This window comes from Winogradskyella damuponensis, assembly GCF_039538385.1.
In the GTDB taxonomy this organism is placed as follows: domain Bacteria; phylum Bacteroidota; class Bacteroidia; order Flavobacteriales; family Flavobacteriaceae; genus Winogradskyella; species Winogradskyella damuponensis.
Genome location: NZ_BAABCB010000019.1, coordinates 1 through 115343, shown reverse-complemented (window position 1 = coordinate 115343; position 115343 = coordinate 1). Strand labels below are relative to the sequence as shown.

Annotated in this window: 76 protein-coding genes; 48 read left to right on the top strand and 28 right to left on the bottom strand. The window is 32.8% G+C overall.

Going from position 1 to position 115343, the window contains the following annotated elements; genetic code table 11:
* Positions 1–97 precede the first annotated feature (97 nt).
* On the top strand, positions 98–1495 hold the full coding sequence (locus ABD730_RS11350) for an alpha/beta hydrolase family protein (protein WP_044633811.1): 1398 nt from the start codon (positions 98–100) through the stop codon (positions 1493–1495).
* Positions 1496–1609: 114 nt separating this feature from the next.
* On the opposite strand, the gene ABD730_RS11345 is transcribed toward ABD730_RS11350, so the two are convergent.
* Together ABD730_RS11345 and ABD730_RS11340 are read right to left on the bottom strand one after the other, a co-directional pair.
* Positions 1610–2311: a LytR/AlgR family response regulator transcription factor gene (locus ABD730_RS11345; protein ID WP_044633810.1), complete on the bottom strand. Its 702-nt coding sequence runs from the start codon at positions 2309–2311 to the stop codon at positions 1610–1612.
* Positions 2308–3102 carry a sensor histidine kinase gene (locus ABD730_RS11340; protein WP_044633809.1) on the bottom strand — a complete coding sequence of 265 codons (795 nt, stop codon included), beginning with the start codon at positions 3100–3102 and terminating at the stop codon, positions 2308–2310. The genes ABD730_RS11345 and ABD730_RS11340 overlap by 4 nt, the downstream gene beginning before the upstream one ends.
* A gap of 208 nt (positions 3103–3310) precedes the next feature.
* On the opposite strand from ABD730_RS11340, the gene ABD730_RS11335 reads away from it, so the two are divergent.
* The 6 genes from ABD730_RS11335 to ABD730_RS11310 all read left to right on the top strand — a co-directional run bounded on the left by ABD730_RS11335 (position 3311) and on the right by ABD730_RS11310 (position 11752).
* Entirely contained in the window at positions 3311–4198 is an 888-nt protein-coding gene (locus ABD730_RS11335) for an ABC transporter ATP-binding protein (RefSeq protein WP_044633823.1), read from the top strand.
* A 2-nt stretch (positions 4199–4200) separates the two neighbouring features.
* Positions 4201–7494 (top strand): ABC transporter permease/M1 family aminopeptidase, encoded by a 3294-nt coding sequence (locus ABD730_RS11330; protein ID WP_044633808.1) that lies wholly within the window; start codon positions 4201–4203, stop codon positions 7492–7494.
* 318 nt (positions 7495–7812) lie between these two features.
* Positions 7813–9045, top strand: coding sequence for an adenylate/guanylate cyclase domain-containing protein (locus ABD730_RS11325; RefSeq protein ID WP_044633807.1), 1233 nt, complete (start codon positions 7813–7815; stop codon positions 9043–9045).
* Between the two features lie 155 nt (positions 9046–9200).
* A complete protein-coding gene (locus ABD730_RS11320; RefSeq protein WP_115816073.1) occupies positions 9201–10247 on the top strand; it encodes a serine hydrolase domain-containing protein in 1047 nt (348 codons plus the stop codon).
* A gap of 489 nt (positions 10248–10736) precedes the next feature.
* Positions 10737–11114, top strand: a complete 378-nt coding sequence (locus ABD730_RS11315) for a hypothetical protein (protein WP_334470655.1) — start codon at positions 10737–10739, stop codon at positions 11112–11114.
* A gap of 101 nt (positions 11115–11215) precedes the next feature.
* Positions 11216–11752, top strand: coding sequence for a hypothetical protein (locus tag ABD730_RS11310; protein WP_344714670.1), 537 nt, complete (start codon positions 11216–11218; stop codon positions 11750–11752).
* A 109-nt stretch (positions 11753–11861) separates the two neighbouring features.
* Here the strand turns inward: ABD730_RS11310 and ABD730_RS11305 are convergent, their stop codons facing one another.
* Together ABD730_RS11305 and ABD730_RS11300 are read right to left on the bottom strand one after the other, a co-directional pair.
* Positions 11862–13988, bottom strand: a complete 2127-nt coding sequence (locus ABD730_RS11305) for an FUSC family protein (RefSeq protein ID WP_344714668.1) — start codon at positions 13986–13988, stop codon at positions 11862–11864.
* A gap of 247 nt (positions 13989–14235) precedes the next feature.
* Entirely contained in the window at positions 14236–15825 is a 1590-nt protein-coding gene (locus tag ABD730_RS11300) for an FMN-binding glutamate synthase family protein (protein WP_334470661.1), read from the bottom strand.
* Positions 15826–16290: 465 nt separating this feature from the next.
* Between ABD730_RS11300 and ABD730_RS11295 the strand changes: the two genes are divergently transcribed.
* The 3 genes from ABD730_RS11295 to nhaA all read left to right on the top strand — a co-directional run bounded on the left by ABD730_RS11295 (position 16291) and on the right by nhaA (position 20600).
* On the top strand, positions 16291–16713 hold the full coding sequence (locus tag ABD730_RS11295) for a DoxX family protein (protein WP_334470663.1): 423 nt from the start codon (positions 16291–16293) through the stop codon (positions 16711–16713).
* Positions 16714–16729: 16 nt separating this feature from the next.
* Positions 16730–19108 carry a TonB-dependent receptor gene (locus ABD730_RS11290; protein WP_344714666.1) on the top strand — a complete coding sequence of 793 codons (2379 nt, stop codon included), beginning with the start codon at positions 16730–16732 and terminating at the stop codon, positions 19106–19108.
* A 178-nt stretch (positions 19109–19286) separates the two neighbouring features.
* Positions 19287–20600: a Na+/H+ antiporter NhaA gene (nhaA, locus tag ABD730_RS11285; RefSeq protein ID WP_344714664.1), complete on the top strand. Its 1314-nt coding sequence runs from the start codon at positions 19287–19289 to the stop codon at positions 20598–20600.
* On the opposite strand, the gene ABD730_RS11280 is transcribed toward nhaA, so the two are convergent.
* Complete coding sequence (locus tag ABD730_RS11280; protein ID WP_344714662.1) at positions 20593–21570, bottom strand: Gfo/Idh/MocA family protein; 978 nt, start codon at positions 21568–21570, stop codon at positions 20593–20595. The two genes, nhaA and ABD730_RS11280, sit on opposite strands and share 8 nt — an antisense overlap.
* Positions 21571–21808: 238 nt before the next feature.
* Between ABD730_RS11280 and ABD730_RS11275 the strand changes: the two genes are divergently transcribed.
* Entirely contained in the window at positions 21809–22666 is an 858-nt protein-coding gene (locus tag ABD730_RS11275; protein ID WP_344714660.1) for a zinc-dependent peptidase, read from the top strand.
* A gap of 47 nt (positions 22667–22713) precedes the next feature.
* Positions 22714–23655: a UDP-glucuronic acid decarboxylase family protein gene (locus ABD730_RS11270; protein WP_334470672.1), complete on the top strand. Its 942-nt coding sequence runs from the start codon at positions 22714–22716 to the stop codon at positions 23653–23655.
* A gap of 73 nt (positions 23656–23728) precedes the next feature.
* On the opposite strand, the gene ABD730_RS11265 is transcribed toward ABD730_RS11270, so the two are convergent.
* The 6 genes from ABD730_RS11265 to ABD730_RS11240 form a co-directional block, all read right to left on the bottom strand.
* On the bottom strand, positions 23729–24298 hold the full coding sequence (locus ABD730_RS11265) for an outer membrane beta-barrel protein (RefSeq protein WP_344714658.1): 570 nt from the start codon (positions 24296–24298) through the stop codon (positions 23729–23731).
* An 84-nt stretch (positions 24299–24382) separates the two neighbouring features.
* Positions 24383–25456: a nucleotidyltransferase family protein gene (locus tag ABD730_RS11260; protein WP_344714656.1), complete on the bottom strand. Its 1074-nt coding sequence runs from the start codon at positions 25454–25456 to the stop codon at positions 24383–24385.
* Positions 25457–25487: 31 nt separating this feature from the next.
* Positions 25488–26630, bottom strand: a complete 1143-nt coding sequence (locus tag ABD730_RS11255) for a hypothetical protein (protein WP_344714653.1) — start codon at positions 26628–26630, stop codon at positions 25488–25490.
* A 15-nt stretch (positions 26631–26645) separates the two neighbouring features.
* Positions 26646–26807, bottom strand: coding sequence for a hypothetical protein (locus ABD730_RS11250; protein WP_334470680.1), 162 nt, complete (start codon positions 26805–26807; stop codon positions 26646–26648).
* A 305-nt stretch (positions 26808–27112) separates the two neighbouring features.
* Entirely contained in the window at positions 27113–31939 is a 4827-nt protein-coding gene (locus ABD730_RS11245) for a T9SS type A sorting domain-containing protein (protein WP_344714650.1), read from the bottom strand.
* A gap of 253 nt (positions 31940–32192) precedes the next feature.
* On the bottom strand, positions 32193–44495 hold the full coding sequence (locus ABD730_RS11240) for a T9SS-dependent choice-of-anchor J family protein (RefSeq protein WP_344714648.1): 12303 nt from the start codon (positions 44493–44495) through the stop codon (positions 32193–32195).
* Between the two features lie 1026 nt (positions 44496–45521).
* On the opposite strand from ABD730_RS11240, the gene ABD730_RS11235 reads away from it, so the two are divergent.
* The 25 genes from ABD730_RS11235 to ABD730_RS11115 all read left to right on the top strand — a co-directional run bounded on the left by ABD730_RS11235 (position 45522) and on the right by ABD730_RS11115 (position 73988).
* Positions 45522–45953: a DUF2061 domain-containing protein gene (locus ABD730_RS11235; RefSeq protein ID WP_344714646.1), complete on the top strand. Its 432-nt coding sequence runs from the start codon at positions 45522–45524 to the stop codon at positions 45951–45953.
* Positions 45950–46540, top strand: coding sequence for an adenylyl-sulfate kinase (gene cysC, locus ABD730_RS11230; RefSeq protein ID WP_344714644.1), 591 nt, complete (start codon positions 45950–45952; stop codon positions 46538–46540). The genes ABD730_RS11235 and cysC overlap by 4 nt, the downstream gene beginning before the upstream one ends.
* Before the next feature lie 5 nt (positions 46541–46545).
* Positions 46546–47451, top strand: a complete 906-nt coding sequence (cysD, locus tag ABD730_RS11225; RefSeq protein WP_334470690.1) for a sulfate adenylyltransferase subunit CysD — start codon at positions 46546–46548, stop codon at positions 47449–47451.
* A 175-nt stretch (positions 47452–47626) separates the two neighbouring features.
* Positions 47627–48883, top strand: coding sequence for a sulfate adenylyltransferase subunit 1 (locus ABD730_RS11220; protein ID WP_344714642.1), 1257 nt, complete (start codon positions 47627–47629; stop codon positions 48881–48883).
* A gap of 77 nt (positions 48884–48960) precedes the next feature.
* Complete coding sequence (locus ABD730_RS11215) at positions 48961–49317, top strand: four helix bundle protein (protein WP_344714640.1); 357 nt, start codon at positions 48961–48963, stop codon at positions 49315–49317.
* A 1-nt stretch (position 49318) separates the two neighbouring features.
* Positions 49319–50173, top strand: a complete 855-nt coding sequence (gene cysQ / locus ABD730_RS11210; RefSeq protein ID WP_344714638.1) for a 3'(2'),5'-bisphosphate nucleotidase CysQ — start codon at positions 49319–49321, stop codon at positions 50171–50173.
* Between the two features lie 191 nt (positions 50174–50364).
* Positions 50365–51651, top strand: a complete 1287-nt coding sequence (locus ABD730_RS11205; RefSeq protein WP_344714636.1) for a UDP-N-acetylglucosamine 1-carboxyvinyltransferase — start codon at positions 50365–50367, stop codon at positions 51649–51651.
* A gap of 1 nt (position 51652) precedes the next feature.
* A complete protein-coding gene (locus tag ABD730_RS11200; RefSeq protein WP_344714634.1) occupies positions 51653–52945 on the top strand; it encodes a flippase in 1293 nt (430 codons plus the stop codon).
* A gap of 2 nt (positions 52946–52947) precedes the next feature.
* Complete coding sequence (murB, locus tag ABD730_RS11195; protein WP_344714632.1) at positions 52948–53805, top strand: UDP-N-acetylmuramate dehydrogenase; 858 nt, start codon at positions 52948–52950, stop codon at positions 53803–53805.
* Positions 53802–54953: a glycosyltransferase gene (locus tag ABD730_RS11190; RefSeq protein WP_344714630.1), complete on the top strand. Its 1152-nt coding sequence runs from the start codon at positions 53802–53804 to the stop codon at positions 54951–54953. Before murB ends, ABD730_RS11190 begins: the two co-directional genes overlap by 4 nt.
* Positions 54954–54963: 10 nt before the next feature.
* A complete protein-coding gene (locus ABD730_RS11185; protein WP_344714628.1) occupies positions 54964–55989 on the top strand; it encodes a sugar-transfer associated ATP-grasp domain-containing protein in 1026 nt (341 codons plus the stop codon).
* A 3-nt stretch (positions 55990–55992) separates the two neighbouring features.
* Positions 55993–57915, top strand: coding sequence for an asparagine synthase (glutamine-hydrolyzing) (gene asnB / locus ABD730_RS11180; RefSeq protein WP_344714626.1), 1923 nt, complete (start codon positions 55993–55995; stop codon positions 57913–57915).
* Complete coding sequence (locus ABD730_RS11175; protein WP_334470706.1) at positions 57908–59047, top strand: CapA family protein; 1140 nt, start codon at positions 57908–57910, stop codon at positions 59045–59047. The genes asnB and ABD730_RS11175 overlap by 8 nt, the downstream gene beginning before the upstream one ends.
* Position 59048: 1 nt before the next feature.
* A complete protein-coding gene (locus ABD730_RS11170) occupies positions 59049–60143 on the top strand; it encodes an ATP-grasp domain-containing protein (protein WP_344714623.1) in 1095 nt (364 codons plus the stop codon).
* Positions 60140–61315 carry an O-antigen ligase family protein gene (locus ABD730_RS11165; RefSeq protein WP_344714621.1) on the top strand — a complete coding sequence of 392 codons (1176 nt, stop codon included), beginning with the start codon at positions 60140–60142 and terminating at the stop codon, positions 61313–61315. The genes ABD730_RS11170 and ABD730_RS11165 overlap by 4 nt, the downstream gene beginning before the upstream one ends.
* Positions 61312–62406 (top strand): glycosyltransferase, encoded by a 1095-nt coding sequence (locus tag ABD730_RS11160; protein ID WP_344714619.1) that lies wholly within the window; start codon positions 61312–61314, stop codon positions 62404–62406. The genes ABD730_RS11165 and ABD730_RS11160 overlap by 4 nt, the downstream gene beginning before the upstream one ends.
* A gap of 5 nt (positions 62407–62411) precedes the next feature.
* The gene (locus ABD730_RS11155; protein WP_344714617.1) at positions 62412–63587 is read left to right on the top strand and encodes a glycosyltransferase; all 1176 of its coding nucleotides are present in this window, start codon (positions 62412–62414) and stop codon (positions 63585–63587) included.
* Positions 63587–65725, top strand: coding sequence for a bi-domain-containing oxidoreductase (locus tag ABD730_RS11150; RefSeq protein WP_344714615.1), 2139 nt, complete (start codon positions 63587–63589; stop codon positions 65723–65725). The genes ABD730_RS11155 and ABD730_RS11150 overlap by 1 nt, the downstream gene beginning before the upstream one ends.
* On the top strand, positions 65706–66908 hold the full coding sequence (locus ABD730_RS11145; protein WP_344714613.1) for a delta-aminolevulinic acid dehydratase: 1203 nt from the start codon (positions 65706–65708) through the stop codon (positions 66906–66908). The genes ABD730_RS11150 and ABD730_RS11145 overlap by 20 nt, the downstream gene beginning before the upstream one ends.
* Before the next feature lies 1 nt (position 66909).
* Positions 66910–67608, top strand: coding sequence for a WecB/TagA/CpsF family glycosyltransferase (locus ABD730_RS11140; protein WP_215927337.1), 699 nt, complete (start codon positions 66910–66912; stop codon positions 67606–67608).
* Between the two features lie 358 nt (positions 67609–67966).
* Complete coding sequence (wecB, locus tag ABD730_RS11135) at positions 67967–69058, top strand: non-hydrolyzing UDP-N-acetylglucosamine 2-epimerase (protein WP_344714611.1); 1092 nt, start codon at positions 67967–67969, stop codon at positions 69056–69058.
* 122 nt (positions 69059–69180) lie between these two features.
* Positions 69181–70299 carry an MraY family glycosyltransferase gene (locus ABD730_RS11130; RefSeq protein WP_344714609.1) on the top strand — a complete coding sequence of 373 codons (1119 nt, stop codon included), beginning with the start codon at positions 69181–69183 and terminating at the stop codon, positions 70297–70299.
* Positions 70300–70367: 68 nt separating this feature from the next.
* A complete protein-coding gene (locus ABD730_RS11125) occupies positions 70368–71129 on the top strand; it encodes a polysaccharide biosynthesis/export family protein (protein ID WP_344714607.1) in 762 nt (253 codons plus the stop codon).
* 4 nt (positions 71130–71133) lie between these two features.
* Positions 71134–73467 carry a GumC family protein gene (locus tag ABD730_RS11120; protein ID WP_344714605.1) on the top strand — a complete coding sequence of 778 codons (2334 nt, stop codon included), beginning with the start codon at positions 71134–71136 and terminating at the stop codon, positions 73465–73467.
* A 101-nt stretch (positions 73468–73568) separates the two neighbouring features.
* The gene (locus ABD730_RS11115) at positions 73569–73988 is read left to right on the top strand and encodes a CBS domain-containing protein (protein ID WP_215927346.1); all 420 of its coding nucleotides are present in this window, start codon (positions 73569–73571) and stop codon (positions 73986–73988) included.
* Between the two features lie 25 nt (positions 73989–74013).
* Here the strand turns inward: ABD730_RS11115 and rpe are convergent, their stop codons facing one another.
* From rpe to ABD730_RS11090, 5 genes are all read right to left on the bottom strand, one after another.
* On the bottom strand, positions 74014–74676 hold the full coding sequence (gene rpe / locus ABD730_RS11110) for a ribulose-phosphate 3-epimerase (RefSeq protein ID WP_334470730.1): 663 nt from the start codon (positions 74674–74676) through the stop codon (positions 74014–74016).
* 319 nt (positions 74677–74995) lie between these two features.
* Positions 74996–75859: a sigma-70 family RNA polymerase sigma factor gene (locus tag ABD730_RS11105; protein ID WP_092466645.1), complete on the bottom strand. Its 864-nt coding sequence runs from the start codon at positions 75857–75859 to the stop codon at positions 74996–74998.
* Between the two features lie 266 nt (positions 75860–76125).
* Positions 76126–76458, bottom strand: a complete 333-nt coding sequence (locus tag ABD730_RS11100; RefSeq protein ID WP_334470734.1) for a hypothetical protein — start codon at positions 76456–76458, stop codon at positions 76126–76128.
* A gap of 96 nt (positions 76459–76554) precedes the next feature.
* The gene (locus tag ABD730_RS11095; protein ID WP_344714597.1) at positions 76555–77007 is read right to left on the bottom strand and encodes a hypothetical protein; all 453 of its coding nucleotides are present in this window, start codon (positions 77005–77007) and stop codon (positions 76555–76557) included.
* A gap of 89 nt (positions 77008–77096) precedes the next feature.
* Positions 77097–78593 (bottom strand): hypothetical protein, encoded by a 1497-nt coding sequence (locus tag ABD730_RS11090; RefSeq protein ID WP_344714595.1) that lies wholly within the window; start codon positions 78591–78593, stop codon positions 77097–77099.
* Positions 78594–78744: 151 nt separating this feature from the next.
* Between ABD730_RS11090 and yiaA the strand changes: the two genes are divergently transcribed.
* Together yiaA and ABD730_RS11080 are read left to right on the top strand one after the other, a co-directional pair.
* Positions 78745–79236, top strand: coding sequence for an inner membrane protein YiaA (yiaA, locus tag ABD730_RS11085; protein WP_334470739.1), 492 nt, complete (start codon positions 78745–78747; stop codon positions 79234–79236).
* Between the two features lie 225 nt (positions 79237–79461).
* Positions 79462–80208: an alpha/beta hydrolase gene (locus ABD730_RS11080; RefSeq protein WP_344714593.1), complete on the top strand. Its 747-nt coding sequence runs from the start codon at positions 79462–79464 to the stop codon at positions 80206–80208.
* Positions 80209–80266: 58 nt separating this feature from the next.
* On the opposite strand, the gene ABD730_RS11075 is transcribed toward ABD730_RS11080, so the two are convergent.
* From ABD730_RS11075 to ABD730_RS11045, 7 genes are all read right to left on the bottom strand, one after another.
* A complete protein-coding gene (locus tag ABD730_RS11075; protein ID WP_334470783.1) occupies positions 80267–82756 on the bottom strand; it encodes a zinc-dependent metalloprotease in 2490 nt (829 codons plus the stop codon).
* A 92-nt stretch (positions 82757–82848) separates the two neighbouring features.
* On the bottom strand, positions 82849–84081 hold the full coding sequence (locus ABD730_RS11070) for a fibronectin type III domain-containing protein (RefSeq protein ID WP_344714591.1): 1233 nt from the start codon (positions 84079–84081) through the stop codon (positions 82849–82851).
* A gap of 252 nt (positions 84082–84333) precedes the next feature.
* Positions 84334–85233 (bottom strand): endonuclease/exonuclease/phosphatase family protein, encoded by a 900-nt coding sequence (locus tag ABD730_RS11065; protein ID WP_334470745.1) that lies wholly within the window; start codon positions 85231–85233, stop codon positions 84334–84336.
* 3 nt (positions 85234–85236) lie between these two features.
* Positions 85237–86925 carry a lysine--tRNA ligase gene (gene lysS, locus ABD730_RS11060; RefSeq protein ID WP_334470747.1) on the bottom strand — a complete coding sequence of 563 codons (1689 nt, stop codon included), beginning with the start codon at positions 86923–86925 and terminating at the stop codon, positions 85237–85239.
* An 82-nt stretch (positions 86926–87007) separates the two neighbouring features.
* The gene (locus tag ABD730_RS11055) at positions 87008–87898 is read right to left on the bottom strand and encodes a hypothetical protein (protein ID WP_344714588.1); all 891 of its coding nucleotides are present in this window, start codon (positions 87896–87898) and stop codon (positions 87008–87010) included.
* Positions 87899–88006: 108 nt separating this feature from the next.
* Positions 88007–88414 carry a DUF1573 domain-containing protein gene (locus ABD730_RS11050; RefSeq protein ID WP_334470751.1) on the bottom strand — a complete coding sequence of 136 codons (408 nt, stop codon included), beginning with the start codon at positions 88412–88414 and terminating at the stop codon, positions 88007–88009.
* Between the two features lie 109 nt (positions 88415–88523).
* Positions 88524–89579, bottom strand: coding sequence for a response regulator transcription factor (locus ABD730_RS11045; protein WP_344714585.1), 1056 nt, complete (start codon positions 89577–89579; stop codon positions 88524–88526).
* Between the two features lie 111 nt (positions 89580–89690).
* Here ABD730_RS11045 and ABD730_RS11040 point away from each other — a divergent pair, with 111 nt between their 5' ends.
* The 3 genes from ABD730_RS11040 to lipB are packed head-to-tail and all read left to right on the top strand — an operon-like array spanning position 89691 to position 91394.
* On the top strand, positions 89691–89849 hold the full coding sequence (locus tag ABD730_RS11040; RefSeq protein ID WP_092446701.1) for a YqaE/Pmp3 family membrane protein: 159 nt from the start codon (positions 89691–89693) through the stop codon (positions 89847–89849).
* Between the two features lie 42 nt (positions 89850–89891).
* The gene (locus ABD730_RS11035) at positions 89892–90692 is read left to right on the top strand and encodes a hypothetical protein (protein WP_344714582.1); all 801 of its coding nucleotides are present in this window, start codon (positions 89892–89894) and stop codon (positions 90690–90692) included.
* A gap of 3 nt (positions 90693–90695) precedes the next feature.
* Entirely contained in the window at positions 90696–91394 is a 699-nt protein-coding gene (lipB, locus tag ABD730_RS11030; RefSeq protein WP_344714580.1) for a lipoyl(octanoyl) transferase LipB, read from the top strand.
* 30 nt (positions 91395–91424) lie between these two features.
* On the opposite strand, the gene ABD730_RS11025 is transcribed toward lipB, so the two are convergent.
* From ABD730_RS11025 to ABD730_RS11005, 5 genes are all read right to left on the bottom strand, one after another.
* Complete coding sequence (locus ABD730_RS11025; protein ID WP_334470759.1) at positions 91425–92177, bottom strand: YoaK family protein; 753 nt, start codon at positions 92175–92177, stop codon at positions 91425–91427.
* A gap of 128 nt (positions 92178–92305) precedes the next feature.
* The gene (locus ABD730_RS11020; RefSeq protein WP_344714577.1) at positions 92306–99211 is read right to left on the bottom strand and encodes a T9SS type B sorting domain-containing protein; all 6906 of its coding nucleotides are present in this window, start codon (positions 99209–99211) and stop codon (positions 92306–92308) included.
* 234 nt (positions 99212–99445) lie between these two features.
* Positions 99446–100495 (bottom strand): nucleoid-associated protein, encoded by a 1050-nt coding sequence (locus tag ABD730_RS11015; protein ID WP_334470761.1) that lies wholly within the window; start codon positions 100493–100495, stop codon positions 99446–99448.
* A 78-nt stretch (positions 100496–100573) separates the two neighbouring features.
* Positions 100574–102931 carry a ribonuclease HII gene (locus ABD730_RS11010; protein ID WP_344714575.1) on the bottom strand — a complete coding sequence of 786 codons (2358 nt, stop codon included), beginning with the start codon at positions 102929–102931 and terminating at the stop codon, positions 100574–100576.
* A gap of 34 nt (positions 102932–102965) precedes the next feature.
* A complete protein-coding gene (locus tag ABD730_RS11005) occupies positions 102966–103568 on the bottom strand; it encodes a ribonuclease HII (RefSeq protein WP_344714573.1) in 603 nt (200 codons plus the stop codon).
* Between the two features lie 214 nt (positions 103569–103782).
* Between ABD730_RS11005 and ABD730_RS11000 the strand changes: the two genes are divergently transcribed.
* The 6 genes from ABD730_RS11000 to ABD730_RS10975 all read left to right on the top strand — a co-directional run bounded on the left by ABD730_RS11000 (position 103783) and on the right by ABD730_RS10975 (position 114715).
* Complete coding sequence (locus tag ABD730_RS11000; RefSeq protein WP_344714571.1) at positions 103783–106890, top strand: SusC/RagA family TonB-linked outer membrane protein; 3108 nt, start codon at positions 103783–103785, stop codon at positions 106888–106890.
* Between the two features lie 11 nt (positions 106891–106901).
* The gene (locus tag ABD730_RS10995; RefSeq protein ID WP_344714569.1) at positions 106902–108323 is read left to right on the top strand and encodes a RagB/SusD family nutrient uptake outer membrane protein; all 1422 of its coding nucleotides are present in this window, start codon (positions 106902–106904) and stop codon (positions 108321–108323) included.
* A gap of 23 nt (positions 108324–108346) precedes the next feature.
* The gene (locus ABD730_RS10990) at positions 108347–109099 is read left to right on the top strand and encodes a hypothetical protein (RefSeq protein WP_344714567.1); all 753 of its coding nucleotides are present in this window, start codon (positions 108347–108349) and stop codon (positions 109097–109099) included.
* A gap of 22 nt (positions 109100–109121) precedes the next feature.
* Positions 109122–109955: a hypothetical protein gene (locus ABD730_RS10985; protein WP_344714565.1), complete on the top strand. Its 834-nt coding sequence runs from the start codon at positions 109122–109124 to the stop codon at positions 109953–109955.
* Between the two features lie 314 nt (positions 109956–110269).
* Positions 110270–112168, top strand: coding sequence for a S8 family serine peptidase (locus tag ABD730_RS10980; protein WP_344714562.1), 1899 nt, complete (start codon positions 110270–110272; stop codon positions 112166–112168).
* Positions 112169–112744: 576 nt separating this feature from the next.
* Positions 112745–114715, top strand: coding sequence for a putative porin (locus tag ABD730_RS10975; protein ID WP_344714560.1), 1971 nt, complete (start codon positions 112745–112747; stop codon positions 114713–114715).
* Positions 114716–115343: the final 628 nt, after the last annotated feature.

Sequence of the window (115343 nt, the reverse complement as noted above, 5' to 3'; positions counted from 1 at the left end):
CAAATAGCTTCGATTACTAAATTAGTAATACTATTTTTTAATACCACAAGGCTAACGAAAATTTGGCCTAGACATCACCAATCAAAATTTAACGAACATGAAAACATTAACAATTATCATACTTTTAAATTTACTCGCCATTACTAGTGCACGTTCTCAAGATATTTCAGGACATTGGAACGGAACAACCAAAAGAGGCGATAAAGAAATCACTTTTGTTTTTAATATAAAACAAGAAAACGCTACGTATTCAACTACTATGGATGTTCCAACGTTTAGAATTGCTGGCATCAAACCATCAGCTACAACTTTTACAAATGGAAAGCTAATTATTGATGGCTCTAATGTTGGAATGAACTATACAGGAGTTTTTAATACTGAAGCACAACAATTTGAAGGTATTTACAAGGAAGGTGGCATAGAAATGGTCCTAAACTTAAAAAAAGGAACTATAAAAATAGAAGATTCGAAACGGCCGCAGGAACCTGTAAAACCCTACCCTTATTATGAAGAAGAAGTCATTTTTAAAAATAATGAAGCCAACATAACATTAGCAGGTACTTTAACCTTACCCAATAAAAACGGAAAATTTCCAGTAGTAATTTTAATTAGCGGAAGTGGTCCACAAGACAGAGATGAAAGTTTTATGGGACACAAACCTTTTTTAGTATTATCAGATTATTTAACAAGACAAGGCATTGGCGTATTGCGTTTTGATGATCGTGGAGTTGGAGAATCTACAGGAAATTTTGGTAAAGCAACCACAGAAGATTTTTCCAAAGACGTTTTGAGTGCCATCGCATACTTAAAAACTAGAAACGATGTAGATATTAAAAATATAGGTTTGATTGGTCATAGTGAAGGTGGTATTATCGCACCTCTAGCGGCTAACAACTCTAAAGATGTCGCTTTTATGGTGTTATTAGCTTCTACCGGAATTTCGGGAACAGAACTATCTGTAATGCAATCTAAAACATTGAGAGAATTTCCTGTTAAAGATGAGGTGGCTTATGAAAAAAACACCAGAAAAGCGATTGCAATTGTAATCTCTAATAAGAGTAAAACAGAAATTAAAATCGAATTGACAACTCATTATAATGAGTTTTTAAGACCCATTTTAACATCATTAAACGTACCAGAAAAGAATATCAATGCATTTATAGAAAACCAACTTAAAACAAGTTTACAACCTTGGTCACGCTATTTTTTACAATACAATCCTGCTGATGAAATTGAAAAATTACAAATTCCAGTGTTGTCATTAAATGGCAGTAAAGACACGCAAGTAAATGCAAAAATTAATCAAGAAGCTATAAGACAAGCACTAATCAAAGGCCAGAATAAAAATTATAAAATAGTGGAATTAGAAAACTTAAACCACTTCTTTCAAGAGTGTGAAACTGGAAAGATGGATGAATATAGAAAAATAGAACAAACATTTTCCCCAATAGCATTGAACGAAATAAAAAATTGGGTAATAGAACATCTGAAATAAGATATAAAATACTTGTAGTAACCTCTTGAATAATTCTTTACTAGTACTCACCTACTCATGAAAATCCTCACTCTATTTTCAGTCTAGATTATATATTGACATGGCAATAGCAAATTACTTCAATAATTGATTAACATTTGCTTTATAGAGCTTACCAATAGGTACCATATAATCGCCAATAAAAATCCGATTTCCTTCTATACTAACGATGTGCTTTTTTGCAACAGCAAATGACTTATGAACTTGAAGAAAATCATTCTCAGAAAGCAATTGGATGGTATCCGATATTTTTTCTCGAATGCTTATGGTTTCATTGCTTGTAACAACTTTGGTATAATTACCAGAAGCTTCAATAAATAGAATATCATCTACATCTACCTGAATATGACTATTATTTTGCTTTAAAAAAATATGTTGTCCTTCAGGTTTTATAGTCTCTTTATTGTCTTTTCTTATTGTACTGGTGTTAAGAGAGGTCACTTTATTCACAGCACTCAAAAAGCGTTCAAAACTAAACGGTTTTAACAAGTAATCAACAACGTTTAATTCGTAGCCTTCAATCGCAAATTCACTATACGCAGTGGTTACAATAACTTTTGGTGGAGATGATAAGGTTTTTAAAAATTGAAATCCTTTTAATTTAGGCATATTCAAATCTAAAAAAATGAGATCTATATCATGTTTGCTTAAGTAGTCAATAGCTTCTATAGCATCATAACAATCTGCTTTGAATTCTAAATTTGGTAGCATATCACAATAGCCTTTTATAATATCGTGTGCAATATGTTCGTCGTCTATAATGATATATGTAATCATAAGCCCTTAATATTCAATGTAGCGTTATAGATGGTATCTGTTTTGGAAATTGTTAAGGTATGCTTTTTTGGATATACCAATTCTAATCGTCGTTTTAGGTTTTTTAATCCAATTCCTGTTTCAGGGTTATCTTGTGTTTCATCAAAATTGTTTTCTATTTCAAAGGTCAATTCACTATTATGCGCTGTTAATGTGATATGAACATAAGCATTTTCTCTTAAATTTTCCACACCATGCTTAAAGGCATTTTCTAAAAGAATAATGAAAAGAAGTGGCATAATCTCATAATTAGTGTCGTTTGTTTCAATATTGAATTGTATATCAATCGCTTTATGATAACGCATTTTATGAAGTTCAATATAATTCTCGAGATAAGCTATTTCTTCAGACAGTAAAACCCTGTCTTTTTCGCCATCATAAATACTATAGCGCATCATATCAGAAAGTTTTAGAATGAGCTCTTGAGCTTTCTTAGAATCCTTATCCACTAATCCATAAAGGTTATTAAGCATATTAAAAAAGAAATGTGGATTCACTTGACTCTTTAAATGCATTAATTCTGTTTTTGCTTTTTCATTCTTCAATCTTATTAGTGATTTGATTTGTTTAAATAGCCAATGTGCAATGGTAATAAACACAAGGATAAAGTACAATGCAATAAATTCTACAAACCCTTCTAGTTTTCCAAAAGTGTCATTAAAAATGACGATGACTAAGCCTATAATAACCAGCGCTATTTTATATAACCGCTTGATAGTTTTCCTTTTTCTTTCTGGTATTTTAAAATTCATAATTCAATATTAATTAAATAAAACACCTCAGACAAATAAGTTGACAAACAGTATCTCATCAGTGACAAACAATCCTAAATGTGTTTTGAGGTGTCTTTATACCTTAAAAAAATGTGTTTGTCACTAATGCATGTGTTTGTGTCACTAACACTTTTTAAAGGCTAAAAACGCTTATATGTTTGTCTCAATCAATCAAAAAATGAACAGTATGGAACTCAGAATTGACAATCTATCAAAAACGTATTCAAACGGGATTAAAGCTTTACAAAACATTTCACTTGATATACCAAAAGGGATGTTTGGTCTATTAGGCCCAAATGGTGCAGGCAAGTCTACGTTAATGCGAACTATTGCAACACTGCAAGAAGCCGATTCTGGTTCCATTGTTCTTGGAGACATCGATGTCTTACAACAAAAAAATGAATTGCGACAGGTATTAGGGTATTTGCCGCAACAATTTGGCTTGTATCCAAAAATATCGGCAGAAGTATTACTCAATCATTTCGCAGTGCTTAAAGGCATCACCAATAAAAACGAACGTAAAGAATTAGTGAAAGCACTTTTGTATAAAACCAATTTATATGACGTGCGACAACAAAATCTGAAAGGGTTTTCTGGTGGGATGAAGCAACGATTTGGCATTGCACAAGCCTTACTTAACAATCCGAAGTTACTTATTGTAGATGAACCAACAGCAGGATTGGATCCTGTAGAACGCAATCGCTTTTACAATGTTTTAAGCGAGCTCGGAGAACATACTGTGGTTATTTTATCTACGCATATTGTTGACGATGTCAAAGAACTCTGCACAAATATGGCCATTATTAATCAAGGTCAAGTATGCTTAAAAGGGCAGCCGTTGCAGATACTAGAAGGCCTAAAAGATAAAGTCTATAAAAAAACAATCGAGAAATCAGAATTGAACCTATATAAAGAAAATTATCAGGTCATCAGTGAACGATTATTTCTTGGTAAACCAACTATTCATATAATAAGTGAGACTAATCCTGGAGATGGATTTACAGCTATTAATGCGGAACTAGAAGATGTGTATTTCTCAGAAATTTTCAATGGAACTAAAACTAAATCTATTTAATTATGTGGTATGAAATTTTTAAGTTCGAAATCCAATATCGAATTAAACGACCAGACACCTATGTGTTCTTCTTATTTATATTTCTGTTTTCAATTGTTGGTGTAGATTTTATTTTTCAAGGTTCAGAAATGGGGCTAATGAAAAGAAATTCACCCATAGTAATAGCGAAAACTATGGGAGCTATAACTGGTTTCTTTATGATTTTAGCCTCAATGATTATGGGAGTTTCTGTACTTAGAGATTTTGAGTACGAGATAGAGTCATTACTATTTTCTACACCTATCAAAAAAAGAGATTATTTAATGGGTCGGTTTTTAGGCGCATTTACTGTTCTGCTGTTTGTATTTACAGGAATTATATTGGGTATGATGTTGGGTGAATTTATGCCCTGGAATAGTCCAGATGAGCTATTAGCTTTTAATGCATTTATTTATATAAAGACCTTTGTAATGGTAACGTTACCAACGTTATTTTTTGGAGCAGCGTTGTTTTTTGTAACTGGTGCCTTAACTAGAAATTTAGTAGTTGTATATACACAAGGCGTGATCTTGTTTGTCGTATTTTTATTAACAAAAGCAATTACCAATGCGTTCTGGCAAGCTATTTTTGATCCATTTTCATTAACAACAGTAACCTATATTACAAAATCCTGGACGGTCTTAGAAAAGAGCACTCAAGAGCTTCCATTTATTAGTGCTTTGTTATATAACAAATTATTTTGGTTTTTTTTAGGAGTAATCGCATTAATGTATGGTTATAAAAAATTCAACTTTAATCTGGTTAAAGAAAAGAAATCAAAGAGAAAGCATGTTCAAAAATTAGTAGCTAAAAGTGCCAATAAAAATACTGATATAGAAATCCCTAAAGCTAAAAAACACTATGGTTTATCATCTAAATGGACACAATTAAAAGAGTTTTCGTGGTTTTATTTTATAAGTATTTTTAAACAACCATCATTTTGGGGAATTGTTATTTGCGGAATGATTATCATCTTAATCAATTCTGTAAATCTTGGAACTGTATATGGCGTTGATAGTTATCCTGCAACCTATTTTATAGTTGAGGAACTTCAGGAAACATCTTATTTTTTCTTTATCATCATCCTTGTTTTTTATTCAGGAGAATTGGTGTGGAAAGAAAGAGGTGCGAAGTTGAATTTAATTTATGATGCTACACCCATGTCAAGTTTTGTAAGGTTAGCTGGAAAGTTTATTGGATTAAACTTAATTTATGTCGTATTAATACTTGCTTTAATTAGTTCAGGGATAGTATTCCAAACGCTAAGTGGCTATTATAACTATGAATTGCAAGTGTATTTTAATGGATTCTTTTTAGAAATTCTACCCCTATTATCCATTTTTACCTGCTTAGCATTTTTCATACAATCTTTAGTGAATAATAAGTTTGTAGGTATCATTTTGGTGATTGTATTTAGTATTGTTAATGTAGCCATTGCTGTATTGGGATTTGATCATGATTTACACTTTTTTGGAGGAAGTTCCTTAGGTGCTTATTCAGATATGAATGGTTATGGGCATTTTTTACAACCCTATTTACTCATTAAATTGTATTGGTTTCTTTTCGGAATACTTTTATTAATCATAGGATCTTTAGTCGCTGTTAGAGGAAATGAAACAAATTTAATAAAACGAATAAGAGTTGCTAAATATAAGTTCAGCAAACCACTCATAAAATTTACTGACATCATTCTTTTTGCTTTTATCATTATTGGAGGGTTTATATTTTACAATACGAATATTTTAAATGAATATTGGAGCAATTCTGAAGCTACTGAATTCAGAGTAGCGTATGAAAAAGAATTGAAACAATTTGAATATATACCACAGCCCAAAATAATAGACGTTAACTTACAATTAGAGCTGTATCCTTCTAAACGAGATTACACAGTAGAAGGGTATTATATGTTAAAAAACACATCAATTGAAAACATAAAAGCCATCCATATTCAAAAACTTTTGGAAGAAAATGTTACTATAGACAGTATCTCTTTTGAAGGTGGTTTTACAACTAATAATCAATACAAAAAATTTGATTATTCAATTTTTAACTTAGAGAAAGCTTTACAACCTGGTGATTCTGTAAAAATGTATTTTAAGCAACGTTTTACAACCAAAGGCTTTGAGCAAGGTCGTTCTAATACCAATATTGTTTACAATGGTACATTTTTCAATAACGAACAGTTTCCAACATTGGGTTACAATAAAAAATATGAACTTCAAGATGAAGATAAACGAAGAGATCATAACTTATCAAAAAGATCTAAAAAAGTTAACATAGATGACCCTAAAGAATTAGTTAATGCGAGATCTGGTGGTGATTCTGATGGTATTAATTTTGAAATGATTATTGGTACATCCAAAGATCAAACAGCTTTGGTTCCTGGAGATTTATTGAGAAAATGGACAGATAATAATCGTAATTATTTTCACTATAAAACAAATACACCTATTATTAATTTTTATGCCATAGTTTCTGCTGACTATGAAATTAAAAAAGACAAATGGATGACAAGTAATGAGGCGATCACTGAGCCTGTTGACCTTGAAATTTATTATCAAAAAGGACATGAGTATAACATCGATAGAATGATGAAGTCTATGAAAGCATCCTTAGCCTATTATAGTAACAACTTCAGTCCTTATCAATACCAGCAACTGCGTATTATGGAGTTTCCACGTTATGCGCAATTTGCGCAATCTTTTCCTGGAACTATTCCATTCTCAGAATCTATTGGATTTGTGTTAGATATAGATGACGAAAAAGATGTAGATATGGCTTTTTATGTGACTGCACATGAAGTAGCTCACCAATGGTTTGGAATGCAAGTGGAAGCTGCGAATGTGCAAGGTCAATTGATGGTTTTAGAAACCTTATCTCAATATGCAGCAATAATGGTTTTAAAAGAGCAGTATTCCGAAGAAAAAGTGCAACAGTTTTTAGCACTTCAATTGGATAAATATAAAGAAGGAAAACAACAAGAAAGTAAGGAAGAACCATCTCTTGCTCTTGTAGAAAATCAAGATTATGTCTATTATGCTAAAGGAGCGATCAATATGTATGAACTTCAAAAAGCAATAGGAGAAAAGAATGTGAATTTAGCATTAAAATATTTTCTTGAAGATTGGAATACAAAAAACGGCAAACTAAAAATGCAGACTGATAGATATGCGACAACTCAAGACTTACTAGAGTATTTCAGAGCAGTTACACCAAGCAATCTCCAGCATATCATCGAGGAGCTTTTTGAATCTGTGGGTGTATTAAAAAATCACTAAGGTTAAATAAATCAACTTCTCATAAAAGCATAAAACCTGTGCTTATTGTGGCAAACCATTAAAAATCTTACGTTAGCTAAGAAGATGATCAAACAAGCGGAACACATTTATAATAAAGAAAGAACATATCTAAGCTTAAAATAAAACGAACCACCATATGTTTAGATCAATAAGGAGAGGTATGCTACCATTTTCACAAAAGAATAAAGAAAATCTGCAATTTTTGACCTTCTAAAAATCCAGAAATTAACGCTAAAAAGGTTAACTTACTTGCGTATAATAAAGACATTAACAATTCATAAAACTTGAAAAGCATTTATGTCAATTTATGATAAAAACAAGTCTAGATTCTTTCAAAGAATAGTCGATATTGGCGCTGAGTACAATTTTTCTATAACTGAACTCAGATATTTACGTGTTACGAATATTGCATCTCTTTTAGGTGTAGTTTATAATGTAACTTGGATGCTAATTGCATTATTCTTGACAGACGCATTAATAATTTACGGAAGTAATACTTTTTTGGGATTAATGTTTCTAATGGCGTTAATTTTCAATTGGAAAGGGTTACGAGTCCTGGCTTCCGTTTGGCTTATTCTAGCATCTTATATGTCTGTTCTCTTATTTCTTTACTTGCTAGGGTTTTCCTCAGGAGTTGCAGTTGTTTGTTTCCTAATTATTATTCTGCCATATATGACTTTTCCTCGTAAGGCTAGGAATATAGCCCATGTCTTTAGTATTCTAGCTTGCCTAACGTTGATTGCTACAGTAATATTTCAATCAAATATAAAATCCCATTTTGGAGGATTAGATCCCTATATATCACAAATAGTTAATATCAGTATTACTGCATTGATTTGCTTCATACTAATAGCAAGTATGTCTATTTTAATAGATCAATCTGAGGAATCTTTAATGGTTGAACAGAAAAAATCAGATGATCTTCTGCACAATATATTACCCGCAAACATAATAAGAGACTTAAAAGAAAGCGGTAAAACAATTCCAAAAAGACACAAAAATATCACTGTCCTGTTTACTGATTTTGAAGGATTTACAAATCTTGTGGCGTCCATGTCAGCAATCACTTTAGTCAATGAACTCAATGATATTTTTGGTCGATTCGATGAAATTATGGAAGAAACGAAAGTAGAAAAAATTGAAACGATTGGTGATGCGTATATGGCAGCGTGTGGCCTTGAAAAAGAAACGATAAATCATGCTACTAACTGCATCAAAGCCGCACAAAAGATGCTATCCTATCTTGAGGAGAGAAATCAAAGCCATGTCATAAAATGGAGAATGAGGGTTGGTATACATTCTGGATCTGTAGTAGCAGGGGTTGTGGGCAAGAAGAAGTTCGCATACGACCTTTTTGGAGACACGATAAATACCGCCAGCAGGATGGAATCTGCAGGTGAAGTAGGTAAAATCAATATATCTTCATCCACCTATGAACTGATTAAAAATGAATTTTCGTGTATTTCTCGTGGAAAGATCCATGCAAAGGGAAAAGGGAAATTGGACATGTACTTTCTGAATCAAACTTAAAACGCATAAAATTAATCAAGAAAACAAATAGTATTTTTATGTTGTATATAATAGGATCATATTTCCAAACATAAACTTTGAAACCCTGAACTTTTCTGAACTGTGTTACGAATAATACTTCCTAAAAATGAGCAATAATTATAACTTTACTATCTATGCTTAATTCTAAAAAACGAAATAAAAAAATTATAATCAGGATAGCCTTGTTCACAGGTACTGCAATTTCCTTGTGGTTTGTGCCTTGGATTTTAGTGAAAGCTTGGATATTACCATTGCCAGATACTGTTCAAGAACAAGTTGACCAAGCAATAAGTCACGGTTTGGATGGTATGATTGTTTATGTAGATGAGGCAGGGAAACAACCAGAATTTTATACAGGTGGTTGGCACAATCGAGAACATAAAATACCTGCTAAACCCAATGCACTATTTAAAATAGCTAGTATTAGCAAGTTATATGTAGCGGTTTCCATTTCTAAGTTGGTTAATGATAACAGATTGTCACTAGATAAAACCCTTGCTGATTATTTCCCTGAATTGCTAGGTAGGATTGAAAATGCAGATAGAATAACTCTAAAAATGATGGTACAACATCGAAGCGGGATTCCAAATTTTACAGACAGTGGAGGTTACTGGGAAAACCCACCTGATAGTGCTGAGGAATCGTTAGCATTAGTATTGGATACACCCGCGCTGTTTGAACCAGGAGAAGACTATAGCTATTCAAATACAAATTATTTACTCCTTGGTTTACTTATTGACAATACGGTGGGGTATAATCATCATCAATATATCAAAGAGCAAATTTTAGTACCACTCGAACTGAATAATACATTCTTCTCGTTAAGCGAGGTAGATATAGAGGATGTGATGAGTGGTTACTACGTTGGCTATGAACCTGATTTAAAAGAGAAAGAATTCGGTATGCTGGCTACTGCGGAAGATGTTGGTATATTTTTGAGAGCATTAAACGATGGTTCTATATTCAAAGAACGAGAACGGAAAATCTATTCTGAAATTTATGAATATGAACATTCTGGATGGGTTCCAGGATATCAGAGCTTTACAGAATATCATAACAATATAGACACTGTAGTAATTCTTTTTAATAATACAACTGATGAGGATTTATTACTGTGGAATTTGTCAGAAATAATGATAAATAGAGTGGTTAGAATTGTTGAGGAAAATAGAGCAAAATAATACAGGCTTTAACGAATATCAATTTATAACGAGAACCACTTTATCCCTTGAGCATTATCAATTTCAACAACCATATATTTGATTTTTTTAGAAATTACTGTACGACAATGTGATTACAAAAATAAAATCAAAATTAACAATTCTAATAAACTCTTGGGTTCGAAGTAATAAGGGTGAGTTTTGATTTATATTGATTTTGAGATAATTAAGTCAATATCTTCCTTCAAAAAGTTTGAACTCTGTCCCTTCGAGGTCACGAATAAATAGTTTCAGAACGGAGCTCAAGGGATACGTAGCAATCCTTGAGATCCGTTCTGTTTTGTTAAAAATGAGAGTAAGCTTTATCTCTCATTTTAAGTCTATGTTTAAAGCTGGTTGCTTACAGTTTAATATGAAAATAGCAACATGAAAAAGACAATAATTTAACAATCATTTTGCATTCGATTTCAGAATTATAGATTTACTTTGTACTGTAATTTGAATTCAAAAATGTTTAAAACACTTTTTAGTATAGTATTGTTTATTGTTAGCATGAGTGCTTCTGCTAACACTATCGATATTCAATTTCTGAATAGTGATTTAGAATCTTCAAATAGTTATAAAGCCTATTCTTCAGGCGAAGTCTATCAATTTTTGTCAACAGAGCATCTGTTTTTTGATATACAAATAGAGGATTACAGTGTTGTTAGTATTTCTTATGCAGAGCCTGTAATTTCGGATGAGCTTCAGGCAAAAAAACACAGTCTTAACAATCTTAGTAAACAGCTTACGGCGACACAGCGCTCACAATTTACTATTGCAGAGCGGCTTAGTTTTTACAATTTTCATTTACGGGAAACCCTTTTTCCATTTCATTCGTTTTGGTAAAATAAGTGTAAATAACATCATGTAAAAGTGATGTCGGAATATGGCCTAAAACGTCATATTAATCTTTATACACTTAAAAATTATATCCAAAACAAATTATCATGGAAACAGGATTATTTATTATCGATGCGATTATTATCGCTATCGTTATCCTGCCTTTCGCATTATTTATAAACGGAAGAGCAAAAAGAAAAAAACAATTACGTAAAGCAATAGAAACAGAAGCAGCACAGCACAACTGTAAATTAACAAAACTTGAAATGTATAATAACTTTGCACTAGGTGTTGACACTGATGCGCAAAAGTTGTTTTTTTATAAAGCAACAACAGATGTCGTTTTTGCAAAAGTTGTCGATTTAAAATCAGTTGCTGTTTGTAAAATAATAAAAGAAACGAAGCGCGTTAAAAACAAATCTAAGCATTATGATGTTATTGATAAGTTACAATTATCTCTTATAAACCATAATCGAGATGATATCACCTATTTAGAATTTTATAATAATGATGATGAAGTGACTTTAAGTGATGAGCTTAGTGTTGTGCAAAAATGGCAAGATTATTTAAATGAGCTTTTGGCTTCAAAGGGTAAGGTTTTAAGCTCTCAAAAAGAAGATCGTATAGCTATTGCAATGAATTGATTATAGTGTGATTTAATTATTTAATTAGTAAAACGTCTTTCAGTATTATATTGAAAGGCGTTTTTTTTTATTTTTTTATTTTGGTGGAGTAAAGTTGTTAGAAGTAATACTATTTGGACTTAAACTTGGATGTTAATTTCAGCATTTTTTCACTTAAGCTAAACAACCAATACAATTGTTCCCAAACTAAATGAGCTTCCTTATTAGTCCGTTCGCTATGAGATTGTGAAATAGCTTCATTGCTGATATGGTTGGTAGGAAAGTTAAATGGTTCTGGTTTAAAACTGGCGCCTTTAGGTTTTGGTTCTTTAAAATTAATACCCTTTAATTGTGAACAGACATTATTAAGGTTGTTATCAATTTTATCAGATATCATTTTAAAATCTTCTGAAGCTTTAGAAGTCGTATGGTTTTGAATGTATGTGCTTAACGATGCTAAAGAGGCTAAGAAACTATGATTAATAACAACAAGTTCGTAAATGTCGTCTATATGGTTTTGTTTTGATTCTGGTTCTTGAGCCATACGCTGAAAAGCAGAGCTTAAATTAGACATTTGTAAAAAAGCTTCCTTTCGATTTACTTTTAAACTTGTAGGTACAGGCCCTTTTTTTTGATAAAAGTTGCTAATAGATTTAAAAAAGGCAGCATTGGCCTTTAAACTATCTTTAATATTATCTCCAATCTCCATAATTGACCATGCAGGCCATAGCCATCGCATGGTTATAAAAGACAATGCGGCACCAATTAAGGTGTCAATAACTCTAAATTGAATAACGGTTAAAATATTAGGCTGTAAGATGGCATAAATAAAAATAACACTTAAGGTTATAAAGGTTGCCGAGGCTTTATAGTTCTTCTGAACCATAGAAAATGCCACGACTAAGGACAGTACACCTACTGCACCATAAATATAAGGGTCGTTAATTAGAAATACTAGGCCGCTTGCAAGAGTGGCACCTATTAATGTGCCAATAATTCGGTCTTTAGAACGTGTTTTTGTGAGTCCATAACTAGGTCGCATAATGACGATAATAGTTAGAATAATCCAATACGGATTTTGAAAATCGAAAAACAGACCAATACCATAACCTAGCATTACAGCTACAGATAATCGTAAAGAGTGTTTAAAAATAGTAGACCTAAAGCTTAAGTTTCTAAGTAATAACCTTGGATTGTAGTCTTGAGAATCAATAAAACGTTTTAGCTTGTCATTTTTAATATAATCGTCTGAAGTCAGCTCAGGATTACCTAATAACCATTTGATTTTTTTTAATTTTTCAAATTGCTTTTTTTGATAGTCTAGGAGATTTTGGAGCATTAAAAAGCGTTCGTAATCTTCAATATGGTTCTCGTTTTTAAACTTTAAAATATCATTTTCAAGCGTTTTAAAGGTTTCCGACAGTATGTTGTTAGAAGGGAATTTTTTCGACTTGTTGAGGTCTTGTGCAATAGCGCGTAATTGAAGAGAGAATTCAGAAAGCAACTTTTGAAAATCGGTTTTAAACTCGGGATGTGCATCAAAAAGCATATCCATTTTATTGTAGTTTACAGGATTTGCAATAGCAGTTTCTAATATTTCTACCAATTGAATGAATATTAATAATCGTCTGCTTTGATAATTCGATTTACCAGAGCTTTTACGAGATAAGATTAATATTTCTCTTAAAGTATCATGATGTTCTGTTAATTCACTTTGTATATTTAAGAGTTGTACCTGTAAGTCGTCTCTGTTGGGTTGTTCGCCAATGAGCTGTCTTCTAATATCTAAAAAACTAGCTGTGAGTAGGAATGTTTGAGTTAGGGTTTCTTCGGTTTGAGCTTTGGGATTAATATAAAACCATAATGTTGAAAGTAATAAATACCAGATGCCGCCAAGACCAATTAATAAGGCATATTGATACACTTCTAAGGTGCTAGAAGTATGAGCAAAACTTAAAACCAATGCTAATAATCCTGAAAAACTAATTAGCGATGCTCTAAATCCGTAAATTGAAATAAAGGCAATACAAAAGGTTAAAAACCCTAGAATAGGAAAAAGCAAGAAGTTTGAAATGTCAAAATAGCCACCAATAAAGCTTATTACTACCACAAGAATAGCCGAAAAAAGAATCCCGACTTGTTTGTGTTTTAATCTTCCGCTAACATCACTTGGTGAGCACCAAAAAGCACCAAAACAAATAGCCAAGCCAATTTCAAAATGGTTAGTTGCAATACCTAATATAATAGGAGTTGTCACTGCAATACCAATTAAAACGGCTTTTGAAAAGCTAGTGCTTTTAAAGAATTCTAATAATTCTTTAGCGTGTTTTAGGATAAAAGTTAAAATGAGATTTTATATTTTATAATTCAGTACAAAGATACAACTTGAATAAGGAAGACCTCATAAGTACTATTGACTATTGAATTGTTTTAAGAAAAAAAAGCTGATAATTTTCGAGATTTTGAAAATTATCAGCTGCTTAATAATGCTAAAAAAGTTTTTGTTATTTCATAATACGAGTCAGTTGGAAAAACTTTTTATAATCTTCTGGTATGGTATCTATGTTTAATAAACAACCTTCTTCAATAGGAGGATAAATATCATGATAGGTTTTTACGTCATATAAACCTACACGTTTACTTATATGATCTCTTGTTAATTCGGCCGGACTATTAAGTCCAGCGGCAGCCACAAGTTCTAAGAAACTGTGAATTGTTGCTTCATGATAACGATTAGCCCTTGGTGCTTTATCATCTACAACCAAACCTTTAGCTAAAGAAGGGTTTTGCGTTGCTACACCAACAGGACATGTGTTTGTGTTACACTGTAAGGCTTGTATACAACCAATAGAAAGCATCATTGCTCGTGCACTATTACAACCATCAGCTCCTAAGGCTATGGCTCTTGCCATGTGGAAACCTGTTATTATTTTTCCAGCAACAATCACTTTGATTTCTTTTCGTAATCCAAAGCCTACTAATGTGTCGTGTACAAAAATTAAGCCTTCACGTAACGGCATTCCCATGGAGTTTGAAAATTCAACAGGCGCAGCTCCAGTTCCACCTTCACCACCATCTACGGTAATAAAATCTGGAAGAATTCCTGTAAAAATCATCGCTTCACAAAAATCCATAAATTCTTGCTTTCTACCTAAACAAAGCTTAAAACCAATAGGTTTACCATCTGAAAGCTCTCTAAGTTTTTTTATAAAGTACATAAACTGAATAGGATCAGAGAATGCAGAATGCGACGGAGGAGAATGCACAGCTATACCAGGTTTTATATGTCTGATTTTTGCAATTTCTTCTGTGTTTTTTGAAGCTGGTAAAATTCCACCATGACCAGGTTTTGCACCTTGAGATAGCTTTATTTCAATCATTTTTACTTCAGGTCTTGTCGCATTTTTTCTAAATGTCTTTTCGTTAAAACTTCCATCGTCATGTCTACAGCCAAAGTAACCAGTACCTACTTGCCATATTAAATCTCCACCATGTTTTAAATGGTAATCACTAATACCACCTTCACCTGTATTGTGTGCAAAGTTTCCCATTTTTGCACCTTTATTTAAGGCCAGTATTGCATTATCACTTAATGAACCAAAACTCATTGCCGAAATATTTAATAAACTTGAAGAATAAGGTTGTTTACAATCCTTACCGCCAATTATTAAACGTGGAAACTCACCAATGTTTTTTGGGTTAGTCTTGGCATACATTGAATGTTCTAACCATTCGTATCCAGAATGGTAAATGTCCATTTGAGTACCAAATGGTTCGGTGTCGTTTTCGCCTTTAGCTCTTCTGTAAATTAAAGATCTAAGAATTCTATTAAGAGGTCTTCCCTGTGTATCAGTTTCAACAAAGTACTGCATTATTTCAGGTCTAATAGACTCTAGCATATATCTAAATCTTCCTATTAAAGGAAAGTTACGTCTAATGGTATGTGAGGTTTGTAGAATATCAAAAATCCCCATAATTACAAGTGGGCCTATTAATATAAAACTCCATAGTATAGGTGACCAAAAGAAGGCTATTCCAATAATAGCTAAAACTAAAATTGTAGAAATTAGTATAAACTTTTCACGAACTTTCATAGTACTGAATTTATTAAAGCGGCAAAGATAAGATTACCCAATCAAATAATAAATTAAAATTGTGTAGTTTGTGTTTTTATGCTAATTATTTTTTTAAATCGATAATTATCTAAAGGTTTTTTATAAATCTCTTAAAATATATGAAATTAATGAATTGTAATTTTTACTAAAAAGCTACCTTTTTGAAGAATTCATAATTTAAAAATTATTAAGCCTATGGTTTCCAATAAAAATAGGTCAAAAACAACTTTCTACTACTTTTGAAAACAGTTTAAAACTATCCCAACAAAAGGATACGCCGTTTGGGTTTTATTAATCAAAAGACATACAACTTTGTGAGAGAATATTAAGATTGAAGCTCTTTTTTATAATTAACTTAGGCTGTTACACTTGTAAAAGAATTCAATTAGATTTAAGTTTTACAAAGAATACGTTTTCTTTGTAAATATCAAAAGCATAATAAAGATGAATAAACATAATTACAGAACAAACACCTTTAATGATTTAGGTCTTTTATTACTAAGAGTGTTTTTAGGATTAGCCATGTGTTTTGGTCATGGTATAGGAAAATGGAATACACTTTTTAGTGGTGAAGAGATTCAGTTTGCAGACCCATTTGGTATTGGTGCAACACCATCGTTAGTAATGGCTGTATTTGCAGAAGTTATATGTGCAATTCTTTTGGCTTTAGGGTTATTTACTCGTTGGGCATTATTACCATTAATTATTACCATGCTGATAGCAGCATTTGTTGTTCATATTTCTGATGGATTTGGAGTAATGGAAAAAGCACTACTATATGGAATAGGTTATATGGCTTTATGTTTTACAGGACCAGGAAAATATTCTGTAGATGCCTTTTTAAAAAGTAAAAACCGAGAGAAATAATAATAGTTTATAAACAATGAAAATAGGTTTTAAAAAATTAGTTGTTATCGGGCTTCTTCTAACTTGTAATTTTGTGGTCGCTCAAGAAACCAATACAGAGGTTATAGGTACTTTAGTTGATGCTAATAGCTCGCAGCCTATTCCTTATGCCACTGTAGCGCTTTACAATAATAGTACTAAGGATATTATTACAGGAGCAACAACGGATGATAAAGGACAATTCTATATTAATACTTCAGCTTCTGGGTTTTATATAGAAATCAGTTTTATGGGCTTTAAAACAAAAACCATAACCGATTTTACACTTAGGAATTCTAAAATTGATTTGGGTGTCATTAAACTGTCAGAAGATAATGAAGCACTCGAAGAAGTTGTTGTGATGGCAGAAGTATCCAAAACTGTTTTTAAACTAGATAAACGCGTGTTCAATATTGGAAAAGATATTAGTAGTACAGGTGCGAGTGCTATAGAAGTATTAAATAATGTACCATCGGTTAATGTTAATATTGAAGGGGAGGTTAGCCTTCGTGGTAGTTCAGGTGTACAAATATTAATTAATGGAAAACCATCTGTTTTAGCAGATGAGTCTAGCAATGCTTTAGGGACTATAACCGCAGATATGATTGAAAGTATTGAAGTTATAACAAACCCTTCTGCCAAATATGAAGCTTCTGGTACAGCAGGTATTTTAAATATTATCTTAAAGAAAGAGGAGAAAAAAGGCTGGAATGGTTCCGTGACATTAAATACTGGAATTCCAGACAATCACAGTATTGGCTTAAGCCTTAATCGCAGAACGGAAAAATTTAATTTGTTTACACAGGTTGGGGTCGGTTACCGTTCATTGCCAAGAGATAGTGAGGCAATTAATACTGATTTATCAAACAATGAAGCCGTTTTTAGTAAAGGTACTTCCTATAGAGATGAAACTTTTTATACCATTACTTTAGGAACAGATTATCATATAAACGACCTTAATGTATTAACCTTATCTGGTAATTTTGCTTATGAAGTTGAGGACCAACCATCGGAAACTAATTTTAAAACCTATGATTCTAACAATACATTATTGAGTAGTTGGTTAAGAAAAGAAACAACAGAAGCTACAAATCCAAAATATCAGTATGAACTTAACTATAAAAAGCAGTTTAAAAATAATGATGACCATTCATTACTTTTAAGTGTTTTAGGAAGGTTCTTTGGAAAAGATCAATCTTCTCAGTTTGATAATTCTGTAAGAATAGGAACTGTAGCGGATAACAATCAGCAAACAGAAACAAAGTTTCAGCAAGCAGATTATACTTTTAAAGTAGATTATACCAGTCCATTATCAGAAACTTTTACGATTGAAACAGGTGCGCAATATGTAATTAATGATGTAGGAAACGATTACGAAGTACGAGATTTAATAGGCGGCAACTATGAGGTGATAGATGATTTATCTAATAATTTTGAATATAATCAAAAAGTTTTGGGAGTCTATTTTACAGGGTCATATGAACTTGAAAAATGGGGAATAAAAGGAGGTTTACGATTAGAAAATACAGATTTAAACACCTTGTTGACCAATACCAATTCTGCTAATTCCCAAAATTTCACAGATTACTTTCCATCCTTACATACCTCTTATAAAGTAAATGATAATGTCTCGTTTCAAGCGGGTTATTCAAGACGAATTTTTAGACCAAGGTTATGGGATTTAAATCCCTTTTTTAACATTAGAAATAATTTTAATATCCGTCGTGGAAACCCAAACTTACAGCCAGAATTCACCGACTCGTATGAGTTAACAAGTATTTATAAAATAGGAAAAGCCTCTTTTAGTTCTAGTCTTTATCATAAATATACAACAGAAGTGGTAGAACGAGTCTCTACATCTGTTGATAATGTAACTACTACAACTCCAGAAAATATAGGTACAAATGCGTCTATAGGTTTTGAAACCAACGGAAAGTATAGTCTAAGTAAGTGGCTTACATTTACGGGCGACTTTAATTTTAATTATTTTGATCGTGTTGGGAGTTTTCAATCACAATCCTTTGATTTTTCAGGGCGTCAGTGGTCATCAAGATTAGGTTCTAAAATAGGATTGCCAGCAGATATTGATATCGAGTTAACAGGTAATTATCAGTCTGGTTTCAATACTGTTCAAGGAGATGTAACTGGTTATGCTTTTTTAGATTTAGGAGTTCGAAAAAAGATTTTTAAAGGAAAAGCAATTGTTAATTTAGGTGTGCGAGATGTATTTGAATCAAGAATTTCAGAGCGTTTTGTATCACAACCAACTTTTGAAACTTACAGTTTTGATCAGCGTGGTCGTTTCATTACATTAGGATTAAGCTATGGTTTTGGAAAAGGAGAAGCTATGACGTATTCAGGAGGAAGACGACGATAATCTATGCGATTTTAAACGCTCAGATTTAAAAATATTTCGAAAATTATACAAAGTATAATAAATTATAAAACAAACAATTTTAAGTTAAAAATTCTTTAAATGATGAAAAAATTTAAGCTTTCATATCTTGAAATCTTATCTTTGGAGTTAAACACACTTTATATCAAATTAAATTTATATGATTAAAAAAGTATTTCTCACACCATTCCAAAAATTTGTAAAAATAGAAAGCTCTAGTGGTATTCTATTAATGTTAGCTACAATTGTAGCTCTAATTTGGGCAAATTCGCCCTTTGGAGATGTTTATAGAGAAATATGGCAGTATGATATTGGTATTGTAACCCAAACATTTGAGTTTAAAAAACCTTTAATTCTCTGGGTAAACGATGGGTTAATGGCTATTTTCTTTTTCCTAATTGGTTTAGAAATTAAAAGAGAATTGTTAATAGGAGAGCTTAACTCTCCAAAAAAAATTGCTTTTCCATTAGTAGGAGCAATTGGAGGAATGTTAGTGCCTGTTGCCTTTTTTTTATTGCTAAATCAAAATGCAGATACTTATAAGGGATGGGGAATTCCTATGGCAACTGATATTGCCTTTTCATTAGCAATTTTAAATGTTTTAGGAAAACGTGTACCATTAAGCCTTAAAGTGTTTTTAACAGCGTTTGCTATTGTAGATGACATTGGAGCAGTATTAGTCATTGCTATATTCTACAGTGGAACTATTAATATAACGTTATTATTGATTGCTGTGGTAATGCTTATGTTTCTATATTACCTCTCATTTAAAGGTTACTACTCTAGATTTATAATGTTTTTCTTTGGTATTATTATCTGGTTCTTATTCTTAAAATCTGGAATACATCCAACAGTAGCTGGTATTTTATTGGCTTTTTCGGTTCCTATTAGACAAAAAATTGATACATCAACATTTTTAGAGCAATTAGAAAATGTATATACTGATATTAAAAACTCAAGTGTATTGCAAAAGCCTATTCTTTCTACAGAGCAAATAGAGCTTATAGATGATTTAGAAGATTGGTCATCTAAATTTCAATCTCCATTACAGCATTTAGAACATAATTTACACGGTTGGGTAGCCTACTTTATCATTCCAATTTTTGCACTAGCAAATGCAGGTGTACTTATAGGTGGTGCAGATAATTTAGATATTGCATTGGTAACTAATATCGTGATTTGTTTAGTGCTAGGAAAAGGTATTGGAATTACTTCAATTGTAATGATTGCACAAAAAATTAAACTTATTGAAGTGCCAAATGAAATTAGTTTTAAGCAAATTATAGGTGTTGCGTTTTTAGCAGGTATTGGTTTTACTATGGCTATTTTTATTGCAAGTTTAGCATTTGCTTCTACACCAGAATACATAGATTCTGCTAAAATAGGTATTCTTATAGGCTCTTTTATATCAGCTATTATAGGTTATATTATATTGCGTTTAGACTCAAATAAAAGTACCAAGGCTACTATTTAGGTTGTAAAATTTGATCCATTACCCAAGATGTATGTGACGCAGACGTGCCAGTTGAAGGATGTGTTGCGTGATTTAACAAATGGTTTTTTATGTTTTGAACATGATGAAGTTGAATGTTTTCGGGATGTTCAATAACTAAGCTTTTAGATACTCCGTTGCATTCTAAAATAATAGGTTTTTCATCAAAAACTGAAAACTCTATTTTGCCTTCGTTTCCATATATTTGAACGATGTCCTCACGCTTTTCAGTACCAAAATTCCAACTTCCAGAACCTGTAATTCCTGATTTATGAAGCCAATTTGCTGTAACGGCATCCTTTGCAGAGTACAAACCTTGTTGGTTTATAGAAATACCATTTGCTTGAACAATGTCTCCTAATAAGAAAATAAATAAATCTAAACCATGTGATGCTAAATCATCAAAGTAACCTCCAGGTGCAATATTAGCATCAGTTCTCCAATGATATGTTTTTGATAAGTCTATATCATTAGCAGGTTTACTTAGGTGCCAATTAAGATGTCTTATACTTCCAATAGCATGATTGTCTATCCATGTCTTTATTTGTGCAAATCGCGGTAAAGAACGTCTATAATAAGCTACAAATAAGGGTAGGTTTTTATCTTGAAAAGCATTGTTAATTCTTACACAAGCGTCATAAGATGGAGCCATAGGTTTTTCAATACAACATATTTTTCCTGCTTTTGCTACTTTTAAAGCGTAATATTCATGAGAGTCAGGTGGAGTTGCTATATAAATAGCATCAATATCTACATCATTAATAAGATCGTCTGCATTTGCACAATACTTTGGAACACTATGGCGTTTGGCAAAACTTTCCGCCTTTTCTAAGCTTCGTCTCATAACAGCAGATAGTTTAAATCCTTCTGTTTTTTGGTAGGCAGGACCACTTTTTAGTTCGGTAACTTTGCCACAGCCTATAATTCCCCAATTGTATGTTTTTATGCTCATTACTTTAATTTAGCTTTTTTTATTAATGGTATTGTTGTGTTAATTTGTAATCCATAATAGGAGATGTTAATATAATGTTTTAATTTTTTTAGTAGTAGGCTTTAATCCGTATTTTGATAAAAAAAGACCTCAATTTTCTATACATTTGTTCCTATAATATATGGTTAAGCAAACGTCTTAGTTTGCGCTAAAAGCTCATAAAATAATAGCTTTTATAATTATTAGTGCGACTTATTAAATGCTATTACAAACTGAGCAAAAAAAAATTGAATCGGAATTAATTTATAACTACGTTATACCAATTGTAATTGGTCTTATAATGCTCTTTATCCTGTATAGATTGGCTAAAGTTTTTCAGTTTTATTATGTCTCATATTTTAAAAAGCCAGTGTATACTCATACTTATTTTAAGCTTAATAAACTTACTCCTGTACAGCATTCAATATTAAAAAAAGAGTATTCATTTTTTAAAAAATTATCAGATAAGCATCAGCGTTATTTTGAGCATAGAGTAGCTACATTTATAAAGAAGACTAAATTTATAGGTAGAGACGATTTAGTAGTTACTGATGAGATGAAAGTTTTAGTCGCAGGAACCTCTACAATGTTAACTTACGGATACAGTAAGTATCTTTTAGAAATAATAAAAACAGTCATTATATACCCAAAGGCTTATTACTCTCATATTAATAAAACATACCATAAAGGTGAAACAAATCCTCAAATGAAAGCGATAGTGTTTTCTTGGGAAGATTTTAAACACGGTTATAAAATAGGCGATGATAACCTTAATCTTGGAATTCATGAATTTGGTCATGCACTACATCTTAATGCAACTGTAAATAATGATGCTAGTAGTTTAATGTTTAAGCATGGATTTAATCGTCTGATGACATATTTACAGCACAATAAAACTATTAGAGAAAATTTAATTGCTTCAAAATATTTTAGAGCTTATGCTTATACGAATCATTATGAGTTTTTTGCTGTATTATTAGAGAATTTTATTGAGACACCTACTGAATTTAAGGCTCAATTTCCAGAGCTTTATAGATATATGAAACAAATGGTTAATTATAAGTTTACAGGTTATTAGTCACTATTTAAAATAAACCTTATTTTTGACCCATAAAAAGGAAAAATATGAAGAGAATTTTGGTAACTGGTGGAGCTGGTTTCGTAGGATCGCATTTATGTGAGCGCCTATTAAATGAAGGAAATGAAGTTATTTGTTTAGATAATTATTTTACAGGTTCTAAAAGAAATATAGAACATTTAATGGATCATAATTATTTTGAATTAGTACGTCATGATATTATTAATCCTTATATGGTTGAAGTTGATGAAATATACAATTTAGCCTGTCCTGCATCACCTGTTCATTATCAGCATAATCCTATTAAAACGGTAAAAACGTCTGTAATGGGAGCTATTAATATGTTAGGTCTGGCAAAACGTGTTGGTGCAAAAATACTACAAGCTTCTACTAGCGAAGTTTATGGAGATCCAAATGTACATCCTCAAACAGAAGGTTATTGGGGAAATGTTAATCCAATTGGATTGAGATCTTGTTATGACGAAGGTAAGCGCTGTGCCGAAACGTTATTTATGGATTACCATAATCAAAATGATGTTAAAATTAAAATCATACGTATTTTTAATACTTATGGTCCAAGAATGCATCCTCAAGATGGTCGTGTTGTTTCAAACTTTATTGTGCAAGCCCTCCAAGGTGATGACATTACAATTTTTGGTAATGGTACTCAGACTAGAAGTTTTCAGTATGTTGATGATTTAATTGAAGGAACCCATCGCATGATGAATAGTAGAGATGGTTTTATTGGTCCAGTAAACATTGGTAACCCAATAGAGTTTACCATGTTAGAATTAGCTAAAGAAGTGATAGACTTAGTAGGATCTAAATCTAAAATTACATTCCTTCCTTTGCCTCAAGATGATCCTTTACAACGACAACCAGATATTAGTTTGGCAAAAAAAGAGTTAGAAGGTTGGGAACCAAAGGTGCATTTAAAAGAAGGTCTTAAACACACTATTAATTACTTTGATAAGTTACTTAAAGAATAATTAAGTATAGAATATAAAAAAGGTTCACAATTAATTGTGAACCTTTTTTTATGGTTATGTTATAAGTACTTTTTTACAATTTAAATACAGCTTGTAAGTGGTATTGATAGTGGTTGTTATCAAACCCACTTTCAGAATGATTAAAGGCAAATTTAGCTATGGTTTGTGCTCTTAAACCAAAAGTTCTGCTTCCATTTAACCAAACTAAAACACCACCACCAACATTGGCAGAAATATTTGTTTCGTCTATATGATAGAAACCAACACCTGCATTGGCATAAAAATCAATCCAGTCAGCATTTCTTCCTAAAATATGTTCACCAAAATAATACTTTACGTGGGTGTCTAAAGATAAATAATTGTAATCTTCTTGTAAATCAACACCATCAATAAGCTTATCTTCATTAAATCCATTGAATGTAATAGCTTGTTCTATTGAGAAATTCTCACTCCAATTAAATTCAACTGCAGCAGAGACAGGGAACTGGAAACTCCAATCACCAGGATGGTAGATAGGTGATCTTGATCCTAAACTGTTGATAGCGTTAACCCCAACGTTTAAATACCAATCATTATCACTTCTTTGAGCAAAAGACGATATACTAAATGCTACTAATAATACAATTAAAAATAATTTCTTCATGCTAAAATAATTTTGTTCAAAGGTAAACTTTATGGTTTATAAAACAAATATTACGAAAAGTTTTATAATAATACTCAAAAAAAATTAATTGTTGCTCAAAATAGATGTAAAATGAGCAAAAATTCGCTTTCTATCCTTAATTACGGCTTTTCTATAGGAACTATTTGACATAAAAAAGCACATTCGATTTGTGATAATTGGTATAAAGCTAATTAATTTTAAGAGTTTATTCCAACTTTTATAAAATTTAATGTGTTTTAGTTTAAATAAGTAAAAGCCAGTTAAAACTCTTGTATATCCATGCTTTACAATAATTATGTCATTAAAGAATAGGCTAGAATATATAAAATATTTTTTAAATATCTTGTTTTTATACCATTCTTTATTTCCTTTATATTTTTGTTGTAATATAATTGTATCGTAAATAGACCTAAAACTTATACTGTTGTATAAAGCCCCGTAATCATTAATTTGAAAATTAAGCACATTATGCATCATAAGGTGTTTTATAGATGGCGTAAATACGTTATTGTGTTCTTTTTTTTCTTTAAAAATCGACAGGTGCTCAAGTTCTGCAGTACTGTATGTTACAAATAATTTTCTATGAATCTCAACAGCAGCAATTCGAGTAGGAGATAGCTCTGTCTTTAGCCTTGGTAGATGCTTATGCTCAAAAAAATCGTTTCCTAATGTTTGTTTCGATGGGTAGTAACCATTTTTACAAAGTAAATTATATGCTTTTTTTAATTGGTTAGGTGGTACTAATATATCAATATCACCAAGCATACGTTCAGCTATGTCATTAAAACAACCAAGTGCTAAAAGTGCTGAACCTTTTAAAAAGACATGTTCTATATGTTCAGAATTGAAGAGCTCAGAAATAGAATGTACCTGCATTAAAACAATTTCATTCCTTTTTCTGTTTTCACTTGTAATATATTCAAAATAAGCAATAAGATCTTCAGGTAATAAATGTAAGAGTTGCTTGGTCTTTAACCGACAATAAATTGTAGGTATTATAAAGTGCTTACTACCTTCTTTTATAATAGTTTCCCAATTAAATGAAGCTTGGCTAAGTGTTTTTTCAAGTTGAGACTTTGGTGTTTCAAAACTTAGTATATCTGCAATATGTTGGTATGTAATAGCTAAGTTATTCATAAGTCTATCAATGAACTACTAATATAAGCTATTAAAGCTTTTTATTAAGTTGTTTAAATAATTTTGAAATTTCAGTAGTTACACTCTTGGTATTGCTATAGGTTAGTTGATACATGTCTATATCTGTAAGCCAATCTAAAAATTGTTTTGCATGTTTTGGGTTAGGGGACAACCATGACTCAGGAATTATAGTTTCTAGAATGGTTTTAACAGATACTTTTTCTAGACTTGTGCCAGCCTTAGGTTTATAATTCACTAAAATAATTGCATGACAAGGGTAGTGGTTATTTTTTGGCTTTTCACAAGGTATATATTTTAAATCTCCTTTAGTTTTATTAAATTTTACTAAAGGCAAGCTATCAAAATCACTTACAATTGGTTCAAGAACATTAAAAGCCCCTTTTTTTATAGATATAGCTAAAGGGTTATAATATATATGTTTGTCTTTAGAAAGCAAGGGAGATACATCATCTGCGAGTAAATCAAAACCATTTGCAGCTAATAGTGCACATAGGGTGCTTTTTCCTTTTCCAGATTCTCCGATAAAAAGAATGGACGAATTGCCATCTGTTATAGTAGATCCGTGAAATGTACAAATCCAATCACTCTCCTGTTTATCGTGTAAAGTACAGAGTAATTGCATTATAAATTTACCTTGAATCAGATGGTAGTCATGCTTAGAAACCCGAGAAATTAAACATTCATTTTTAAATAAATATAAATCCTCATCTTTTAAATAGATATCAAATGTAGCTAATGCTACATCACTAGATTTTATACAGCAATATGCCAAGGCAGGATGAACTGTTTTTAATACCAGTTCTGAATTGTAATATATCTGAATTGTTTTTCCTTCAAAATTATATTGCTTAGATATGTTTCTATAAGATTTATCTAAGGGGATTAAAGGAATTATTGGGGGCGAATAAGGTCTATTACAGTCCTTGAGATAATTAAATAACGTTTCAGAAATATTGTAGGTGAGATCATTTGAAACGTCAATGCTATCTGAAATCGTAGCGGAAAAATCGATTGTTGAATTAGATTCTAAATAAGAGTCTAAAAGTAATTTAAATTCTGGTTCAATAATACTATAACTATTGGATATGGTGTACCATAAAATCCAATGATCACCAAACATTTTTTTATATGTAGGTGCTAAGTTGGTATTCAAAATAAAAATCGAAAATTAATCGAATGGATCACCTCCTGCATCTGGTGGTGATGATGATTGTGCTTTAAGTGGGTTTAAAATCACAAATGTTCCTACTGCTGTTAATGCAGCATACTTACCCATTTTCTGAATGGCTTCTTTACGAGTGATTTTATCTGAGTTGTTGTCTTTTTTCATGGCTTTTGCCCTAAATTTTGTGTTCAAAAATAGTAAAATATTTTATTTATTAAAGTAAAATACGAAAAGGTTTACATTAAAATCAAATTTTCTTTGTAAAACAGTAATGTTTTCTGTTAAATTACATCTAAAATGTTAGACTTCAAAATTAATGTAAATACACTTCTGTATTCTAATTTACCTAATTATTGTGTAAAAGATTTTATTTCAAGTAAATAAAATCAATATTATGATAAATTGCAAATATTACACCAACATATTTTGTGTGTAATATTTGCAATATATACAAAAATCAATATTACAATTTAACGTATAATGATTTTCTGAGTTTTGTTTTGAGTTCCATTAACTAATTGTACCACGTAAACACCCGCTTTTAAACCACTAACATCAATGGTTTGTAAGCTATTTAAGTTTTGTAAAAGTGACGTGCTTACAGTTCTTCCTTGTATGTCATATAATTTAGCAGTTGTTGTTTCTGCTAACTGACCAGAAATAACTACAGTCTTATCTTTTTGATTGTTATAGATATTTAAATTGTCTAAACTATTATCAGATATAGAAAGTGAATTATCAGTTACACGTAAGTAAAAACGACCGGTTCCACTAAGATCAACATTTGGAGTAAGTGTATAATCACTTGTATTCAATAGTGTAGATGTATTAGTGACATTATCTTCAAGATAAACTTCTACTGTATTAGCTAAGTTAGTCTCATTAATACTAAATATTATCTGTTCACCTTGGTTTGCATTAACTCCTAAAGGAATTGTAATATCCATATAATCTGTTTTGCCAAGAGCTTGAACAGCAAGAGGAACATCTGTATTGTCTTCTACTAAATGAGAATACAAAGCAAATGCAGGTGCAACACCTCCTAATAAGCTGGCATCATATCCTGGATCTAAACCTTGAGTTGAATATTGTGTAAAGAAAATATCAGTGATGAAGTTAGCGTTAGTATTGCTAAGGTTTAATTTTAAGTTAGATATTACTGAAGAATTCCTTCCTGCAATAAAATCATCCCCTCCTGTAGCCAAACGCATATCAGAGCCACTAGTCGTAAATTCGATATTACCACCTGTAGTATTTGAAGATACGAAAAATGCCTGCCCTGGTGCAATATTCATACTCGTGTTTAACAAAGCACTTATTATGGTGTAATCATCAGCAGATGTTCCGTCTGTACTATCATTATATCCATAGATTACAGCGGCACTAGGATCTAATAGACCAGAATTATGCGATAAAAATTCTTGAGCATCTAAATAAGATGGAAAAGGATTTCCTATTAAGTTCAATGTGCTTTCTGAACCTTGGTTTATTGGAATTTGAACTAAACTAGTGTTTACTGTTCCTTCAAACGTTACAAGATTACTTGCTTGATCTTCTGCAATACCAGAACGATAACCTTTACCAGCAGTTAATGGAGTAGTGTCAGTATCATTCCAAAGTTCGAAAGGATCAGTACTACTATTGTTGTCAAACCCACCAAATAACACTTCTGGCCCAGAAGGGTTTGCTCTAATATTTGGATTGTTAGCAATAAACGTATTAAAAGCTTGTCCTGATAGAGGTGCACTTATTAAATCATTACCATTTACTGAGTCGTTATAATTAACGTAACGGTTATATTTTACTGTTCCTGCAATGGTTCCATCAAGTATTAAACTTGAATAGCTTGTTGAGGTTGAATTTAACAACAGTCCTTCTGTTGAATTAACCGTTAAAGTAACACTAGAATTAACTGTAAGGCTAGCGCCAGGGCTTACTGTTACGGAATTAGCAGTAGTGTTGGTGTCAATTATAGCATCTCCTGAAGCAATTACGATATTATCATCAGCAGTAGCTACACCATTAGGGTTGCTTGGAGACCAAGAACCGGTAAATGTATAAGTTACAGAATATCCAGTACCAGGTGTCCCACCAAAATTATCTGAAGCTACCCAATTAGAACCTAATGAATTATCACTAGCTAAATCAGCCAATTCTAAAGAGGGACCATCACCATCTGCAGCATTAGGCCAAGGTGTGCTATCATCATAAGTTACAGTGTCTATTGTTATATCATCACCACTTGGATCAAAAACAATAGAGATAGTTGCTGAGCTATTAGTAATATTGTTAGTGTTATCAGTACTTGCAGTTGCAGCAGGTGTTGCAATTGTACTCACATCTGGTGTAAATGGGTTTTCGTTATTAAATGTACCATCTCCATTACTTCCTAATGCTATTGTTAAATAACTTCCAGCTGTAATAATCGTTCCACTAAAATCGAAGCTGTTAGAGCCATAATTTAATTCCCAATCAGAATCTAATGTAATATCATTTCCTGAAGCATTGTAGATTTCAATCCACTCATCATCTGTGTTTAAAGAATTATACATGATTTCAGAGATAACAAGGTCTCCTGCTGCAGGTATAATAGCATCACTAGCTGAAATTGTTAAGTCAAAAGAATCAAGAGAACTAGCAGAAGCAGAGCTTCCTCCTGTTACGTTTTGAATTTCAAAAGTTAAGGTTTCATCTCCTTCAATAATAGCGTCGTCTGTTATGGTTACAGTTACGGTTTGGTTGGTACTAGAGCCAGCAACAAATGTTACTGTTTGAGTTGTGTACCCATCTATGTCAGCATTATCTCCAGAAATTAATACAACATCAAACGTAGTAGCATTTACTGAATCTTCGTTAGTAATAGAGAATTCAAGGTCGTATGTTCCTGCGTCTTCAGCAACAGTTGTTGAAGCAGATGTGAATTGTACTAATGTATCAGTAGTTGCAGGTATTATATTTATAGTGTAATCCTCTATTTCTCCATCAGTTGAGCCTGTGCAAGCCCCTGGATATGAGCCATATTGACAAGATACTCGCATTCTTGTGTTTCCTAATGTTGCGCCTGCAGGAACACTTATTGTTAATGGACTTAAAGTTGTTGGACCATCCGTTTCATCATTAGCAGTTCCTAATGCATATTCTTCAGTAGAGGTGTCAAATGTTCCATCTTGATTCCAGTCTATCCAGGCTTTTGCATAAATAGTATATGGCCCATCAGTATTTAAATTCACGGTTAAATCAATATCACTACCTTGTATAGCATCTGTAGATTCTGCCGTAAAATCATCATAACCACTGCCTTGTCCACTGGACTTATTAATGGTTCCAAAGTTTACTAAAGTTATTGAGGTATCATATGTAGTAGTTCCTGAAACTGTACACCAAGTTAAATCTGGTACAGCATTAGCAGTAACTCCTGTACTCCAAGTTGTAGCTTTACGGGCAAAAACTTCAAAGTGATAGGTGGTACCATTCGTTAAACCAGTTACAGTTACCGAAGTGCCTGTTCCTTTATAAACAACATACTCATCAGTACCTACATCTGAACCAGAGCCAAAGGCAGCATCTGCTGTGTATGCAGTACCATCCCCTGTTGGTGTAACCGTTACTGCAGATGTTTCTTTAGCTATGACTAAAATTTCATCGAAACAGCTACCATTGGACCAGGTTAAATCTACTTCAGTAGTGCCTTCCTCTGCAGTAAATGCAGTAACATCTGAAGGTGTAGAACAAACTGTTGTAAAGTCGCCAGTGAATTCCGTTAAATTATAGCAAGTATTTATGGTATTATATTCATAAATAGCTAAATGATATGTAGTGTTTGGGTTTAAGCCAGAAACTGAGATGCTTAAGCTAGATCCACCAGTGCCAGGGTTTGAAGTTCCATTATTACCATTAAATACAACATAATTACCTGTTCCTATTTCGCTTGCTCCAGCACCATTAAATATACTGTTTGCATTATAGCTTATTCCACTTGTCGGGTCAGTATCAACAGCAGAACCTTCCTTCATTACGACTAAAACATCGTCACCACCACCTCTTGTAAATTCAATAGAAACATCTGTTGTGGTAGGTGATAAAGTTGTAAATGTAGAAGCTTGTATTGCTGGAGCAGTACAATCTAATGTCGCATCATCTACAACTGCTGCACTCCAAGATGTAGCTTTTCTTGTAAATACTGAAAAATGGTAAGTGTTTCCGTTGGTTAAGCCTGTTACTGTTGCGGAAGTTCCAGTACCTTTATAAACAACGAATTCGCTACTTCCTACATCTGAACCAGATCCAAACGCTGTATTTGCGGTATAAGCAGAACCATCACCTGTTGGTGTAACCGTTACTGCAGATGTTTCTTTAGCTATGACTAAAATTTCATCATAACAACTACCATTAGACCATGTTAAATCTACTTCTTCGTTACCTGCTGTAGCTGTAAATGTATTGACTTCAGAAGGTGTAGAACATTCTGTTGTAAAACTACCAGTTAAGGCAGGTGTTAAATAACAGGTGTCAGTAGTATTATATTCATAAACAGCGATATGATAGGTTTCATTTTGTGTTAATCCTGTAACCGCAACCGATGTACCAGAACCATCATAAACCACATAGTTTCCTGTTCCTAATTCTGTGCCAGAAGCAAAAGCTGCATTGGCAGTATAAGTTGTTTCACTTTCCGGACTAAAATCTACTGCAGCACCTTCTTTCATAATCACAATAACATTGTCACCATCACCACGTGCCCATGATAAAGTTGCTGAGTTTGTGGTAACACCAGATTCAGCAAAAGCTGTTGCAGCTATTGTAGGTGCAGTACAACTTGCAACAGAAGTATAAGTAACATCAAAACTATCTACATATATTCTGTTTCCACTGCCACTTTCTCTTTGAAAAAACTCAACTTGAGAAGTAGCATTTATTCCACTAATAGTATAAGTACTTCCACCTGATAAGTTAACTTGAGAACCTCCGTCAACAGTATAACCTGCATCTCCCATTCTACTTGATGCATTAACAACAATATTAGTAATTGTAACACCGTTACTTGCATAGATAATAATTGAGCCTCCTTTAGTGGCGTTTTGATATAAACGTAATTGGTTACTAAAAATTCCAGGATCAGAAGTACCTGAGTTTCTGAAACTACTAAAACCTATATTCGCATCAAGACTAATACCAGGTGATGGCTCATTAAATCCACTGACAGCTCCACCACTAGAAAAATCATAGGAAACTGTTGTTTGTCCAAACCCTAAGCCAGTCATCACTAGGGCAAATAATAATGTGTAAATTTTTTTCATAGTGTATTATATTCTATAACAATCTGATTTTAATTGTTTAAAAAATGAGGTCGCAAAGGTACAAAAACTTAATTGTCTATTTTAATTTTGACATTAACAAAGTGTTAATTGTATTTATTTAGACACCGTTTTTATAGTACAGTCACTTTTGGGTTTTACCACTATAAGAGTAATTAGTTAACTATTTTAAAAACAAAAAACGCATCCTAATGGATGCGCTTTTAATAATTAACTTTTAAAGTAAATTAAACGTTTATCTAATAATCACTTTTTGTGATTTTTGTTTAGAACCATCGGTTAATGTTACTACATAAACACCATCTTGAAGATCTGTTGCGTCTATTTCATTTAGTAAGTTATTGCTTTCTAAATCTGTGCTATAAACTAAACGACCTTGGATATCATGAATTTTTGCAGTAGCTCCATCGTTAATGATACCTTGAATAAATATTGATCTAGGTGATTTCTTAGTATAAATCTTAATACTGTTAAAATCTTCATCATTTATAGATAATGCATTATCCGATACACGTAAGTAAAAACGACCAGTACCATTTAAGTTGGTGCTTGGCGTAATTACATAATCAGATGTATTTAATAATGTTGATGTATTTAACAAGGTGTCATCTAAATAGACTTCTGTAGTGCTAGGTAAAGCAAATTCTGAGATTGTAAACGTTAATTGTTCACCAGAATTAGCATTAACACCTAAAGGAATTACGACATCCATCATATCAGAAGGATTTAATGCTTGTAAAGCCATTTTCATATCAGAATTACCTTCTACGAGTTGTGAGTATAATGCAAAACTAGGGGAGAAGTTATCTAACAGTTTTCCATCGTAGCCATGATCTAATTCCTGAGTTGCATTTTCGTTAAAATAGAATTGTGTTGTAAAATCCTTACTAGAAGTACTTGTGCTTAACTTAAAGTAAGTTAATGCGTCATCTGTATTTCTACCTACAATAAAATCATCACCACCAGAACTCATTCTCATTGATGGTGAAAAAGTCCAATCATAGCCAGCAACAAAAGCATCATTAGCAGCGACTAAGAAACCTTGTCCTGGTGCAATTGCCACATTACCACTTGCTAAAGTAATAACGTTATAACCGCTAAAACCATCAACATCACCATCGTAACCATATATACCAGAAGCATTTTCTAAAAGGCTGTAGTTGAAAACTCCTGAACCAAGGTCATAAAACAATAAAGTAAATGAACCTATGTATGAAGGATATGGATTACCAATAAGGTTCCAATCTGGGTGATTTGCTCCAGTATCCTCAATATTTACAGGAACTGTAGATGTTGGTACAGTTCCAGTAAATGTTAGAGTTGTTCCGCTATCGGTAGCAGCTCTATAACCGGTACCGCTAGTTAAAGTTGCAGAAGTTGCATCGGTATAGTTTACATAAGCATCCGCTCCTTTATCGAAAGGTGCAAAAGCGTATGTTGTTGGACTCGTTAGTCCATTATCTAATAAATCAGCAGCATTAGTATCAGAAGCTAAGAAGTTAGCCCAAGTTTCTCCTGCAAGAGGTGCAGAAATTAGATCATTACCTCCACTATTAGAATTAACATAACGCTCATACTTTATGGTTCCGGCTATAGTTCCGTCATACATTAAGCTAGAATAACTATTTGACGTAGACTCTAAAGTTACATCATCAATAACAGTTAATGTAGTACCCGTATTAATGGTTAAAGACGCGCCTGGATTTACAGTTGCAGTTTTAATAGAGGTATTAGATGAAATAATAGCATTACCAGAAGTAACAACGATATGGTCATGTACTGTAGAGATACCGTTAGGATCACTTGGAGACCAAGAACCGTTATAAGTATAAGTTTCTGTTATTATTTCTTCAATTCTAACGTCATCTAATAAAGCTCCATAACCGTTATCACCTGTTCCCTCAAATGCAATATAGTATTCTGCACTAGGGTTAGGTAGAGCTATAGTGCCTTGGGTCCATGTACTTATACTATTTGTATAAGTTAATTCCGGTATTAGAGTCCAAGATCCTGCTGCAGAAGTTTTGTAATATACTCTTAACTCATCTTGACCGCCAGCTCGAACTTGCTGTGCATGCCAAAATGTTAGTGTAGGATTTACAATACCTGTTAAGTCTAATTTTGGTGATACTAATTTAACCACTGAAGAACTAGATGCATCATAGAAGTTTGCATTAAACGATCCGGTATGTGGCATTGTTATTGAACCACCACTCTGTCCACCATTAGTGTAAGTCCAGTTTACGGCTCCTGCCTCAAATTCTTGAGACCAACAACTTGGTAATATTCCAGACTCAAATCCTTCTTCAAAAGGGAATGTGTTTACTGCTATTAAACAAGGATCTGCATTTGTAGTTGCACTAGTAGAAGGAATGGTTCCATCAGTTTTAAAATCTATTATTACACCAGCATTAGTGTATGGGTAAATTTCAAATTCATATAGCGTACTTGCGTCTAATCCTACTACAGTATAAGTCTGTAAGCCAGGTGCTCTTTTAAATTCAAATTCGTCATCAGACCAGTCGATGTCATTTGCTGGATCAGTACCATCTACAATGGTAGTGAAAACACCTGATCCCGTTTTACCTACAATAACAAATCCATCTGCTGGTTGTGCACCATTATTATCATCCCATGTTAATGTAATTTGAGAATCAGAATTTGCTACAGCAGTAAATGCTAAAACATGATTTGTTGGCTCTGGTTTTGGTGTTACAGTTAATTGTCCTGAAACATAGTTTACACCATCCCAGATATCACCACCAGAACTGCCCGGAGTAATACCACCATAAGAGAAATCACCACCGTCAACAGAGAAGCGACTTACGTAATAGTAAGTTCCAATTGCTAAACCAGAACCTATCTCAGTAACATATTCATCATTGTCACCAGCATCTGTATTATACGTTGAAGGTATCCAAGTCCAACCAGAAGCAAAATCACTGATGTCAGTAGCGTCAGTAGTGCTATAACCAATCCACGCATCAATATCAGCAGCTTGTCCAGCAGCTTCTGTTCTTCCTACTTCTAAGACCTGTGCATATACATCATAGTTTCCTCCGACAGCTATAGTTCCACTATTTGGATACTGTAAGTTACAGTAATCTATAAAGTTTGGCGTGCTTGCGTTAATTACAATAGTACCTGTTTGTGTTGTGTTTGATACAGGTGCACTAAAGTTAGCACCAAAAGAAACAGTATAATGTGCTGCACCTATGTAATAGGTACCTGCTGGCAATCCTTCTTCAGTAATAAGGCTTAGTAAGCCAACGAAATCATCATTAGTGGCAATTACATTTCCAAATGTGTCATATAGGGCCATTTCTGTATCAAAACTACTAGTTAAAGTATCTACTGTAATTTCGGTACAATTACCGTCATATATTAATTCTACCCAAACAACATCTGTAGCTGAGCCTGAATCGTAAGCTGTACTAACAGTGTCTGAATCTGCACAACCGTCAATATTAAATGTAGCTATTGTGGTTGGTATAGATAAAGAATTTACTGTAAGTTGACCTGAGGCAGCAGTTGGAGTGCCATCCCATGTGTTTCCACCTCCTGAAGGATTAGTTGTATTAATACCACCATAAGTGAAAGGTCCACCATCTACAGCAAAACGACTTGCATAATAATATACGCCAGGCAATAATGAAGATCCAATTTCAGCTTCAAACTCATCGTCATTCCCTTCGTCAGAGTGAAACGTTGCTGGTACCCATGTCCAACCAGATGTAAAATCTGCAGTAGTAGTAGCATCTGTAGTGCTATAGCCTATCCATGCTTCAATATTAGCACCAGGACTACCTAAGTCGGTTACTCCTGCTTCATAAATTCTTGAGTATACATTATAAGTATCACCCTCATTAATAGTGCCATTGATTGGCCATTGTAAGTTATTAAAATCAGCAGTTTCTGTAGATTGACCTTTAGCATTAATGTAAAGTGTACCTGTTTGAGTTGTATTACTTGATGTAACATTAAAGTCAGGTCCAAAAGTTACATTAAACATACCAGCAGCTATATAATAAGTGCCATTGGCTAACCCAAGCTCTGTAAATAAGCTTTGAGGTGTTACTCCTGTACCACTGTCGTTTGAGCCAATGAAAACACCATTCTCGTCATAGATACCAATTTCTGTATCAAAATCAGATCCAATAGTATCTATTGTAAGTGAAGGGCAACTACCTGTATAATTTAATTGTGCCCAAACTACATTTTGTGTACTAGCATCATAAGCTCCATTATAGCTGTCTGATCCAGCAGTACCACAACTAGAAACATTTAATGTTGCTGTAACTGTTGGTAAAGGGTTTGCCGTTGTAAAAGTAATAGGACCTACCCAAGTACTTAAATCACTTGCTCCACAGTTTGCTCTTACATATACCTCGTAATCTGTAGCTGCAGTTAAACCTGTTTCTGTATGAGGGTTTGTTGATGTTGCAACACCAGCAGCTGCAGGAGGTCCTGTGCCATCTGGCTGCACTACAATTTCCCAATCGGTTTCGGTATCACCAGCAGTCCAACTTATAGTTGCAGAATCACGATCGAAACTATCTACTGTTAAATCTGTAGGCTTTAAACAAGTTGGTGCTTCTATAATTGACACATCATCTATAGCAATATCATTTTCATAAGTAGAATTAGTAGCTGTATCTACAACAAAGCGTACTTGTATGTCACCAGTAATAGTAAGTGTAGATAAATCTATATATATTTCTTCCCAATCATCTACATCACCATTATTATCTGTGTGAACAACATTCCATGCAGAGCCATCATAAACTTCAACTGTAATGGTATTTGAATTTGTTCCAGCAGCATAGTGATATTGGAAGAACTCTAATGCTGGTGTTGTAAGTGTACTAACATCTATCATAGGAGAGGTTAGTGTAGCATCAGTAGATACAGGAGTTGTAGAGCTGTCTACATAGGCAAAATACCCACTTCCTGTTGTGTGGTCACTGTAAGAGTTACCGAATGTTGGTGATGTTCCAAAGGTCCAAACTCTAGAGGTAGACGAAGAACTTAGCCAACAACTTGGAATGGTACCTGTATTTTCAAAATCTTCAGTATATGGAAATGTAGCTTCTGCATCACAAAGTGTTGTAAAATTAATTGGGCCAACCCAAGAGCTATAACCATTAATGTCACAATCGGCTCTTACATAGACTTCGTAAGCAGTTTGACCTGTTAAGCCTGTTTCTGTATGAGGATTAGTACTTGTTGGTGTGCCAGCCCCTGTAGGAATACCTGTGCCAGCTGGTTGTACTGCAATTTCCCAATCTGTTTCTGTATCACCAGCCGTCCAGCTTATAGTTGCATCATTCGCTGTGTAACTATCTAAATTTATACTTGTAACATCCAAACAAGTTGGAGGTGTTCTTACAATAAATGATCCAACGTGGAAATCATAATCTTGACCTGATGCTGTTCCATTTGATGCCCAAATAGCAAACTTTACGTTGCCAGTGTAGGCTGTTAAATCTTCAATGTATTCTGTGCCTGTAAAATCTGGCTCATTACCAGTATTCCAAGTTGTTAAATTTGTCCAAGTTATACCATCATCTGTAGATACTAGTAGTTGTACTTCGTCATCAGACCCCATGGTGTCATCAGTATCCCCATCATTATAGTTTGTAACTGCAACATTCAATTCGAGCTGGTAAGGACCTCCAGTTGATAAATCAAATGTAGGTGAAATTAACCAATCTCTTATATCTGTAAAATTACCATAGATATTAATTCTATTACTATAAATTCCGGCTCCATAATTATTATCATCTCCTGTGCCATCATTTTTCCATCCTGAGGAACCAAAGCCAGTAGGGCCTGCAGCTACTTCACCATCAGCAGCCTGTTCCCAACAAGTATCAGGTAAGTTTGATGACATATCAGCAAAATAGTCCGGTACAATAGGACTACAAAGCGTAGTGAAATCTACTGGACCTACCCAAGCACTAAAACCATCACCTGTACTTGTACAATTAGCTCGTACATAAACTTCATAGGCTGTTTGTTCTGTTAATCCCATTTCTGTATGCGGATTAGCTGTTGTTGCAGTACCAGATCCCGCTGGTTCTCCTAATCCATCAGCTTGTACGACAATTTCCCAAGCGGTTTCAGCATCACCTGCAGTCCAACTAATAGTTGCATCAGTTGCAGTAAAACTATCTATTGCTATGTTAGAAACATCAGGACAAGATGGAAGTGTGGTAAAAGTAACTGGTCCTTCCCAGGCACTAAAGCCATTGGTAAGGCAATTAGCTCTTACATAAACTTCGTAATCAGTTTTCTCCAATAATCCAGATTCAGTATGTGGATTTGTTGTTGTTGCATCACCTGCACTTGCAGGAATACCTGTGCCATCTGGTTGTACTACTATTTCCCAATCCGTTTCAGTATTAGCGGTAGTCCAGCTAATCGTGGCTTCAGTATCTGTAAAACTATCAATAGTTATATCGGTAACGACATAACAGGTTGGTATAGTTTCAACAGTGATATCATCGAGATATAAGTAATATCCATCAAGACCTCCTGGTGGTACGTGGAATGCAATATATACGTCACCTGTATAAGCACTTAAGTCAACAACGATTTCTTGATACGTTGTATTACTATAAGAGGCGTTTGCTAAAATAGTATTAGTAAAATCAGCAGCTAAGGTTCCTGTAGTTGATAATAATACAGTAAAATCATTAGGTTCACCTGAAGAACGTACGCGTTGTTGAAATCTAAGTTGTTCGTTACCTGTTAAGGTTAATTGCGGTGATATTAAATAATCATCATTAGATCCACTGTTATAATCCGTATACATTTGGAACGATTGTGTACCACTATTTGCATATGTTGCAGAAGTGTTAAAAGACCATGTGTCGGAATCTGCATTATTGTCTAAGATGCTCCAACATGATAAAGTGGTACTACTAGCTTCAGCGTCTTCGGTCCATGGTAGAGAAGATATCACGCCACATTCTGTAGTAAATGTCAAAGGACCAACCCATTCACTATAACCATTACTAGCACTAGTACAATCTGCTCTTACATATACTTCGTAAGCGGTGTTACTTGTTAAGCCAGTAAAAGAAAGTGGATTAGTTGTGGTTGCTGTGCCTGATGTGATTGGTACACCAGTTCCTGCTGGTTGTAACACATATTCCCAGTCCGTTTCACTTAAACCAGCGGTCCAACTGATTTCTGCCGTGGTTTCAGCTAAAGTATCAACTGTTAAATCAGTTATTTTAGGACAAGGAGGTAATGCTTCCCAAACGATATCATCTAAGTAAACACTAGAATAAGACGCTGTAGTTGATTTTCTGATTGCGATATAATCATCTGTTCCTGTGTAACTTGCAAAAGAAACTTCGTATTCAGCAAAGGTTGTGTTGATATCGACTGTAGTTAAAGCGGTAAATGTAGATCCATCTAATGGATTTGAAATTGTTCCAACTTCAATATCGTGAATGGCAGATGAATTTTTAGCATAAAAACGAAGTAAATGTGTGCCATCTCCTAAATTGGATAGATTAGGGGAAACAAGCATAACATTTGCTCCTGAAATTGTGGACCAACCTGAGTATAGTCTTACACCGTTAGGTGCGGAATAGTCTTCAGTTGTGCTTGTTTCAACATATGCAGATGCTGGTGCTCCGTTATCAATTATACCAGACCAACACGCTGGTAAATCTGGTGTGGTTACCGCATCAAAATTTTCAGTAAAAGTTGAAATAGGTGTACATGCTGTTGTGAAGTTTATAGGGCCAACCCATGCGCTAAAACCATCACCAAGACAATTTGCTCTTACATAGACTTCATAAGCTGTATCTGCAATTAAACCTGTTTCAGTCTGTGAGGTAGTTGCGATTGCGGTACCAGAACCTGCAGGTTCACCCGTGCCTGCGGTTTGTATTACGTATTCCCAATCGGTTTCAGTGTCACCAGCTGTCCAGCTAAAAGTAGCTTCCGTATCAGTAAAGCTATCTATAGTAATAGCTGTAACATCTAAACAACTTGGTTCGTGTATGTTTACCGTATCAAAAGCAACACCTTCGTAATTGCCAAAACCATCTGAACCAAAGGCTACTCTTAGTAAAACATTACTTTCTCCACCAAGACCTGTAAGCTCATGTTTGGCAACAAGCCATGCGTCTGATCCACTACCGTCTCTACCTGTCCAACCAATTTGTTGCCCTCCAGGATTTCCTCCAATCGTATTGTCATTAAACCAATTGTTAGGATCTCCATTTGCTCCTACATTCTGCCATGTACTACCGCCATCTATAGAAGATTGTAATACCATACCATCCCAACTAAATTCAGATTCCCACCATATACTTAATTCTATAACAGGGTTAACTAAGGATGTAAAGTCGAATGGAGGACTGATTACCGCAGATTTTTCACTACTATTATATGTTCCATCTAGGTTGGTTACCCATGCATTGGTACCAGAGTCTGCACTATTAATAATAGTATTAGATGGTACACCTAATTCCCAGCTTCCATTAGTCGTGTTGTCTGCTGCCCATCCGCCATCTCCAGATTCAAAGTCTTCATTATAAGGATAAGTTGTTATTGGTGTTGCTGTTGTTGTAAAAACAACAGGACCTACCCAAGAACTATAGCCATTAGCAATACAATTGGCTCTCACGTATACTTCGTATGCTGTTTGTTCAGTTAAACCAGTTGCATTATATGTGTTGGTTGCAATTGCGGTGCCAGAAGCTGGCTCTCCTAAACCTGCATCTTGTATAACGTATTCCCAATCGGTTTCTGTATCACCTGCAGTCCAACTAATTGTTGCTTCTGTGTCTGTAAAACTATCAATTGTAAGGCCTGTGATAGGAAGACATGAAGGAATAGCTTCTACAGTGATATCATCTATATATAAATACCATCCATCTAAACCACTAGGTGGTATATGGAAAGCAATAAATACATCACCAGAATAAGTACTTAAATCTACTGTGATTTCTTGATAAGAAGTATTACTGTAAGATGCATTTGCTAAAATTGTATTTGTAAAATCGGCTGGTGCAGATCCTGTTGTAGATAATAGTACTGTAAAGTCATTTGGTTCTCCAGAAGAACGTACACGTTGTTGAAATCTAAGTCTTTCGTTTCCAGTAAGGGTTAATTGAGGTGAAACTAAATAATCATCGTTAGAACCTCCATTAATGTCAGTGTAAATTGTAAAGGATTGTGATCCTGAGTTAGCATAAGTAGAACTTGTATTAACCGTCCAAGTATCAGAATCGGAGTTGTTATTAATGACCTCCCAACAGTCTATAGTAGTACTAGAGCTTTCTACATCTTCTGTCCATGGTAAAGAAGATATTATATCACATGCTGTAGTCAAATTGATTGGGCCAACCCATTCGCTATAGCCATCACTATTACTCGTGCAATCGGCTCTTACATAAACATCGTAAGTTGTATTGCCTGTTAAGCTAGAGAATGTATGTGGATTCGTAGTAGTGCTAGTGCCTGAATCTACAGCTGTTGGTGCTGCTGTACCTTCTGCTTGTATTATAACCTCCCAGTTGGTTTCTGTGTCCCCTAGAGTCCAGCTTACTTGAGCTGTTGTACTTGTTACGCTATCAACTATGATGTCTGAAACTTTTGGACAAGGTGGTATTATTTCCCAAGTAATATCGTCTACATATACATTTGAATATGAAGAGGTCGATAATCGTCTAATTCCAATGTAGGAATCTGTACCAGAGTAAGCTTCAAATGAAATTTCATATTCAGTAAAGGTGGTGTTAATATCTACCGTACTTAAAACAGTAAATGTAGAACCATCTGTAGGGTCTGATAAGGTACCAATTTCAAGATCTTGAGTAGCTGTCGTGTTACGTGCAAAAAAGCGAAGTTGATGTGTCCCATCGCCTAAATTTGATAAGTTAGGTGATACTAACATAATATTTGCTTCTGGTACAGCTGTATACCCACTATATAATTGAACACCATTAGGAAGCGAATTGTCTGCCGATGTACTGGTTCGAATATAAGCTGATGTAGGTGCACCATTATCTAAAATACTAGACCAGCAGTTTGGCAAGTCGGGAGTTGTTACTGCATCAAAGTTTTCGGTAAAGTCAGTTAATGGAGTACAAGCTGTTGTAAAAATTACGGGACCTACCCAATCACTATAGCCATTACCAAGACAATTTGCTCTTACATAGACTTCGTAAGCTGTTTGTGCTATTAAACCTGATTCTGTATGCGGGTTTGTTGTCGTTGCTGTACCAGAAACAGGAGCTCCAGTTCCTGCTGCTTGTACTACATACTCCCAATTCGTTTCAGAATCTCCAGCGGTCCAACTAAATGTAGCTTGAGTATCGGTAAAGCTATCTATAGATAAAGCTGTTACATCTGGACAAGCTGGTTGAAATATGTTTACACTGTCAAAAGCAACACCTTCGTTGTTAGTGCTACTGTCAGAATCAAAAGCTAATCTTAAGAATACGCTACTTTGCCCTCCAAGACCTGTTAGGTTGTGTTTGGCAACAACCCAACCGCCAGATCCATTAGCACCTGTACCGGTCCAACCAATATTGTCATTGTACCAGTTATTAGGGTCGCCATTGGCTCCCACTGTTTGCCATGTACTTCCGTTATCTATTGAAGATTGAAGTAGCATTCCATCTGAACCATCTTCAGCACTCCACCAAATACTAAACTCAATAGCTGGTGCTACTATACTTGAGAAGTTTAGAGGAGGACTAATTACGTATGATTCTTCATTACTATTATGATTACCTGTTAAGTTAGTTACCCAAGCAAGGGCTCCTGTATCTGCAACGTTAATTATTGTTGCAGCAGGGTTTCCTAATTGCCATGAACCATTGGTTGTATTATCCAAAGACCAGCCTGCAGCTCCTCCTTCAAAATTTTCAGTATAAGGAAATGCCGTTATAGCTGCTGCTGTTGTTGTAAAAGTTATAGGTCCAACCCAATTACTATAGCCATTACTTGCGCTACTACAGTCGGCTCTCACATATACCTCGTAAGCTGTAGATACAGCTAAACCAGTTGCTGTATGCGGGTTTGTTGTAGTACCTGTACCAGAAGCAGGAACACCTGTGCCATTTGGCTGTACTGCAATTTCCCAATCTGTTTCTGTGCCCTCAGCTGTCCAACTAATAGTTGCTGTAGTATCAGTCACTGCATCTAATGTTAAACCAGTAAGATCTGGACAAGCAGGTGGTGTAGTAAAATCTATTGGGCCTGCCCAAGCACTATAACCATCACCAAGACAATTTGCTCTTACATAAACTTCATAAGCCGTTTGTTCTGTTAGTCCAGTTGCGGTATGAGGATTACTAGTTGTGGCTGTACCAGAAACTGGAGTGCCAGTTCCATCAGGTTGTACTGCGATTTCCCAATTTGTTTCTGTTCCATTAACGCTCCAACTTATTTCTGCTGTGTCATAAGTAAAACTATCTATAGTTAAACCGCTAACATTAAGGCAAGCAGGTGGAATGCCATCAATGTAATTAAACTGGATATTAGGTTTATGACCGCCAATTTCATCAGTAACAAAGCCGCAAGCAGTTCCTCCGTCGTCTCTATATGATCTAGAGCCGTTAGGTATACTAACTCCTCTAACTTGACCAAAAGGTGAGGAATATGTGTTTTGACCATCAGAACATACTTCAACTAATATGTTATCTGTGCCATTCCAAACAAAATTAGTGTCAAATGGTATCATATCAAAAACACCTTCAGCAGTAACGGAAGGGTTGTAATCAAAAGCGTTTTTAACCACTGTAGTTACAGAGGTATCGTGATTAGCAGAATTAGTTGCTGTTGTATGTCCCATTTTTATGGTGTAACCTAATAAATTACCACCACCATAGTCGCCAGAAATAGACCATCCTAATGCTGTTATTTCATCATTTGGAGTTAGTATAGTGCTTAGCTCAGCAGCTGTGTAAACTACTTGGTATTTAAATGCATTGTAATAGCCATGAATTGGGTCTGCAGTTGTAGATCCTGTACTCGTAGTTCCAGTGCCAATAGTAATATTGTTAACAGGAGTACTATATGCAGTAACATCAAAATCGTCAATGATAAGATGTCCAGCTTGGCTATCATTCAGAATTCTAATAGTTAAATTAGAACTAGCATCATTTAAAGTGTATGAAAATAGTGTGTAAGTTGTGCCTGAATAAGCTTGTGTTGTTTGCGTGGTATAAGTAATACCATCAGTTGAGGTTTGTAATTCAAAAGTCCCACCTCCAGAATTTAATTCTCTATAGTAGAATGTGACAACACCTGCTCCTGAGAGTGCAGGTGTGGTTATACTTGCACCAACTTCATCATCATTGATTCTGGCTGCAGAGCCTGATCCTCCTCGGGAGTTAACAGGGTCTTCAGCAAAAACTTGAACAGTTTCCCATGTACCACTCGTTAGTGTCTGACTACCTGTAGTGTATGATCCGGATAATCCTGAATCAAAGTTTTCGGTGATTTGCCCGAATCCAAAGTTTCCTATTAATAGGAATACTAAAAATGCGTAAAAATTTTTCATAGAAAGAATTAATTATAGTTAAAGCACAAATTTGGTATTTATAGCGAATTATAGTTAAAACTAAATAACCCACAAATAAATACACGTTGTCGTTAAAATAACGTCGTTTGTCGTTGGTTTATAAAAATTCAGGCTAAGTGTGTAAGAATGAGGGGAGTCAAATATACTAAAACTTAGTATTCATTTAATAATTTTATTTTAACAAATAGTTAACGCTTGTTTAAATTTTGTGATTTTAAAGAGTGTTTTCTTTTGTTGTATCGTTGATTTTGAGCCTTTTACAATGTTTCTTTTAGGTTTGTGAAAATATTTTATTTGTAGTCTTTTTTTTATAAAGAGTTAAAATTTAGAAACTTGTTGTTTTTAATTAAAATAATACTTCTGATTTTAAGTCTTTGTTGTCTTTGGTTCAGATTTTTAAAATTCAATAAAAAAAAAGCGCATTACAATAATGTATGCGTTTAGTCATTAATAGTATTAGAACTGTTTTATTGTGGTTTAAAGGATAATTTTTTTTGAGTTATTTGTTTTTCAAAGTTTTTAGGTGATTTTCTTACATAAATGTCTGTAGTAAGATTTTTGTTGTTTCTATATCATTGCTAGAGACTTGTTGTAGCATACTATTTTATTATGTTTGCTGCTTCTAAATTAGAGGTGTCAATACTATAAATGTCTAGTGAGATATATTAAAGGTAATAAAGGAGGGGTTTCTTAATAACATTGACGCGATTATCGATTATGCCTGTTTGGCAAATGGATTTGTTATAAAAGCTTAATTCTTATAGTTTTATTGTCTTTTTAAAACATGTGGTAAAGAGGGGTGTTTGAGGTGTGTTTAAACGGAATTAAAAGTTGTGATTATGATGATATTTTAATTGTAAGAATGAGTAATTGAGTACTTTGGTGTAATTTAAAAATAAAAGAAAGAAGTTTTAAAAGTAAATGTTGTTATTAGATGCGTAGATGTGTTTATTTTTGTTGCGGAATGGTGGTATCTGTTATTATGAAATTTGAAAAACATTAATATTGAAATTTAGTAAACGACATTTAGCCAAAACGATTACTTGGCGTATTATAGGAACCTTGGATACCATGCTGTTGTCTTGGTTTATATCTGGTGATTTTTCTATAGGTATGCAAATAGGGCTTTATGAAATGATTACCAAAATGATATTGTATTATTTGCATGAAAGAGTTTGGTTTAAGTCAACCATAAAGTCGTCTAATAAACGCCATATTTTGAAAACGTTCTCTTGGCGTGGAGTAGGTACTTTAGATACTATTATTTTAGGTTGGGTAATTTCAGGGAATCCTCTAACAGGTTTGAAAATTGGTGGAGCAGAAGTGATAACAAAAATGTTGTTATATTTTGGACATGAAAAATTATGGTATCAAATTAATTTTGGTTTGGATCAAAGGAATAAAAGAAAACAGGTGAAAAACGTTAATGAATTATGAGCTTAAATACGGTTAGACATGATTATAAAATCACAAAAAAAGATCGTGAAAAGCTAAATCAGCATCGCTCTTTATTATTGTGGTTTACAGGGTTGTCAGGTTCTGGCAAATCTACATTAGCTAATTTGGTAGAGATGGAGCTTCATAAAAAGGGGGTTTCAACGTTTGTTTTAGATGGTGATAATGTTAGGCAAGGCATTAATAAAGATTTAAGTTTTGCGCCAGAAGATCGTACCGAAAATATTAGACGAATAGCCGAAATTGGTCATTTAATGGTTGAGGCAGGTGTGGTAACTTTGGCCGCTTTTGTATCGCCTTATATTGAAGACCGAGAGAATATAAAAAACATTGTAGGAGTAGATAATTTTATTGAAATATACATTAATACCTCATTAAAGGAGTGTGAGCGAAGAGATGTCAAGGGCTTGTATAAAAAAGCACGAGCAGGAGAAATTAAAAATATGACAGGTATTTCAGCGCCTTATGAGGCCCCTACTAACCCAGACATAGAAATTGTAACAGATAATCAAGATGTAGAAACATCTGTTCAAACCATTTTAGACTTTATTATTCAAAAAATAAAATAAAAAGCATGAGTAATTACGTAATTAATCATTTAAAAGAATTAGAATCAGAAGCTATTTTTGTGATTAGAGAGATTGCAGCGCAATTTGAAAATCCAGCATTATTATTTTCTGGTGGTAAAGATTCTATTTTACTAACACATTTAGCTAAAAAAGCATTTTTTCCTGCAAAAATACCTTTTCCTTTAATACATATTGATACAGGGCATAATTTCCCTGAAACAATAGCTTTTCGCGATGCTTTGGTTGAAAAATTAGGTGTAAGACTCATTGTAGGGTCGGTACAAGAAGCAATAGATAAAGGTAGAGCTAAAGAAGAGACAGGTGCGGATGCGTCTCGTAATTCACTTCAAATTGTGTCTCTTTTAGATACACTTGAAGCTCATAAAGTAGATGCAGCAATGGGTGGTGCAAGACGTGATGAAGAAAAAGCACGTGCTAAAGAACGTTTCTTTTCTCATAGAGATGAATTTGGACAATGGGACCCTAAAAACCAAAGGCCAGAGTTATGGAATCTTTTTAATGGTCGAAAAAATTACGGAGAGCATTTTAGAGTGTTTCCTATTTCTAATTGGACCGAAATGGATGTATGGGAATATATTAAATTAGAGAATATTGATTTGCCATCGCTTTATTTTTCGCACCAACGCGATTGTGTGGTTAGGGATGGTGTGATATTAGCAAATTCAGAATTTATTAAGTTAAAAGAAAATGAAGAAGTGGTCAATATGACCATTCGTTACCGTACTTGTGGCGATATGCCAATTACTGGAGCTGTAGAATCTGAAGCAGATAATTTAGATAAGATTATTGAAGAAATTGCAACAACTAGAACGACAGAGCGTGGTGGACGTGCAGATGATAAACGTGCAGAAACAGCCATGGAAGATCGTAAAAAACAAGGGTACTTTTAATAGAAAATAGGTTTTAATTGTGACTATTGTCCCCTTGAGGATTACTGAGAAACAAAATGTGTTTTTGTTTTGAAAGTACCGAGCCTAGCTCTTAGGGGTGTTTTAAAAAGGGTTGTAAAAAATACCAACTATAAATAGTGACGATTAGTATAAAATAATAAAAGAGAATAAATACATGGATTATCAAGATATAGAATTATTACGTTTTACAACAGCAGGAAGTGTAGATGATGGAAAAAGTACACTAATTGGACGTTTATTGTACGATAGTAAATCAATATTTCAAGATCAATTAGATGCTGTAGAGGAGTCTAGTAAATCTAAGGGTTTTGATTATGTAGATTTGTCATTACTTACAGATGGTTTAAAATCGGAACGTGAGCAGGGTATTACAATTGATGTGGCATATCGTTATTTTGCAACACCAAAACGTAAATTTATCATTGCAGATACACCTGGTCATATACAATATACTCGTAATATGGTTACGGGTGCTTCAACGGCTAATTTGGCCATTATTCTTATAGATGCACGAAAAGGGATGTTAGAACAAACGCATAGACATGCTTTTATTGCGTCATTGTTACGTATTCCTCATGCTATTGTATGTATTAATAAAATGGACTTGGTTGATTATAGTGAGGAAACGTACAATAATATTGTTTCAGATTTTAAATCTTTTTCTTCTAAATTAGGAATTAAGGATATTCAATTTATTCCTATTTCGGCTTTAAATGGAGATAATGTCGTTAATCGCTCTAAAAATATGGATTGGTATCAAGGAAGTACATTAATGTATCATTTAGAAACGGTTCATATTTCTAGTGATCATAACCTTGTAGATTGTCGTTTTCCTATTCAATCGGTAATTCGTCCTCATACTTTAGAAAATCAAGATTATAGAGGTTTTGCTGGTCGTATTGATGGTGGGGTTTTTAAACCTGGTGACAAAGTGAAATCATTACCTTCTGGCTTTGTGTCAACCATAAAAACAATAGAGCTGAATGGAGAACAAATTTCGGAAGCATTTGCTCCGATGTCTGTAACTATGACTCTAGAAGACGAAATAGATAACAGTCGTGGGGATATGATTGTGCGTGAAAACAATGTGCCAAATGTAGGTCAAGATTTAGAAGTGTTAGTGACTTGGATGAGTACAACTCCCATACATGCACGTACCAAGGTTGTAATTAAACATACTACCAATGAATCTATTGGTATGGTAAAAGAGTTAAAATATAAAATCGATATCAATACATTACATCGCATTGAAAATATAGATAAAGTAGAAATGAACGAAATTGCTCGTTTGTCTATTAGAACAGCTAAACCAATGTTTTATGATGCGTATAAAAAGAATCGTCAAACAGGTAGTATTATTCTTATTGATGAACAAACTAATGAGACCATTGGCGCTGGGATGATTATTTAGAGGTGATGCTGTGAAATAATGATACGGTGATGTGGTATTAGGGAGAATCTTTATCTTGTAATTTAAATGTTTTAATTATGACGCATAAAGATTTAGAAGTTTATAAATTAAGTTTAAATTTAGTAGAGGATATTTATAAACTTACCGAGGATTTTCCTTCGTCTGAAAATTTTGGATTGACTTCTCAACTTAGAAGAGCTGCGGTTTCGTTGCCTTCAAATGTAGCTGAGGGTTCAAGTAGAGGGTCTACAAAGGACTTTATTCGATTTTTAAATATAGCATCAGGATCATTATCAGAAATAGAAACACAGTTAGTAATAGCAGAACGAATAGGGTATATAACGTTTGATGGTGCATTACAAAATAACATCATTACAGTTAGAAAAATGTTATACCGTTTAAAACAAGGTTTAACCAAGAAACTAAGTAAGTAAAATGAATAATAAAAGCTCCAATCTAACGAATCACCGAATCACCGAATCACCGAATCACCGCCTCACCGAATTACTGCATCACAGCATCACCGCAGCCCTAGAAGCTGGCAAAGCAATTCTCGACATCTATCATTCTGATGATTTTGAGGTGGAGCTAAAGGGTGACGATTCACCTTTAACCAAAGCCGATATCGCTTCCCACAATGTGATTATGTCACATTTGAAAGCAACACATATTCCAGTGTTATCCGAAGAAGGTAAATCTATACCTTATGAAGATCGTAAAGACTGGAGCCAACTATGGATTGTAGATCCTATAGATGGGACTAAAGAATTTATTAAGCGTAACGGTGAATTTACAGTAAATATTGCACTTGTAGAAAATCAGAAAACCCTACTTGGTGTTATTTATGTACCAGTACTAGGTGACCTTTATTTTTCAACTAGCGAAATCGGGGCGTTTAAGGTGTCTGTAAATCTCAACGATTATGATGTTTCTACTTTAATCAGTCAAGGAAATAAGTTGCCATTAGAAAGAGAAGATAAAACATTTACAATTGTAGCAAGTCGCTCACATAGGTCTCCAGAAACAGATGAGTATATTAATCAAATGCGAGAAAAGTATGGTGATGTTAACCTGATTTCTAAAGGAAGTTCATTAAAACTATGTATGGTCGCCGAAGGACAAGCAGACTGCTATCCAAGATTTGCACCCACTATGGAGTGGGATACAGCTGCAGGACAGGCCATTTGTGAGCATGCAGGCTTCAAGGTTATAGATTGGAGTACGAAAGAGCGGATGTTGTATAACAGAGCGGAGCTTTTGAATGCTTGGTTTTTGGTGAAGAAGGTTTGATTTTTAGTGTTTTATAATTTAAATAGGTTGTTTTATGTTGAAACTTACATTGAAAATCAAATCAATTTTAGACTTAAGGTATTGTATTTGAAGTTTTCAAATGTAAATAGTTTATCTATCATTAGACGTCCTATCATATTTACAATATATTTGCGGAAATTTTATATAGTTTTTTAATTTTTATAGTGATAATGAAGAACCTAACAGCGTTAATAGAAGGAAAGCAAATACCGAAAGGAAAAGTAAAAGTTAGTGGAGCGAAAAATGCAGCCACTCGACTTTTAGCAGCAGCACTTATATCTGACGAAAAAATCGTATTAGAAAACTTTCCTACAGAATTAGTTGATGCTAATTATAAATTTGATTTTATCAAAAAGTGTCATGGGAAAGTCGAAGTTGATAGAGATAATGAAATTGTTGAAATCAACTCTAGTGAGCTTAAAGATACTTTGTTAGATAGTTACGATTATCCAATTAGAACTACTTATTTGCTTGTTCCGGGGTTGTTAAAGAAGTCTGGGGCAGCAAAAATACCTTATCCAGGTGGTTGCAAAATAGGTAACAGAGGTTACGACTTACATGTAATGGTTTGGGAAAAATTAGGAGCTGTAGTTGTAGAAAAAGATGATTATATTGAAGTTAAAGCACCAAATGGCTTAATAGCTAACAATATTGATTTTCCAATATCAACTATCGGTGGTACGGAAAGTGCTTTAATTTGTGCATCAATCGCGAAGGGTGTTAGTACAATTAAAAATGCATACATCTCGCCTGAAGTTCAGAATTTAATCGATTTTCTTCGCACTTTAGGAGTTAAAATAAAGGTTGTAGGTAATAGTTACGTAGAAGTTACAGGTCAAGATTATTTAAGGGGTTCTATTTTTGAGGTTATGCCAGACAGAATTGAGGCTCTTACTTGGATTGTATATGGCATTTTAAGTAAAGGAGATATCACTATACAAGATGTTCCTTTCGATTCTATGCAAATTCCTTTAGCACATTTACATGATGCAGGAATTGACTTTTATAGAAATCAAACTAATGTTCATATTACTCAAGATTGTCTTACTAATGGAATCATACAGCCGTTTGAGTTAGCAACAGGTACACATCCTGGGATTATATCAGACATGCAACCATTTTATGTGTTGTTAGGTTTACATGCGGATGGTAAGAGTAGAATATTTGATTACCGTTATCCGGAAAGAATAAAATATTGCGAGGAGCTTGCTAAATTATATGTAGGGCAGATAGAATGGGAAACAGGCTTAATTACTACAATTGGAGAAAATAATGTAACCCCGGTGTCTGCAACCGTCCAATCTACTGATTTACGTGGAAGTATGGCTTTGGTAATTGGGGCATTATTAGCAAATGGTACCTCTAAAATCTTAAATGTGGAAATGGCATTAAGAGGTTATAATAAACTAGAAGAGAAATTAAAAGGTTTAGGGATATCTATAAAAATAGAACGCTAATATGTCCACTTTTTTAAAGGATATATTAAGTGTAGGTGTTTCTAAAGTCTTAATGATTGCATTTGGTCTTACAACATCTATTATAATAGCAAGAGTTCTTGGTCCGGAAAAAAATGGTGTAATTGCAGCACTATTAGTTTATCCTTCGCTTTTTATGTCTATTGGTTCTTTAGGTATCAGACAATCAACCACCTATTTTTTAGGTAAAGGTATTTTTTCTGAAGACGAAATTAAAAGAGCAATTACTCAAATTTGGTTATTCACCACAGTGTTTAGTGTTGTTGTTTGCTTTTTCTTAATACGCTATTTGAGTAAGTCAGGAGAAAATTTGTGGCTAGTAGTTTTAGCAGTACTGCCAATACCATTCGCATTATTTAATACTTATAATTCTGGTGTTTTTCTTGGTAAAAATCAAATAAGTGTTTTTAATAAAATCAACTGGATTCCAACACTTATCGTTTTACTGATTACAGCAATCTCTGTTTGGTGGTTGTCTTTTGGTGTTTCAGGTTATCTATTGGCTCTAATCGTTGGTCCATTAGTAATAAGTGGAATACTATTATTTAAAAATAAATTTATAAAAGCTTTTAGTCTTAATTTTAACTGGGACATTATAAAACAAATGTTAACACTAGGTTTGGTTTACGCTTTTGCTTTATTAGTGGTAAATTTAAATTACAAGATTGATGTTATATTACTAGATAATCTTAGTTCAGCTTTTGAGACAGGTATTTATTCGAAAGGTGTAAGTATTACCGAGTATTTGTGGCAAATACCAATGCTTCTCAGTACGGTGGTGTTTGCAAGAAGTGCAGTCTCTAAAGATGATAAGGCGTTTTCATTAAAGGTAACTCAGTTGCTTCGTTTGTCAATACTAGCTATTGGTTTAGCATCTCTAATCTTATTTTTAATATCTAAATTTGTTATTGTACTCATGTATGGTGAATCCTTTGTAGGAAGTGTGATGGTGCTAAATACATTATTACCAGGAGTGCTTTTGCTTACTATTTTTAAAGTGATTAATATGGATTTATCAGGTAAAGGAAAACCTTGGGTATCACTTAAAGCAATGATTCCGGCTCTTATTGTAAATGTTGTTTTAAATCTTCTATTCATACCTGAGTATGGAGCTGTAGGAGCAGCCATTGCTTCAACTATTAGTTACAGTATAGCTGCGCTATTATTTATCCATTTTTATAGTAAAGAAACTAAAATTCCAGTGTTGGAAATTATTAGATACAGACATTCTGATTTTCAACCCATTGTTCAACTTTTACAAAAGTTAAAACGTTAGTTATGATAATTCATCAAAATTTTGACTTAACAAATTATAATTCATATAGAATTGAAGCAAGGTGTAAAGTAGCTTATTTCCCTGAAAACGAAACTGAAATTGTTGAGTTATTCAAAACAAATCAAAACTTTATACTTTTAGGTAGTGGCCACAATATCATTTTCTCTAAAGCTTATTACGACGAAAGTTTTATTATTTTTAATGGTAATTTTAATGATATAGATGTAGAAAACTCTAACGGAATTATTATTGCAGAAGCGGGCGCTACTATGTTAGAAATTAGTAAAAAAGCATTAGAGGAGGGACTGTCTGGTGTCGAAGTTTTTTATGATATACCAAGCTCATTAGGAGGAGCAGTGGTAATGAATGCTGGAGCAAGTGGTGAGGAAGTAAAGGATATATTATTAAAAGTGCGTTATTTAGATTTAGATACTTTTGAAATTTCTGAAATAGAAAATGAAGCTATTGGTTTTGAGTATAGAAATAGCCTGTTTCAACAAAGTAAATCTATGCTAGTTTTAAAAGCTTGGCTTCAGCTTAAACCACTTGATAAGAATTTAATCCATGAAAAAATGGAGGATATGAAGCAAAAAAGATGGGCAAAGCAGCCAAAAAAATATCCCAATGCAGGTAGTGTGTTTAAGAGACCAAAAGGGTTTTATGTAGGTGCTATGATTGATGAATTAAGTTTAAAAGGATTTACTATAGGAGGAGCTAAAATATCTGAAAAGCATGGGGGTTTTATCGTAAATTTCAATAATGCTAAAGGGGGGGATGTTGTTTCCATTATTAGACATGTTCAGACCAAGGTGAAAGATCGTTTTAATGTAGACCTTGAAGTAGAACAGCGTATAATATGACCATCGTTTACTTTATTACCACAGTAGGTCACGGAAAAGGGGGCCATTTTCATAGTTTAAATACCATTGCAAATGCAATTGGTGAAACTGACAATGTACATGTTGTTAATCTTGGTGTTCAGCCTTCTGAAGTTTTAGATAAGACTAATTACAATCTGTCATTTGTCAATTTTAATGGTTATAATTTTTTGTCTGTTTTGTTCAGAATAAAAAAACTTATAAGTCAATTAGAACCAGACGTAATACATGCTTTTGATGTTCATTCATTTGCATTTAGTAGGTTGCTTTCTAAAAGTAGAAAACAAGCCTCATATCTAAATAAATGTGGAGGGCCAAACCCTAAGAAGTATTTTCCTGTATCTGATAATTTAGTACTTTTTAGTAAAGAAAATAAAGCTTATTTCGACAGTAAGGAACGTTATTACGATACCAAGCTTACACTAATCCCAAATCGAGTAAGACCTGTTGAGTTGGATAGCTCTAGGATTGAAGCATTTTATGCAAAACATGATAAAGCTGATCTCTCTTTATTAAGAATTGCAAGGATAGGAAAGCATTATCATAAATCTATTAGCCAGGCAATTAACCTTGTTTCGTGGCTAAAAACTAAAGGTCTCAAGGTAAGATTAATTGTTATTGGGACCATTCAAAGCGAGACCAATTATAATGAGATTTTAGAAGAAATAAAATCTAAAAATTTAGAAGATGATGTTATTGTTGAAACTTCAGACGAGTTTACATATAACGCAAGTGAATTGTTAGATGTTGGAGATGTTATTATTGGTACAGGTCGTAACTTTATGGAAGCATCGAGTTTAAATAAAATGTTATTAGTGCCTTACAAAGATGCTGATTATCCTTTATTAGTTACGGACGCTAATTTTGATGCTATTTTTACCACTAACTTTTCACCAAGAACGCAGGTTACTGATTTTAATGAGCAAGCCAATTTAGATTCTATTTATAAGGCATTGAAAAGTAAAGAAGAAAGAACTTCAAAATTGTGGTTTGAAGCTTATTTCAATGTTGAAAAAGGAGTAGGTTTGTATAAAAATCTATATTTAAATCAAGACATACCTAGAAATTCAAATCTTATAGATACTTTCGCAAATATATTATACGCGATTAAAACCTTTGTTTTAAAATAGTTGCAACAGCATGAAGTTTACTTATTATAAATATAGAACCAAGATTAATATAGTAAAGAAGGATCTAAAGGATAAATTTCCAATAGGTTTTACTAAAAAGATTGGACTTTGGAAAAAAGGGTTTTTAGCTGAAAAATATACGCTTTATCAACTCGATAAAAATAATTATAAAGATTATTTAAGTGATTACCATGCAGCAATGGCAAGATGGATTAATGAACCATTCAATGAATTGTTAACTAATAAGTTAATCTTTTCTGAGTATGTTGGTAAATATATTCAAGTGCCAAAAACCTTTGGTATTATAGTAAGTGGACAGTTTTATTCTAACGATAGCAGATCAATTGAAGATCTTATTAATCAATTTGAAATTTTTGTTGTAAAAACCATCTCTGGTGGTGGAGGTAAAGGAGTATATATTATTAAAAAAGAAAATGATAATCAGTTTTTAGTTAACAATACTAAAACATTCAATTCGAATGAATTACTCGCTTTTTTTAAAACCTTAAACAATTATATTTTTACTGATTATATAGAACCAAGTGAATTTTCAAAATCACTTAATGCTACCTCGGTAAATACCATGCGTATTATAACACTAATTGATCCAGAAACAAATAAAGCATTTATAGCAAGAGCAGTTCAACGTATAGGAGTAGCAGCATCTGCACCACAAGATAATTTTACAAAAGGAGGTTTAAGTGCTTCAATTAATCTTGAAACTGGGCAATTAAGTGACTGTACAAGGCACCCTAAAGCTAAAGAACATAAGAGATATACGCATCATCCTGATACTAATGTGAAAATAGAAGGAACAGTTATTCCAGATTGGTCTTCAATAAAAGCAGAGATATTAGATGCAGCTAATAGTTTGCCAATGCTAAAATGTGTTGGATGGGATTTTGTGTTAAGTACTAAAGGTTTAGTCGCTATTGAAGGTAATCATCATCCAGATCCAGATGTGCTACAAGGACACGAGCCATTATTGACAGACGAGCGAATAAAAGCATTTTACAAATTTCATAAAATCTTATAATTTATGTGTGGCTTTACAGGCTTTATTAATTTACACAATCAACCATTAAAGAGTCATGTGTTAAAACAGATGACAGATATACAGGTACATAGAGGGCCTGATGATCAAGGTATGGTTGGTTTTTCGTTGTTCAAGGATCAAAAAATTAATGTAATTGATAACGAAACGGCAGAGTTTAGTCATCTACATGCAGGTATTGGCTTTAATAGACTATCTATTTTAGACCTTTCTAAAAAAGGCCATCAACCAATGATTTCTGGTTGCGGTAATTATATTTTAGCATATAACGGAGAGACCTATAATGCATTATCATTTAGAGATGAATTAATAGCTAAAGGGCATCCAATTCAAAGCCATACAGATACTGAAGTGATTCTTTATTTGTATATAGAATATGGTTTAGACAAAACCTTAGAGTTACTCAATGGTATGTTTGCTTTTATTATTGTTGATTTAAAGCTGCAAAAAAGTTTTATAGTTAGAGACCAATTGGGTATTAAACCAATGTATATCTACAAAACGCCAAGTGTTTTAATGTTTTCATCTGAAATAAAATCGTTTACAAAACATCCAGATTTTAAAGCAGAACTTAACTCTAATCATCTCGACGAATATTTATTGTTTAGATATTGTGCTCACGACAGAACCCTTTATAAGGACGTAAAGCAAGTACCTCCAGGGCATTATTACGAAATTGCAGAAGACAAAATAGAAGTAAAAGAGTATTGGTCTTATACAATGGTTAATAAGGAAAATCTTATAAATCCGAAAGAAGCTTTAGAACAACTAGACGAAACTTTTAAACAAAGTATTAAGTCGCAACTAATGAGCGATGTTCTTGTGGGTTGCCAGTTGTCTGGAGGTATTGATTCTTCATTAGTAACAACTTATGCACGTGAGTTTTTTAACGCCAATATGGATACGTTTTCTATTGTCTTTTCAGATGAAAAATATTCCGAAGAAGAGTTTATTACTTACGTAACAAATCATACCAATTCAGATTCACATAGATATCAATATTCTAACGAATACGCTTTTGAGAATTTTTTCAAGGCTACTTGGCACTTAGATCAGCCTATTAGTATACCTAATACTTTAGGTATAAAGCGTCTTGCGGAACGCGCTAGAGAAAATGTTACAGTGCTTTTAAGTGGTGAAGGAGCAGACGAATTATTTGGAGGGTATTCAAGATATCACAATTTATCTTGTAGATTAAATATGAACCTTAAAGGCTATTCTAATTTACCTGTTATTGGAAATAGAATTAAGAGTAAGTACAATTTAAAGCAAACACTAGAGGACTTTTTTATAATGAGTAGTTCTGCTTTAAGTATAAATGATTTTAAGAAATTTAGTGTCACTAACGATATAGAAACGGTTGTCAAACAAAGAAAAGAGCTTTTTCCTTCTCATGGAGATGTCATAAAGCGAGCTTCTGTTTACGATTTAAAAACCTACATGGTAGATTTATTAAATAGACAGGATAAAATGACTATGGCACATTCTGTAGAGAATAGAGTGCCATTTTTAGATAAAAATATGGTAGAGTTAGTGATGAAGCTTCCAACGAAGTTATTGGTTAAGAAATGTCAAGATATAAGACATCTTAATAGGCCAAATAAATATACCAAGCATATTTTAAAAGAGCTTGCTGTAAAACGATTTAACAATGATTTTGTTTACAGAGAAAAAAGCGGTTTTCCGCTGCCTGTAGAGGATTTATTTTTAAAAACAAGAATGAATCAGCTTATAGAGGATCAACTATTGCCAGGTATAAAAAATAGAGGTGTTTTTGATTATAAAGAAGTCTCTAAAATTTGGAGTAATAAAAACAATTTTTCTAAAGGAGATTTAAAAAACTTATGGATGTTTTTTGCTTTTGAAACTTGGGCACAAACCTTTTTAGACGGTACATATAATGGTTAAACTTATTATTGGAGGAGATATCTGCGTGACTAAAAGAGACGAAAAGGCTTTTTTAGGAGGAGATGCTCAGCAATTATTTACCGATGTGTTACCAGAAATTCAAGCTGCTGATTTTGCGATTGCTAATCTTGAAACTCCTTTAATTAATGCGCAATCACCAATTAAAAAAAGTGGTGCTGTTTTTGGGAATTCTCCTAAAATGTTAAATGCTATAAAACAAAGTGGTATTACTTATTTAAATTTAGCAAATAACCACATCTTAGATCACGGTAAAAAAGGACTAAAAAGCACATTAGAAGCTCTGAAGGAAAATCAATTTGATTTTTCTGGAGCAGGTGAAACATTAAAAGATGCTTCGGAACCATTTAGAGCAACTATAAAAGGAAAAAATATAACTGTGCTTAGCTATGCTGAAAACGAATTTTCTATAGCAGAAAATGGTCAATCTGGTGCAAATCCAGTGGATGTTATAGATTTTGTAACAAGGATAAAAGCTCTTAAAGATTCAAGTGATTTTATAATTTTATTATATCATGGAGGTAAAGAAAATTACCATTTACCCTCACCAAAACAACAAAAATTATGTCGCTTTTTTGTAGATCAGGGGGTTGATATGGTGGTTTGCCAACACTCACATACGGCTGGAGTTTACGAAGCGTACAATAAAGGAAATATTTATTATGGCCAAGGCAATTTTGTGTTTGACCCTTACCCATTAAAAAGAGATTGGCTATACAAAGGGGTTTTAATTGAAGTTGTATTACATGAAGATAACTCAACAGATATACAATTGATCCCTTATATACATAAAAGCTTTTTTAAAGATGAAATTGGTGTAAGAAAAATGACAATAGAAGAAGCAAAACTTTTTATGAATCATATAGATGAAGCTTCTCAAAAGATGATTAAAAACCCTAATTATATTCAAGAAGAATGGCTTAAATTATCAAAGTCATTAGAGAATACCTATTTTAGTATTTTAAACGGTAATGGTAAAGTGATGCGTAAGTTAAATGAAAAATTATCTTGGTTAAAATTCATATACAAAAACGATAGAAAATTGGTGTTAAAGAATATTGTGACTTGCGAAACGCATCGAGAAATTGTTGAAACTATTTTAAAAGACAAGTAGTATGAAAGACAAATTCATTTTAGGCTTTAAGAAATTCGTTTATTACTATTTTAATGTCTTCAATTACAGAGGTAAAAAGGCTGTTGACTCCGTGATTGAAATCACCAAGAAAGAAGAGCGAACTTTTGAAAACTCAAAATATACTGTAGGAATAATAAAAGAGAAATGGCACCTTCATTATAATTATGTAAAAGCTTGTGAGGATTTAAAATTGTCTTACGTTATTATAGATTTTTTTTCGAAAGATTGGTTACAAAATTTAAAATCAAAATCTATAGATTTCTTAATCGCCAGACCTTCGGTTCAGTACACCCCTTGGAAAGACATGTTTGATAATCGTTTAAAGTTGTTAAATGATAGTTATGATATTCCTGTATTTCCAAATTATAATGAATTGTGGATATGGGAAAGTAAATTAAGAACTCTAGATTGGTTAAAGGTTAATGATTTACCACACCCTTCATCTTATATTTTTTACGATAATAATGAACTTTTAGATTTTGCATCTACGTGTAAGTATCCAATTGTATACAAAGCAAGTAGTGGCTCTGGAGCATCAGGTGTTAAGATTTTAAAGAATTCATCAGAATTAAAAAGTGTAACTAAGAAAGTTTTTAATTCAGGTATTAGAAGTTACCGAAAGCATAAGTTAGATAAAGAACATGGTTTTGTGATTCTTCAAGATTATCTCAATGATGTTAAAGAATGGAGAATTATTAGAATTGGTGATTATTATTTTGGATTTGAGAAATTAAAAGAAGGCCAATTTCATAGCGGTTCTAAAAATTTTGGTTATGGAATGCCTCCAATTGAATGTTTAAATTTAGTTAAAGATATCACAGATAAATATAAAATTTATTATGCCGATATTGATGTGTTTGTTACGACAGATAATCAGTTGTTAGTTAATGAGGTACAGCCGTATTTTGGACAAAAAGGCGATAGGGAGTTATTGCAAATTAATAATGAGTCTGGACGATTGTATTACGATACAAATAATCATGAGTGGGTTTTTGAAAAGGGTAAGTTTTGCAAAAATAATCTCTGCAACTTAAGGATAAGTGAAATGATAAAAACAGAATTCAAAGGAAAATGAAACTATTAGTTTTTTTAATTAAGTGGGGTTTTCCTTTGTTATTAGTTACCGATTTAGGATCTGAGTTTTTAAGTAGTAATTTTGTTTTAAATATATCTAGAGTACTAAGAATTCTTATTTTGGTATTATTAATAAAAGAATATGTCTTGAATTTTCAAATTATTAGAAAATTCAAGCTGCATACTTTTTTTATGGTGTTTTTGATTGTTCTTTTTTTATACCTATTTACTGATAGAGATTTATTTGACGGATTTTGGGTGTATTCAAAAATTTTATATTGGGTTTTAGGGGTTAATATTCTATTTGCTTACGGTTATAGGGGTGTTTTAACTATGGAAGATTTTACAAAAGTCCTTAAACGTGTAATTTATGTAGCTGTAGGATTTTCATTAATATTTTTTATAACTGGTTTTATAAAAGACGATTATAATGTTGCAGCATATTTAATTTTATTTATGTATCCTTTGCTCTTGTTTTCTAGTTATGGTTATAAGAAAAACGTGTTTTTTATAGTACTTTCTGCTTTTGCGATATTGATAACATTAAAAAGAGGTGCAATGATTGCTTTTGTAGCAGGTAATATTGTCTACTATTTAGGGAATCTAAATGCTGATTTTAGCTTTAAAAAATTATTTACGGGATTAATAATTTTATTATCAATTTCTTTTGCTGGTCTTACTTATTTTCAGTTACAAGAAGATGAAGTAGGTGAGAGATTTGAAGAGGATCAATTTGACCCAAGTAATGAAAGAGCTGGCTCTGGACGTATAGGTGCCTATACTAGAATATATGACCTATGGTATAATTCTGATAATAAAATGTTCGGTTTTGGTAATCAAGAGGATACTTATAGAAATGTTGGAAAGCGTACTCATGCTCATAGTGATATCTTTGGGTTTCTATATAATTTTGGGATTGTTGGTATTTTACTAATAATATGGCTATATATAAAGGTTATAGGGTTTTATTTTTATTATAGAAAATATGATAGAGAGAATTCAGTAGTAATATTATCCTTGTTTGCTATAATGGTGTTAGTTAATTTTTACTCAGGAATGCTTAGAACTACTAATGTATTATACTTCTTTTCTGTTTTTCCTTACTTACAATTGAGAGTAATGTTTATAAAACAACAACAACAACAACAACAACAACAACAGGTTATTGTATGAGACCTAAAATAATTATATGTTCTAAAGATTTAGAAGCCAAAGGTGGTGTTGCAAATTTTTATAGAGAATTAAATGAAGTATGGAATTATCAGAGCCATCAATTGGTGTATTTTAATATTGGTTCACATAGCTCAGATTATGTCCATCGTGAGAAAAGATATTTCGGTTATTTAACGGATAGTATAAGACAATATAGAGAGTTTTATAGGTTCTTAAAAAGAGAAAAGCCCAATAAGGTTGTTGTTAATCCATCTTTAATCCCTATTGCGATTATTAGAGATGGAATTTATGTATTAATCAGTAAGTATTTGAAAATAAAGTCTATAACTTTTGTTAGAGGTTGGCGCGAAGGCTTTTTTAATAGACGATTTTTATCATATTTTTTTAAAAGTGTTTACAAGAATTCGTCAGAATTTATTGTATTAAGTAAAAAATTTAAAACAGAGTTAGAGAAACATTTTAAAGGACATAATATTCATGTTGTTTATACAACTTACGATAACTCACAACTACAAGAGAGGAAAACTAAAAGTTCTGATGAAATTATAAAGATGGTTTATATTTCTAGAATTAGTGAACTTAAAGGAATTATGGAATTATTAGAAGCCTTAAAGTTACTAGTTGCAAATAAATATACGTCGTTTTCAATGGATATATATGGACATTACAGGAGTTCTGAAATTGAAGAAAAAATAAATGATTTTCTTAGTCTAAATCCAGAGGTTAAGTCAAAGATTAATATTTTAGGTTTTATTGATAAAACAACTAAATATGAAGTGTTGTCTCAATCACATGTGTTTTTACTTCCTTCTTATATGGAAGGCTGTCCCAACGCTGTTATTGAAGCGACTGCGTCAGGTTGCTTTGTAATTGCAACCAATGTAGGGGCAATTCCAGAAATTGTTGAAGATGGATTTAATGCGTTTTTAGTAGCCCCAAAAAAAGTACTACAACTTAAAGATGCTATAGCATCATTTCTTGATAATAAATCTTTTTATCTAGAAAATTGTTCAGAAAGTAAGCTTAAAATAAAAGATAGATTTGAAATAAATGCTGTTAGAAATCAACTGTATAATATATTTGTAAATTAAGAGAGATGAAAAAAAATATCTATATAGTTAGTCAAACTGAGTCTGAATTAACTCAAAGAGGAAAAAGACATCCCGATTTGGCAAAATTACTAGCAGAAAAAAATTACAATGTAACCTATATTAGTTCTAATTTTTATCACGCTGATAAAATTTTCTTTTCTAATGCAGATCTAAAATCTGCTCAAGAGAGATTACCATACCGTTTAGAATTAATTTCAACTCGAGCATATAAAAGCAATTTTAGCTTTAATCGTGTATTATCAAACTTGATTTTTGCTTTCAAAGTTTATAAAAAACTAAAGAAAGAATTAAAGGAGAATAGTTTGATAATTATTCCTTCGAGACCTATTGAAATTTTGTACTACATTAGTAAGTTAAAACGGAAAAAAGACGTTGAAGTTATTGTAGATATCAGAGATGTGTGGCCAGATGCGTTTAAGATAAACAATAAGATAGTTAGTAAGATTTTTACAACTTATTGTAATTTCTTTTTAAATCGAAGTGTTTCTAAATTTGAAAAATTTTTACACGTTTCTCCTTCTTTTTTAAATTGGCTAAGCCGTTACAGCCCAAATTCAACATCAGATTTTATTCCCCTAGGATATAATCCAAATCGTTTTAATTGCGAAGTTGTAAAACCTAAGATTATAGTTCCTCCTGTCAAAGTCGTTTATATTGGCCTTTTGCAATACCAGATTGATATTCTTCCTTATATTAAATCGATAGAGAATGATTTAAGATTTGAACTGTACTTATATGGAGATAATGGAGAAGGACAACGTTATGCTTCTGTATTTGATTACGTGAATACAAATGAAATTAAAAATGTATTTTTTAAAGGAAAACTGAATCAAGATGAAGTATGTATACATTTAAAAAAATGTGACATTGGTATTATTCCTATGATTACTTCTTCAATGCCAAATAAAATATTTGATTATTTAGCATGTGAATTGCCTATTTTTGCACTCGGAAAAAATGATTGTTCCGATTTTGTAAACAATAACAACATAGGCTGGTCTAGTTCATTTAATGTCAGTGAAATAAAAGCAGTAAATGATGTTGTTTTTAAAGGAATCAATTCAGATTATAATGTTAAAAAACAAGAAGTAATTTCGAATAGAGAGAAATATTCAAGAGAAATACTTTTTAAAAGAATAATTGAAGTAATAGAAAGATAATGCAACAACTAACACAAAAGCTAGGTTCTGGCGATATGATCATTCAAGACGTGCCTTACCCACAATTAGGAAAGGGAATGGTGATTGTAAAAAATCACTATTCCATTATAAGTGCAGGCACAGAAGGTTCTACAGTCGTAGCCGCTCGTAAAAGTTTAATAGGTAAAGCCAAAGAGCGTCCACAGCAAGTAAAGCAAGTGATTGATACCTTAAAAAAACAAGGGCCAATTCAGACCTACAGAGCAGTGATGAAAAAACTTGATGCGTATTCGCCATTAGGGTATAGCTGTGCAGGTGAAGTCATTGAAGTAGGCGAAGGAGTAACCGAGTTTGAAGTGGGGGATAAAGTCGCTTGCGCTGGAGTAGGTTATGCCAACCATGCAGAAATTGTTTCTGTTCCCGTTAATCTATGTGTAAAATTAAATCCAAGTACCAACTTAAAAGATGCTGCATACAATACCTTAGGAGCCATTTCAATGCAAGGAGTACGTCAAGCAGATATGCGCTTAGGTGAATCTTGTGTAGTTATTGGCTTGGGCTTATTAGGGCAATTAGCAGCACTAATATTAAAAGCCTCTGGTGTTACAGTTATCGGAATCGATGTATCGGAAGCAGCTGTTAAAAAAGCAGTGGATAATAACGTGGTCGATTTAGGTTTAACCAGAAATGCAGCAGGTGTAGAAGAGCAAATTCAAAATGCAACCAATGGTTATGGAGCAGATGCTGTGATTATTGCAGCAGCAACAGCGAGTTTAGATCCTATTAACTTTGCAGGTGCTATAGCACGTAAAAAAGGAAAAGTGGTGGTGTTAGGTGCTGTGCCAACTGGTTTTGAACGCGATCCATTCTGGTATCGTAAAGAGCTAGAATTAAAAATGGCCTGTTCTTATGGTCCTGGGCGTTATGATTTGAATTACGAAGAAAAAGGAATCGATTATCCTTTGCCTTATGTACGTTGGACAGAAAAACGAAACATGGAAGCCTTTCAAAATTTAATCGCTACCAAGAAAATAGATATCGATTACTTAACAACGCACGAGTTTGAGTTTGATAATGCAAAAGATGCCTTTGATTTAGTGGTTTCTAAAGCTGAGCCGTTTACAGGTATCGCTTTAAAATATAATATTGAAAAAACAGCCAATAAAACAAAGATTGCTACCTCTGAAACTGAGCAATTAGGAAAAATAAATATCTCATTTATAGGTGCTGGTAGTTATGCACAAGGTAATTTATTACCCAATATACCAGAAACTAATGATGTTGCTAGAGTAGGAGTATTGACGAATACAGGGACGACTTCTAAGCGTGTGGCAGAGAAATTTAAGTTTCAGTTTTGTGCCACTAATGAAGAAGATGTGTTAGATGACAAAACCAATACGGTTTTTGTAGCGACGCGTCACGATTCTCATGGCCCTTACGTTTTAAAAAGTCTAAAGGCGAATAAAAATGTATTTGTTGAAAAACCAATATGTTTACTAGAATCTGAATTAGAAGATATCATAGAAGCCCAATCTGAAGCTAAAAAAGCAGTAATGATTGGTTTTAATAGACGTTTTTCACCATTAACAGATAAGCTTAAAAAGGCCGTAGGTAATAATCCTATGACCATGTTATATAGAATTAATGCAGGTGCAATACCTGGTGACACTTGGATACAAGATCTAGAAATTGGAGGCGGTCGTGTTTTAGGTGAGGTATGTCACTTTATAGATTACTTAACCTATCTTAATGGAAGTCTTCCTGTTAAAGTGTCGGCTTCAGCATTACCTGATGCCAATAAATTAAATGATACGTTGAATATTTTAATTCAATTCGAAAATGGATCATCTGGAGTCGTGGCGTATTATGCTAACGGTTCTAAGTCTATGACTAAAGAATATGTTGAGGTATTTTCTGCCGGAATTTCAGCAACCTTAAATGACTTTAAAGAATTAAAAATTTACGGTAAAGGAAAACCTAAAAAAGATAAGATTTTTAATCAAAATAAAGGTCAGAAAGAAATGGTTGAAGCTTTTGTTAATGGCTTATTAACCGATGGCAAAGCACCAATTCCTTTTGAAGACATTGTAGCGGTTACCAAAGCGTCATTTAAAGTTTTAGAATCTGTAAAACGTGGAGGTGAGCAAGTTGAAATCTAATATAGCATCCAGTTTTAAAAAGCTAAAAAGCTATTGTGAAGCCGAAGATTTCAAAGGCTGGGATCCTTATGATGGCATGAACTCTAAGGTTTTTCAGGCCTTACCATTAAAGCATTGGGACTTAGCACGATTAGCTTGGATTCAAGGATTTAAGCGAAGTCCTATTAATTTTAGAAAGCTGCTTTTGGTGCCTAAAGAGCATAATACAAAAGGTTTGGCTTTATTTCTTTTAGGGTATTGTCGCTTATATAAGTTAGCTGAAAACGGAAATGAAGACTTTGGAACTAAAGACCAGATTTTACAGCGTATCAATGAACTTTCAGAATTACTATTAGGCTTAAGGTCTAAAGGCTATTCGGGGTCAGCTTGGGGTTATAATTTCGATTGGCAAGCGAGACGTTTGTTTTTGTTTAAGAAGTATACTCCAACGGTTGTCGCCACTTGTTTTTGTGTTGAAGCTTTACTAGAAAGTTACGAAATAACTAAGAATGAACATGTTTTAAAAGAAACGGTAACGGCTGCCGATTTTGTAGTAAAGGATTTATCGAGAACAAAACATGGCAGCGGAATCATTTTTTCATATAGTGTGCTAGATGGTAATAATACCGTGATTAACGCATCGTTATTAGGAGCTAAAATATTAAGCTATTCTTATAAGTATACCAAAAACCAAGAGCATGCTGATTTAGCAAAACAAGCGGTTATTGCAGCTTGCGATTTGCAAAGTGAAGATGGGTCTTGGATTTATGGTTTATTGCCCATACAATCTTGGATAGATTCTTTTCATACAGGCTTTAATTTAGATGCTATTGAAACCTATCAACAAAATACGGATGATCTAAGTTTTCAAAAGCATTTAGATAAAGGATTAAAATACTATCTAGACAATTTCTTTGAAGGTGATGGGATGCCTAAATATTACCACGATAAAACATTTCCAATAGATATTCATTGTCCAGCACAAGTCATTGTAACCTTATCTAAGATGAAAGCTTTTCAACCTAATAAGGCTTTACTTTCTAAAGTGTTACATTGGACTATAGATAATATGCAACATAAAAAAGGCTACTTTTATTATCAATATAGACAAGGCATGAGTTCTAAAATATCCTATATGCGGTGGTCTAATGCTTTTATGTTTAATGCTATGGCGCATTACTTACTAGAAACAAAATCTAAATAATATGGAGGCTAAGTCCTTAAACGGGGTAATGACTTTTGCTCCAACATCCAGAAAAGAATTAATGCAATATGCCTTTGATAACCATAAAATTATGGTGGCTGTTAATGCAGAGAAAATTCTTCATGCTACAGACGAAAGTAGAGCGCTAATCAATAGAAATATGGGCTATCCAGATGGTATTGGAGCTGTTTGGGCTTTACAGAAAAAAGGAATAGATAAAGTAGTTAAGATTCCTGGCTGTGAACTATGGTTAGATGTTGTTGCTAATTATTATAAAACAAAATCGTTCTATCTAGTTGGTGGAAAACAAGAGGTCATTGATACAACAGTAGAAAAACTGAAGGCCCAATTTAACGGCATTACCATTTGTAACTATAGAAACGGTTATATTAAAACGGAAGCTGAAGAATTAGCTTTAATAGAAGATATTAAAAAGCACAATCCAGATGTTGTATTTGTGGCCATGGGGTCGCCAAAGCAAGAGTTGCTAATGGAACGTATTCAAAAAGAACATCAAGCCGTTTATCAGGGCTTAGGTGGAAGTTTTGATGTGTTTACAGGCAATGTAAAGCGTGCACCAGAATGGTGGGTGAAAAATAATATGGAGTGGACTTATAGATTAATAAGTCAGCCCTCTAGAATAAAAAGACAGATACATTTAGTCCGTTTTTTTGTTAATTTGCATTTAAATAGATATTAATCCGGTTTATTTTATGGTTAGAACATCTCTTAAAAAAAAATATTTAGTAATAAATAGTTTTAATTAAAGGTGTGTATCCTCGATAATAAGAGAGAAATAAAATATATGTTGTTTCTTATGGTTGCGAGCGAAACTTATGAGTGGTGTTTTAATATAATCATAAAGTTAAGGAGGTTTTTAAGTGTATATTATGCTGTAAATTGCCAAACTATATCGCAGATGTTATAAGGAGCTCCTTCGGGTATGCGTCGGGTATGCGTCGGGTGTGCCTCGGGTAAACGTCGGGTCAAGTAGATATAAAATCAATATTTATAATTATTAGTAATAGAATAAATACCAAATTTGTAAAAAGTTAACCATGTACAAAATTACAATTATCGCAGGGGCTAGGCCTAATTTCATGAAGATTGCACCAATAATCCATGCCATTCAAAAAGCAAAACAAGACCATGGAGATATGGATTATCGTTTAGTGCATACAGGTCAGCATTATGATAAAAATATGTCTGGTAGCTTTTTTGAGCAATTAGAAATTCCTGAGCCACATGTTAATCTAGAGTGCAGTGGTGGTACACAAGCAGAGCAAACGGCGGCAATTATGGTTAGTTTTGAAAAGGAATTAATGGCAAATCCTGCTGATTTGGTTCTTGTGGTTGGAGATGTAACCTCTACAATGGCTTGTGCATTGGTCGCTCAGAAATTACACACCAAAGTAGCACATGTCGAAGGAGGTATCCGTTCTGACGATTGGTCTATGCCTGAAGAAATTAATAGATTGGTAACCGATAGTATTACAAACTACTTTTTTACAACTTCAGAAACAGCGAATACAAACTTGAAGCAAAGTGGTGTAAAAGATAATCAGATATTTTTCGTGGGAAATACCATGATTGATACGTTGCTAAAGCAGCGTCCAAATTTTACAGAACCTAAAGTTTGGAACGCATTAGGATTAGAAGAAGGGAATTACATCGTAATGACACTGCACAGGCCAGCTAATGTAGATGAAGAGTCACAGCTAAAAGATATGATTGATGAAATTATAGCCAATACGCAAGACTTACCACTAGTTTTTCCTGTACACCCAAGAACAGCAAAAATTTTAGAACGTCTTAATATTAGTCATTCAAGATTACATACCGTAGAGCCATTAAGTTATTTAGAATTTAATTTTTTAGTAGAAAGAGCAAAAGCGGTTATTACGGATTCTGGAGGAATCACTGAAGAAGCGTCAATTATGCGAGTGCCATGTCTAACATTGCGAGATAATACCGAACGACCAGAAACGATTACCTTAGGGACTAATGAGTTGGTTGGAACGCATCCTGAAAAATTAAAGCCATATTTAGACACCTTATTTGCAGGTAATTGGAAAAAAGGAAATGATATCCCATTATGGGATGGTAAAACGGCACATCGAATTGTGGAATGTTTAAAAAAGTTGAAATAATTTGACAATAATTCATTTAGATATATTTAAGCTTATTTAGTCTGAAATTTATGGTCTAAACAATAAAATTGTATCTTGCGCCTAGCTATTAATGGATTATAATAAAAGTACATCATCCTCTTATGATAAAAACTCTACTAGATAATTTTAGTCCAAGTGATAATGCTGTTATTTGGTTAATAGCAGCGTTTATATTGGCTTTTATTATCGCTTATAGAACCTTTCCTACAATTTTATATGTTTCAAACGAAAAACACTTAATGGATGAACCAGATAGTAGAAGTTTACATTCCACTAAAACACCGACTTTAGGAGGTATTGGTATTTTTTTAGGGGTTATTGTTGTGATAACTATAGTAGGAGCTTTTCTGAATACTAAAGTTTTACTTTTAGTAATGGGGGGCTTAACAGTCTTGTTTTTTCTGGGCTTAAAAGATGATCTTACTGTTTTATCACCAGGTAAAAAATTAGTGGGGCAACTTTTTGTAGCGAGCTTACTTATTGTTTTTACAGATACTCGCATTATTGGCTTTTCAAGTATTTTAGATGTGTATACGTTACCATATTGGGTTTCTGTTGGGTTTACATTATTTGTATATATATTAATTATAAATGCCTATAATCTTATTGATGGTGTTGATGGATTAGCAGGTACCATAGCCTTAACAGCAAGTGCTATATTTGTATATCTTTTTGTTCATTCCCATGATTTAAGTTTGGCAACTATTGCTATTGCGCTTTGTGGGTCATTGTTAGCATTTCTTAGATTTAATTTCTCTTTAAGTAAAAAAATATTTATGGGAGATACAGGGTCAATGATTGTGGGGTTTTTATTAGCGTTTTTTACTATAAGTTTTATTAATATGGCTCAAGTAGATGAGGCTTCAGACTATTATAGAGCATCGCCAGCATTGGCTTTTGCTTTATTGTTTTACCCATTTATTGATACCTTACGTATTTTCTTTATCAGAATTGTGATTCATAAAACAAGTCCATTCAAGGCCGATAAAAACCATATTCACCATTGGTTTATTAAAATAGGCTACAGCCATTTAATGACCACCATATTAATTTGTAGTATTAACTTTGTCATTGTGTGTATTGCTTTTAACATGTTACACCTTAATTTAAATACACAGATAATTTGTCTTTTACTATATGGAATTGCCCTATATCTTATCCCATTTGGATTGCACAAAATTAAAAATAACTCTAAGATTACTGAGAATGAGGCTAGTTAATTAGAGTTAAGGTTTTGCTAGTACCTTAATTGCAGTTATATTTGCCAACTATAAAAAAATATATTTTAATGAATTTTAAAACGTTAGGCCTAATTAGCCTTTTTATTTTAGCATCTTGTGCTCCTAAAAAAGACATACTTTATTTGCAAGATATAGAGGCTAAGAGAGGAAGTAGTGTACCTTATCAATCTGTAAATATTCAACCTAATGATATTTTAAAAATAACGATAGGAAGTTTAGAACCCCTAGCTGCATTGCCTTATAATAAAAGTGTGTCCCAAGGAGCACCCTCTACTAATATTGAACTTATGCAATTAGATGGATATGTGGTGAGTTTAAACCAAACGATTAATTTACCTGTGTTAGGTGAAATATCTACTAAAAATAAAACAACACAACAACTAGAAATCTTTATTAGTGATAAATTAGTTAGTGAAGGCCATCTTTCTGATGCAAGAGTTAATGTACGTTTAATTAATGCCAAAGTGACTATATTGGGAGAAGTCAATCAACCAGGAACTATTAATTATACGGATCAAAACATGACATTGATTCAAGCTTTAGGTTATGCTGGTGATTTGACCATTAACGGAAAACGTGATGATATCTTATTAACTAGAGAGGTTGATGGTGTGCGTAAAGTAACTCATATAGATCTCACTTCTTCAGAGTTTATGGACAGTGAGTTTTATTTCGTAAAACCAAACGATTTTATAGTGGTTAATCCAAATAACCCTAGAGTAAAGAATGCTGGTTTTGTAAAGGATATAAGCACAGTGTTAACCATTGCCTCTTTAGCGCTTAGTATAACTATTTTATTGTCTCGATAACGATATGGATAACTCATTTAATAATTTTTCTTTACCAGAAGAAGATAGCATAGATATAAAACAGGAGATAATACGATATATAAGATATTGGCCTTGGTTTGCTGTAACATTGGCTGTGACGTTAATAAGTGCCTACATGTATTTAAGGTATGCGCCACGTGTTTATCAAACGTATTCTAAAATTAAAATTTTAGACGAATCAGAAGGCTTGGAGTTGCCTACATCTGCTTTTATATTTAAAAGGAAAAATATAAATTTAGAGAATGAAATAGAGATTTTAACTTCTTATTTAATAATGAACCGTGTGGTAAGGGAGTTAAACCTCAATACTAATTTCTATGAAGAAGGAACTATTCAAACGTCTCAAATAGAAAGTTTACCTTTTGGTTTTAAACAAATTATTCACCCTGATAGTATTAGAGAACGGTTGTCTTATAAATTAAAAATTAAAGATACCGGTATGGATATCACTAATTTAAAAACAGAGAAAGTATTTTCTTTTTCTGGGTCTACGACTCGTGATAGTGATTATAATTTACCTTTTGAAATAGACCTTAATGTAAATAAAACGAAATCAGATTTTGTAGGTAATACTTATATTTTAAACTTTAACACCATTAAAAGTACAGCATTAAGTTTAAAATCTAATATTAAAGTAGAATCAATTGGTGAGTTAAGTGATTTACTAAAGTTAACCATAAAAGGGGAGAGTAAAGAACTTTCAGAGAAAATATTAAACACCTTAATGGAAGTCTTCGATAAAGATGGTATTTATGATAGGCAGTTAATTTCTAAACGAACTTTAGATTTTATTGATGACCGTTTTGTGTTTTTAGCTCAAGAATTAGATTCTATAGAAGTTGGCCGCCAAGACTTTAAACAACGCAATAATATAGTTGATATAGCTGTAGATGCAGGTTTAGGTTTAGAACAACGCGCACAATCTGATGAGCAAGTTTTTCAAATTGAACAGCAATTGGCTCTGTCTAAATTATTAGACACATCTTTAAATACGAATTCCGAATCGGATTTATTGCCAGCTAATATTGGTATTGAGAATTCTAGTATTAATCAATTAATTTCAGATTATAATAATGCTGTAATTGATAGAAATAAGTATTTGAGTAGTGGAGGTGCTAATAACCCAATGGTTAAACAAGCTGTAGAACAAGTAGAGAATTTAAAAGCTAATATAAATAGATCTATAGGTACGTATTCAAAACAGCTCGAAAACTCCCGTCAGCAATTTAGCTTAAGAAACCGGAGATTTAGTGGTACAGTCGCTCAAATACCTGAAAAAGAAAAGCTGTTAAGAGCTATTGATCGTCAACAGAAAATTAAAGAGAGTCTATACCTTTTATTATTACAAAAAAGAGAAGAAGCAGCTATTAATCTAGCTATTACGGAGCCTTCTATTAAAGTTGTTGAATATGCTTTGTCGGGTTCTAATCCAGTGTCACCTAAATCTAATATTGTATATGCAGCTGCAATCTTAGGTGGTTTGTTAATTCCATTTGGAATATTGTATCTTATTTTTATGTTAGATACTAAATTACATAGTAAAGAGGATGTCACTAAGATAAATTCTAATATACCGGTCATTGGTGAAATACCAGATGTAAAAAAGAAAGAGCATATCATTTTTGATGACCCAAATGCACGTACAGCCTTAGCAGAGTCTTTTAGGATTTTAAGTTCTAATGTGGATTATATTTTGCCAATTAAAGACGATGGAAAAGGAAAGGTAATTTATTGTACTTCTACAATTAAAGGGGAAGGAAAAACCTATGTAAGTGTTAATTTGTCTTTAGCTTTGTCTAGTATTAATAAAAAAGTATTATTAATAGGAGCTGATTTAAGAAATCCACAGATTCACACGCATATTCATGAAGAAAAGCATAAGCCAGGATTATCTAATTATCTTCATGATGCTAATTATGATTGGAGAGATGCTTTAATTAATGGTTTTGATAAGCATCCTAATCATCAAATTATTTTATCAGGTGTTATACCACCAAATCCTGCACATTTATTAACCAATGGTCGTTTTAAGAAGCTTATTGAAGAAGCTAAAGAAGAGTACGATTATATTATTGTAGATACAGCACCAACAATACTAGTCACAGATACCATGTTAATTTCTCAGTTAGCTGATGCTACAATTTATTTAGCACGAGCTAATTATACAGAGAAGAATTTATTAAAATTCTCTAAAGATTTAACAGAAACAGGTAAGTTAAAAAATGTAGCTTATGTTATTAATAGTGTAGGCGCAAGTAGATCTTATGGGTATAGCTACAATTATGGTTACAATTATGGCTATGGTACTAAAGACTAACTTTTGAATATGGTTAGTCACTTTTTTGCAATGTGATATTTGTCATACTTTATAAAGGCTTTATAAACTACTTTTAATAGTGAATTATAAAACCAAAAGACATGAAAAATAATGCATTAATTTCTACAATAATGTCAACTGATATTATTGCACTCAATAGAGAGGATGATCTTGAAAGAGCAGAGCTTTTATTTAAACGCCATAAAATTAGACACATTCCTGTTGTTAATGAAGGAGTAATTATTGGGATGTTAAGCTATACCGATTTGTTAAGAATTAGCTTTGCAGATGCCGTAGATGAAACTGAAACTGAAATAGAAACCTTGGTTTACAACATGTTTACTATAGACCAGGTGATGGCTAAGAATGTAGTTACTATACCTTCTGATGCGACTATAAAAGAAGTGGCTAAAATTTTAGCTGAAAAAGAATTTCACGCACTACCAGTAGTTGATAAAGGACGTTTAGTCGGAATTGTTACTACAACAGATTTAATCAATTATTTATTGAAACAATTATAAAAAAAATGCGCTAAATGCGCATTTTTTATGAATTGGCTAAACGCTTTAATGTTTTAATAGTTGCTGTTGGGTTATCACTTTTAAAAACATGACTACCAGCGACAAAGGTGTCTGCGCCAGCTTCAACTAACTTTTGTATGTTTTTATCAGTAACACCGCCATCAACTTCAATACGCGTGTCTAAACCTTGCTCATTTATCATTTGACGAAGGTTTCTTATGCGTTTATAAGTGATGTCTTCAAATTTTTGACCACCAAAACCAGGATTTATAGACATTAATAAAATCATATAACATTCTGGTAAAATATCTTCTAAAACGTTAAGAGGAGTTGTAATATTAAGTACAATACCTGCTTTACAGCCAGCATCTTTAATTTGTCTTAACGTTCTGTGCAAATGAACCGTAGATTCGTAATGAACTGTAATAATATCAGCACCAACTTTTGCAAATTCTTCAATATAACGCTCTGGTTTTTCAATCATTAAATGCACATCCAATGGTTTTGTAGCGTGTTTTTTGATGGCTGAAATTACAGGCATACCATAAGATATATTTGGTACAAAATGACCATCCATAACATCAATATGAAACCAATCAGCATCACTTTTATTTACCATTTCTGTGTCACGTTGAAGATTGCCAAAATCGGCAGCTAGCATTGATGGGGCAATTAATTTTGAAGCCATTTTATGAGGTTGTTTTAGGTTTTAGCAAAGGTAATTAAAAAAGGAAGATTATGCTGAAGATAATACTGTGGTTTCACTATTGAATGGATAATTTAGGGAGTAGGAGCTGTAGCTCTCTCTATTTAGTATCGTCTGTGTAATTTAATTATAGTTAAGTAAAAGAGTCATACTACAAAGTGACAGAGGGTCGTTACTGACTATTTTAAAAAAGTGAACCCACGGTAATCAGCCGTGGGTTCTTTCATCAATCAAAAAACGAACAGTTATGTTTTGTAACTGTTGTTGCTTTCATTAGGTTGGTCGTTAAATATACAAAAAACTAACCTAAATATGTTTTTAATATTTTACTTCTAGACGTATGTTTTAATCGTCTGATTGCTTTTTCTTTAATTTGCCTAACACGTTCACGTGTTAAATCAAACGTTTCTCCAATTTCTTCTAAAGTCATTGGGTGTTGACTAGCTAGGCCAAAATATAAGCGAATTACATCGGCTTCACGAGGTGTTAAGGTCTCTAAAGCACGTTCAATTTCAGTACGCAACGATTCGTGTAATAGATCTCTATCTGGATTTGGTGATTCACCACTTCTAAGTACATCATATAAGTTAGAGTCTTCTCCTTCTACTAAAGGAGCATCCATACTTACATGACGACCAGAATTTTTCATTGACTCCTTAACATCGTTAATCGTCATGTCTAATTCTTTAGCTATTTCTTCAGCAGAAGGTGGTCGTTCATGACTTTGCTCTAAAAAAGCAAAGGTTTTGTTTATTTTATTAATAGAACCAATTTTGTTTAACGGTAAACGTACAATACGAGATTGTTCAGCTAAAGCTTGAAGTATTGATTGACGAATCCACCAAACAGCATAAGATATAAATTTAAACCCACGTGTTTCATCAAAACGCTGTGCAGCTTTAATTAAACCTAAATTACCTTCGTTAATTAAATCAGGTAATGTTAACCCTTGGTTTTGATATTGTTTTGCAACAGATACAACAAAACGTAGGTTTGCTTTTGTTAATTTTTCTAAAGCAAGCTGATCACCAGCTTTAATACGTTGAGCTAATTCAACCTCTTCATCTGCTGTAATAAGGTCTACTTTGCCAATTTCTTGTAAGTATTTATCTAATGATGCAGTTTCCCTATTGGTTACCTGCTTGGTAATTTTAAGCTGTCTCATTTAATTTTAAGATTTGTGCAATTTTATTGCAACAACATGCTGCTTTTATTATACGTAACAAACTATCAAAATGTTACAAATAATGTAAAATATTTTATTTGATTATTTGAAATGCAGAATTTAATTATTGGTGTAAACCCAATATCTTTAATCTAATAAATTGTAAATATAACACCTCTTCGCTTTTTTGAAAATAAAAAAAAACCAGAACAAATGAATGTTCTGATTTAATTTTTATGAGTTGTTAAACTTTTTTATCAAGACGCCTATTCAAAAGTCAAATAGCGTTCAAATTGTTCTTCTGATAAAATCTTTTTAATCTTGTCGTTTAACTGTTTTTCTATTTTTGCTTTTTCATCTTCGCTTACAGGATTGTTACTAATACGAACTTTACTTTGTTCGTATGCCTTTAAAGCTGAATAAATTTCATTACGTTGTTCTTTGTCAAACTTTATGTGTTTTCTTAAAGCTTCAGTTTTTGTAGCGGCCTTAGCATTTATTTCTTTATTAATTTCTATTTTACTGTTTTGTGCTACAGTAGTTTGAGTTCCAAGAAATAGTGCAAATACAAATAAGCACAAGGTTATTACTTTTTTCATTATGGATTATTTAATTATAATTGGTTACTAAAGTAATAATTTTATTCAACAAAATAAAAAAGTATCGACTATCCGATACTTTTTTAGTGAAATAATCTATTTTTTGCTTCTATTTTTATTACGCATGCCTCTTTTTTTGTGCTTTTTAGGCTCCATTTTTTCATATTTAGCGTATTGTTCAGTAGTTAAAATAGATTTCATTTCACGTTTCATTGCTATTTGATCATCTAATCTTTGATTTTGCATCTTTACGAGTTCTTCTTTAGAAGGCTTTTCTCTCTTTTCTCCCTCTTTAGGTTTATGCGCTTCTCTTGCCTTATTTCTTGATTCAGCTTGCTTTAAAATTAGCTTGTGTACTTTTTGTTGTTGTGCATCTGTTAGGTCTAATTTTAAAGTCAGTTGTTTAGATTTTAAATCTGCAATATCATTTGGAGTCATGTCTTTTCTTAATTCAGAAGTATGCGCTCTGTCTCTTTTGTCATGTTCTTTTTTTTGTGCAAAACCATTTAAGGTTACAAATGCTAGGGCAATAATTACTAATTTTTTCATGTTGTTTATATGTTTGTGTTATACTAGTTTAGACGCTATTAAATTTAAAACGTTTAAAGCCGTCGTTTTTTTTAACACAGAATTTAACATTATGAGTTTAGTAACTGTAGTGTGGTTAGGTATATCGTATTGTTTTCAACTTTGCTTTTTAACCAGGCATAAAAGCTAATGACAAAGATATCTTCTTCGTGAATTGTAATCCATTCAAAAGTTGTTTCTAATTGATCTTTAAAATCTTCTGTTGTAACCGATTTTGGTTTTATATAGTATAGTTCTGCGAATTTTAAAAATTGAAGGATTCTGGTTTGCCCTATTTCTTTTAAATACGTTGAATAACGACGTCTAAAACTTTTTAATCGTGAAAAGAACAAATCATCTTCTTGTAATTCTATATATAATAAAAGTTCTGCTATGTTTTTTTTGATTATCCAATCTATCCCTGCTTTTTCTTTATACCATTGGTCTGAATGATAAAATTTAGATGAAATAGATTTGGCTTTTGTAAAGTCTTCTCTTTGGAAATGAAACATAAAGCAAGTCAGCTGTAAGTCTAATAAAGTTTCTGTATCCTTATGTTTTTTAGTTATGTGTTTTTCAACTAAGGCAATAGCTTCATTTTGTTTATTACTGTAGTTAAGGTTTAAGGCTTCAACTAAAGTTTTCTTTAAGATGAAAGTTTTATAGTAAGCCCCTTTTTTAAGTTGCATTAACTGTTCCATCTCTTTGATGTAGAGTAGGGACGTTTCAAATTTTTTGTTTCTAAAAAGCGTGTTGGCAATGATATAAACGATTGCAATTTGATAAAAAAGTTGCTTGTCGGTTTCCTTTTTTTGTTTGAGAATATCATAACTTTTCATCACAAAGCTTTCAATAGAGTAATATTTTTTTGTGACAAAAGCCGAAATGTTAGCAATCGCTAAAATCTGATATAAAGACTTAAAAGAAAGTGATGTGTTAATTTTAATATGATGTGCTTTTAACAAGTGCTCAAGCTCAGATTCAAAGTCGATGACGTTTCCTTGGTAGGCTACTTTATTTAGTATAGATTTCAGTTTTGCATATACAATATTGAGTTGATCTTCTAATTGATGTTTTTTCTGATTTGCTTTTTGCTTATTTATTAAGTCTTCTAGATTTATTTTAGGATAATTTGGAGCATATTGGATTTTAGTATGGTAAATTTCGTTGCGTATGGCAAACAATGAATGTTCATCTGCTAGGCGTTCTGCTTTGTCTAAAATTTTATAAGCAATGTTGAAATTATTTTGAAGTAAAAATGTACGTGATGCTAAGATGTATTTAACAATTAGCATGTCAATAGAGTTCTCGTCTTCAAGGTTTTTATTGGCAGTATAATCTATTAAGGATTGTAATAGTCGCTTTCTAAGCGCATGGTAAGCATTACTTTTATCTACTTTATAGAGTTGTTTGCAAATAGCTTTTGAATCATAGGTAGAGTAGGCTAGTAATTTAAATAATTGAATGTTTTTGGTGTCTTTGCGTTTGTTCTTTTGCTGAAGATAATTTACAAATTTCTGATGATCTTCGGTACTTAATGTATTGATGATTGATTTTATTTCTATCATTTAATCGTCATTAAATTATTTAATTAATCAGTGAATATAGTAATTTATTATGTTTGTATATTAAATATATCGTCAGTTTTGTTGTGATTGTTGTTTTATAAATATTGCCTTTTATCTGAGATTTGCTTCATAATCATTAAAACCAAACAAGATGAATTATCAAACAACAGTATCGTTAAAAGACGAAGAAAATCTAAATTCAAAAAAGAAAGAAAAGAAAGTGTATAACCATAAGCCAACACCAGCGTTTATTGGTGCCTCATGGTCGGCTTTACTTATTGGTATGGTTGCTTATTGTGTTGGGCTTTGGAATGCAGAGATGATGCTTAATGAAAAAGGCTATTATTTTACCATTCTCCTTTTTGGATTGTTTTCTGTAATTTCAGTTCAAAAAGCAGTTAGGGACAAACTAGAAGGTATTCAAGTTACAGAGATGTATTTTGGTATTAGTTGGTTTACATCCATTGCATCTATTGTTTTATTAACTATTGGACTTTGGAATGCCGATTTAGAATTAAGTGAAAAAGGGTTTTACGCTATGTCATTTACTCTAAGTTTGTTTTCGGCTATTGCTGTACAGAAAAATACCAGAGATGTGGCTTATATAAATAATGAACTAGCGGCAAAAGAAGACGAAGATTAGTTTTGATGATAGGTTAGATAGTAACCCAAAACCTTGCAGCATTATATAGTGCTGCGAGGTTTTAAAATACTTTTTATAGTTTATTACTTTTAGACTTTCCATTTTGAAGGGGTATTGAAATGTTTTTGATAATTAAATATTAAGAAACAAATGGCATTTACCATTAAAGTAAAATTAAAAAAAAGCCTTAAAGTGTTTATACTTGTACTTTTAAGCATATTTGTTATGATAGGATCTGTACTTTATTTTTTTCAAGAAAAATTATTGTTTATGCCTAGTAGGTTGGCGCAAAATTACCAGTATCAGTTTTATCATGATTTTGAAGAATTATTCCTTAAAACAGATGAAAGTACAAGCATAAATGCACTTCATTTTAAAGCTAAAAACCCAAAAGGTGTTATCCTTTATTTTCATGGTAATGCTGGCGATTTAAGTCGTTGGGGAGCTATAGCAGAATATTTTGTACTTCAGCAATACGACGTATTTATAATGGATTATAGAACGTATGGGAAAAGTACAGGGAAATTAAGTGAAGAAGCTTTATATAAAGATGCACAATATTGTTATGATTTCCTCTTAGAACAGTATTCTGAAAATCAAATTACCTTGTATGGCAGATCATTAGGAACGGGAATTGCATCCTATTTAGTTTCAAAAAACAATCCTAAACAACTTATTTTAGAAAGACCTTATTACAGTATTTTAGATGTTGCAAAAGACAGGTTTCCTATGTTACCGGTAAAACAAGTTTTAAAATATCATTTTCCAACCTATCAGTTTTTACCAAAGTCGGAATGCCCAATAACAATTATTCATGGTACTGATGATGCTGTTGTACCTTATGCTTCAGGAAAAAAGCTTTCAGAATTAAATATTGAAAACTTAAGCTTTGTAACTGTAGAAGGTGCTGCTCATAATAATTTGATTGAGTTTGAAGACTATCATAAAACCATTCAAACTATTTTAAACTAAAAAAAAAGGCTTCAAAATTAATTGAAGCCTTTTTTGTTAAGTTGTATTGTCATCCAGATTATTTAGGATCTAAAATTAAATTAATACGTTCTATAGCATCTGCTATATGAATTCTACTCATGGTATCTCCACCACGTGCAGAACGTAATTGACTACGTAAAGTTTTTAACTCAGCTCTTACAACCGCTCTAATATCTGATTGGCTAGTATTAACTGGTGTTACTTTAACGTAAGGACTAGATCTTCTGCTTGCTGTTTGGTTTTTAGCTGTCATCAAGTATTCTAATCTATCAATATGTGCACGTTGTAAATTACGTCTATATGTGTCTATTTTTTTTCCAGTACGTAATTCACTCCAAATACCTGAACGTAAATCACTCATCATGTCAGGTAAAGAGTAGGCTTTGTTATCAAAGGTATAAGCTTCAGTTAAACGTTGCATTTTTCCTAAGCTCAAAATGTTATTAACTGTTCTAGATTGTAAGGCACGAACACGTTCTACAGAACCTGTAAACTCAATACGATCAAAGATATCTTTGTTAATTAACCATTCTGGAGTCTCAAATAAGTTATCATGAAGAAACTGCATCGCTTCTTTTTGATGTGCTTTTGGTACAGCGGTATAAACAGGACCTTCTTGGTCGGCAGCTTTATAATGCTCGTAAACACCTCCAATGTTATTAGATACATGTCCCATATAGCGGTTAAATTGAGAAATTACATGACCGTACATTTCTTCTAAATCATCATAATCTTCTCCAGCTTCTGTAGTCCACTCAATTAAATTAGGTACAATACGCTTTAAATTCTTAATACCGTATTCACTCGCTAACATGGCATTATCACCTAAATCCTCAGTTTGAGAACTTGGGTCAACAACATCTCCAGCTTGTTGATGTCCAAAACGGTACATTGGGTCACCAGCATGTTTCATAATCCACTCGTTAAGAATTGGCTTTTCTTCTTCAGCAGTTTTGTCTAAAATAGGTCTGTAACCCCAAGAAATAGCATATTTATCATAAGTTCCAATGTCTGGCATTAAAGCTACACCTTCATCTCCAGGTTGAGCTATATAGTTAAAACGTGCATAATCCATAATAGAAGGTGCAGTTCCGTACTTTTTGGTGAACTCTGCATCACGTAATTTTTCAACGGGATATGCCACACTACTTCCCATATTGTGAGGTAAACCTAAAGTGTGTCCTACTTCGTGAGCTGAAACAAAACGAATTAAACGGCCCATTACTTCGTCCTTAAATTGTGGGCTCTGTGCATCTGGATTAATAGCAGCTGTTTGTACAAAGAACCAACCACGTAATAATGACATTACATTGTGATACCAATTAATATCACTTTCTAAAATTTCACCTGTTCTTGGGTCACTTACGTGAGGACCATTAGCATTAGGAATTGGTGATGCTAGATAACGTACAACTGAGTAACGTGCATCTTCTGGGCTCCATTCTGGATCTTCTTCTACAGTAGGAGGATCTTTAGCGATAATAGCATCTTTAAATCCGGCAGCTTCAAAAGCTACTTGCCAATCTTCAATACCTTGTTTAAGATATTTTCTCCATTTTTCTGGAGTTGCTCTATCAATATAGTAGACAATCTGTTTCTTAGGAACGACTAATTCTCCACGTTTAAATTTTTCGATGTCTTCGTCTTTAACTTCTAATCTCCAACGATCTAAAAATTCTAAAGTTTTACTTTTTTGATCTTCCAAACCATAATCGGTTTGATTACTCGTAAACCAACCTACACGCTCATCAAAATAACGACGCTTCATTGGTACTGCAGGTAATAATATCATAGAATTATTAATTTCTATAGAAATCGCACCTGTATTAGAGTTTGATGGTGGTTGACCTGAAGCATAAGTTTTTACCGTACGCGACTCAATGTTTGTAGGGTAGGATTTAATACTTTCGATGTATGAAAGCTGACCATCTAAACGTGAAATTTTATATTGTTGTCTAGCACGTTGAGGAAAGCCTAACGGCTTAACATCTTTTGAAAATAAATCTGTAACATCAATAACAGTGTTTAAAGAATCTTTACTGAATGCTTTAATTGGAAAAGTGGCAATTACGGGTTCAAAGTTAGAGTTAACTACCGCTTCATGTACGGGTAAAGAATCTGCAGCAACTACTTGGTGAGATACCATACGTAGTAATACTTTTTTGTTTTTCTTTTCCCATCGTAATACTTGTTCGCTTAATTTTCCTCCACCAAAACCAAGTCCTGATGCTGTTTTAGCGATACGTGTAACCATAAGCATTTCTCTATCGAAAAGAGAATCTGGTATTTCATAAAAGAATTTGTCATCTACATTATGAACAGTAAATAACCCTTTGTCGCTTTTGGCGTCTTTGGTTATAATTTTGCTGTAAGGTTGAGGGTCATTTTTTCCAGGTTTTTTAGCTGGAGGTTTAGCCATCGCACTGGCGTCTTTACCTGATTTTCCAGCCTTTTTTGCAGTAGAGCAAGAAAATGCTAGGAACGCGGAAACTACAAAGAGTAGCTTAATGGATACGTGTTTCAAAATAGTTGGTTTTTATTAAATTTTGATGAAAATACGGATTCTATTAAGAATCTGTTAATATAAAAACCGATTTTAGTATTTTTTTAACGTGAGTATTAAAGTGTGTTCATATATTCCTGAATTAAATTCAAACCTTCTGTATGGCGCATTGTAGTTCCAATAAAAGGCATGCTTAATCCTTCAGAATAAAACGATACTCTATAATCAATGACAACACTTTGTTCTACAATATTGCTTTCTTCTAAAGATGTTTCAAAAGCAAGATTTAAAGTAGATTCGTCTGCACAAGTACCGCCAGGAATATGGCAATGTGCACAGTTAATGTCCATGTAAGCCCTTGCTCTAGTTTCTAATGGAAGTGATGTGTCTTCCCAATTAGGAAGCACTCTAACAGAAGAACTGCTTGACAAGCCTGTTAGTTGTTGGTTACTTATAAATTGCTCTAATTGATTCACCCCATTGATTTCAAAATTCATAGATCTTAATTTTGGACCTATTGGTATAATATCATTATTACTGTTATGGCAAGTAAAACAATCTGTATTTGAAGGGATTTTATAAGTTGTAGAGTTTGAGCTGCCTGATGCATCAATCCAAGTGATAGGTAATGTGCTTCCTGCTAAATCTAAAACGGCATCCGTTTGTTCTTCGTTCCATTTGTAATCTCCAGTTTCCCAAGCTCCATTTAATTTAATTAAAATACGCGTTTCAATAATAGTTCTTCCCAAAGATAGGTCGCGTTCATCTGTATTGTAATAAAAGGTTTTTGCTATTACTGTATGATCTGGAAAAATAGGCAAGCCATCTCCATCAAACTCCATACTTGTTCCTTCTGGTAATGCTATGATACGTTGTTTGTGAGCATAATCAGAAAATAAGGTGGTATTAAGATTATATTCAAAAGCTAAAGGGGTTATTTGTAAATTTTCTAGATTTCCGACAAACAAATTCATTTCAGATAAAATAGGTTTGAATTCTGTAGCTACATTTGGTAATGCTGTTGTAAAGCTATATACGTCAGTATGAAGGCTGATGTTACTAGAGCTACAAACGGTTTGAATGTAGACATCGTAAGTTGTGTTGGCTTGTAAATTGATGAGTTGAGCACCTGTGTCAGATTCGGAAATGGTTGTTCCGCTTCCTAAAGCAAATCCTGAAACTCCATACTCTAAGGTATAAGTTGCAGAAGTGCTAGTGGTTTCCCAAGTTATTGTAGCAGAGTTATTGGTAATAGCGTTTGATGATATATTAGTTACAGTATCGCAAACAGGAATAATATCATCGTCATTATTGCATGAGAAAATGATACTCACGAATAAGAATAGCAAACAAGCTTTTTTTAACATCTGGGAGATTTTCTAATTTATAGCCAGTTGCAATGTAATAAATTTTTTTTGAACGAAAATAAAGGTGATTTTGAAGTCTATTCTTAAATATAAGAAAGAGCAGTCTAGCTATAGATTTCTTTTTTAATTCAGAAAGTGTAATCTCAAAGACTGAGTATTTAGCTAGCTTTTTTTGCTTTAAGTAGGTATTTCTTATGTGTAGGTCTGTAATGTATGTTCTTTAAGGATGTATTATTACTTGAAATCCGTAATAAGCAAAGCATGATCAGAATCTGAATAAAATTCCTTTTTTGTACTTAGTATGTTTAGTTGCTTACTTATCCAAATATGATCAATCTCTAACAAAGGCATTGGGTAAGGCCAAGTAGCTGAAAATCCATTCTGAAAGTTACGTGCAGATGTATAATTGGTTTTAAAATGATTAAAATAAATACTTTCGTAAGGTGTGTTAAAGTCTCCGAGTATAATATCGATGTTATGTTTTTCTAAGTATTTATAAATTTTGGTAAAGGCCTTTTTTTTATTGTGCCAAGGTTTTGCAAAAATGTCAACTATAACAACTTCAAACGTGTTTGCTTCTATTTCTACTTTTAAGTGATTGAGTTTGTAATTGTTTTTTTCTTCAATATAATCAACAACTGTTATGCCTTTTTTGGCAGCCACCATCATGTTTCCCTCTAGAAATTCAATATTATAATTATTGAGTTCTTTTGTGAATTGGGCATTAAAATTATTGTCTTCGTGTAGGACTTCAACAAAAAATAACGCGTCTATACGTTGTGTTTCTAAAGTTTTCTTTAAAACGTCAACATTATAATCTTTTTGGTCGGCTATATTCCATAAAAGTATTGAATTAGCTGAATTAGCATCAATAATGTTATAATTGATATATTGATGGTTAATCCAAAAAAAAGACAGCAAACCAATCAATCCTAATAAGGCAAATAGAATACGTTTTTTATTGTAAAATAGTGCTAAAAGTGGAAATATGGCTAAAATTAAAACAGGTAACGGAAATGCGTAAAACAAAATTCCGGTAACATAAAGGTGGTCTTTAAAACCAAAATGAATTAGTAACAAAAAAACATATCCTATTAAAAGATATGTTTTTTGTTTTTTTAGCCATGTAACCATAGGTTATATCATTTGAACAAATAAACCGTCATCGGTTTTTTCAACCTTTGTTAATCCATGTTTACTTAAACCTTTAATGCCTTTGTCCCAACCTTTGTTACTTAATCCCGATTGAGATTTAAGTACATTTAAGTCCATACGTTTTTCTGCCTTTAAAACTTCTAAAATCGCTTTTTCGTTATCGCTTAAATCTACTTTTTTCTTTTCTGGTCGCATCTGAGGGAAGAATAACACTTCCTGGATACTTTGGTTGTTGGTTAAGAACATAATTAAACGGTCCATGCCAATTCCCATACCTGATGTTGGAGGCATTCCGTATTCTAATGCACGTAAAAAGTCGTGATCAATAAATTCGGTAGCTTCATCATCACCTTTTTGTGCGAGTTTTAATTGGTGCTCAAAACGCTCACGTTGGTCTATTGGGTCATTTAGCTCAGAATAGGCATTTGCAATTTCTTTACCACAAACCATTAGCTCAAATCGCTCTGTTAATTCTGGGTTTTCTCTATGCTCTTTACATAACGGACTCATCTCTTTAGGATAGTCAGTAATGAATGTAGGTTGAATATAGTTTCCTTCACATTTCTCACCAAAAATTTCATCAATCAGCTTGCCTTTACCCATGGTTTCGTCAACCTCAATATGCATGGCTTTTGCAGCTGCTCGTATGTCGTCTTCAGATTTGTTGTAAATATCAAAACCTGTAAACTCTAAAATAGAATCGCGCATCGTAATACGCTTATAAGGTGCTTTAAAATTGATTTTATGTTCACCAAAAGTAGCTTCAGACGTTCCGTTTACTGCAATTGCACAATGCTCTAATAGTTGTTCGCAGAAATCCATCATCCAGTTGTAATCTTTGTAGGATACATAGATTTCCATAGCTGTAAACTCTGGGTTATGTGTTCTGTCCATGCCTTCATTTCTGAAGTTTTTAGAAAACTCATAAACACCATCAAAACCTCCAACGATTAGACGTTTTAAATATAATTCGTTAGCAATTCGCATATATAATGGAATATCCAAACTGTTGTGATGTGTTATAAACGGACGCGCAGCAGCACCACCAGGAATTGGTTGTAAAACCGGTGTTTCTACTTCAAAATAACCAGCATCATTAAAAAATTGACGCATAGCATTAAACAATTTAGTACGCTTAATAAACACTTCTTTTACATGTGGATTGACCACTAAATCTGCATAACGTTGTCTGTAACGTTGTTCAGGATCTGTAAACGCATCATAGGTTTTTCCATCTTTTTGTTTTGGAATAGGTAATGGTTTTAAAGCTTTGCTTAGCAATTTGAAATTCTTAACCATAACGGTTTTTTCACCAACTTGCGTTGTGAAAAGTTCTCCTTCAATACCTACAAAATCTCCTAAGTCTAATAATTTTTTAAAGACATCATTGTATAGCGATTTGTCCTCGCCTTCGCATATTTCGTCTCTGTTAAAATATACTTGAATACGACCTTCGCTATCTTGCAATTGTGCAAAAGACGCTTTTCCTTGAATGTTAATTGCCATTAGACGACCAGCTATAATTACCTGTTTACCGTCTTCAAAATCAGATTTTATTTGTTTTGAAGTATGGTTTACCGGAAATAAATCCGCTGGATAAGGGTTAATCCCTAAAGCTCTAAGCTTTTCTAACTTTTGGCGTCTTACCAATTCTTGTTCTGAAAGTTGCATTCTTATTAATTTTTATAAACTTACCAAGTGTTGGTAAGTGGCTGCAAAATTACACTTTTTACAAAAATTAACGAGTACCTTTTTAGTTAGATTTAATAACCTTTAAATTTTCTTTGAGATCTTTATTGTTGGGAAACAATTTTACAGCATTATCAAGTATTTTTATCGCTTCAGATTTTTTGTCAGAAACCCCTAGAGTATTAGCTAAACTCATGTAAGTTCTTGGCTCGTTTGGAAATAACTTTGTATTTAGGGTAAAAACTTCAATAGCTTCATCTTTTCGGTCTGTTCTGTACAATAGTGATCCATACGTATTAAGCTCATACATACTTGATACTTTATCTTTATGAGTTTTTAGTAATTTTTTACCTTTCTTTTTTAAGCCTTTGACTCCTTTTTTCTTTAGAATATTATCAATTGCAGTAACAATTTGATAGTTGGGTTTGTAATTGTTTACCGTGATGATATTCTGAATATCTTCTTCTAAAGTTGTAATGGGATGTTCAACTATTCGATTAATTTCTTTTCCGTTTTTGTTGAAAATAATGGTAGGTACACGATGGATATTTAAACCAGCTTCTTCGTGTTGTGGACTTTGTTTATACATATTAGGTTCTCTACTTACAGCAATAACGGTAAGTTGATCCATAGGAAAATTACAAGCTTCTAAAACTTTATATAATTTGGGAACTTCTTGTTTACTATCTCCACACCAAGTGCCCATAAAAAGGGTGATATCATAATTTTTTAACTCAGAAGAAATAGAAGAAGTTATGGAGGTGTTAACTTCATATTCGGCATAATTTTTAGAGAACCAAGAGCTGTAATTTTTACCTTCTAAACCAGTTTTGTCAATTTTTCCAAGTAAATAAGGGGTTTTTCCGTCCTTTATTATTTCTTGATTGCGTTGTTGTGCATTGCTGTGAAATACGGTTACTAATGTGATTATGATGGTTAAAATGGTCGTTTTCATTTTTGATAATTTTATGATTGATACTGTTTGTCTTCTTGAGCTCAGTTAAAAGGTATTGTATGAAATAGCTATTGACCAAGCTCAATTAGACCGATGAGATATTTAATATTATTTAGAGGCCACTATATTTCCTTTGATTTTTAAGATTTTGTTGCCGCCTTCTGCATTAGAAATAACAGTGACCGTTTTTGTAAAAGCCCCTAATCTTTTGGTGTCGTACTTAATTTCTAGTTCACCTTGATCGCCTGGTTGTATAGGTGCTTTTGAATAACTTGGCACTGTACAGCCACAGCTTGTTTTAACTTTTGTGATAAGCAAAGGAGCATCCCCAGTATTGGTAAATGTGAAAATCCGCTTACCTTCAGCATTTTGAGTTATGGTTCCGTAGTTAATAACTTCAGTTTTAAATTTTAAAATAGCAACTTTTACATCGTATTTGTCAAATTCGGTTGGTGCAGCGTTAAAAAAACTTAGTGCAAAGATTAAAAGAATGCTAATGTTTAATGTTCGTTTCATAATAAATATTTTAAATGATTAATATGAAAACAAACATCTCATATAAAGATGTGAATGTTGAAAAAACAAGGTTGGAAATTGGTACTAGTACCTAGGTTGAATTTTTTAACTATTTGGTAAATAGAGACTTTGCGTCGTTTCTAGATTGCACGTTTAACTTTTTGTAAATGTTATTAGTATGCGTTTTTACTGTGCTTACGCTTAAAAAAAGAGATTCAGCAATGTCTTTGTTGGTTTTGTCCATGAGCAAATGCTCTAAAACCACTTGTTCTTGTTTAGATAATTTAGCTTTTAAATCGTCAATTTTAGATTGGTTTCGTTTCCAAAAGTGATATAATAAAAATAGATTTAGAATAATTGATAATCCTAAAAAGGAGTAGAGTATAACATTCCAATTTGATGCTGTTTCTCCATTTGATGCAGCTAACATATAACGATCAGCTTCTAATTCATTAGTATACTGTTTTGTGTATGGTGCATTAGGATAAGTAGTTTCTAATCGTGCTTTTAAATTGTCGTAATATTGGTTTTGTTTCAGGTCTTCAACATAATAGCTATGCAAATCACTACTTCGGTCCGATAAATACGTGTAAATATAAAGTTCTGCTAAAGGCTCATCTAAAGCTTCTCCAAAGTATTGAAGGGTTTTAAACCATTTTTTGTTGTTTAGTTTACGGTTGGCCTCACTTCTAAACTCGCCATAGGCAAAACGCATGTCGTTTTTTAGAGAGTCTATTTTTACAAATGCATTTGCTTTAGGATTGTTAGATTCTACTCTGCAAAATACTTGATTTCCAAATGAAAAAGGCAGTTTTAATGTGTCTGTGTTTTTTGCGATAAATAACAGTGCTTCGCTATCGCTACAATGCCCATTAAAGTGATTAACACCTTGTTGAATATCGGAGCATTTATCTACGTGAATACGATAAATACGATTTTCAGTATCTAGCATATTGCCTTTAAACTCAAAAAAGCCTGAGGAATCAGCAGTGGTTTTAGCGATAATTTGTTCAGAATACACACCAGACATTTTTCGGTAATCTTCAACAATAGAAAGGTATACCGCTCTATCCCATTCTTCAGGATTTGTATAGCCCGAAAATGAATATTGCGCTTTACAAATAGAAGAGATACTTAAAAAAACGAAGAGAAGTTTTATTCGCATAAAACGAAACTACATAATTTTATTTTGATTTCAATATCGAGAATTGATAAAAAATGTAACATTTTAAATTAAAGTACGTCTTATAATTACATCAAATCATCAAAACGAATTATGAGTATCTGGCGTGTTATTCTTTCTATTATTTGTCCGCCTTTAGCTGTTTTAGACAAAGGTTGTGGCTCAATTCTTATTACTTTTTTATTGTGGCTCTGCGGTTGGGTACCCGGCGTTATTGCAGCTTTGGTTATTTTGAATAATCCAGAGCGATAAAATCATTACCTTTGCGCTTTAAAAAAAAGCAATAAAGTACTGATGAAAAAACTTATTATACTATTGGCTATTGCAGGCTTTCTAACGAGCTGTAGTGTGACCGAATCAATTGTGTTTAATAATGATATGAGCGGAGAATATATTTCGTCTTTTGATATTACTCCAATAATGAATTATGCCAACGAAAACAGGTCTAGGACAAATGAAGCACTGATAAAGGAAGAAAAAGTTGATACCACTGTGGTGTTTAATGATTTGTTTGAAAGCTATAAAGATAGTATTGCTACCCTTTCTGAAGCACAGCGTGCTAAATTAGAAAACCTTAGAGGGATGAAGATGAGAGTTCGTATGGATGTAGAAAATGATGTGTTTGATTTTAATATAAAAAAATCATTTAAGGCTGTTTCTGAATTAGAAAATATTAATGAAAAAGTAGACGATGCTATGGGAATAGCTAAGGCTATGGGGAGTAAGGATGCAAATGCTTCTGAAGGACAATTAGATAAACTTACTAAAGTGGATAAGGTGGTTTATACTTTTGAAGACAACACTTTTACCCGTTTTATGCCTAATGCGGTAGTAGAGCAAGAAAAATCTAATGAAGGAGAGACAACAGAAGCTGATGAAAATGATTTTTCAAAACAATTTGAAATGCAATTTGAAGAAATTTTCTCTACATCGTATTATAAACTGGTGTATACGTTTCCAAGAAAAGTAAAGTCTGTTTCTAATAAAAATGCATTGATTTCTGAAGATGGTAAAACAGTAACTTACAAAGTAGGTTGGAGCACGCTTAAAGAGGATGCGACTTCAATGAATTTAAACGTTGTTTTAGAAGATTAAGGTTTGAATAAAACGATACAACTTCAAGATTTAGGCACTAAAGATTTTAAAGCTACTTGGGATTACCAAGAAGAGTTGTTTAAATCTATTTTAGATACTAAGGTGAAAAATAGAAGGGAAGATGCAGGTTTAGAAACCGATAACCACTTTCTTTTTGTAGAGCATCCTCATGTTTATACATTGGGTAAGAGTGGCGATTTATCTAATTTGTTGCTTTCTGAAGCACAATTAGCTGAAAAAGGCGCTACATTTTATAAAATAAACAGAGGCGGAGATATTACTTACCATGGACCAGGTCAAATTGTAGGTTACCCTATTTTAGATTTAGATAATTTCTTTACAGACATCCATAAATACTTACGTCTTTTAGAAGAGGTGATTATACGCACGTTAGCAGAGTATGGTTTGTTAACTGAGCGTAGTCCTGGTGAAACAGGTGTGTGGTTAGATGTAGGCACTCCTTTTGCTAGAAAGATTTGTGCTATGGGTGTGAGAGCAAGCCGCTGGGTTACAATGCATGGATTTGCCTTAAATGTGAACGCCGATTTAGGTTATTTTGATAATATAATTCCTTGTGGTATTAGAGGAAAAGCAGTAACAACTTTAAATAATGAATTAGGTGTTGAAAGGGTAGACGAAGCTGAGGTTAAACGAAAGCTTTTAAAACATTTTAGGTTGCTTTTTGAGGCCGATTTTGTTTAGGTGTCTCATTGCTTGGTTCTAAGTACTATATTATAATATACTGCTATTATGCTTTCTCTGATTGTATTTTCTTTTAGTTCGGATTACACCATACCTGAAATCATCATAGAATAGACTTATTAATAAAATTATTGCGCCAAAGATTAGTGTGTTTAATTTTAAATTTATTCTTGAATAAAGAAATCCGCCAATTATTCCACCCAAAAAGAAGAAACAGATAATATAGATTCGTAGTTTGATAGTTGATTTTATCTTATCTCTATGTGGACGATATACGGAGAATAAAAGTTGAGACAACTCAATTCCTAAATCTGTAAACAGTCCTGTTAAATGGGTGGTTCGTACAATAGCGTTTGATATTTTTGTGACAAAAGAGTTTTGAAGTCCCATTGCAAAAAGAAGCGCACATATAATTAAATCTGGGTATTTTATTTCCGTGATATTGCTTACAATAGCAATTGAAATTAATATAAGACATTCAATAAGTGTTGGTATAACAAAAACATTTAGTTTTTTGTTTTCTTTAAATATCTCAATGAGAAAACTTGATGAAAAAGAGCCAAATAGAAAGGAAAATATATAAAGAAAATAGATTGTTCCTTTCCAGAATTCAAAATTAGCGACATCACTAATAAAAAGTGCAAAATGGCCAGTGACATTTGTTGTTAATTGATTGAAAGCTAAAAAACCAGTTACATTTACAATCCCAGCTACAAATGACAAAATGGTAGCAATTCGCAGATTATGTTTTAATGTTCTGCTTTTGCCTTGGTGTCTAAACATTTTGTTTTCAAATTATTTTGAATAGAATATTATGATAAGTAAAACTAAGACTACTTAAAAGTTTAACCAAGTAAAATTCAATTTTTAAAATTTGTTTTTCTCCTAAAACTCTTAACTAATAATTTCGTTTATCGTTTTAGGGTAAAATGGCCTTGTAAAACCCTGTGTTTGCCACTAAAGTTTTCTGTAAATTCTAAAGTGTACCAGTAGTCAGAAGTAGGTAATACATTTCCATTGTATAAGCCATCCCACCCCACTCCAAAAGGATCTAATTGTATTAATAATTTACCATAACGATTATAAATATGTAAAGTCGCATTATTCTGAAAATGTCTAGACATGCCGCCAGGAATCCAATATTCATTATCAGTGTCGTTATTTGGTGTAAAGAATTTTGGAATACTTATCACTGAAATAGTTTCACTCACAATACCACATTCATTTTTGTCTCTTACATAAACAGTGTGTAAGCCACCTTGTACATTGGTAAAAATATTACTGTCTTGGTAAATGCCATATTCGTCATCTAGAGCGTATTCATAATCACCTTCTCCATCAACATAAACTGTTATAGTGTTAATCTCGCTAGCATCAACAATATCAATACGTTCAATGGTTGCGCTATTAGATGGAACAACCGTAATACTTCGGCTTTTTGAACAACCATCTGTGTCTGTTACAGTAACAGCATAAACACCTATTTCATTTACTTGAATAGTAGATGTGTTTTCTCCTGTGCTCCAATCGTAATAGTAATTACTTGGCGAATCACCTATAATACCACCATAAAGCGTAATAGTACTAGGATAAGAATTTAGGCAATAAATAACGGTTTCATCACTTTTAAGATCAGGCAATGGATGAACAATAAGTGTAACGTCTTCAATTGAGAAACATCCAAAGTCATTTTCAACTCTCGAAAAAATAGTTTGAAAATAGGGTTCTGTATTTGTGTAGGTCAAATTTAGTGGGTTTTGTTGCAATTCAGCATCGTTATAAGTTTTATAGTAAATAACTTCAGTATCTGAAGGTAATCCAGAAATTATTGTTGCATTTGCTAATGATAAATCGAAAGTATTCAGGCCATCTTCAGAACCTAATTCGTCACAAAGCTCAAGCATTACTGTATTAGAATGAATAAAACTGGTTTCTAATGTCAGTTGCGCCACATTATAGCAATGTGTAGTATTATCTTCAATTTTTACGAATAGGGTTTGTGGATTTAAACTATTTATAAATGTTGAATTTTGAATATTTACATTGGTTTCTAAATCGGTTTGAGATAGGAAGAAATAAGTGGAGACATTAGTGTTGTTTCCAGTTAATTGATCGTCGTAATCATGAAGATTGAAGTACATAAAACCATCATTAGTGCCATAGTCATCACATAATAAAATATCTAAATCATAGGCTTCAGGAAGTGGTAATTCAGTAACTTCAATACTAAAAGTATCTGTACAACCATTGCTGTCTATTAGGGTTATGTTATAAATTCCTGCTGTGCTCACCTCAATACTTTGTGTGTTTTCAGACGTACTCCAGTTATAAGATACATAATCTGGACCAACATCTAAAATGACAGAAGTTCCGGCACAAAATGTAGCTTCGGTAAGTGCAGGAGGTGTAATGTGAATGGTTTCTATGTCAAACGATGTAATATTATCGCACTTACCAAGAACAGACACTCTAACAAAAATGGTTTGCGAATTCGGTGTTATATTTTGATGCGTTGTAGGGTTTAATATTTCGTTTTGCTCAAACATCGCATCCAATTGTGAATTGTAATACCTGTAAATAGCTCCAGTTTCAGTAGAAACGATGTTTTCAAAAGTTGTTAAATCAAAATTGGTGAATGTATCCAAATCATCATCACAGGCTTTTAAAACAGCGCTAACATTGTTAACAATGGCATCTGCTCTATGACTAACCAAAACGGAAGTAATGTAAGAACAACCTAAACTGTTTTCAACTCTAACAAAAACATCGTGATTGTTGTGTGGAATGGTATAATCTCCTGTTATTGGTGCGTTTTGAGTTTCAGCATTTGTTTGAGACGTATAATATTTAAAAGTTAAACCTGTAACATCAGCTACCACTAAATTGTTTAATTCTGAGAGGTTGAAGGTGTAATTACCATCAAAATCTGTGTCGCAGATAGCATATGTGTTTGGAGAAACAGCAATAAAACTACTATTTAGAGTTAGTTCTGTTGTATTAAAACACTGGGTTGTATTATCTATAACTTTTACAAATAGTGTTTGTGGATTAGTGGTATTGGTAAACGTTGAGTTTTGTTCGTTGATATCAGCATTTAAATCATTTTGAGATAAGTAGAAGTGCGTTGTTACGTTTGTATTGTTGTTTGTTAATTGATTGTCGTAGTCGTGAAGGTTAAATGCCATAAAACCATCTGAAATTCCTGTATAATCACATTCTGTAATTGTTGTAGTAATAACTTCTGGAAGTGGAAGTTCTGTAACTACAACATTAAAAGTATCTGTACAACCATTGCTGTCTATTAGAGTAACGCTATACGTTCCTGAGGTGTCAACTTCTATGCTTTGGGTGTTTTCTGAGGTGCTCCAATTATAAGAAACATAATCTGGACCAACATCTAAAATAACAGAAGTTCCTGCGCAAAATGTGGCTTCAGTGAGTGTAGGAGGTGTAATATGAATGGTTTCAATGTCAAACGAAGTAATGTTGTCACATTTGTTAGGTGCAGAAACTCTAACAAAAATGGTCTGTGAATTTGGGTTTATATTTTCATGAGTAGTTGGATTTAATATTTCATTCTGTTCTAAGTTGGCATCATTTTCAGTGTTGTAATATCTAAAAGTAGCGCCGGGTTCTGTTGTTAATTGGCTTTCAAAAGTGGTTAAATCAAAAAACGCATAGGTGTTTAAATCATTATCACAAGCTTCTAAAACGTCAGTAACAACGTCAACAGTTGCAGAGGTTTTTATAGAGATGTTAACTGTGGCAATAGACATACAGCCAAATGGATTAACAACACGAGTATAAATAGTGTGATTATCGTTTGGAATGGCGTAATTAGAGGTGTTAACTATCTCATTGTTTTCGGCTTCTGCATCAACTAGGTTGGTGTAATATGTAAACACTAAACCGGTTTGGTCTTGAATTATTAGAGGATTTAAGTCCTCTAAATCTAAGGTGTAAAGCCCATCAAAATCGGTGTCACAAATTGCGTAATGACTATCAACTAATTTAGGTGTTGCTAAAGCTTTTAATACAACTTTGCCAATAGAGAAACAGCCTGTTGCGGCATTGTCAAATCGCACAAAAACATTATCTGTTTCCGAAGCTGTATTGTGATTTTCTGGTGTTAAAATTAGAAACGACGGGTTGGCTGTTTGTGCTGCAACTTCATCAGAATAGTAGGTAATGTCAAGTCCAGTTGTATCGGCTAACATATTTGGTATTGCCATTGTTAAATCAAATTCTTCAGTAAGGTTAAAATCATCATCACATTCTGATAATTCTGTGTCTTGAACAGTAATTGGAAATGTAAAATCTAAATCTATTTCTGCAATAGAAAAGCAATCCGTTGCCAGGTTCCTAACTCTTGCATAGATAGTTTGCGGTACCGTTGTTATTAAATAATTTGAAGAAATAGGGTTGCTATTATTAATAGCATTAATTTCTGAGGTGAAATATCTAAAATTATGATTTAAAGGGTCAGAAATTATATCTGGATTGCTTAACGTTAAATTGTAGTATTCTTGACCATCTGTGAAATTATCACAGACCGTAACGCTAATGTTATTTACTATTGGTGCGGTTTGTAAATTGAAATTTATTTCTCCAGTAGTAATACAATTATCTGCAGCTTCAAGATTTACAAATAACGTTGTTGTGTCTGTAATAGTTGCTGTTGTAATTGGATTTGTAAAGCTATTTGCATTAGCTAAGGAATTGTAATAGGTTAAATTTACTCCTGTTTGACTTCCTAATATTTCAGAATTAAATTGGGATAAATCTACATTGTTTTCTAGAGTATCATTTTCAAAATCACAAACAATTATTGTATTTGAAATTATTTCAGGAACAGGAATAATTGATAAGTTTATTCGTGCAGTAGCATAGCATGTTGTTACAGCATCGTAGAGCCTAACATAAACCGCTGTATTTGAAGTTACAAAATAAGCTGATGGATTGGCAATTTCTGTAGTTGGGTTACCAACTTGTGCTTCTAATAATGTATGATAATAAGTGTTTGTATAGCTGGTGTGATTGGCGTTTACATTTGGTAAAGCATCATTTAGGTTAAATAATTCTTCATTGTTATTATCGGCGTCACAGGCTTCAATTGTTGCTGTTGCTGTGGTAATCGCTGGATGAAATGTAATAGTAATTGTTGTTTCTGTTGTACAACCATCTGGTGTTGTAACTAAAACATGGATTACTTGGGTTGGTCCAATGACGTTAAATGTTGTGGGATTATTTATAGCTGTACCATTTGTGTATTCATAAGAAAATGTAGCGCCTGTTGCTGGTGTAATTTGGGTTTCATATTGTGTTATATCATGAATTTCTTGGTTGTTGTAATATTCATCACAAATAATAGCCGTTACAGGTGTTAATAATATGGTGGGTTGAAAATCTAAAGTAACTTCTTCAACTGTGAAATCTATTTCAATACCTTCAAAAACTAGAGCAATTCTTGCGTAGATAGTTGTTAAAGTGGTAATATTAATTTCTGTAATTGGATTTGTATTGGTATCTGCTTCGGTTTGTAAGAGATGGTATGTTACTTCCATGTATTGGGCATTGTCATAACCTACAATTAAATCGCTGTCATAATTACCTAAAATAACCAGTTCCTCGATATCGTTGGCGCTATCACAAACTTGAAAAGAACCATTAGCGGTCCCATTAAAACTAACAGTTTCTAATTGTATATCTCCAATGGTAATACATCCTGATGAGGTATTTGTAAAAACAACAAAAACTTCTGTGTCAGGATTTGTAACTGCAAAATTTTCAGGATCAGAAATTAGACTTAGAGGATTTTGAGTTTGAGCACCAATTAAAGTGTCGTAAAATTGATAGGTTATTCCGGTTAAATCGGCGACCATATCTGTAACAGAATTTGTTAAATCGAAAATAGTACCAGAACTTACCTGTGTATCATTTTGTACCGTTACTCCTTCGATATAAATAAAATCAATATTAAAAACTTCAACACAACCAGAACTGGTATATGAACGTACCCAAATACGAGTAATCCCATTTAAAACATAGTATTCTGGATCTATTGGGTTTGTAGCGTGTAAAGGATCAAAAGGATTGGTATTGTTTAGCGCCCAACTTTGGTATAAGTGATAGGAGAAGTTTAAGATTTCGGTATTATTTGCTTGTACATCTGGTTCGTGTTGTGTTAAATCATAAATGGCGATATTAGAACATAAGGTAACCTCAATAGGGGCAACGATTGGTACAGGTAACAGGTTAATATTAATTTCTTCAACATTAGGACAATTAGATTCTGGCTGTAGTGTTAATCTAACAAAAAATGAATCTCCATTTGCAGCTGTAAAATTAGTGATAGGGTTTATGTTATTATCGGCATCATTTTGTGTGAGATGATAAGATATATTTACCCCAGTTTGCGTACCAATAATTTGATTTGTGTAATTTGAAAGTGTAATAGTTTCAGAATTATCATTTGCGGTATCACATAGCGTTATTTCTGAAAGCTCAGAAGTTGCTATTTCTTCTAAATTGATAAGAAGTGTTCCAACATCAAAACAACCAATACCGCGTTGTAATCTTACAAAAATGGTCTCCGTTGGATTAGTTAATACATATGCATTTGGGTTGGATATAGGTGCTGTTTCTGTTTGTGCATCTGCTAAAGAGTTGTGGTAAGATAGTATCAGTCCTGTTTGCGTGCCAATCATAATAGGCTCGTAAGTTGTTAGGTCTATAATTTCGGTTCCTATGCTATTTATGTCACAAACCACAATTTCATTATCTATAGCCACAGGGTATAGTAAATCTATTTCTATATCTATATTGTCTTGAAGTATAATATCTGGGCCAACACACATATCATAAATAACAGTTGCTGTGTAGTTTGTAGATTGTTCTGGGCAAATAGTGATTTGGTCACCTGTAGAAATTAGGTTGTTGTTTTCATCTCTCCATTGTACAGAAGTTACGGGAACTCCGTTTGGGGAAAATCGCCAAGCTTCATTGGTAGCTGCCCAAATACTCGTGTTTCTATCGGGTGGAGTTGTCGCAATGGTACCATCAATATTTTGAATGCCAATTAGTGCATTTTTTCTATATGATGCTGAAGGGCTTGTTTCACAGTTTATAGGTTTTTCTTTTACATAAACTTCAATGACATTTGAGCCTTCGTAAAGTACAATTTGTGATGTAGATCTACTTGTTTCGCAATTAAAATGATTTAAGTTTTCATAACTAATAACAAAAGCTCTTGTGGGCGCAGTGCCTGTGGTATAGGTTTTTATTTCGCCACATTCGTTTTGAGGCGTGTTTGGGTCGTCTGTACAGCCAAAAACATTATTATCGTTTGTTAAATCATGGTAAGTGCCAAAAATAGCATTTGTTGGCATTGAGGTATTAGGTATGGTGCCCGCAAAAAACGGACTATCAGCTAAAGCTGCATTTGAGTTGAAACTTATAATGCCGTTGTCTCCAATTAGTAATTCGTTGTAACCTTCAGTATAAAAACAAAAATCAAAAGGAATTGGTAAAACAGCACTCCATTTATCATCACCATGAATGTTTACTGTTGTTTCATTAGTTAAGCCGGTTAGAGTATTAAATGGTATAGAGGTTACTTCGTAAGATGTTGTTTCACTTATGATGGTGTAGTTGGCTTCTAAGCTAAAGCACCTATTAGCATCTACGGGATAATCACAATCTACTAAAATATCATCAATGCCTTGACTATCTGTTATCTCAATAAAAGGTGAGCTATTTTGGGCAATTAATGCATAGGGAAATAAAAACAAGAAGAATAAAAACAGCCTTGAATGCATCTAATTGGTTGATATTTAGTTAGGAAGAAGCAAGGTTACAAAAAAAAGTGCTTTTATTAGCACTTTTAATCTTCGAGTTATTAAATACAATTAACAATCTTAGTTGCTTTTTGTAGATAGAATATTCAATGTTTTTTCAGGACTACTTTAAACCCTTTAATACATTTAGCTGTCTTTTTATGGATATGATACAAACAAAATAAAGAGGGTTAAATTTAGTACTCATATCAATTTTTATGTTTCGTCGTTAAAAAACACCTTGTAAAAATGCATTTTCTTTTCTTCATCATAACCACGTTCTAAATACTCTGCAGAAGCATCTGGAGCATCAACATCAAGTTTTATTTGGATGTTAGTGTCTAGTTTTATTTCTGTTTTAATCTTTTGTTTTTGTTTTTTTAGCGCGATTTCAGAGACGTCAAACTGGTTTCTAATGAGAACTTTATTGTCAGATTCATAAGTTTTTTTATAATCTTCAAAGAGTTGAATCTTGTCTTCTTCATCAAATACCTCTTCTTTAAAAGTGTCAATATTTACAATTTCATTTTCTTTGAAAAAATCAACGGTTTTAGCTAAAAAATTAGTTTGTTCTTGTCCGCCAAAATTAGGTTGCAATACTTCTTTAGAAAACTCTCTACAAAGTTCTATGCAATTTTTAGTGTGCTGGTTGCTATCGTCTGGGTACTTGATATTTAGGAAGCTTTTGATCCAGTATTGTGTGTCATAAGTATTGTTGTCTACGCTAAACACAATTTTACCTTCCATGTCGGAAGTATTTAAGATTAAGCATCCTTTATCAACCTTTTTAGCTTGAATGCCTTTTTGAACTAAAATATCGTAGTTATTATCCTCTAAATAGGTCTGAAAAAATTCAGTTTTATTTTCAATTTTGAAGATGCCAATTGCATCTGTAAAATAGTCTTCATATTGTACATTTTCGAAATGACAAATAAGTACATCGCCTGTCTTAATTTGAGCAGAGTTACTTTGCTCATATAGATGACTGACAATATGTTTAGAGATGTCTACAAAATCGACATCGTCTTTAAATAGTTGTTCGCTGTAAGTGTTTATTTCATTGAGGCCAACATCACTATGGTGATGAAAACGATAGCTTTCTGCAACACTAACAAATGGTTTTAAAAGATAAGGCAACATTAAATTATAAGTGGCTTCATCAAAATGCACAATAGCATCTGAAAATGCATTTTTTGTACCATTAAATTTGTTTCCAACTTTGTGGATTATACAACTTTTTAGAGAGGCTTTATGTCTTTTTATCATGAGTAAATAGTTATCTTAATTTTAAATAATATAAGGCTTCAAAATAGAAGCGGTTTTTATATAAAAAAAGAGTGGATTTTAGTGTAATTTGTAAACTACAATTGTTTTGTCGTCACTTTGAGTAATGAGCTCTAAACCGCGTTCTCCATCCAATTTTTCTAAAGTAGCACTTGAGGTGCCAAAAACAGGGAAATTTGGAATTGATTTGGCTTGGCTATCAAAGAGGTAAACTTTTTTGGATTGTAAATCTGTTGTGGTAACGTAAATTTTGTCGTTTAGATAAAAAATTCTCGGCTCAGTATATTCGCCGTAATCTAAATCTAGTGTTCGTGATTTAATAATTAATCGATTTTCTCTTAGCGAAACCAAAGTTTTACTTGTAGTTGTAATTTTATGATTGTCTGTAAGGTTGAGGTTTTTTTTGGTTAATCTTCCTCTTGTGTCAACCTGTACGAGTTCTCCAAGCGTATTGGTTGTTGTAAATTTATTTTGATATAGATAGATTTCGTTATTTGAAAAACGAATTTTATCTTTCACGTTAATTCTAACTTTACCTTGTCGGTTTAAAACTTGAAGGTTTTCGCCAGCTCCAAAGACAATATAATCCTTAGTTCCTATTCTAAAATGTTTTGGTTGTGAGTTAATATTAGAATCATTGGTTTTGTAGTTAAAACCACTGATGGATTGTCCTTTGGCATTGTACATTAGTAAGTTTTTACCTTGGGTAACTAATAGCCTATAATCCTTCTTTTTGTCGTAATCAAACACCGAAAGTGGTTGTGTAATAGCGTCATTAAATTTTAACGGAAAAGGAGATACGTCTTTGCCATTTCTGTCTAAAACATATAATCGGTTTGGTGTTGCAAAAGCCAACTGTAGTCTGCCGTTTTTGTACATATCTATTTGCTCAACTTGCCCTAAAACTTTGCCCTGTAATTGTTTTTTCCAAAGAATATTGCCAGAACTAGAAATAAGGTAAAGAACATTATTAATGTCTTGTACTACAATGTCATGAGATTTGGATATGTGATTTTTAACGACTTGAGGCGGTGTTAAAATGGTGGCATCAAGTGAGGATGTAAATGTTTCTGTTACAGAGTTTGAAGCTGCTTTCTTTTTAAATTTTTGAATGACTCCGTTGATGTGCGTGTAGTTATCTTCACGAACAAACTGAACCGCATTGGCATTGTAACCTTTCATTGTTTTACCTAAAATTTCGGATAGGCCATCAGAATTTTTAAAGACAAATAATGAAGCTTCGTCACTTAAATCGTCATTAATACTTTGAAAAGCATCCGAATTTGCTAATGTGTTGTTGTTTAGCGCGTCAGTTAGAATTGATTTTAAGGTCTCTGTAGAATTGGTAAAAACTATAAAATTATCAAAGACTGAAAAGTAATTGGCATTTTCAAAACTGATAAAAGGCTTTAGATTAGATTGGAAGAAGTTAGGATTGGTAAATTCATATATGTCAATATCTCTAAACGATTCTATATTAGATTTATCTTCAATAGCTTCTAAAATTAAATTTGTATCAAGTGAATGAAGGATTAGAGCATCCTCTATTAAAGCAATCTCGTTGGTGAAATTTAAGAATGTTTCAGAAGCTACTGTTGCTGTGCTATCTTTTAATTGGTTGTTATTGTCGTTAAAAACTGAAAAATCATTATAGGAAACACTAATCAAAGAATTCGTACTGTGTGGCGCAATAGAAGGGGTGTTAATTTTTTGTGGAATGGTATTTTTAAAACCATCAAGATAGTTGGTACTAGAGTCTTTGGAGGTTAAAATGCCATTGTAATTTAAGCCTTTATCCGTATAGCCAATATCTAAAATTGTAAAGTTAGAATTGTCTTTATTCAAATCTTCTAAAAATAACAATTTAGAATAATTTGGTGTTTTTGATTTAAATAGGATAGAAGCTACCGATTTTTTGTCTGTAGTTTCAATTAATTTACTGAGCTTGGTGTTTTCGTTTTCAGAATTTAGGGTTTTTAAAAGTTCTAAACTATTTGAGCCAGCAAAAGTGTTACCTATAATCTTATGATAAATAACAGAGTCGTTTAATTGTGTCTTTTCAATTTTTAGGTCTGCTAAAGTTTCCGAAATATGATTAGAAATAGAATCTATAACAAATAAGGTACTGTCGTTTTCGGTAAGAATTAAATAGTTTGAGTCATTAAGGGAAATATATACCTGTTTTGTGGTATTTAGAGTTTTTAGAATTTGTGAAGCACTTTGTAATTCTGTTGTGTATATGTTAGAGAGGATCTCATTGTTGTCTATACTACTAATAAAATCACTAAGTTCATTAATTTGAATAATGACATTTGTTTCATTAGGAATGAATTTATAAGGTTGTTTGGTTTTGTCGTAGTTTTTTTGGCAAGCCAATACTAAGGTTAACAAAATCAATAAAAAACCAAGTCGCTTCATTAAGATAGAATATTTAGATTACAAATATAAAAAGTTATATGTTCAATTTGTATTGCTCTGGTAATAATCTAAATGATTTTCTATGGTATTTGGTAATACCGTATTTTTTAATAGCAACTCTATGCTCTTTTGTTGGGTAGCCTTTGTTTTGTTTCCAATTGTACATAGGAAATTCTTCGTGAATTTTTTCCATATACGCATCTCTATAGGTTTTGGCTAATACCGATGCGGCAGCAATACTTAAATATTTACTATCTCCTTTTACAATTGTTGAATGTGGAATGGATTCGTAAGGTTTAAATTTATTGCCATCTACAATAATATACTCTGGAGCAATTTTTAATTGAGAAATAGCACCATGCATTGCTTTTATGGATGCATTTAGTATGTTGATACTGTCAATTTCTGTTTCAAATATATGTTGAAATGCAAATGCTGTAGCTTCTGTTTCAATAATGGGTTTTAATAGTGTTCTATTTTTTTTAGAAAGTTGTTTAGAGTCATTGAGTAAAATGTTTTTAAAAGAAGAAGGTAAAATGACAGCGGCAGCAGTAACAGGTCCTGCTAAACAACCTCTTCCTGCTTCGTCTGTACCACACTCTAAGTTATATGTAGAAAACTGAATTTTTAAAGACAAAATGTTAAATTTTGAACAAAGTTAAAATTTTAACGCAACCCTTTTGCATTTTTTGCATCTAAGTGTTGAGTTAAATGTTTAAAACATTAGGAAAATGATTTATGCGATATGTTGACGAAATCGCAAAAGTATTAACATTTTTTTAGCAAAAACACTTGCTTATTTAATATTTAATTAGGATGTTTGCAACTAGACTAACTCAAATAATTGTTTTATGAAATTAAAGTTAACATGGTTATTAACGCTTTTTATGGCGTTCGTGATGCAATTTTCTTTTGCACAAGAGAAAACTGTCACAGGTACAGTTACAACAGCTTCGGATGGTTTACCTCTCCCTGGTGCAAGTGTAATTGTAAAAGGGACCTCTAGAGGTCAACAAACAGATTTTGATGGTAAATTTACTATTAAGGTCAATCAAGGAGATGTTTTAGTAATTTCTTACGTGGGTATGACACCTGGAGAAATTAGAATAGGTGCTGGTAGTACTTATGATGTTTCTTTAGAAGATGCTAGTACTCTTGATGAAGTAGTTGTTACAGGGTATAAAGGTGCTACAAATAGTGCTAAGATATCTTCATCTTTATCTACAGTAGATGCTGAATCTATAGAGCAAGTGCCAATTACATCTGTGGATCAGATGTTACAAGGTCAAGCTGCAGGTGTAAATGTAAGTACTGGTTCTGGTCAACCTGGACAAAGTGCTACAATTATTATTCGTGGTAGAAACTCACTTAACGGTGATACTGAGCCATTATTTATTATTGATGGTGTGCCAGTTGATCAAGATAACTTCCGTAGTATAAATCAGAATGATATTGCTACTATGTCTGTATTGAAAGATGCTGCAGCAACTGCTATTTATGGTAACAGAGGTGCTGGTGGTGTAATCCTTATTACAACTAAGACTGGTAAGAAAGGTTCTGGTGTTCAGGTGAAATACAGATCTTTATATGGTATTTCTGAATTACCAAGTCCAAAGTTTTCTGTAATGAATACAACTCAGTATTTAACTTATCAAAGAGATTTATTACCAGGAACACAGTTAGGTGATGGTTTATCAGATGAGCAAATTGCTGCTATGGCAAGACAAGCAGATACTAATTGGTCTGATATTTTATTACGTCAAGGTAAAACTGAATCTCATGAGGTTACAGTAACGACTGGTGGTGAAAATGCTACGTCTTTTACGTCTCTTCAATATTTCAAGCAAGAAGGTACAACGTTAGGTAGTGATTTACAACGTTTTTCTTTTAGAAATAACTTTAATGCAAATTCTGCAGATAATAAATTAAATTTCTCTACAAGTTTAACAGCTAACTACTCTGTAAGTAGTTTCGTTGTAGATGCACTTAGAGATTCAAATACTGGTGGTGATTTAGATAACCCATTCCTTGTGCCTTATGGAGCTTTACCTTATTTATCTCCATACAATCCAGATGGTTCAATTAATATTTGGGGTACAGGTCCTGCTGCTAATGGTGGGTCAGATGCTTATTTAGCAGATGGTTCAATAAATTATGCAGGAGTTGATGGTTTTAGAAACACACCTTTCATTGCGATGAATACAGCTGCTTTAGGTACAGATGAAGAATCTGAGATTAAGGTTGTTGGTAGAATTGCTGCTGATTACAACTTTGCTAAAAACTTAACAGTTGGTACTTCTTTTGGTCTTGACTACACGAATAGAGCACGTTTATTTATAAACCCTCCAGGAAGTATTAGAAGTTTTAGAACACCTTCAGATGCTTCTTTAGAAAAAGGAACGCAATTTGAAAGTTTTTATAGAGATGCTAATTTCATAACAAATGCATTTGTACGTTATGATAATAATATTACTGAAAAGTTAAACTTAAATGCGGCTGTTTTTGCTGAATATAACTACTCTAATACGCAAGTAGGTAGTTTCCAAGCTTATGGGTTAAATCCTGCTTTGCCTGGTTCTGGTTCTGGTTTTTCTGATGGTGCAACGACTGAAGGAGCAAATAATGATGAGTATAATTATATACCTGTTGTTGGTTCAAGTGAGTCAGAATTAGCTTTAGCTTCTGTATTCGCAACACTTGATTTAGATTATGATAATCGTTTTGGTTTTTCTGCTTCTATTAGAAATGATGCTACTTCTCGTTTTGTTGAAAACAGAGATGGTATTTTCTGGTCTGTTGCTGGTAGATGGAATATAGATAACGAAAGCTTTATGCAAGATGTTGATTGGTTGTCAGTTTTAAAACTGCGTGCTAGTTATGGTGTTGTAGGTAACCAAAATGTTGGTGGAAGATATATTGGTTTACAAACTGTAGGTGCCGGTAGTGGTTACCAGTTAACAAACTCTTATGCATTAGGTACTTTAATTGACCCAGCTATTAAATGGGAAACTTCAAACCAGTTTAATGTTGGTTTAAGTTTTGGATTCTGGCAAAAGAGATTATCGGGTGAATTAGATTACTATAGTAATTTAACTACAGATTTATTTGCAAATAAATTGTTATCTACTGCAGGTACAGGATCTGCTTCTGTTACAACAAACGTTGCAGATATGAGTAACAAAGGTGTTGATTTACAAATTTCTTATGATATATTAAGAAAATCATCAACTAATAACTGGTCTATTACTGTAAATGCTAATGCTAACTACAATAAAAACGTTGTAGAATCTTTACCAGGTGAATTTACTGGTAATACCTTAAGAATTGCAGAAGGTTATTCAGCTAATACTTGGTATATGGTAAGATGGGCTGGTGTTAACCCAGCTAATGGTGAGCCTTTATATTTAGATGCAAATGGTGATTTAACTAATGAGTATGATTTTGATAACAACGCGGTTTATTTAGATAAAAACTTCGATCCTACTTACACAGGTGGTTTCGGTGCAGATATTAGCTATAAAGGATTTGCGTTAAATACATTATTTGCTTTCCAAGCAGATCGTTGGAAAAATAATGGTTCTTTAGCTCTTATTGAAGATTCTAGTTTAGGTGGAAACTTAAACCAATCTACATCAATGCTAAACGCTTGGACTACACCAGGACAAATTACAGATGTGCCAGCTTTATCTTACGGTGGTGTACGTGCAATTAGAGGTGACAGAAACTTAGAAGATGCATCTTTCTTAAGATTAAGAAACATATCTTTATCTTACAATGTTGCTAGCGAAGTATTAGAGAAAACAAAAATGTTTACTGGTGTTCGTATTTTTGTTCAAGGTACTAACTTGTTTACTTGGACTAAATTCCAAGGATTCGATCCAGAAGGTACAACAGCTTCAACATTTTTCGAATATCCTGTAGCTAGAACTTATAGTTTAGGATTTGATATAACGTTTTAAAAAAAAAAAATATGAAAAAACATTTAGCAATATTAACTTTAGTTATCACAACAGCCTTTGTGAGTTGTAGTGATCAGTTAGACAGATATCCCGTTGATTCTTTAGTAGAAGAAACGGCTTACAATACAGTTACAGACCTTCAGTATGGACTTAATGCTGTTATTGGTAATTATAACTATAATTATATCATTGGATTCAATTCCCTTTTTACAGATAATACGCAATTAGGAGTTGATAATGGGGGGCAAGAGGTACCTTATCATAATCAAGTTTTGAATCCTGGTTCAGCTGCTATTAATGGTAATGCGGTGCTATGGTTTAGTCGTTATTCTAATATTAACGATATGAATAGACTTTTAGTTTCAGCAAGTACTATTACGCCAAGTGCTGATGAATTAGATACATATAATAATATATTAGCGCAAACGTATGCATTTAGAGCATTAGCGCATTATGAATTATTATTATACTATGGTTTAGATCTTACAGATGATTCAGCTTTAGGAGTACCTTACGTTGATTATGTATCTTCAGATGCTACACCTGGTAGGGATACTGTGGGAGATGTTGTAACTAGAATTAACGAAGATTTGGATCAAGCTTTAGCTTTATTCCCAGCTGGTACAAATGATATCAATTTTGCAACACCTGATTTTGTGACTTTTTTAAGAGCTAGAATGGCTTTAGAAACTGGTGATAATCTTGGTGCAATTAATTTATGTAATTCATTAATTGCAGATTATCCATTAGCAGACGTTAGTCAGTATTATGGAATGTTCAATGAAGATGCTGATAAAACAGAAGTTGTTTTTAACTATGATAATGTTCAAGGATTTGACTATGCGATTAATTTCCTTTGGAATTTCTCTGGTCAAGGGCCTAAATTCGAGATATCTAACGAGTTGTATAGTTTATATGACGATAATGATATTAGAAAAACAGTTATTTTAGATCCAGTTAGTGATATAGATGAGGAGGTATTAGTTATTGGTAAATATCCTATCAATGCAGATACGCAAGCAATCAATGATTTTAAAGCTATGAGAATCTCTGAAATCTATTTAATTAGAGCAGAGGCATATGCTAAAACAACTCAATTCGATCTTGCTGCTGATGATGTAAATGCTGTTCGTGCTGCTAGACATACTGTAGCGGTAGATGATGTGGAGTATGATTCTTTACTTGAGGCTATAGAAGGTATTATTACCGAAAGAAGATTAGAATTAGCTTTTGAAGGTCATAGATATACCGATATCAAGAGAGTTAGAGCGATAACTAGTAAAGGTATTGAGAGATCAGAAGATTTAGGTGATTGTGATGGTGCAGCTCCATGTAGCTTGCCAGCATCTTCTAAGGAGTTTATTTTACCAATACCTCAAGGTGAGCTTAATGGTAATCCTGTTATTAGAGAACAACAAGCACCAGGTTATTAATCAAAAAAAAACAAAATATTATTATGAAAAATTTATTCAAATTATTCCTCATTTGTTTGCTTATCGTTTCTTGTGAAGAAACAGAGCCAATCTTATTTGATGGAACTACAGCTGTAGGATTTTCAGAAGCTGTTGTTGATTTAAGTATACCAGAAGGTGGTATAACGTCAACAGTTTCTATTATTTCTACAACTACAAGTTCAGAATCGCGAACTTTTGATGTAACCGTGGTTGATACACAAGGTTTAGAAGCTAGTGACTATTCAATAGGAACTGCTACAATACCAGCTGATTCATATGAAGGTACTTTAGATGTAACTTTTAACTATGATGGTTTAGAGGACTTTACACCTTATGTATTAACTGTAGCTTTAGAAGTTACTGGAGGTGGTAGTGCATTTCCTCCAATATCTTTTAACCTTTTGAAAGAATATGATATTAGCACATTTGTTTGTGGAGAATTTAAACTTAGTATTGTAGCAGACAACTATGCGTCTGAAACAACTTGGGATATTAAAGATTCTACAGGAGAAGTAGTAGCTTCAGGTGGTCCATACGAAGATCAAACTGCAGGTACAGAGTATGTTTCTAACATCTCTTTATCAGGTGGTGATTATACGTTTACAATCTATGATGCTTACTCTGATGGTCTATTCGATGGTACTAATACAGGAACGTACAATTTATATTGTGCTGCACAATCGGTAGTGTCTTATGCATCTGGTAGTGGCAACTTTGGAGCTTCAGAATCAACTGATTTTACTGTAGTAGAATAATAATTTATAAAAAACGTATCTTATGAAAAAAATAATAAAATTATTACCAATATTACTTCTTGTTTTTGCATTCAGTTGTGGAGACGATGATTTTTCTGAAAATTTCACGACTGATGATCCTACAACAGGATGGGTAGAGTTTGCAACTCCTAATGCAGGAACGACTATCTCTGCTGCTACGGAAACATTATCATTACCTGTTAGCCTACGTGTTCCTGTGTATAAAGATGGCTTAAATGTGTCTTATACAATTCAGGCAGTAGAAGGTGATTATACTTCTATTTTAACAACTGACGATACTTTAACTTTTACACCTGATCCTTCTGGAGCTAATGGTAATACTAGAGTAAAGAGTATTGATTTACATTTTGAAAATGTAGCAGATTTAACTGATCTTGTTGTTTTTGATGTAGTTTTAACTGCAGTAGATGTAAATGGGGTAACTATAGGTGTTGATGATGAGAGTATCACAACTTATAGAGTTTCTACACCTTGTCCTATTGTTATTGCTGATAGCTATAATGTTGATGTATCAGCTCTTGGTGGTGCGGCTCCTTCTCATACGGTAGATTTTACTCTAGTTGGACCTAACCAATATTCATTAGCGTCTACTTGGGGACCAAACTTTGTTGGTTGGGCTACAGGAGATGATAGCTTAAATGGGCAATATCCTTATCCAGGATTTATCATTGTTAATGATGATTTAACTGTAGATCTTATCTCAGATGATCCTCTTTCTCCAGATGGTGGAACTGGTACTTATGATAGTTGTAATGATGTATTTATCATTAGTTTAACTCAAGGAGTATTTACAACAGATTTTACTGTAGATTTAGTAATGACAGCTGCTGAGTAAGTTGTATTATTAATTAAATATTAAAAAGCCCGCTTTTAGCGGGCTTTTTTTATGAGTATTTTTAAATATTACAATTAACTGTAATATTTAAAATTCTTTTAATTTGTTTACGTTGAGTGTAGTTTTTAGTTTGATTTAATCTTTAAGTCAGCTTTAATATAATTATTTTGTTGTTTAATTATGTTTAAAATATTATGGCGTTATTATAAATTTGTTAACAGCTTTATTTTTATATAATAAATAATTAAACATATATTTGTACGTTACTCTTTGTATTTCCTAGTTTAAAAGAGTATTCTTCAAAAAAAAAAAAAATGAAAAAAAATTATCTCTATGTAGCTGTTGCATTAATTTCAGCAATATGTACATCTCAAACTTCGCAAGAATTTGCAAAAATCACTTCTAAATATGATAAAGAAAAAACAAATGCTGTTATAGAATATCTAGGTTTAGAATATCAAAAACAAAAACGTCGCGTTAAGGCATATTTAGAATCACTTAGTTCAGAAGAGCGTGCTAAAATCGATGAAAATGCTTTGGTGGATGTAACTCCAGAAGGTGAGCTTTTGTATATTGTTCCTACTAATAATCATGCTGCAATAACTATGAAAGTAGATAGGTTATATCAAGGCGGTTCTTTGGGCTTAGATTTAGCTGGGCAGAACATGGTTGCAGGTGTATGGGAAGCACAAAATGGATATCCGCTTCCATTTCATCTTGATTTGGTTGGGAGATTAACTGTCATTGATGGTGGTGGTCCAAGTACTTTTCATGCTACGCACGTTACTGGAACAATAATCAGTTCTGGGGAGAACTTTATTGGAAACCTTGGTAGAGGTATCGCTTATGAAGCTAGTGCTTTGGTAGCTAATAGTGCTAATGATTCACAAGAAATGGCAACACAGGCCGCTGAAGGACTTTTAGTGTCTAATCATTCTTATGGTTTGTCTGCAGAGAACTTATCGGTATCTGCATTTGGTGCTTATATTAATAGTTCGTTTAATTTAGATTTAATAACAAGTAACAACCCTTATTACTTACCAGTGGTGTCAGCAGGTAATGATAGGGATGATTATGTGTTGTATAATCCTTCGCAAGGTGGATACGATTTGTTAACCGGTTTTTCTACTTCAAAGAATTCAATTACATCAGCAGCTGTTCAAGAAGTGCTTAATTACACACGTCCTAGTGATGTTATAATGTCTACATTTAGTAATTGGGGGCCAACAGATGATGGTAGAATTAAACCAGATATCTCTTCTCAAGGTGTAGATGTAAGATCTACTGTTGAAACAAGTAATACGGCCTATGGTCTTAGTTCAGGAACATCAATGTCTGCTCCTACAATTACAGGACTATTGTTATTATTGCAACAGCATTATAACGATGTAAATTCAGAGTTTATGTTAGCTGCGACAGCAAAAGGTTTATTGTTACACACAGCTGACGAAGCTGGATCTTCACCTGGACCAGATTATAGGTTTGGATGGGGCTTGGCTAATGGAGAGAAAGCAGTAGAAACTATAACTAATAACGGAGTTAATTCTCATATAGAGGAGTCAAGTATAAACAATACAGAAACTAAAACTTTCAATATATTGGCAACAGGTGATGAGCCGTTGAAGGTTTCAATTTCTTGGACAGAACCAGTTGGTACAGTTATAAATAATGATGAAAATAATAGAACCGCTCAGTTAGTTAACGATTTAGATGTAAAATTAACTATGGATGGTACAGATTACTTTCCTTGGAAGTTAAGTCCTATTAGTCCTTCTACTGGTGCAACAAGAAATTCTACAAATGATGTTGATAATTTTGAAAAAATAAAAGTAGATAATCCTATCAGTAATGACGTTTATACAGCAACCATTACTCATAAAGGTACTTTATCTGGTGGCTCACAAAATTACAGTCTTGTAATAACAGGAGGTATCTTAACAGATTTAAGTGTTGAAGAACAAGATGCACTTAAAACTGATATTGTGATTTACCCAAATCCTGCTAATGATATAGTTACAATTAAAAGTCGTACAACAAGTCAGTTTAAAAATTATAAAATTATTGATAATATTGGAAGAGTAGCTTTAGAAGGTAATTTTGAGTCTAATTCTAATACACCTCAGATTAATGTTTCTCAAATTTCTAAAGGAATATATCACCTTATGGTGTTTTCAGAAACAGGTGTGTTTACTCAAAAATTAATAAAAATGTAGAAAGAAAAAACTGTGCTAACTGTTGTTTACACAGTTTAAGGTTTCAATTATAAAAAACCAGAGAATTGATATTCTCTGGTTTTTTAATTTTTTAATAACGGAAATGTTGTTGTACCCAACCATAGTTTAGTTTTAAATTATAGATATGGTAAGTTTAATATCGGTATTGTTGAAACGATACTAATCATATTCTGTAATTAATTAAAGAAGATAAAGATTCTTATACTAAATATAAATTTGTACGACCTTTAAAAGCAAGTACGAAATTTAAAATATTATTCAAGGAGTTAAATTAATGTTTAAGATATTTGTGGCAGATTGGAATTTAGAAATAGTAACTGATTTGTTCTAAGATTTAGTGAAATAATTATCTTAAATAGTACATCAGTTTCATATATGTAAATCATATCTCTGAAGTTAATAATTGAACATTTTATACATTTCTTTTTAAAGAACAACCAATTTGTTTTAAAGGCAAATAATCAGTGCTGCCTTTTTTATGTTAAGTAAAGTATAATTTTATATTTGTAAACAATAAAATATGATTTACTTTGTTTGAAAATGATACAGTCTTAAATGCAAATTAAATATTATTACATACTTGTTTTTTTTCTTTTTGTAACTAGTCTTGGAGCACAGGTTAAGCTTAAAGAAAAGACGACTCAAAATACGCAGGGTAATTTTGGTAAGGATTCTACCGTAACAAACCGTTCTAAAGGTTTTAAGGAAGTAGCTACTGTAGATATGTATTTGCAATTTAATTATGAGCTAGATTCAATACCCATTGATACCACGTTAGCAATTAAAAAAGATTACAAATTTAATTACTTGCAGAAAGATAATTTTGGCTTAATGCCCTTTGCTAATATTGGTCAAACATATAATACACTTAGTTTCGATGCTTCAGAAAATAAAACCAAACCTAGTTTTGGAGCAAGAGCCAGGCATTTTAACTATCTAGAACATGAAGATATTAGATTTTTTGAAGTTCCAACACCTTGGACACGCCTAACCTATAAAACAGCTTTTGAACAAGGACAGCTCTTAGATGCTTTTTTTACAGTTAATCTATCTAAGCAGTTTAATTTTTCATTAGCATATAAAGGATTAAGATCGTTAGGAAAGTATCAAAATTCGTTAACCAGTTCAGGTAATTTTCGTTTTAATTCAAAGTACAACACAAAAGACAAAAGGTATACTGCCAAAGGATATATAGTAATGCAAGATTTACTAAATCAAGAAAATGGTGGAATTAAAACTGAGGACCTTGAGAATTTTGCCTCAGGTAATGAAGAGTTTTTGGACAGGTCTGTGTTTGATCCTAATTTTGAGAACGCAGAGAACGTGCTTGAAGGGAAGCGTTTTTATTTTGAGCACTCTTATAAAATTACAAAAGAGAAGGATTCTTTAAGTAACAATAGACTTTCGCTAATTAATAAAGTTTCTTTTGAAGACAAATTCTTTCAGTTTAGCCAAGATGTGGCAGTGACGGATTTCTTTGGAGATGTTTTTTCTAATAGTATTAATGACAGAGTAACATTAGAAGACTTTAGAACTTCACTTGGGCTAAGCTATTCTAATAATACATTAGGTCAAGTTGGATTTGCATTAAACTATACAGATATTAATTATGGTTATAATAGTGTTGTGTTATTTCCAAATCAGCAATCAATACCTAATAGAATTGTGTCCAATTTTATAGGAATAGAAGGAACATATTCAAAAGCTTACAAAGGGTTTAATCTTTCGGGGCGTGGAAATTTAAATTTATCAGACACATTTGTCGGTAGTTTTTTGGATGGAACAATTAGTTTGAAGTTAAATGAAGATATAGCACTGTCTGGAGGTATTACAATTAACTCTAGACTTGCCAATTATAACTATTTATTATATCAAAGTGACTATATCAATTATAACTGGTATAATTTTGATGACTTCAAAAATGTAAATACACAACAGATAAAGTTTAGTTTAGAATCACAAAAGTTGTTTAATGCTTATTTCGATATATCCAATATAGATAATTACACCTATTTTAATTTAGAGGAAACAATAGATCAAGTTAATGTTATTAGACCAAAGCAATATAATAAGCCACTTCAATATTTAAGGTTAAAACTTCAGAAGGAATTTAAAGTCGGCAATTTTGCATTAGATAATACAATAATGTATCAAAACGTAGTTAGTGATGATAATGTTTTAAATGTGCCAGATTTTATAACTCGAAACACCTTGTATTATACCAATCAGTTATTCAAAAAGTCAATGACGCTTCAGACAGGTATAACTCTAAATTACTTTACAGCTTATAATATGAATGGTTATGATCCTTTATTGGCAGAATTTTATACTCAAAATAATACTGAGTTAGGTGGTTTTCCAAGGCTAGACTTTTTTATTAATGCTAAAGTGAGACAAACCCGTATTTTCTTAAAAGCAGAACACTTTAATTCTTCATTTACTGGATACGATTATTTTTCGGCTCCGAATCAACCCTATAGAGATTTCATTATTCGTTTTGGATTAGTATGGGATTTCTTTCTGTAAAAGACTAAGACGTTTTTTTTAATTAATAGAAGTATGTTTAGTACCACTCTTACTTACTTACTTACTTACTTACTTACTTTTAATTATATAATATGAGAATTATTATGTATAAGTCCTACTTATATAGTCTAATCTAATAAGGTGCTTAATAAAGACAGCTGTTTATATGGTTACTTCATGTATGTGTTATAGTTATAAGAGTTGTTAATAGTAGAGTTTCTTTATAAGAGTTTAAAGGTTACTAGACTCCTTATTATATAAAACCAAAAAAAGAGAGATTCTAAAATAGTGGTTTCAAGGCAATTAAAAAAAGATTAAAATAAAAAGGAAAAAGGTGTTGTGGGAATGAAAAAGGGTTTTATATTTGCACCCCGAAACAAAGACAACAAGTCAAGTTTCAGACGTTCATTTCCAGATAAATTTAACTTTGAAAAAATAAATAATATTTTTTCAAATTAAGTTTGTGAGAATGAAAAAAGGGTTTTATATTTGCACCCGCTTAGCGAAACAATGTTAAGTAAAAGTAAAGAAAAGTTCATTAACATATTGAATTGACAGCGTAAGAATATAGTTGGAAACGGCTATTTTCAAACAAGAGAATAAATCATTTAGAGTACTAGAATAATTC

Bases quoted from the DNA above. Each gene is read 5' to 3' on its own strand.
- ABD730_RS11315 (WP_334470655.1), top strand. From the start codon at position 10,737: ATGTTTAAAACACTTTTTAGTATAGTATTGTTTATTGTTAGCATGAGT.
- ABD730_RS11035 (WP_344714582.1), top strand. From the start codon at position 89,892: ATGAAAAAACTTATTATACTATTGGCTATTGCAGGCTTTCTAACGAGC.
- ABD730_RS11055 (WP_344714588.1), bottom strand. From the start codon at position 87,898: ATGAAAACGACCATTTTAACCATCATAATCACATTAGTAACCGTATTT.
- rpe (WP_334470730.1), bottom strand. From the start codon at position 74,676: ATGGCTTCAAAATTAATTGCCCCATCAATGCTAGCTGCCGATTTTGGC.
- yiaA (WP_334470739.1), top strand. From the start codon at position 78,745: ATGAATTATCAAACAACAGTATCGTTAAAAGACGAAGAAAATCTAAAT.
- ABD730_RS11080 (WP_344714593.1), top strand. From the start codon at position 79,462: ATGATAGGATCTGTACTTTATTTTTTTCAAGAAAAATTATTGTTTATG.
- ABD730_RS11165 (WP_344714621.1), top strand. From the start codon at position 60,140: ATGAAACTATTAGTTTTTTTAATTAAGTGGGGTTTTCCTTTGTTATTA.
- ABD730_RS10985 (WP_344714565.1), top strand. From the start codon at position 109,122: ATGAAAAAAATAATAAAATTATTACCAATATTACTTCTTGTTTTTGCA.
- ABD730_RS11340 (WP_044633809.1), bottom strand. From the start codon at position 3,102: ATGAATTTTAAAATACCAGAAAGAAAAAGGAAAACTATCAAGCGGTTA.
- ABD730_RS11330 (WP_044633808.1), top strand. From the start codon at position 4,201: ATGTGGTATGAAATTTTTAAGTTCGAAATCCAATATCGAATTAAACGA.
- ABD730_RS10995 (WP_344714569.1), top strand. From the start codon at position 106,902: ATGAAAAAACATTTAGCAATATTAACTTTAGTTATCACAACAGCCTTT.
- lysS (WP_334470747.1), bottom strand. From the start codon at position 86,925: ATGCAACTTTCAGAACAAGAATTGGTAAGACGCCAAAAGTTAGAAAAG.
- ABD730_RS11020 (WP_344714577.1), bottom strand. From the start codon at position 99,211: ATGCATTCAAGGCTGTTTTTATTCTTCTTGTTTTTATTTCCCTATGCA.
- wecB (WP_344714611.1), top strand. From the start codon at position 67,967: ATGTACAAAATTACAATTATCGCAGGGGCTAGGCCTAATTTCATGAAG.
- ABD730_RS11200 (WP_344714634.1), top strand. From the start codon at position 51,653: ATGTCCACTTTTTTAAAGGATATATTAAGTGTAGGTGTTTCTAAAGTC.
- ABD730_RS11130 (WP_344714609.1), top strand. From the start codon at position 69,181: ATGATAAAAACTCTACTAGATAATTTTAGTCCAAGTGATAATGCTGTT.
- ABD730_RS11185 (WP_344714628.1), top strand. From the start codon at position 54,964: ATGAAGTTTACTTATTATAAATATAGAACCAAGATTAATATAGTAAAG.
- ABD730_RS10980 (WP_344714562.1), top strand. From the start codon at position 110,270: ATGAAAAAAAATTATCTCTATGTAGCTGTTGCATTAATTTCAGCAATA.
- ABD730_RS11010 (WP_344714575.1), bottom strand. From the start codon at position 102,931: ATGAAGCGACTTGGTTTTTTATTGATTTTGTTAACCTTAGTATTGGCT.
- murB (WP_344714632.1), top strand. From the start codon at position 52,948: ATGATAATTCATCAAAATTTTGACTTAACAAATTATAATTCATATAGA.
- ABD730_RS11265 (WP_344714658.1), bottom strand. From the start codon at position 24,298: ATGAAGAAATTATTTTTAATTGTATTATTAGTAGCATTTAGTATATCG.
- ABD730_RS11100 (WP_334470734.1), bottom strand. From the start codon at position 76,458: ATGAAAAAAGTAATAACCTTGTGCTTATTTGTATTTGCACTATTTCTT.
- ABD730_RS11335 (WP_044633823.1), top strand. From the start codon at position 3,311: ATGGAACTCAGAATTGACAATCTATCAAAAACGTATTCAAACGGGATT.
- ABD730_RS11310 (WP_344714670.1), top strand. From the start codon at position 11,216: ATGGAAACAGGATTATTTATTATCGATGCGATTATTATCGCTATCGTT.
- ABD730_RS11150 (WP_344714615.1), top strand. From the start codon at position 63,587: ATGCAACAACTAACACAAAAGCTAGGTTCTGGCGATATGATCATTCAA.
- ABD730_RS11000 (WP_344714571.1), top strand. From the start codon at position 103,783: ATGAAATTAAAGTTAACATGGTTATTAACGCTTTTTATGGCGTTCGTG.
- cysQ (WP_344714638.1), top strand. From the start codon at position 49,319: ATGAATAATAAAAGCTCCAATCTAACGAATCACCGAATCACCGAATCA.
- ABD730_RS11190 (WP_344714630.1), top strand. From the start codon at position 53,802: ATGACCATCGTTTACTTTATTACCACAGTAGGTCACGGAAAAGGGGGC.
- ABD730_RS11295 (WP_334470663.1), top strand. From the start codon at position 16,291: ATGAATAAACATAATTACAGAACAAACACCTTTAATGATTTAGGTCTT.
- cysD (WP_334470690.1), top strand. From the start codon at position 46,546: ATGAGTAATTACGTAATTAATCATTTAAAAGAATTAGAATCAGAAGCT.
- ABD730_RS11345 (WP_044633810.1), bottom strand. From the start codon at position 2,311: ATGATTACATATATCATTATAGACGACGAACATATTGCACACGATATT.
- cysC (WP_344714644.1), top strand. From the start codon at position 45,950: ATGAGCTTAAATACGGTTAGACATGATTATAAAATCACAAAAAAAGAT.
- ABD730_RS10975 (WP_344714560.1), top strand. From the start codon at position 112,745: ATGCAAATTAAATATTATTACATACTTGTTTTTTTTCTTTTTGTAACT.
- ABD730_RS11320 (WP_115816073.1), top strand. From the start codon at position 9,201: ATGCTTAATTCTAAAAAACGAAATAAAAAAATTATAATCAGGATAGCC.
- ABD730_RS11175 (WP_334470706.1), top strand. From the start codon at position 57,908: ATGGTTAAACTTATTATTGGAGGAGATATCTGCGTGACTAAAAGAGAC.
- ABD730_RS11245 (WP_344714650.1), bottom strand. From the start codon at position 31,939: ATGAAAAAAATTTACACATTATTATTTGCCCTAGTGATGACTGGCTTA.
- ABD730_RS11240 (WP_344714648.1), bottom strand. From the start codon at position 44,495: ATGAAAAATTTTTACGCATTTTTAGTATTCCTATTAATAGGAAACTTT.
- ABD730_RS11270 (WP_334470672.1), top strand. From the start codon at position 22,714: ATGAAGAGAATTTTGGTAACTGGTGGAGCTGGTTTCGTAGGATCGCAT.
- ABD730_RS11325 (WP_044633807.1), top strand. From the start codon at position 7,813: ATGTCAATTTATGATAAAAACAAGTCTAGATTCTTTCAAAGAATAGTC.
- ABD730_RS11090 (WP_344714595.1), bottom strand. From the start codon at position 78,593: ATGATAGAAATAAAATCAATCATCAATACATTAAGTACCGAAGATCAT.
- ABD730_RS11205 (WP_344714636.1), top strand. From the start codon at position 50,365: ATGAAGAACCTAACAGCGTTAATAGAAGGAAAGCAAATACCGAAAGGA.
- ABD730_RS11170 (WP_344714623.1), top strand. From the start codon at position 59,049: ATGAAAGACAAATTCATTTTAGGCTTTAAGAAATTCGTTTATTACTAT.
- nhaA (WP_344714664.1), top strand. From the start codon at position 19,287: ATGATTAAAAAAGTATTTCTCACACCATTCCAAAAATTTGTAAAAATA.
- ABD730_RS11220 (WP_344714642.1), top strand. From the start codon at position 47,627: ATGGATTATCAAGATATAGAATTATTACGTTTTACAACAGCAGGAAGT.
- ABD730_RS11115 (WP_215927346.1), top strand. From the start codon at position 73,569: ATGAAAAATAATGCATTAATTTCTACAATAATGTCAACTGATATTATT.
- ABD730_RS11300 (WP_334470661.1), bottom strand. From the start codon at position 15,825: ATGAAAGTTCGTGAAAAGTTTATACTAATTTCTACAATTTTAGTTTTA.
- ABD730_RS11155 (WP_344714617.1), top strand. From the start codon at position 62,412: ATGAAAAAAAATATCTATATAGTTAGTCAAACTGAGTCTGAATTAACT.
- asnB (WP_344714626.1), top strand. From the start codon at position 55,993: ATGTGTGGCTTTACAGGCTTTATTAATTTACACAATCAACCATTAAAG.
- ABD730_RS11095 (WP_344714597.1), bottom strand. From the start codon at position 77,007: ATGAAAAAATTAGTAATTATTGCCCTAGCATTTGTAACCTTAAATGGT.
- ABD730_RS11040 (WP_092446701.1), top strand. From the start codon at position 89,691: ATGAGTATCTGGCGTGTTATTCTTTCTATTATTTGTCCGCCTTTAGCT.
- ABD730_RS11140 (WP_215927337.1), top strand. From the start codon at position 66,910: ATGGAGGCTAAGTCCTTAAACGGGGTAATGACTTTTGCTCCAACATCC.
- ABD730_RS11125 (WP_344714607.1), top strand. From the start codon at position 70,368: ATGAATTTTAAAACGTTAGGCCTAATTAGCCTTTTTATTTTAGCATCT.
- ABD730_RS11065 (WP_334470745.1), bottom strand. From the start codon at position 85,233: ATGGTTACATGGCTAAAAAAACAAAAAACATATCTTTTAATAGGATAT.
- ABD730_RS11050 (WP_334470751.1), bottom strand. From the start codon at position 88,414: ATGAAACGAACATTAAACATTAGCATTCTTTTAATCTTTGCACTAAGT.
- ABD730_RS11045 (WP_344714585.1), bottom strand. From the start codon at position 89,579: ATGCGAATAAAACTTCTCTTCGTTTTTTTAAGTATCTCTTCTATTTGT.
- ABD730_RS11280 (WP_344714662.1), bottom strand. From the start codon at position 21,570: ATGAGCATAAAAACATACAATTGGGGAATTATAGGCTGTGGCAAAGTT.
- ABD730_RS10990 (WP_344714567.1), top strand. From the start codon at position 108,347: ATGAAAAATTTATTCAAATTATTCCTCATTTGTTTGCTTATCGTTTCT.
- ABD730_RS11250 (WP_334470680.1), bottom strand. From the start codon at position 26,807: ATGAAAAAAGACAACAACTCAGATAAAATCACTCGTAAAGAAGCCATT.
- ABD730_RS11350 (WP_044633811.1), top strand. From the start codon at position 98: ATGAAAACATTAACAATTATCATACTTTTAAATTTACTCGCCATTACT.
- ABD730_RS11215 (WP_344714640.1), top strand. From the start codon at position 48,961: ATGACGCATAAAGATTTAGAAGTTTATAAATTAAGTTTAAATTTAGTA.
- ABD730_RS11290 (WP_344714666.1), top strand. From the start codon at position 16,730: ATGAAAATAGGTTTTAAAAAATTAGTTGTTATCGGGCTTCTTCTAACT.
- ABD730_RS11120 (WP_344714605.1), top strand. From the start codon at position 71,134: ATGGATAACTCATTTAATAATTTTTCTTTACCAGAAGAAGATAGCATA.
- ABD730_RS11275 (WP_344714660.1), top strand. From the start codon at position 21,809: ATGCTATTACAAACTGAGCAAAAAAAAATTGAATCGGAATTAATTTAT.
- ABD730_RS11105 (WP_092466645.1), bottom strand. From the start codon at position 75,859: ATGAGACAGCTTAAAATTACCAAGCAGGTAACCAATAGGGAAACTGCA.
- ABD730_RS11015 (WP_334470761.1), bottom strand. From the start codon at position 100,495: ATGATAAAAAGACATAAAGCCTCTCTAAAAAGTTGTATAATCCACAAA.
- ABD730_RS11160 (WP_344714619.1), top strand. From the start codon at position 61,312: ATGAGACCTAAAATAATTATATGTTCTAAAGATTTAGAAGCCAAAGGT.
- ABD730_RS11025 (WP_334470759.1), bottom strand. From the start codon at position 92,177: ATGTTTAGACACCAAGGCAAAAGCAGAACATTAAAACATAATCTGCGA.
- ABD730_RS11260 (WP_344714656.1), bottom strand. From the start codon at position 25,456: ATGAATAACTTAGCTATTACATACCAACATATTGCAGATATACTAAGT.